The following is a 99,173-nucleotide window of genomic DNA, read 5'->3' as shown; positions in this document are numbered from 1 at the left end:
GATTCAACGCAATCGTGAGGTTGCCTGATGAGCGCCAGCGCACTCACCATTTCGGGCGTCGACAAGTTCTATGGACCGATCGACAGGGGCGTTCACGCCGTCAAGAACCTGACGATGGAGATCGGCAAGGGCGAGATCGTGGCGCTGCTCGGCTCGTCGGGCTGCGGCAAGACCTCGACCTTGCGCATGATCGCCGGCTTCGAGGAGGTCTCGCGCGGCGCGATCGCGGTCGCCGGCCGCAAGGTCCACACCTTGCCGCCGGTCAAACGCAATGTGGCGATGGCCTTCGAGGGCTACTCGCTCTATCCGCCGCTGACCGTGCGCGAGAACATGGCCTTCGCCCTCAAGGCCGCCCGGCTGCCCAGGAGCGAGGTCGACGCCAAGGTCGCCAGCATCGCCAAACTGCTGGAGATCGAGGACATACTGGAGCGCTATCCCAGCTCCATTTCGGGCGGCCAGCAGCAGCGCGCCAGTCTCGGCCGAGCGCTCATCCGCGAGGCCGACCTGCATCTGCTCGACGAGCCGATGGGGCAACTCGAGCCGCAGCTCCGCGCCGTGCTGCGCGGCCGTATCAAGCACTTCATCAAGGAGCGCGGCCTGACCGCGATCCTGGTCACCCACGACCAGACCGAGGCCAACGCGCTTGCCGACCGCATCGCGGTGATGGAAGGCGGCGTGCTGCAGCAGTTCGACACGCCGGACCGGATCAAGGAGCGCCCGGCGAACCTCTTCACCGGCACCTTTGTCGGTGAACCGCCGATGAACGTCTTCGAGGCCTTTGTCGGGACGGCCGCCGGCCGCATCAATCTCAGGCTGCCCGACGGCCTGTCGCTCGACTACGACAGGGACGCCTTCAGCGCTCCGGTGCGCGACCAGCTGCTCAGCCGCGAACGGGTGGTCATCGGCATCAGGCCCTACGCGGTTCGGCGCTCGAAGGAAGGTGTTCCTGCCAGGGTGTCGGCCAACCAATGGCTCGGCGACCAGACCCACATCGCCGCCGACTTCGCCGGTGGTTCGCTGGTGCTGGTCGAACATGACCGCACCCGGCTCGACCTCGGCGCGCCGATCAATGTCAGCATCGACCCGAGAAACCTGCACGTCTTCGATCAGGCGAGCGGCAAGGCCATCTCGCACGGCATGGAGCTCGCGTGATGCGCGACATACTGATCGGCATCGATGCCGGCACTTCGGTCATCAAGTCCATTGCCTTCGACACGGCGGGCCGCCAGATCGCGGCCGCGGCAACGCCGAACCACTATGAGACGCTGCCGGGCGGCGGCGCCGAACAGGATCTGGCGCGCACATGGGCCGATGCCGCCACGACCTTGCGCCAGCTTGCCGACAAGGTACCCGATCTCGCCAGCCGGACCGTCGCCATCGCCGTGACCGGACAGGGCGACGGCACCTGGCTGATCGATGGCAAGGGCGAGCCGGTGGCCAAGGGCTGGCTCTGGCTCGATGCGCGCGCCGCCGGCGTCGTCGAGGAAATCCGCGCGCGGCCCGATGACCGGCTGCGCTTCGAGAAGACCGGCAGCGGGCTCGCCGCCTGCCAGCAGGGCTCGCAGTTCGTCTTCATGAAGCGCACCATGCCCGAAATGCTCGGCAAGGCTGCCACCGCGTTCCACTGCAAGGACTGGCTCTATTTCAAGCTGACCGGCGAGCGCGCCACCGATCCGTCCGAAGGGACCTTCACCTTCGGTGACTTCCGCACCCGCGACTATAGCGACGACGTGCTCGACGTTCTCGGCGTCGCCGATCTCAGGCACCTGCTGCCGCCGGTTGTCGATGGCACGAGGCATAGTACCGGACTGTCGCCTGCGGCCGCCGCCGTCACCGGCATGCTTGCCGGTACACCCGTCGTGCTTGGCTATGTCGACGTCGTCTGCACCGCGCTCGGCGCCGGCCTCCTCGACCGCGAACGCAAGCCCGGCTGCTCGATCATCGGCTCCACCGGCATGCATATGCGGCTGGCCGAAACGCCCGACGATGTGCAGCTGAATGAGGCGGCGACCGGTTATACGATGGCGATGCCGGCGCCCGGCGTGTTCGCGCAGATGCAGTCCAACATGGCGGCGACGCTCAACATCGACTGGGTGCTCGGCCTTGCATCGGGCATTCTCGCCTCGCAAGGCATTTCGCGCAGCAATGGCGAGATGATCGCGCTGGTCGATGCCTGGATCGCGGCGTCGCAACCTGCTTCTCTGCTCTACCAGCCCTACGTATCGGAAGCCGGTGAGCGAGGGCCGTTCGTCGATGCCAATGCCAGGGCCGGCTTCGTCGGCATTTCCTCGCGGCACGGCTACGCCGATCTGGTGCGCGCCGTCTTCGAAGGCTTGGCCTTCGCGGCGCGCGACTGCTACGCCGCCATGGGGCCGCTGCCACGCGAAATTCGCCTGACCGGCGGCGCCGCCCGAAGCCCGGCGCTGCGCAAGATCCTGGGTGCCGCCATTGGAGCCGACACGCGCACCAGCGCGCGTGAGGAGGCCGGAGCCGCCGGTGCGGCGATGATCGCGGCGGTCTGCGTCGGCCAATACGCCTCCATGGACGAATGCGTCGGCGAATGGGTGACGCCGCTGCTCGGCGAGGCCGAGCCGAGCGACCCGGACCTTGCCGCGATCTACGACAGGATGACCCCGTCCTACATGCTGGCGCACCAGGCCCTGCGGCCGGTCTGGCGTGCCATGGCGACATCGCAGGAAAATTGAGAAGTCGAGTATGCCCAGGAAAATAGCGATCATTGGCGACAACTTCATGCTGCCTGAGGTGTTTCGAGCCAAAATCGAGAACGTCGCCAGTGGCGACCTCGATATCAGGATATTGCAGACGGCCTGGCCCGACGAGCCGATGGAGTTCGGTAACGCCGCGCTCGGCCTCGACAAGGTCAAGGAATATTTCGGCCGTCCCGACGAGGTCGTCGACTTCATCGGCGATGCCGAAATCCTGGTCACGCAGCTGGCGCCCCTGTCGGAGGGCATGATGCGGCGGCTGCCGGGGCTCAAGCTGGTCGCTGTGTCGCGCGGCGGCCCGATCAACATCGATATGGAAGCGGCCAGGGCGAACGGCATCACCGTGGTCAATGTGCCCGGCCGAAACGCGACCGCCGTGGCCGAGTTCACCATCGGCGCCATCCTGGCCGAGACGCGGCTGATCCGGGTCGGCCACGAGGCCTTGCGCAAGGGGGAATGGCGCGGCGATCTCTACCGCGCCGACCGCACCGGCCGCGAACTCGGCGAAATGACCGTCGGCGTGGTCGGTTACGGCAATATCGGCACGAAAGTGGTGCGCCTGCTGCGCGCCTTCGGCTGCCACGTCCTGGTCAGCGACCCCTATGTGCAGTTGAGCGCCGAGGACCGCAACGCCGGTGTCGAACTGGTTGCGCTCGACGATCTCCTGTCGCGCTCCGATGTGGTCACGCTGCATTCGCGGGTGACCGGGGAGACACGTGGCCTGATCGGCAAGGACACGATCGCGCGGATGAAGCCGGGCGCGATCTTCGTCAACACCGCGCGCGGGCCGCTGGTCGACTACGACGCGCTCTACGAGGCGCTGGTTTCGGGGCAGATCGCCAGCGCCATGCTGGAAACCTTCGCGGTCGAGCCGGTGCCCTCGGACTGGCCCTTGCTGCAACTGCCCAACGTGACGCTGACGCCACATATCGCCGGCGCTTCGGTCCGCACCGTGACCTATGCCGCCGAGCAGGCCGCCGAGGAGGTCCGCCGCTACATCGCCGGCCTACCTCCGGTCAATCCGTGCTGAGAGCCGTGGCCATGGAGCGCAAACCCGGCATGGATACGAGATGAGCGACGGCCCTGACATCGTCGACCTCTTCGTCATTGGCGGCGGCGTCAACGGCGCAGGCATCGCGCGCGACGCCGCCGGCCGTGGCCTTTCGGTCATCCTGTGCGAAAAGGACGATCTCGCCCAAGGCACCAGTTCACGCTCGGGCAAGCTCGTCCATGGCGGCCTGCGCTACCTCGAATATTACGAGTTCCGCCTGGTGCGCGAGGCGCTGATCGAGCGCGAAGTGCTGCTGGAATCGGCGCCGCACATCATCTGGCCGATGCGCTTCGTGCTGCCGCACAGCCCCGACGACCGGCCGGCATGGCTGGTGCGGCTCGGCCTCTTCCTCTACGACCATCTCGGCGGCCGCAAGCGGCTGCCGGCCACCCGCACGCTCGACCTGCGCACCGCGCCCGAGGGGGCGCCGATCAAGGACAATTTCAAGCGCGGCTTCGAATATTCCGACTGCTGGGTCGACGATGCCCGCCTCGTTGTCATCAATGCGCTCGACGCCGCCGAACGGGGCGCGAAGGTTTTCACCCGCACCGCCTGCACCGCCGCCCGCCGCGAGGGCGGCCTCTGGGTCGTCGAGATGCGCGACGCCAGGACCGGCATCAAGACCAGTGTGCGGGCCCGCGCGCTGATCAATGCCGCCGGCCCCTGGGTCAACGACGTCGTCAACCGCGTTGCCGGCCAGAACTCCAGGCGCAATGTCCGTCTCGTCAAGGGCAGCCATATCGTCGTGCCCAAATTCTGGGAGGGCCGGCAGGCCTATCTCGTCCAGAACAGCGACAAGCGCGTCATCTTCATCAATCCCTACCAGACCGATCTCGCGCTGATCGGGACCACCGACATTCCCTACGAAGGCCGGCCCGAGGACGTGACCGCGGAGGAGAGCGAGATCGACTACCTGATCAGGGTGGTCAACCGCTATTTCAAGCGCGGCCTTGCGCGCGGCGATGTGGTCCATTCCTTCTCCGGCGTCAGGCCGCTCTACGATGACAACGCCGACAATCCGAGTGCGGTGACCCGCGACTATATTTTCGAACTCGACGCGCCGGACGCGCAGGCGCCGCTGCTGTCCGTCTTCGGCGGCAAGATCACCACTTTCCGCAAACTGGCCGAGCATGCGTTGGACAGGATCGCACCGTTCTTTCCCCACATGGGCAAAGCCTGGACCGCGAAGGCGCATCTGCCCGGCGGCGACATCGCCAATGCCGACTTCGAACAGTTCCTCGGCGACCTCGCAAACGAGTATCCATGGATGCCGGCATCGCTGCTCAAGCATTACGGCCGGCTCTACGGCACTAGGACGCGGTCTGTGGTCGGCGGCGCCCGTTCGCTCGCCGCGCTGGGGCGGTGCTTCGGCAAGGATTTCTTCGAGCGCGAGGCGAATTATCTGTTCGAGCAGGAATGGGCGGAACATGCGGCCGACATTCTCGAACGGCGCACCAAGCATGGTCTGCATCTGTCCGCCGAGGAGAGGTTGGCCTTCGAGCATTGGTGCGCGAGCCGGCAGGCGAGGGCAGGCTGATGGCGCTCGTTGCCGCCCCTATTCGGCGACGGCGTTGAAAGGATCGCGACGTTGGCCTTCACGCTCTCCCTCAACACCAATCCGCTGGTCAACCGCTTCGCCGAGCCGGACGACCTGATCGACACCGTCGCTTATGGCATCGGCGTCAGAGACATTCAGCTCACGCATGAATTCGTCAATCCGGGCTGGCCGGCGGCGACGATCGTCAAATTCATCCGTCTGTTCCGCACTGCCTTGAACCGCACCGGCGTGCGTGTGACGTCGGGAATGACTGGCCCCTACGGTCGGCTCAACCATTTCGGCCATCCCGACGCCGATGTGCGCCGCTACTATGTCGATTGGTTCAAGACGTTCGCCGACATCTCGGCCGAGCTTGGTGCCGGCGGCATGGGCACGCAGTTCGCCATCTTCACGCATCGCGACTTTGACGACCCAGAGCGCTGCGCGCGGCTGTTCGACATCGCGCTTGACTGCTGGCGCGAGGTCGCCGAACACGCCCGGGCGGCAGGCCTGAGCTACCTGTTCTGGGAGCCCATGTCGGTTGGCCGCGAGTTTGGCCACACCATCGAAAGCTGCCGGATGCTGCAGGATGCGATCGATGCTGCCGGCATGGCCATTCCGCTGGAGATGATGGTCGACATCGACCATGGCGACGTGACCTCCTCCAACCCGGCCGATATCGATCCCTATGCCTGGGCCGAAGCCTTCCCCCGGAAGTCGCCGATCATCCATATCAAGCAATCGTCGATGAACAAAGGCGGCCATTGGCCGTTCACCGCAGCCCACAACAAGGACGGCCGCATCACGCCTGAGAAGCTGCTGGAGACGGTGCGGCGCGGCGGCGGCACCGAAAACGAAATCTGCCTCGAACTATCCTTCCGCGAGCGCGAGCCGGTCGACCATCAGGTGGTCGCCATGATCCGCGAGTCGGTCGACTACTGGGCTCCCTTCATCGAGACCGGCAGGCCCAGCCTGCTGCCGAAGGCCGGATAGAAAACGGACAGGAGCCGACGCGGCTCCTGTCCATGAAATGCAACCAGATCGAACTCAGGCAAATTTCGGATCGAGGCTGCCCGACTTGTAGCGCTTGGCCATTTCCGAAATCGGCAGCGGCTTGATCTTCGGCGCATTGCCGGCGGTGCCGAATTGCTCGAAGCGCTCCTTGCAGAGCTTCCTCATCGCCGCCATCGCCGGTGTCAGATATTTGCGCGGATCGAACTCGCTTGGGTTTTCTGTCAGCACCTTTCGGATCGCGCCGGTCAGCGCCATGCGGTTGTCGGTGTCGATGTTGATCTTGCGCACGCCGTGCTTGATGCCGCGCTGGATCTCCTCCACCGGCACGCCCCAGGTGGGCTTCATCTGGCCGCCATATTTGTTGATGATCTCCTGCAGGTCCTCCGGCACCGAGGACGAGCCGTGCATGACCAGATGCATGTTCGGCAGCCGGCGGTGGATCTCTTCGATCACATTCATCGCCAGCACCGCGCCGTCGGGCTTGCGCGAGAATTTATAGGCGCCGTGGCTGGTGCCCATGGCCACCGCCAGCGCATCGACATGGGTGTCGCGCACGAACTGTTCGGCCTGCACCGGATCGGTCAAAAGCTGGTCGTGGCTGATCGCGCCTTCGACGCCGTGGCCGTCTTCCTGCTCGCCGCCGCCGCTCTCGAGCGAGCCCAGCACACCGATCTCGCCTTCCACCGACACGCCGCCCCAATGCGCCATGTCGACGACGCGTTTGGTGATACCGGAATTATAGGCATAATCGGCCGGGGACTTGCCGTCTTCCTTCAGCGAACCGTCCATCATCACCGACGTGAAGCCGTACTGGATCGCGGTGACGCAGGTGGCTTCGTTGTTGCCATGGTCGAGATGCATGCAGACCGGGATGTCGGGGTGGATCTCAACCAGCGCGTCGATCAGCTTGGCCAGCACCACGTCATTGGCATAGGCGCGCGCACCGCGGCTCGCCTGCAGGATGACCGGCGACTTGGTCTCCTCGGCCGCCTCCATGATGGCGAGGCCCTGTTCCATGTTGTTCATGTTGAAGGCCGGCACGCCATAGCCGTATTCGGCGGCGTGATCGAGCAATTGTCTCAGTGTGATGCGAGCCAACGATTAGTCTCCCGTATCTGGTTTCAAACCTGTGGTTGCGGGCTGTCCGCGCATCGTTCAGCCCACCGATGCTTCTGGCCGGAATTCCGCGCAACCGCAACCGTGACAGACCGTCCCTGCCGCAATTCTTGTTACAGCGTCGCGATAGAAGCCGGCGAAGTATCCCATAGAAATATCCCATTATCACAGAAAATATGATATTTGTGCGATGATATCTGTTATGTCTGGGCCTCAATCGAGAGCCAGGCTTCTGTGTTGGCGGATCGGCGACAATGAAGAGCGACGATAGGCGGCAAGGCATCATGGACTTCCTGATGGACGCCGGCGCGGCGAGCGTGGACGACCTGGCTTCGCGTTTTGGCGTCTCCAGGATGACCGTGCACCGCGACCTCGACGACCTGGAGGAGAGCGGCTTCCTGCGCAAGGTGCGCGGCGGCGCCTCGATCCAGCCGAGCAGCCTCTTTGAAAGCGATTTTCGCTACCGGCAGAAGCAGGCGACTGGGGAAAAGCAGCGCCTCGCGGCGGCAGCCGTGGCCATGATCGAGCCCGGCCAGACGGTCATTATCGACGACGGCTCAACGGCGGGCGGCATCGCGCGGCATCTCGCCGATCTCAGGCCACTGACGGTGATCACCAACAACCTCGCCGTCATCCAGGATCTGGCCGGTGCCGGAGGCATCAACCTGATCGCGCTCGGCGGCCAGTACTCGAAGAAATTCCATGGCTTCTTCGGCCTGCTCGCAGAGGCTTCGCTGAGATCGCTGCGCGCCGATGTCGCCTTCCTGTCGTCATCCGCCATCCACGGCGCCTCCGCCTACCATCAGGACCAGGAAGTGGTGCAGGCCAAGCGGCTGATGATGGCTGCGGCGACACGCAAATATCTGCTGGTCGATCACGGCAAGTTTGGCCGCAGCGCGCTGCATTTCCTGACCGATCTCAAGGCATTTGACGCCGTCTTCACCGGACGCGAGCCAGAGCCCGGGATGCGCGCGACGCTGGATGCGGCCGGCGTCTCGCTGACGGTGGTCGCCGACAAGGATTGAGGGTCAAGGAGAGTACGCGTGGTTTACTGGGTCGGTACAAGCTGGAAGATGAACAAGACGCTCGCCGAGGCGCTTGATTTTGCCGGGACGCTGGCCGGCTTCGTGCCGGGTTTCGACGAACGCATCCAGCCTTTCGTCGTCCCGCCCTTCACGGCGGTGCGCGAGGTCAGGCAGGCGCTGTCGGCAACGCGCGTCAAGGTCGGCGCGCAGAACATGCATTGGGCCGACGCCGGCGCCTGGACCGGCGAGATCTCGCCGGTGATGCTGAACGATTGCGGCCTCGACCTGGTCGAACTTGGTCACAGCGAGCGTCGCGAACATTTCGGCGAGACCGATCGCACGGTCGGCCTGAAGACGGCGGCTGCGGTCAAGCATGGACTGACACCGCTGATCTGCTTCGGCGAGACGCTGGCCGAGCGCCAAAGCGGCAAGGCCGATGCGGTGCTGACCAGCCAGGTCGAGGGCGCATTGCAATTCCTCGAGGGCGAGGCGAGGGCAGCAAAAATCCTGTTCGCCTACGAGCCGGTCTGGGCGATCGGCGACAAGGGCATTCCGGCCAGTTCCGACTATGCCGACCAGCAGCAGGCGCTGATCAAGAAGGTCGCCGGCGGCCTGCTGTCGTCCGTGCCGCCGGTGCTCTATGGCGGCAGCGTCAATCCCAGCAATGCCGCGGAACTGATCGGCCAGCCCAACATCGACGGCCTGTTCATCGGCCGCTCCGCCTGGCAGGCCGAAGGCTACATAGACATCCTGCGCCGCGCGTCAGCCGCGATTTGAATCAATCGAACCGGAAAGGACAAAAAATGAAAATAGCCATCGGAGCCGACAGCGCCGGCAAGCCGCTGCTCGATGTCATCGCCGCGCATCTGGCGACCAAGCCCGGCCTCACCGTCAGCGACCTCAGCCAGGCCGGCTTCTATGCCGACCTGTCGCAGAAACTTGCCCTGACGATCGTCGAAGGCGAGAACGATCGCGGCATCCTGTTCTGCGGTACCGGCATCGGCGTCTCGATCTCGGCCAACAAGGTGCCGGGCATCCGCGCGGCGCTCACCCACGACACCTATTCGGCCGAGCGTGCGGCGAAGTCCAACAACGCCCAGATCATCACCATGGGCGCACGCGTCATCGGTCCGGAACTGGCCAAGGCCATCGTCGATACGTGGCTGGCCTCGGAGTTCGACGAGAAGGGTCCGTCGGTCGGCAACGTCCAGGCGATCGACAGGCTCGACGCGGCAAAGCCCGTGTGACTCGCAGGTTCCCGGCATAGGCTGGGGCCACTTTGGCCGCTGGGTGTGTGCGGCAAGGCTGGCCCTATTTCTGTCTGCCAAGCCTGGCCGCAAGGGAGCGGCGCACGTCCTCTTCCGCCCCGTCCAGCAGCTCGACCAACAGCTTGCTGGTGGCGGCCGGATCGCGCTTTTCGATGTTCTCCACGATCCGCCGATGCAGGCCGAGCGAGTGGCGCTGACCGGCCGGATTGTCGTCCGACAGCCGGAAGCTGATCACCAGTGCGGTCTCGATCAGGGCGGCGAGCGAGCCGATCAGCTCGTTGCCCGACATGTGCAGGATCGCCTGGTGGAAAGCCAGATCCGGTACGGCGAAGCGTTCGCCGTCGTCGCCGGCCCGTTCCATCTCTTCGAGGAGTGCCCGCAATTCGGCGATCTGCACCGGACTGGCGCGCTCCGCGGCCAGCCCACCTGCCGTCGGCTCGATCGCGCGGCGCAGTTCGAACAGGGAGCGCGCCTCCTCGGCCGTCGTTCTCGAACCGAAACGCCACAGCAGCACGTCCGGATCGAGGAAATTCCAATCCTTGCGGGGGCGCACGCGTGTCCCCGTACGAGGGCGCATTTCCACCATGCCCTTGCCCGCCAGCACCTTGACGACTTCACGCAGGCCGGTGCGGCTTGCGCCATAGGAGGCGCTCCAGTCGTCGCCATTCGGCAACTGGTCGCCCGGAACCAATTCGCCGCGCACGATGCTGAGACCAATCTCGTTGAGCAGTCTCGCATGAAGGCCGGAATGGGATGAACCGGCCATCCGCGAGGTCATCCGGGGTGCCCGGGGAGGGGCGTTCGAAATCTTCATACTATTCTCATTATTCATACGATTGTCACGTGCCCATCCTAGTGAGCACATCGTTGAACCTCCCGCCAGAGCGATCGACGAACCAAAGCGCAGATAGCACCCGAAGAGCCACAAAAAATCTCGAGTCTTGTCATCGCCGACGGCGCCTTGCCGTCGTTGGTCGATGTCGTGCGCGTCGAGCCGTCGATCATACACACCAACAGGAACGCGCCAAAAATGTCTCCCAAGATGATTGATCTCACCGGCAAAGCCGCCCTCAAGGGAACGGCCCGCCTTCCGAAAACCATAACCTCCTGCATTGTCCTGTCCAGCGCCCTTGCCATGACGTCGGTGCCGGCGTTTGCCGTCGAGCCCTGGATCATGGTCGAGAAGACGACCTTCACCGGTGACGCGATATCCTCAAAACAGCAGGGCGTGACCACGGACGGCACGAACTGGTATTTCTCCGGCACCAATATCCTCGAGCGCACGGACAGGAACTACAACCCCTCCATGCATGTCTCGCCTGCCATTCCCGACGCTCTCAAGCTTCCGTCGCAATATTCCGACATCGGGCTGAACCATATCGGCGATATCGATTATGCCGACGGGCTGCTCTACATTTCGCTGGACTCGAGCCAGCGCGACCCGGTCACCGGCGGCAAATACGAAAACCCGGTCTTCGCGGTGTACCGCGCGAGTGACCTGAGCTTCACCGGCCAGGCTTTTTCGCTCAATCCGCCTCACGGCATCCATGACATTGCCAGCTGGGTGGCTGTCGACGCCAAGAATGGCCTCGGCTACGGCATGGCCTATGAAAACGCGACCGAGATCGCCGTCTACAATCTGTCGGACTGGAGCTTCAAGGAATACATCCCGCTGACCCATACCATCGACCAGGCACAGGGCGGCAAGCTGCTCGGCGGCTGGATGTATTTTTCCACCGACAATGACGACAAGATCATCTACCGGGCAAACCTCAAGACGGGCGAAGTCGAGAATCTCGGCAATCTGAAAATCGACGGCGAGCAGGAAATCGAGGGTCTTTCCTTCAACCAGACGAAGGATGGCTGGTCGATGTACATCCTCAATCGCGAAGCGCTGGAGGGCAACCCTGACGAAGAAGCGGTTGGCTTCTATCGCTATCTGCGCCCCTATGGAAACGCGCTCTCCGGGGAGATTCATGCCGACATCAATGGCGCGCTGGTCGAAGACAGCCGCTTCGCGCGGGATGCGGCAAACAGTCGATTGCAATCCGCCTTCGACGGGGTCTCCGCCCCTGTCCTGACGACCGCCAGCATCGACGCCGGCGGCATGCACGCCGCGCCCTCCACCGCCGACGGCATCGTGATCTGGAGCGAGGCGCTTGCGATGACCGGCGATGCGAAGGCTTCCGGCGATGCCGCCGCCTTCGGCCGCAACACCGCTGGATTCATCGGCGGCGCCGACGCACCTCTCGGAAACTGGAGGCTCGGCGTGCTTGGCGGCTACAGCCACTCGAGCTTCGATGTCACCGACCGCGCCTCGTCGGGCTCGAGCGACAACTACAATCTCGGTGTCTATGCCGGCACGCAGTTGGGCCAGTTCGGTTTCCGCGCCGGCGCGATCTATGGCTGGCATGACATCGAGACCAGGCGCAGCGTCGTCTTCCCCGCCTTCAGCGAACAGCTCTCGGCCGACTACAATGCCGCAACGGCGCAGGCTTTCAGCGAAGTGTCCTACCGGTTCGACATTGGCCGCAATGCCTTCGAGCCCTTCGCCAACCTCGCCTATGTCCATCTGAAGGCCGATAGCTTCACTGAAACCGGCGGCACGACATCGGCACTGTCAGCTCAGGGGACGAGCACCGAAAAAACCTTCTCGACGTTCGGCGTTCGGGCCTCGACCCAGTTCGACACGGGCGCGACCAAGGCTGCCCCTGCACGGCATGCTGGGCTGGCAGCACGCCTATGGCGACGTCGGTCCGACCTCAAATCTGACCTTCAACACCGAAGCATCCTTCACCATTTCGGGCGTGCCGATCGCCAGGGATGCGCTGGCGCTCGAAACCGGGTTCGACGTTCTCCTGTCGTCCAACGCCACGCTGGGTGCGTCCTATTCCGGCCAGATCGCCAGGGACGCGCAGGGACATACCTTCAAGATCAATTTCGATCTGAAGCTATAGCCGGGCATTGGCACGGCCGTGCCTCCCGTGGGTGCCTGAAGCGGCAATCCCTATGGGTGGCGCGGCCCTGCGCGGTGGTTGGTCGGTGTGAGGCGTTAGCCCATGCTTTTTGTCATGGCATGGATGACGGTGACGGCCGATGCAGCGCCCGGATCCATGTGGCCAAGCGACCGCTCGCCGAGCCGCGAGGAACGGCCTTTGGCCGCGATCATGTGCTTTGTCGCTTCCGCGCCGCGCTCGGCGGCGGCAAGGGCTGACCCAAGGCTTTCCGCCAAAGGCTTGCCGGCCGCATTTGCAGCGATGGCCGCTTCTGCCCCGGGTTGCCAGGCGTCGATCATTGTCTTTTCGCCGATCTCGGCCTTGCCGCGATCCTTGATGCCTTGCGCCATGGCCTGCAGCAGCGCGACGAATTCGGCGTCCGCCAGCGTCGCCTTGCCCTTGACGGCGGCGGCGGCGCGCATGAAGGCCGTGGCATAGAGTGGACCGCAGGACGCGCCGACGGCATTGAGAAACGATTTCGCTGCCGTGTTGAGGAGCGCGGTCGGCTCGGTCGCCGCAAGGTCGAGCGATGCCAGCGCATCGCGCACGGCGTTGAATCCGAGCGCCATGGCAATGCCATGGTCGGCGTCGCCGATGGCGCCGTCGAGTTGGCAAAGCCGGTCCCTGTCTGCTTCGATTGCCACCGCGATGGCGTCGAACATTCTTTTCAGGTCGGAGGCACCGATGGTCATGGAACGCTCCTCAGCCGGCGCGGAACATGGCGCAGTCGCAGGGCTGGTCGAGCATCGCCTGCAATTCTTCATCGAGATGGAACAGCGTCACCGAAGCACCGGCCATTTCCAGCGACGTGCAGTAATTGCCGACCCAGGTCGCGTGGACGGAAACGCCGATTGCATCGAGCCTCTGCCTGACCCGGCGGTTCATGATGTAGAGCTCCATCAGCGGCGTCGATCCCAGCGAATTGACCAGCACCGCGACCTTGTCGCCGCGCTTCGGCGCCATCTCGGCTAAAATCTTGTCGACCATCTCGTCGGTGATCTCATCGGCGGTCCCGAGCTTGCCGCGCGCGATGCCGGGTTCGCCATGGATGCCCATGCCGATCTCCATCTCGTCCGCGCCGATCTCGAAGTTCGGCCGCCGCGTCTGCGGCAGCGAGCAGGGCGACAGTGCCACGCCCATGGTGAAGGTGCGGTCGTTGGCCTTGCGCGCGATGCGTTCGCATTCATCGAGGGAGAGCATGAGGTCGCAGGCCGCGCCGGCCGCCTTGAAGATGAAGAAATTGCCGGCGACACCACGGCGCTTCTGCCGCTGGTCAAGCGGTGCCGAGGCGACGTCGTCGGTGGTCAATACGGTGCGCACCTCGATATCGTCCATGCCGGCCATCTCGGCCGCCATGTCGAAATTCATCACGTCGCCGGCATAGTTGCCGTACATGAACAGGACGCCGGCGCCGCCGCTGACCGCCTTGGCGCATTCGAGGATCGGATCCGGTGGTGGCGAGGCAAAGACGTTGCCGATGGCCGCCGCGTCCGCCAGCCCCTTGCCGACAAAGCCGAGAAAGGTTGGCTCGTGGCCGGAGCCGCCGCCGATCACCAGCCCGACCTTGCCGGGCCGCGGTCCGTCGCGGGCGATGATCGAGCGCGGGCTGCCCTCCACGCTTGTGAGATGGCGAGAATGCGCGGCCAGGATCCCTTCGAGCATCTCGTCGACGGCGCGGTTGCCGTCATTGATGATCTTCTTGGTCTGCACCGGCATCCTCCCGAACTCGGCAGTTTCCTGGAAACCCATTGCGCTGAAATGAATTCACGCGACGCGTTTCCAGGTCTTTGTCTTGTGCATGTCTTGTCCCAAAACCGCTGCGCAGTTTTGGGCGACATGCATCCGATACTACCGGCTGTCACCGGGATTTCCACCCGGCTTCAGTGCTTCAGGCCGCGATCTTTTCCCGCGCGGCCAGGATCTGCACACAGGCCTTGGCCGCTTCCTCCCCCTTGACCGTGAAGTGCTCGAAGAAGAAGCGATGGTGCTCGGCGCTGTCGTGAAAATTGTGCGGCGTGAGCACCGCCGAAAGCACCGGCACGCCGGTCGAAAGTTGCACGTTCATCATGCCGTCGATGACGGCGCCGGCGACGAAGTCGTGCCGGTAGATGCCGCCATTGACGACGAACGCCGTGCCCAGAATCGCGGCATAGCGGCCGGTCCCCGCGAGTGTCTTGGCATGCAGCGGAATCTCGTAGGCGCCGGGCACGTCGAAGACGTCGACGGCAAAGCGTCCGCCGCCGATCTCGGCCAGCTCCGCCTCGAAGGCTTGCACGCACTGGTCGACAATGTCGGCATGCCAGCGCGCCCTGATGACGGCGATGCGGATTGTTTCATAGTCTTTGTGGGAATGCTGATTCATGGGTCCATCCTTCCGTTTCGAACCAGAATCAGGACGCACGATACGAAATCCGGCCCGCCGAAGCGGTCCGTTTTTCGTTTCGTTCTCTTTCATCCGGACTCTAACCGTCGGCTCCGGAATCACACCGGATCTGCTGACCTTTCCGGTTTTGCCGGAAAGCGCTCGCGGGCTTCGGCCGAAACCGTTACCGCCGGTGGGGACTTTCACCCCGCCCTGAGAACATTAACGGCTCTGTATGGAAGGATGGGGGTGCCGCTGTCAACTGCGCCAGAGGCCGCTGGCCAATTACGTTCTGTCGACTGGAGCAATGCGATGAGAGGATGGCTCTATCGGGTGCGCCACGCTGCGGCCGAGGCTGCAACCAGCATCAGCACCGCCGCGACCATCGCGCATGTGGTAAAGCCGAATCCGGAATAGAGCGGCCCGAAGCCGGTGGTGCCGACGAACACCGCGAGATAGGTCACCGCGCTGTTCAGACCCATGATCGTGCCCCGCCGTGACGGATCGAGCGCCGACAGGCGCATCACCAGCACGTTCAGGCCGAAATGATTGGCAAGCCCCCAGGCGGTAACCATGGCGAGCGTCAGGCCATAACTGTCGCTGGTCGCGGCGATCGCCACGTAGACCATGGCGACGAGAAGATAGGCGAAAGGCATGACGCGCTGGGCGCCCAGGCGATCAATGGTGCCGTCGAAGAGCGCCGCCGTGCCAAACCCTGCGCCGTAGGCGAGGGCCGCCAGACCGTTGGCGCTGACCGGCTGCCCAAGTCCGCTATGAAGGTGATCGCCAAGATAGCCATAGACACCGTAGAAGGCGGTCATGAAGGCGCCGCAGGCAACCAGCAGCGGCACAATGCCGGGGATGTTCAGCGCCTCGAACGGCGCGGGCGCCGGCCCGGTCTTTCTGACGTCCGGGAGCGACGATGCGCTGAGACCGCAGAGCGCCAGTGTGGCAAGCAGCGCCACGGCGGCGAAGACGGCGCGCCAGTGAACGAGATCGGCAAGCACCGCCGACAGCGAAACGCCGGCCACCATGCTGAGCGTCCATCCGGTCAGCACCACGCCGATCGTGCCGCTTTCGCGGCCAGGCGGGGCGATGGCCGCGGCACTGGCATAGATTGCCGGCATGGCGACACCGGCGGCAATGCCTGCGACAAGCTGCGCGGCAACCAGCGCGCTCACCGTCGGCGCGGCCGCGCTGGCGACTAAGGCCAGTGCCAGCAGCAGCAAGGCCGCCTGCAGCATTCGGCGCGCCCCGACCCGGTCGATATGGCGTGCCAGGAACAGGGCGCTCGCCGATGTGCCGAGGCCGAAGGCCGCCGCCGCCATCATCACCCTGGGAACGCTGGTCGCGAACGATACGGCCACCGACGGAGCGATCGGGCCCAGCACCAGCGAATTCGAGCCGATCACGGCGATGCATCCGGTCAGGAGATAGGCAAGGGCCGGGATGGGCGGCCTGGTGTCCGCGCCCAAGGTTGCAGATTGATCATTGTTCGACATATCATCATAATGGCCGTATTAAATTCCGTGACAATCGGGAATGTCGATATGGATAAAGAAACAGATGGCATTCCGCGGAACAGGCCGGCGGCCCGGGATGTCGACGCGACCGACCGAAAGATATTAGGCGTTCTGGTCGACGACGCGACGGTCAGCTATGCCGAGCTCGGCGATCGCGTCGGCCTGTCGCCGCCGGCAGCGCATGAGCGCGTCAAGCGGCTTCGGCGCAGCGGCGCTATCCGCAGTACGGCCGCCATCATCGATCCCAACGCGGTGAGAAAGCCGCTGCTCACCTTCGTCCACATCGACACCAGTGGCTGGGGCAAGACCCCGGAATTGATGGCGATCTCGGAATATCCCGAAGTCGAGGAGATCCACACCGTCGCCGGCGATACATGCGTCTTGCTCAAGGTGCGTACCGAGGACACCAAGGCACTCGAAGGCCTGCTGTTGCGTCTCTACGAGACACCCGGCGTCACCTCGACGCGCAGCTACGTGGTTCTGGCGACCTACCTCGAACGGCCGGTACAGCCCGGGATCACGGCGCAGTGGCCGACGCCGAAGCACATGGGCAAGCCGCTCTACTGAAGCATTTCAGGAAAGTGTGCGGCGGGCTCCGTCGGGAATTGCGTAAAAACAGAGAGTTGGAGCGGATCGGCGATTCTATCGCTGGACCGCTCTGACGGATGACGCCGCCCGGTCCTGCTATCCCCGCTCGGGGAACATCGCCATCAGCCCTTCGCGCGATGCCTTGGCGATGCCGCGCTCGGTGATCAGTCCGGTCACCAGCCGTGCCGGCGTCACGTCGAAGGCGGGGTTCCTTGCCGGTGTTGCTTCGGGCGACACACGCACCTGGGCGATTTCGCCCTTGGCGGTCTTGCCCCAGACCAGCGACACCTCGTCGCCCGAGCGCTCCTCGATCGGGATTTCGGCGAGGCCGTCGCCCACCGTCCAGTCGATGGTGGGAGAGGGCAGCGCGACATAGAACGGCACGTCATTGTCGGCTGCGGCGAGCGCCTTCAGATAGGTGCCGATCTTGTTGCAGACATCGCCGTCGGCGGTGGTGCGGTCGGTGCCGACGATGACCATGTCGATCGCGCCGCGCTGCATCAGATGGCCGCCGGCATTGTCGACGATCAGCGTGTGCGGCACCCCGTGGCCGGCCATTTCCCAGGCGGTCAGTTGGGCGCCCTGGTTGCGCGGGCGTGTTTCATCGACATAGACATGGACGGGAATGCCAGCTTCGACAGCGAGGTAGATCGGTGAAGTCGCTGTGCCGTAGTCGACCGTCGCCAGCCAGCCGGCATTGCAATGGGTGAGGATGTTGACCGGCTCGCCGGGCTGTTTGTGCGCCGCGATCGCCTTGATGATTTCAAGGCCGTTCTTGCCAATCGCGCGGTTCAGCCCAACGTCCTCGTCGGCGATTTCACTGGCGCGCCGATAGGCGGCCGCGGCGCGTTGTTCTGTCGGCAAAGGCTGCAGGAAACGCCGCATCTCGTCCAGCGCCCAGCGCAGGTTGATTGCCGTCGGTCGTGTCTCGTGCAGAGTTTCCCACACAGTGTCGAGCGCTTCGTCGGATGCATCATCCGCCATCTGCATGGCGACGCCGTAGGCCGCGGTGACCCCGATCAACGGTGCGCCGCGCACCCACATGTCGCGGATCGCGGTGGCGATGCCGGCGACCGTGTCGAGCTTCTCGACGCGGAATTCATGCGGCAGCCAGCGCTGGTCGATGATCTCAACCGAGCGGCCGTCGTCGCTCAGCCAGATGGTCCGATAGTGGCGTTCGCCGACGTTCAAATGCTGTTCTCCCGTTCGATCAGCGCGGCCAGATTGTTGACCTCGTCGATGCTATGGATCTGGCGCCGGTTGACGGCGATATGACGGCCGAATTTCAGCGCCTTCGCCTCACAACTGGCGCGCAGATCTTCATCGGCAATGGTCTCGAAGTCCGCATTGTGGGCGAGGCCGAGGATGCGTCTGTGCACCTCGATGCCGGCAAAGCCGAGCAGATCGTCCCAGATCTGGTGCAGCACATGATCGAGTGCCTGCTCGGCGCCCAGCCTGTCGCCCTGATCCTCGAACAGGCTCTTCTGGTAAAGCATGCCGTTCCGCTCGGTGCGCCACAGATGCGAGAACTCGGCACGGAACACCGCCCATGTCTCGACGACGACATCGAGCAGATAGGCGCGCATGGCATCGCGCTTGCCCTTCCGCTCATGCCCGCGTTGCGAGAAGAACGACATCCAGAAATTGGCGAGCAGCATGCCGACGTCGAACGCCATCGGGCCGTAGAAGGCGAACTCGGGATCGATCATCCGCGTTTCCTGGTCGGTGACCATGATCGAGCCGGAATGCAGGTCGCCATGCAGAAGCGTCTCGGCATTGGCGGCGAAGATGTGCTTCAGCCGTTGCGCCTCCACCTTGAGGTCGCGGTCGGCCCGGAACTCGGCCACCAGCCCGTCGAGCTGCGGACTGGTGTGGCGGTTCATCTTGGCGTCGAAATAGGGGTCTGAGAACACCAGGTTCTCGGTGATGTCGCAGAGTTCGATATTGTCGGCGAACAGCGCCAGGTCCGCCTTGCGATCCTTGGTCACCATCGACAGGTCGGATCCGCGGAACAGCGTACGGGCCATGAACAGGCCGATATCCCTGGCAATGTTCGGCAACTGGCGCCCGTCGATCAGGGCGCGCCTGAGAATGATGTGTGGCGGCGCCAGATATTCCATGATGATCAGAGCCTGGACCTCGTCGAAGTAGTAGATCGCCGGCACCGAACCCGGCGCACGCGCCTCTTGCCGGGTCAGCGCGTGATACTCGAAGAAGGAGCGTTTGAGCGGCAGCGGCCAGCTGTCGCCGACGAGGCGGACATAGGGCAGGGCCTGCTTGACGATGGCGCCGCCACTGGCGCCTTCGACGATGAACACCAGGTTCAGATTGCCGTCCCCGACTTCGCGGACTTTCCAGGCGCTCGCGTCCCTGCCGATCTTCGCGCAGAGCGCTTCGTTCATGCCGAGACGTGTTGCGAGCGTCTCCACCGACAATGCTTCGAACGGCAATTTCCCAGTCATCCTCATCCCTCCCGCCTGTGTGCTCCGATCATAAGGGAGCCTTGGCGGCGGGGCCAAGCTAGGAAGCTGTCTGGCAATTGTCAATCGTGTTGACAATTGCCGATATTGACCATAGCGTCGTCGTCAGGGAGGAACGCATGGTCGGCAATGCCGTGTTCCGCGTAGAGGGACTGAGGAAATCCTTTGGCCGCAACGAGGTGCTTGGCGGCATCGCGCTGGACCTCCATGCCGGTGAAGTGACCGTGCTGATGGGCGCCAACGGCGCCGGCAAATCCACCCTCGTCAAGATCGTCAGCGGCGTCTACGAGCGTGGCGGCGGCACCATGACGCTCGCCGGCCAGGACTTCGCACCGAACACGCCGGCGGAAGCGATCCGCGCCGGCGTCGTCACCGTGCACCAGAACATCAATGACGGTGTTGTCGCCGACCTCGATGTCGCCACCAATCTCACGCTCGACAGGCTGAGCGGCAAAGGCGTGCCGACCCTGTTCAACCCCGTCCGCGTGCGCCGCGAAGCCAAGGCGGTCGCCGACCGCATGGGGTTGGCCATCGATCTCAAGGCACGCGTCAGCGATCTGTCGCTGGCCGACCGCCAGATGGTGGCGATTGCCCGAGCGCTGGCGCACCAGCCGAAAGTGCTGATCCTCGATGAGCCGACCTCGTCGCTCTCCAGTGCCGAAGCCGACAGGCTGTTCGCGCTGGTCGACCGGCTGCGCGAGCAAGGCGTGGCGATCCTCTATATCTCTCACCGCATGTCGGACATCAGGCGGCTCGCCGACCGCATCGTCTCGATGCGCGATGGGGTCGTCTCGGGCGCCTTCGACACCAAGCCGCTCGACTATGAAGGCGCGGTCAACGCCATGCTCGGCCGCAAGATCCATCTCGACCAGATCGTCGCCAGGAGTTCGGCCAGGGCGGTCCTGACCATCGAGGGGCTGCGCATCGCGCAGGGTGCCCGGCCTATCTCGCTGACGCTTGGCGATGGCGAGGTCGTCGCCATCACCGGCCTCGTTGGCGTCGGCAAGACCGCTCTTGCCGAAACGCTGTTCGGTGTGCGCCGGCCGCTCGCTGGCACCATGACGATGAACGGCAAGCCTTACGCGCCGCGCTCGGCGGGCGACGCGATCGCCGCCGGCGTGTTCCTCGTCGCCAAGGATCGCGCCAGCAGCGGCATCGTCGGTGGCTTCAACATAGAGCGCAATGTCAGCCTGCCTTTCCTGAAGCGTATGTCGAATTTCAGCGTGCTCAAGCGCCGCCTCGAACGCGCCACCGCGCGCCGGCAGATCGAGCAACTCGGCATCGTCTGCCGCTCGGAGAAGGACGAGATGTCGGCGCTGTCCGGCGGCAACCAGCAGAAGGTGATGGTCGCCCGCTGGATGGCGCAGCATGCCGCGCTGTTCATCCTCGACGAGCCGTTCCAGGGCGTCGACATTTCGGCAAGGCGCGACATCGCCGCCAAGCTGAGGGCAAGCGCCAATGGCCGTGCCACGCTCTTGTTCGTCACCGAACTCGACGAAGCGCTGGAGACGGCCGATCGCATCCTGGTGATGTCGGAGCATACGATCGTCGGCGAACACCGCAATGCCGATGTCGACCTCGACCGCCTTTTGGCCGAGGTCGCCGGCGGACCGCTGCACAGCGCTGCCTGAGGGGGGCGGTGAATGGAATTGGAATGGAGAGACCATGGGTTGGAGTTGGGTAAAAACGGCAGCGGCGCCGGGGTGCGCCGAATGACGCTGCGCGACTATGCCATCCGCTATGGGTTCATCGTGCTGCTGTTCGGATTGGTCGCCTATTTCGCGATCGCCGCCGGACGGGTTCGTCTCGCCGCAAAGTGCAGTCTTCATCTTCCAGTCGGTCGCCATCACCGGCGTGCTGGCGCTCGGCGTTACCGCCACCCTGGTGGTCGGCGGTTTCGACCTGTCGATAGGCTCGGTCGCGACCTCGGCCATGATGGCGGCGGCCTATGTCATGGTGGTGCTGGAGCAGAACGCGCTCGTGGCGGTCATCGTCTGCCTGTTGATCGGCGCCCTTGTCGGCCTGATCAATGGCTGGCTGATCGTCTACATGCGCGTGCCGGACCTTTTGGCGACGCTCGGCATGATGTTCCTGCTGGTCGGCCTGCAGCGCATCCCGACAGAAGGCCGCTCGATCGCCACCGGCATGACCATGCCCGACGGCTCGGTCGCCAACGGCAAATTCTCCGATGCCTTCCTGGCGCTTGGCCGCCACCGCTTCGATTTCTTCATCCCGAACCTCATTCCGGTGTCGGTCGTCGTGCTTCTGGTGCTGGCGCTGCTTATCTGGTTCTTCCTCGAATACACCCGTTTCGGACGCATGATGTATGCCGTCGGCTCCAATGAGCGCGCCGCCGAACTCGCCGGAGCGCCTGTCAAGGCATACAAGATCTGGGCCTACGTTATTTCAGGAGTTTTTGCCTCGATCGGCGGCATTTTGCTCGCCGCCCGGCTTGGACGCGGCGACATCGCCTCGGGTAATAATCTGCTGCTCGATGCGGTTGCCGCGGCGCTGATCGGCTACGCGGTGCTCGGCGCCGCCAAGCCGAACGCCTTCGGTACCGCCGTCGGCGCGCTGTTCGTCGGCATCTTGCTGCAAGGCCTGACGATGATGAACGCGCCCTACTACACGCAGGATTTCGTCAAGGGCGTGGTTCTGGTCGTCGCCCTTGTCTTCACCTTTGCCCTTTCGGGCAGGGACAGGGGCTAGCATTCGGCCGGACAGGATTTTGGGTTCAACAAAAGTGGAGGAAAACAAGGTGAACATCACAAGAAGAGTTCTGGGGAAAGTGGCGCTCGGGCTGGCCGGCGCAACCATGCTGATGCAGGGGGCATTTGCCGCGGACAAGCCGGCGCCATTCGACAAGCCCGGCGTCAAGATCGCGCTGGTGCGTTATCTCTCGACCGGTTACTTCTTCCAGGCCTATCTCTCGGGCGTCGAGGCGCAGTCGAAGGCGCTCGGCATCGACCTGCGCGTGCTCGACAGCCGCCAGGACGCCGCGCTTCAATCCGATATGGTCGACCAGGCCATCGCGCTCGGCGTGCAGGGCATCATCATCCAGCACGGCTTGACGGAATCGATGAAGGATGCCGCCCAGCGCGCCGTCGACGCCGGCATCAAGGTGGTGGCTTTCGACGTCAATGTAGAAAACCCCAAAATCCCGCAGGTCGAACAGTCGGACAAGGACCTGGCGCGGCTGGCGCTCGAGCAGGCGGTCAAGGACAATGGCGAAAGCTGGAATGCCGGCTATGTCTATGTCGCCGGCATTGCGCCGCTCGACCGCCGCAACGAAACCTGGGTCGACGTGAAGAAGAAATATGCCGGCATCAAGGAAGCCGCCATGTTCGGCACGCTCGACAATCCGATCGCCAACTCCGTCGCCAACCAGGCGCGCTCGGTGCTGTCGGCGCACCCCGACATCAACGTGATGTTTGCCCCCTATGACGAATTCGCCAAGGGCGTGAAGATCGCCGTCGACGAAGCGGGCCTGAACAAGAAGATCAAGATCTATTCGGCCGACATTTCGACGTCCGACATCGCGGCGATGCGTGAGCCCGACAGTGCCTGGGCCGCGACCGCGGCAACCAACCCGGCCGTCGTCGGCCAGGTCTCGGTGCGCGCGCTGGCGCAACTGCTCGCCGGCGAAGATCCCGGCCACAACGTCATCGTGCCGCCGACGCTGATCACCCAGAAGGAGCTGATCGACAAGGACATCAAGAACATGGAAGACCTGTCGGCCAAGCTGCCGCAGTTCGCCCATGCCGATGTCGCCATGCCCGCCTGGATGCCGAACCCGAACGCGAAGTAAGGCTCGCCAGTACAGGACGGAAAAGGGCGGCCAGTGAGCCGCCCTTTTTTGTTGCCTGTCGGGAGATGCTTACCGCAGCGCCGCGGCGATGTTGCCGCCGTCGACCGTCGTCACGTCGGCGGTGGTGCGATCGGCCAGTGCGTGATGCAGGAACGCCTGTGCCACATCCTGCGCCGTCACTTCCTGGCCGAGCAGATTGCCTGACATGTATTCCTTTTCCGACACGCCGCGCGCGCCCGAGCGGCTGGCGATCATCGCGTCGGTCAACAGCCCGGAGCGGATGCGATCGGCATTCACCGCGTTGGAGCGGATGCCATGGGCGCCGTAGTCGAGCGCGTATTGCCTGGACAGGAACAGCGTCGCCGCTTTCGGCACACCATAGGCGCCGAATTTCGGGCCCGGATTGACCGCCTGCTTGGAGGTGTTGAACAACAGCGCGCCGCCGGTGCCCTGTTCGAGCATGATGCGCACGGCGTTCTGCGCCGCCGACTGGTGGGCGAAGAAATTGAGCTCGAAGCTCTTGCGCAGCAGCGCATCGTCAAGCTCGCCGATGCGGCCTTCCCAGGCAGCACCCGCATTGGACACCAATATGTCGACGCCGCCGAACACGGCGACCGCCTTGTCGAAGGCGGCACGCATCTGAGCGGGGTCGGTGATGTCGGCGCCAACGCCGATCGAATTGTTGCCGGCTTTTTTTGCGGCATCGGCGGCCTTTTCAGCGTCGAGATCGACGACGACGGCATGGGCGCCATTGTCGGCAAACAGTTTTGCGGTCGCCGCACCGATTGCGCCGGCGCCACCGGTGATCAGCACCACCTGTCCGGTCAGCGGCTTCGGCTTGTTGGAGGCGAGCTTGGCCTGTTCCAGCGACCAGTATTCGAGTGGGAACAGGTCCGCCTTGGACAACGGGTGGAAACGCCCGACCGCCTCGGCGCCGCGCACGGCCTCGATCCACATCTCGCCGACGTCCGATGCGATCCTGGCATCCTTCAACGTGCGGCCATGACCGAACATGCCGAGCCCCGGCACCAGCGTCAGCCGCGGCATCGGATCGAGCATGGTGCGCTTGACGTCGTCGAGCGCGTCATTGGTTTCGAAATAGGCGCGATAAACGCTGGCGAAAGCGTCGACATGGCTCTTGATCACCGCCTTGTAGTCGCCGACCTTGTCGGCATCGGGTGCCGGCACGGCCATCGGACCTGTCTTGATGCGGATCGACAGATCCGGCGTCGACACGCCGCGTCCGGCATAGTCGGCGATCGCAGTCGAGTTGATGAAATCGACGATCGCGTCCGAGGTGCGGAAATCGCTGATCATGCGGTCGAAGCGGCCTTCGCCGCGTGGCGCCGCGACAGCGCCGCGCAGCATGGGCGCAATGGAAGCCGGCGTCGCCAGCCTTGCCGGCAATGCCGCCTTGGCCGGCTGCGGCTTGGCGTGCTTGGCTACATAGTCCTCGGCGACGTTCACATAGTGGATCATCCGGTCGTAGGCCTGCCTGGCGTCGTCGCCGAAAGTGAAGATGCCGTGCTTGTCGAGGATCAGGCCTTCGACATCTGGATCGGCATCGAAGACATCGGCCGCCGCCTTGGCGAGGTCGAAGCCCGGCATGATGTAGGGTACGTAGCCCATCCTTGCTCCGAACACCTTTGCCACCAGCGGCTTGCTGTCTTCCTGGTCGACAATGGCCAGGATGGCGGTCGAATGGGTGTGGTCGACGAATTTGTGCGGCAGGAAGGCATGCAGCAGGGTCTCGACCGAAGGGTTGGGCGAGGCGGGGTCGATGAGGTTCGCCCGCTGCAGCGCGACCATATCCTCGTCGGAAAGCCTGTCCAGCTTACGCGCCTTGAGCAGGGCGCCCATCTTGACGGCGGGCAGGCCCTGCGGCTCGATGACGGCCATGTCCCAGCCGCTGCCCTTGACACACAGCACGTCCCATTCGTCGCCGACGAGGTCGGTCGCCTTGATCTTGCAGGAGGTGTTGCCGCCGCCGTGCAGGACCAGCTGTGGCACGCCGCCCAGAAGCCGCGTCGTGTAGACACGCAAGGCCAGGTCGCGGCCGACACCCTTCTTTGCATAGTCGGCAACGAGTTTTTCGGCCGCGTCGTCGTTCCACAGATTCTTCATGTTCGCTTCGTCCAGTTGCTGTCTTTGAGTGGTGAAACAGGAATGCCGCGACGCCTTGATGACAATGCGTCGGCAAAGGATTGGTTTTTTCAGGATGCCTTTTCTGCTGACGTTCCAGCATGATCGAGCAGCCGCTGCGCCATGCGCGCGCCGACCACAAGATGCGTGCAGAGGCCGCCGGCGATCGCCGCGAGCAGCGGCTCGAACTTGCTGTCTTCCTGCACGACCATCAGCCGTTTCCCGATGACGCGCAGTGAAGCAAGCCCCGCCGAGATCACCCGCCGGTTGTAGCTGCAGTCGAGCAACTCGCCACCGGCATCGATGATCTGCCCGGCAATGACACCGGCGGCACCTTCCCTGCGCAGTGCCGCCATCTCGGCTGCCGTCAGCGCGCCGCACTTCACCAGATGGCTGTCGGCATCGACCGCGCCGATGGAATAGAGCGCGAGATCGCAGTCGCTGATCCCGGCAAGCTGGTCGCGGATCACCGGCTCGGCGCGCAGGCCTTGCGCCAGGTCCTCGGTCGACAGCACCAGAGGCGCGTAGAAGTTCAGGCCCTTGGCGTTAAGCCGCCGCGCGATTTCCATCGTGCACTGGTCGGGCCGGTAGGAATAGGGCGCGCCGAGATTGCCGCAGAGCTGCACCACGGTGACGTCCTGCAGGTCGGCATAGGACATGATGTCGGCGATGGTGTAGACGGTGCGGCCCCAGGCGACGCCGATGCGGTCGCCTTTTCTGACGAGTTCCAGGAAGACGCTTGCCGCCAGCACCGCGATATCGGTCGAGGGGTCGGCGAGATAGGCGTTTTCCGGGGCGATCCAGACGGCGTCGAGCTTGAGCGCGTCTTCCAGCCTGCGCGCCATGACGTCGTCGGTGAAGAGCTGCGTCGAGGTCGAAATGTTGACGATGCCTGTCTCGCGCGCCTTGCGCAGATACATGGCGACGGAAGCGCGCGAAATGTTGAGTTGATTGGCCACTTCGTCCTGGCGAAGCCCATGGGCATAGTAAAGCCAGGCCGCCTTGTGGATGAGCTGTTCTGCCGGTCGGATCGCCATGCCGCCTCCTTGGCTGACAATAGTCACGGCTCTCGACAAAAGTCAAATTTGGATGAACAGGAAGGAATCTTCTGCCGGGGCGGCTCGATCGAGATCACCATTCCAGCAAGTCGGCGCAGTATAGCATTCTCAGCCCTTCAGGGGGGATAGCGTGACGACGAGCCTGGGGTTAGAACGCTCGAAAAGACTTTGGGGAGGACGGGATGGCCAATCCCTACGAACAGGATCTCGACAGGAACGCCGCCAACCACCAGCCGCTGACGCCGCTCACCTATCTGGAGCGCGCGGCAAGAACCTATCCCGACCGCATTGCCATCATCCATGGGGGACAGCGCATCAGCTATCGCGATTTCTGGCGCTGCTCCCTGAAGCTCGCGTCGGCGCTGCACAAGCACGGCATCGGCAAGGGCGATACGGTGACGGTCATGCTGTCGAACACGCCGCCGATGCTGGAGGCGCATTTCGGCGTGCCGATGACCAAAGCGGTGCTGCACTCGCTCAACACGCGCCTTGATGCAGCGGTCATCGCCTTTCAGCTCGATCATGCCGAGACCAAGGTGCTGATCGTCGATCGCGAGTTTTCCGGAGTCGTGCGCGAGGCGCTCGGTCTGGCCAAGGCCAAGCCGCTGGTCATCGACTACGACGATCCCGATTACGCCGCTGACGCGCCCTATCCGAAAGGCGAGCGGGTCGGCACATCAGACTATGAGGATTTTGTCGCTGGCGGCGACGAGGATTTCACGTGGTCGATGCCCGACGACGAATGGGACGCCATCTCGCTCAACTACACGTCGGGCACGACAGGCAATCCCAAGGGCGTCGTCTACCATCACCGGGGTGCCGCGCTGATGGCCTACACCAACACCATTCATGCCGGCATGGCCAAGCACGCGGTCTATCTCTGGACCCTGCCGATGTTCCATTGCAATGGCTGGTGTTTTCCCTGGACGCTCGCCGTCCAGGCCGGCACGCATGTCTGCCTGCGCTGGGTGCGGCCGAAGCCGATCTATGACGCGATCGCCGATCACGGCGTCACCCATCTATGCGGCGCGCCGGTGGTCATGTCGGTGCTGATCAACGCCAGGGAGGAGGACAAGCGCGCGTTTGCGCAAACGGTCACCTTCAACACGGCGGCCGCGCCGCCGCCCGAAGCCGTGCTGTCGGGCATGGCGGACGCCGGCTTTGCCGTCACCCATCTCTACGGATTGACCGAAACCTACGGTCCGGCTGTCGTCAACGAATGGCATAATGGCTGGGACGCACTCGACAAAGGGGCGAGGGCGGGCAAGAAGGCACGGCAGGGCGTGCGCTATGCCGCGCTCGAAGGCTTGACGGTGATGGATCCCGAGACCATGGCCGAAACGCCCGCCGATGGCGAGACCATCGGCGAGGTGATGTTCCGTGGCAACATTGTCATGAAGGGCTACCTGAAGAACCGCAAGGCAACGGACGAGGCTTTCGCCGGCGGCTGGTTCCACTCGGGCGATCTCGGGGTCATGCACCCCGACGGCTACATCCAGCTCAAGGACCGCTCCAAGGACATCATCATCTCCGGCGGCGAGAACATTTCCTCGATCGAGGTCGAGGACGCGCTCTACAAGCATCCCGCCGTCGCCTCCTGCGGCGTCGTGGCGCGTCATGACGACAAATGGGGCGAGGTGCCTGTCGCCTATGTCGAGCTGAAGCCGGGCAAGGAGGCGAGCGAAGCGGAGATCATCGAGCACTGCCGGGCGCTACTCGCCCGCTTCAAGGTGCCGAAAGCGGTGATCTTCGCCGAGATACCGAAGACCTCGACCGGCAAGATCCAAAAGTTCCGGCTGCGGGAAATGGCCAAGGTCGCCTGATGCCTCACGCAGCTTAGCGTAAATATTTTTGTGGCCCCGCATCGTTGGACCGCCTGGTTCCGTCTACGGGGTGTCACCATCTGTCACCTATTGTACGCGTACGTCGAATTCGCGTTGACATCCCGCCTTTTTCGATTTACGACTGACGAAAATCGAAATTCGTCACTCGTTATTTGACAGAGAGCTATGTCCGAAGCCGCCAACATCGTCGCCGACGTCGCCCGACAGGAAAATGTAACGCGCATTCTCGATTGTGCGGAGCGCCTGTTCCGGCACTATGGCTACGGCAAGACCAACGTCGCCGACATTGCCCGCGAACTCGGCATGTCGCCGGCCAACATCTATCGTTTCTTTGCTTCCAAGGTCGAAATCCACCAGGCCGTCTGTGGCCGGATGCTCGGCGCCAGCTACAAGATGGCCTACGAGATCATGCACCTGCCGATCAGCGCCGAGGAGCGGCTGCGGCGCTACGTGCATGCGCAGTACAAGATGACGATGGAGGTCATGCTCGACGACCAGAAGGTCCACGAGATGGTCATCGTCGCCCTCGAGCGCGACTGGGGCGTCATCGACAAGCATGTCGACAGCATCCACGATCTCTTCGCCGAAGTGATCAGCGATGGCATCGAAGCCGGCGAGTTCAGGAAGCAGGATCCGGTGACCGCGTCGCGTTGCTTCGGTGCCGCCACCGTCATCCTGTGCCATCCGCAGATGGTGGCGCAGTGCCTCGCAAAGACCAATCGGGCGATGCCCGAAGAGCTCATCGATTATGCCATCAGAGCCTTGAAATAGCCGCCGCCAGTCGGTGCCGGTGTCGACAGTCCGTCTCCAGTCGGGAGTATCAAGATGTTTTTGCCCAGTTCCATCCTTCGCAAGCTGCCAGCTGCCGGCCTGATCGTCGCATCGCTTGGGCTTGCCGGCTGCTCGCAGGAAAAAGCGGAGGTGAAGGACATCATCCGCCCGGTCAAGGTAGTCGAGATCGCCCAGGCGCATGACACCCGCACGCTGTCCTATTCCGGATCGGTGCGTGCCCGGACCGAGAGCACGCTGGGTTTCCGCGTCAACGGCAAGATCACCGAACGTCTCGTCGACATCGGCCAGCGCGTGGCGCCTGGCGATGTGCTCGCCCGCATCGATCCCTCCGACTATGACCTGTCGGTCAAGAGCGCGCAGGCCGCGCTGGATGCCTCCGAACGGCAGGTCGAGACCGTCGAACTCGCCCGCAAGCGCGCCGAGCAGCTTTTCGCCAAGAACTTCGCGCCGAAATCGCAGCTCGAACAGGCAACGCTGACTTATGACCAGGCTGTCGCCACGCGCGACTCCGCCCGCTCGACGCTTGCCCAGGCTAGGAACCAGGTCGGCTACACCGACCTCAAGGCCGACAGGGACGGCATCGTCACGGCGGTCAACGCCGATGTCGGCCAGGTGGTCGGGTCGGGCACGCCGGTGGTCACCGTCGCGGTTGATGGCGAAAAGGAAGTGCTGATCGCGGTTCCGGAAATGGAGATCGCGCAATTCAAGCCGGGCAAGGACGTCAAGGCGGGCTTCTGGTCCGATGCCGCTCTGGCGCTGGACGGCAAGGTTCGCGAGGTCGCCGGCAGCGCCGATCCGCAGTCGCGCACCTTTGCCGTCCGCGTCAGCCTGCCCAACGACCCGCGCGTGCTTCTCGGCATGACCGCAAATATCGAAGCGTCGGCAGCCAATGAAAAGCAGCTCGTGTCTATCCCACTGAGCGCGCTCGCCGAGAAAGACAGCCAGTCGATCGTCTGGACCGTCGATCGTGGCGCCGACACGGTTCATGCCCGTCCGGTCAAGGTCGCAGAGTTTGCCGCCGATGGCGTGCGGGTCGCGGAGGGATTGAAACCGGGCGATGTCGTGGTCGCCGCCGGTACACAGTTCATGACCGAGAACCTCAAGGTAAAACTCGCCGGCGGCGTTACACAGCAGTCCGCCTCGGCCGAGGGCGCCAGCCAGCTGCGCTGACGACAGACAGGTCGGCCGCGCGTTCCCGCGGCCGCAGGTTTCCGGGCGGCGCACGCCCGAAGGTCGAGACGTCAAGGCCGATGTACCCCCGCATCGATCCTCGCGTCCCACCGCGATGAGTGTCTCTCCGCTCGAAGAGCGACGCCGCCCGGAAACCAGTATCGAACGCAGATGATTTCGTTTTGCGCGCCAGGCTTCTTCGAAGCACATCCTCGAAGCACCAGGGCGCCGGCAACCAAGCAAAGTGGACCAGCACCGATGACGACCTCCACTGAAGAAAAGCGGCCCTTCAATCTCTCGCGTTGGGCAATCGGCCATCCCTCCATCGCACGGTTCCTGTTCGGGCTGATCATCATCGCCGGCGCGCTCGGCCTGATGCGCATGGGCCAGAAGGAAGATCCCGACTTCACCTTCCGCGTCATGGTCGTGCAGGCGATCTGGCCGGGCTCCTCGATCCAGGAGATGGAAGACCAGGTCGTCAACAAGATCGAGCGCAAACTGCAGGAGACGCCGCATCTCGACTTCGTGCGTTCCTTCACCCGGGCCGGCAGCGCCATTATCACCGTCCAGATCAAGGGCGACACCAATGCCGAAGAAGTCAAGGACGCCTTCTATCAGGTGCGCAAGAAGGTCAGCGATATCCAGGGCGACCTGCCGCAGGGCCTGCTCGGCCCCTATTTCAACGACGAATTCGGTGACACCTTCATCACGCTGCATTCGATCAGCGGCGACGGCTTCTCCTATCCGGAGCTGAAGAAGTTCGCCATCCAGGCGCGCGATATGCTCTTGACGACGCCTGGCGTCGAAAAGGCGGTCATCATCGGCGACCAGCCGGAAAAACTCTACATCGACGTCTCGTCCAAGGCGCTGGCCGAACGCGGCCTGACGCTGACCGACCTGCAGAACGCGATCAAGGGCCAGAACAACGTCGACCCGGCTGGTTCCGTCGATACCGGCGTCAATTCGGTGCGCATTTCGGTCGAAGGCGACGTCGCCAAGGCCGCCGACATCCGCGAGCTGCGCCTGCGCGCCGGCGGTCAGGTCACCCGGCTGGGCGACATCGCCACCGTCACTTCGGGGCTGGAAGATCCCTTCCAGCGCAAATACCGCTTCAATGGTCATGACAGCGTGCAGCTTGGCGTCGTCATGGCCAAGGGTTTTAAGGTCACCGACGTCGGCAAGGATGTCGAGGCGACCTACAAGCACTTCGAGGAAGCGCTTCCCTATGGCGTTTCGGTCGACCAGATTTCCGACCAGCCCGGCGTCGTCACGGACGCGGTCGCCGAGTTCATGCATGCGCTCGGCGAGGCGCTGCTGATCGTGCTTGTCGTCTCGTTCCTGTCGATCGGCTGGCGCTCGGGCCTGGTGATCGCCATCGCCATACCGCTGGTGCTCGCCGCCACATTCGCCATCATGTACGAAATCGGCATCGACCTGCAGCGCATCTCGCTGGGCGCGCTGATCATCGCGCTCGGCTTGCTCGTCGACGATGCCATGATCGTCGTCGAGATGATGGAGCGGAAGCTCGAGGAGGGGTTGGTCAAGATCGAGGCGGCGAGCTTCGCCTATTCCTCGACCGCCTTCCCGATGCTGACCGGCACGCTGATCACCACCGCCGGCTTCATCCCGGTCGGCTTCGCCGCCTCGACGGCTGGCGAATATGTGCGCACCCTGTTCTATGTCGTCGGCATCGCGCTGATCGTGTCGTGGTTCGTGGCGGTCTATTTCACGCCGTGGCTGGGGCATATGATCCTCAAGCAGCGCAAGCATGCCGGCACCCACCACGATGCCTTCGACACGCGTTTCTACCGCCGGCTTCGCTCGACCGTCGGCTGGGCGGTGCGCCACCGCATCATCGTGCTGGTCATGACGCTGGTGACCTTCGGCACCAGCCTGTGGGCCTTCCAGTTCATCCCGCAGAACTTCTTCCCACAATCGTCTCGGCCCGAAATCCTCGTCGACCTCTGGCTGCCGGAAGGCACCAGCATCAAGGAAGTCGAGACGCAGGCCAAGGCCCTGGAAGCCAAGATGATGGACGACAAGGACAAGCGTTTCATCGCCACCTATATCGGCGAAGGCGCCCCGCGCTTCTTCCTGCCGCTCGACCAGCAACTGCGCAACCCGAATTTCGCCCAGATGCTTGTCATGGCCAATGACGAGCCGGCCCGCGAGCGGCTGATCGTCAAGCTGCGCACGGTTCTGGCGCAGGATTTCCCGTCGATCCGCGCCAAGGTTGACCGCCTGTTCCTCGGACCGCCGACGGGCTGGCCCGTGCAGATGCGCGTCATGGGTCCGGATCGTCAGGAGGTGCGCCGCATCGCCGACCAGGTGAAGGCGAAGTTCCGCGAGGATCCGCTGCTTGGCGCCGTTCATGACGACTGGCTGGAGCCAGTGCCGGCGATGAAGCTGGTCATCGACCAGGATCGCGCCCGTGCGCTCGGCGTCACCTCGCAGCGCATCCGCCAGATGCTGCAGGCCGCGATGTCCGGCGCGCCGCTCGACGATTTCCGTGACGGCGAGGAGACGGTGTCCATCGTCGCCCGCGAGCCGGATGCCAGCCGCAGCCTGCTGTCCTCGGTCGACTCGGTCTATATCCCGACCGATTTCGGCGGCTTCGTGCCGCTGTCGCAGGTCGCCAAGGTGGTGCCTGTGCTGGAGCAAGGCATAGAGTGGCGCCGCGACCGCCTGCCGACCATCTCGGTGCGCGCCACTTTGCCCGACGGCGTGCAGTCCAACGACGTCGTCACCAAGATGTACAAGGACATGCAGGGTCTGCGCGACGGCCTGGCGCCCGGTTACAAGATCGAGATTCAGGGCGGGGCCGAGGATTCGGCCGAAAGCCAGGCTTCGATTGCCGCCAAGGCGCCGATCATGCTGGCCATCATCGTCGTGCTGCTGATGATCCAGCTACAGAACTTCGGCAAGGCGATGCTGGTGCTGGCGACCGGCCCGCTCGGCATCATCGGCGCTGCCGCGGCTCTGCTGATCAGCGGCGCGCCATTCGGCTTCGTCGCCATCCTCGGCGTCATCGCGCTGCTCGGCATCATCATGCGCAACTCGATCATCCTGGTCGACCAGATCGACCAGGACATTGCCAGGGGCATGGATCGTTCCGAAGCGATCATCGGCTCGGCGGTGCGCCGCTTCAGGCCGATCGTGCTGACGGCGATGACCGCGGTGCTGGCACTGATCCCGATCTCGCGCGCCGTGTTCTGGGGCCCGCTCGCCTACGCCATGATGGGCGGTATTCTGGTCGCGACCGTGCTGACCATCCTGGTGCTGCCGGCGGGATATGCGCTCTTCTTCGGCCGCGAGCCGAAGAAGGCGAAGACCGACGAGCAGGCCCAGGAGCCAGGAGAGATCGAAGGCATCGAACGGCCGCAATTGGCGTTGGCGGCGGAATAAGAAAAAACCGGCCGGTCGCAAATCGACCGGCCGGTTTTCCTTGATGCAGTGGCTTGGGCCGCGGTCAGATCATCAGATGACGAATACCCAATTGGCGATGAGCATGACCGCCACGCCGGCGACCAGCGTCAGATAGGGCAGCATGCCCGCCTTTTTGACCGAAAGGTCGGCTCCCGCCATGCCGAGGTCGGCCAGCATATGATCGGGGAATTTGCCCTTGTCCTGGATATAGTGGCGGAAGCAGAACACCGGGATGATCAGCGCGGCCGTGATCAGCCCCGCCCACAGCGCCATCGGGTTCCACACCTTGGCGCCTGCGCCCATGAAGATGGCGTTGACATAGGCGAAGATCGCCCCGATCCCCAAGAGCCAGCTCGGCGCTTTCCATGGCCGTACGATATGACCGTTGTCGATGCGGTGGATCCAGCCGGCATTGAGGTTGAGGAAGTTGAAGATGATGTAGCCGCAGTTCGACACGGCGAGGATGAAGAAGAAGCTCGTCGCGTCGGCCGAGGCGATGGCCAGCACGACCAGATTGAAGCAGAGGTCGGTCCACATGGCCCGCGTCGGCGCGCCATGCTCGTTGACGTGACTGAGATAGCGCGGCAGCCAGCCATCGACCGAGCCCTGGTAGAGCGTGCGCGAGGAGCCGGCCATCGCTGTCATGATGCACAGCACCAGCGCCAGGATCATCAGCATCACAAGCAGACTGTGGATGAGCTTGCCGCCGCCGACCATGCCGGCCAGCGCATCGGCCACGCCGGAGCCATCGACGATCGGCGTCGCCAGCATGCCGTTCAGGCCCAGCACGCCCTGGAAGGTGAAGGGCACCAGGATGAAGAGGAGCATGCAGAGCAGGCCGGAATAGAAGATCGCCTTGAACGTATCGGTGCCGGGGTTCTTGAATTCCGACGTGTAGCAGACGGCGGTCTCAAAACCATAGGTCGACCACGCGGCGATGAACATGCCGCCGAGCGCCAATGTCCAGCCGGCGATGTTCCAGGATCCGGGCTCGGGTGCGTAAGCGGCGGCGAGCGGCACCAGCGGCGAAAAGTTCGACCAGTCGATCTGACCGGTGAAGATCGGCACCACGCCCACGATCAGCATCGGGATGATGACCAGCAGGCCGATATATTTCTGCACGCTGGCGGTGCCCAGGATGCCGCGATGCTGGATCGAGAAGATGATCAGCATCAGCACCGCGCCGATGAAGAAGGTGGCGTTGAGCGTGAACGAAACCGGTCCCAGCGTGTGGCTCCACAGCGTCCAGTTGCGGATCGCCGGCGTCGCCGCGGCCGTCACCGCCGTGATGGCATCGGCGGCACTCGTTCCGGCATGCGCGGCGATGTAGGCGACGACATCGGGCGAGGTTTCGGTGAACAGCGGCACCGGCGCCAGCGCGTTGAGGATGTAGGCGGCGGCGATCGAACAGCCGAGCGACAGCACCGGCGACCAGGCGAACCAGTTGCACCACACCGACAGCGGCGCGATGAACTTGGAATAGCGCAGCCAGGCCGTGGCGCCGTAGATCGAGGCGCCACCAGACTTGTTCGGAAACAGGCCGGCGATCTCGGCATAGGTAAAGGACTGCAGGAAGCCCATGATCATGGACACCGTCCAGATCAGGAAGGCCAGCTTTCCCGTCGTGCCGGCAATGCCGCCGATCGAGAACAGAACCAGCGCCGGAACGCCGCTCGCCACCCAGAAGGCGCCGCGCCAGTCGATATGCCTGAGCAGCTTGCTTTCGGCAGGCTGGTCCAGGACCGTACTTATCGTGCTCATGTCGATGAGTTCCCCTTTTTCGATGTTCCCCGCCAGCGATGCCTCGGCTACGCGAAGCTTGCTCCCCGGCAAATGATTGTTCCGGCCGCAGTGTTTCCACTCAGTCGTATTTTTTTCTTAAGAGTGAAGATTGATCCGGCGCGCTTTCACGTCAAGCGATTTGTGAAGCCATGCACATCACGCTTACGCGCGCGAACGGCAAAGCCTCCGTCGGCGTCGACGACGGAGGCTTTGTGATCCCAAAAGGGCAGCTCAGGAACGTGGTTTGGTCTTTTGCGGATCGTAGTGGGCAAAGGCAACGACCCGCGCCGGCAGCCGCTTGGCATGGCCGTCGAGCTTGCCGATCTCGACCTCCGTGCCGATGGCGGCGTGGGTGACGTCGAGCCGCGCCAGAGCGATGTTCTTGCTCAGCACAGGCGAGCGCATGCCCGAGGTGACGACGCCGATCTGGGCACGGCCGACATGGACGCAGTCGCCATGGCCGACGGCGACATTGCCGTCGATGTCGAGGCCGACCAGTTTCGTCTGCGGATGGTCCTTGCGCCGGATCAGCGCCTCGCGGCCGATGAAATCGTCGGTCTTGCTCTTGAGCGGCACGGTGAAGCCGATGCCGGCCTCGAACGGATCGGTCTGGTCGGAAAATTCGTAACCGGCGAAGATCAGCCCGGCCTCGATGCGCACCATGTCGAGCGCCTGCAAGCCCATCGGCTTCAGTCCGTGCGGCTGGCCGGCTGCCCATATCGCGTCGAACACCTTTTCGGCGTCGCGCGGATGGCACCAGATCTCGTAGCCGAGTTCGCCCGTGTAGCCGGTGCGAGAGACGACGACGGGAATGCCATTGCCCCCACCAATGCGGGCGACCGCGAAACGGAACCATTCAAGTTCCTCGATCGACGGCTGTAAGGGTGAAGTCCAGATCACCTCTTTCAAGATGTCGCGGCTCTTTGGCCCCTGCACGGCGATATTGTGCATCTGGTCGGTGGACGAGCGCACCAGCACGTTGAGGCCGAGCTTTGTCGCCGTCTCGCGCAGCCATTCGCCGGACAGGTCGTCGCCGCCGACCCAGCGGAAATTATCCTTGCCGAGCCGCAGCAGCGTGCCGTCGTCGATCATGCCGCCATGCTCGTAGCACATGGCGGAGTAGACGACCTGGCCGATGCCGAGTTTCTTGACGTCACGGGTCAGCGTGTATTGCAGCAGCGCTTCCGAATCCGGGCCGGTGACCTCGAATTTGCGCAGCGGCGACAGGTCCATGATCACCGCGTCTTGCCGGCAGGCCCAGTATTCGGCGATGGCTCCTTCCCTGGCGAAGGAATTGGCCAGCCAATAGCCCCTGTACTCGACGAAGTCGCGCGTGTGCTTGGCAAAGCTCTGGTGAAAGGCTGTCTCGCGGGTCATTTTCGGTTCCGAATCGGGCGTCATGCGTCTGGCGATCGCTCGCGAGAATTTGTGCTGGCCGGAATAGGTCCGCACGTGGATGTCGGTCAGGTCCCAGCCATTGGCCGGCGTCGTGTCGTCGGGGCAGGCGGAGGAGACGCAGACGATGTCGGTCAGCGCCCTGAGCAGCACATAGTCGCCGGCCCGCGACCATGGCTCGTCCGACACCATGACGCCATGCGCGTCGATCGCCGTGTTGAAGAAGAAATTGATCGCCATCCAGCCGGCGCGGGGATTGACGCCCTTGCCGTCCAGCGCACGGTTGAAATTCTCAGAGCAGTTGGTGTGGCCGGGATAGCCGATATCGTCGTAATATTTGGCAGCGCAGGCGAGCGCGAAAGCGTCGTGCCGGCCGCACGTGTCCTGCACCACCTCGACCAACGGCTCCATGTCCTGGTCATAATATTTCGAATGCAGGCCGGGCATCGGATAGCTCGCGCCCATCAGCGTGCGCGTCGTCGTGACGTCGAGCGGATGGTCGAGCCCCTTGTCCAGCTTGCGCGCCGAGAAACACTGGAAGTCGGTGCACTGGCGCCCGTCGACATCGATGATCTGCAGATAGTCGCCCGCCTTGACGAAATAGGATTCCGCCGTCGCCGAATGGACGCGCAGATCGAGCACCGGATCGGCCAGTGGATCGGCAAGCCGGGATTTTGCCTTCAGGCGGATCGTGTTTCGCCGCACGATGACGCTGAGTGGCGTCGCCGTGTCGTGGCCATCGACCAGCATCGGTCCGCCGGGCGCGCCAATCAGCATCGCACCATCGCGCGCTATCGCGAATGCCTGCTCGGTACCGGCCGGAGTGGCGCCGCCAAACACGCGCACCGCCTTGGCCTGGTCAAGCTGAACCTGGCGACGTTCGAGTCCGCGGCGCAGTGTGCCGAGACTGTCGTCGCCCTCGGCGAGCAGCGCCTTGACGCCGGCGGCATTGCTATTGGATTTTTCGCCGAGAATGCTGGGGTCGGTGACGCCCGACTTGTCCCAGGCCAGCAATTCGCAGGCCTGGCCACCCTCGACATTGCGAACCGTGATCGTGTCGCCGGCCTCGACCTCGATCAGGACCGCGCCATTGCCCTGTACGGTATAGCGCTCCACGCCGGCCGGCAGCGCGATCTGGCCGGGCCGCAGGATCAGGCTTGGCCTGGGCGGTCCGGCTGTCACGGCGGGGTAGGGCGACTGGCTCATCTCAACTCGAGGTTCGAGAAACAAGTTTGCCTGTGTGTAAAATTATTTTAGCAGCAAGAATAGCAGCGGAGCGGAGTTTGGCAAGGCAGGGAAGAAGCGCACAGCTATGCCAGGTCCTCCGAATGCCCGATCTCGACACCATATTCGGCACCCGAGTCCAGCATCGTGTGCCACAGGCTTTCGGCGAAGGTCGCGAACACCAGAACGTTGAACACAGCCTGTTCGTCCGGCGCATCATTGCCGCGCCACAGCATGACGCTGGTGTGGTCCATCGAGGTGGCTGCCGCGGCTCCGACAGGGAACGCCGCCGGATACAGATCGATCGACGACAGCTTGGCGAGCAGGGCGCGCGCCTTGTCGCCGGAAATGCTGATCAACACCCGCGCATGTGACTGGTCCGACAGCGAAGCTGAGGACGAAAACGCCTGGCCGAGCGCGTCCATCCCATGCTTGCCGCCATTCGACAGGACGAAGAACTGGTCCGGTCCCGACCAGATCAGCGTGGCGTCCGAAGCCCGGACTGCCTTCGGCGTTTCCGGAACCGCAACGCCGAAATGCGCACGAGCGGCGCTCGCCATATCAGGCGCCCTGCCGCGCCGCGCAATAACCTGGACGAGGTCGAAATTGCGGATCTCGGTCAGCGCCACGCCGACTTCGCCTTGCGCACCGTGGGCGCCGCCGACAAGCGCGCGATCGAGCGGACTGCGGGTTTCCCACGAAAACTCAGCCACGCTGGCGCCCTCCATCCGGATCGTAGAAGACGGGATTGCAAATCACGGCATCGTAGTCCTCGCCGCGCAGCGGATCATGTGCGTTCACGATCTCGCCAATGCGCTCGCGGCCGCGTTCGACGAGGGCGAGCCCGATCCACTGATCAACCGTCGGCGAGAAGCAGACCGAGGTGACATAGCCTTGGTCATTGCTGGGTCCAGGTGTCTGCCCCTTCGGAATGATATGCGCGCCGGAGCGCAAGCGGTGTGCCTTGTCGACCGGCTTGACGCCGACGACGACCTGCCGATCCGCTGCCACCAGCGCCTCCCGGCCGGCCATGACGCGGCCGATGAAATCCTTCTTGGTCGACATCATCTTGCCGAGGCCGAGATCGGCGGCGGTGGTCGTGCCGCTGAGTTCCGGTCCGGCGACATGACCCTTTTCGATACGCATGACGCCGAGCGCCTCGGTGCCGTAAGGCGTCACGCCGAACGGCTTGCCCGCAATCATCAGATTGCGGGCCATCGCCTCGCCGTAGCGCGCCGGCACCGAAATCTCGAACGCCATTTCGCCGGAGAAGGAGATGCGGAACAGCCGCGCCCTGACGCCGCCGCGCAACGCGACTTCGCGTGCGCCCATGAAGGGAAAACCCTCGTTGGAAAGGTCTTCCGAAGGATCGACGATCTCTTTCAACAGGTCGCGGGTTTTGGGTCCGGCGATCGAAAATTGCGCCCACTGGTCGGAGACCGACGTCAACTGGACATCGAGCTCCGGAAACAACACCTGCCGGCAGAATTCGAGATGCTGCATCACCAGCCCGGCCTTGGCCGTGGTGGTGGTCAGGAAATAGTGGTCCTCGGCCAGCCGCGACGTCGTGCCGTCGTCGTAGACGATGCCGTCCTCGCGCAGCATAAGCCCATAGCGCGCCTTTCCCACCGCGAGGTTGGAGAAGGTGTTGATGTAGACGCGGTCGAGGAAGGCGCCGGCGTCCGCGCCGTGCACGTCGATCTTGCCGAGTGTCGAGACATCGCAGAAGCCGACACCGCCGCGCACCGCCTTGACCTCGCGGGTTACGGACTCCAGCCAGTCCTTCTCGCCGGCGCGCGGATACCATTGCGCGCGCTTCCACAGCCCGGTGTCGACGAACACCGCGCCCTGTTCGACGGCCCAATGATGCGACGGCGTCAGCCGCGTCGCATGAAAATTCTCGTCGCGATGATGGCCGGCGAAGGCGCCGATGGCGACCGGCACATAAGGTGGCCGGTAGATTGTCGTGCCGGTCTCGGGAATGGACTTGCCAGTGACCACCGCCATGATGGCGAGGCCGGCGACGTTCGAGGTCTTGCCCTGGTCGGTCGCCATGCCGAGCGTGGTGTAGCGCTTCAGGTGCTCGACCGATTCAAAACCTTCGCGCTGCGCCAGCTCGATATCGGATGCGGTGACATCATGCTGCTGGTCGACGAAGGCTTTACCCTTGCCGGCAACATGCCAGAGCGGTGTGAGCGAAAACGCCTCGTCGTCGGCCACCGGCGTGGAGCCTGAACCATTGCCATGTCCGGCATCACGTGCAGCCGCCGCGCCCGCCGCAAATCCTTCGCGCAGGCAGGCGCCAAGCCCGAAGGCGCCGTTGGCGGCACCAGCCGCAACCATTCCCGGAGGCGCGCCATCGGGCACGAAGGCGGCGATATCGTCGCGCCATTTCGGCCGGCCGCGATGATAGGAGGTGAGCCCGACCGCCGGGTTCCATCCGCCCGAAACGGCAAGTCCGTCGGCTTCCACTTCGGCACGCGCGCCGCCGGTGAGCGAGACGGAAATCCTGCGCACGCCATTCTTGCCACCATCGATGCCGCTGACGGAGCCATGCAGAACGGGAAAGCCGCCCTTGCTGGCAAGCGAGCGGTGCTCGGGCGAGATTTCCGCGCGCGCGTCGATCACGGCCGCAACCTGCAGCCCGGCGCCGAGTGCTGCCTCGACCGTGCGCCATCCGTCCTCATTGTTGGTGAACAGCGCGATGCGCTTGGCCGGTGCCGCAGCGTAACGTGCGATATAGCTGCGCATCGCGGACGCCATCATCACGCCCGGCGTGTCGTTGCCGGCAAAGACGATTGGCCGTTCGAGCGCGCCTGCCGCGACGACGCAGCGCTTGGCCACGATCCGCCACAGTCGCTGGCGCACCTGGTACTCCGGCGGCGAGGGCAGGTGGTCGCTGACGCGCTCGATCGCGCCATAGGTGCCGCCATCATAGACGCCGAACAGCGTCGTGCGCGTCATGATGCGGACATCAGGCATCGCGACAAGCTCGTCGAGCGTCCGTGAAAGCCATTCGGCCGCCGGCATTCCGTCGATCGTGCCGCCATCCGAAAGCAGACGCCCGCCGAGGATAAAATCCTCTTCGCACAACAGGACGCGGGCGCCGCTGCGGCCTGCCGCGAGAGCGGCCGCGAGGCCCGTCGGGCCGGATCCGGCGATCAGCACGTCGCAATGCGCCCAAGCCTTGTCGTAATGGTCGGGATCGGCGATGCCCGCTGCGCGGCCGAGGCCGGCGGCGCGGCGGATCGCCGGTTCGTAGATCGCCTCCCAGAACTTCGCCGGCCACATGAAGGTCTTGTAGTAGAAGCCGGCGACGAAGATCGGCGCGAACAGTTGGTTGACCGACATCACGTCGAAGTCGAGCGACGGCCAACGGTTCTGGCTGGCGGCGACGAGCCCGTCATAGAGCTCTGCCGTCGTCGCCTTGGTGTTCGGCTCGCGCCGTGCACCGCTGCGCAGTTCCACCAGTGCGTTGGGCTCTTCCGACCCGGCCGTCAGGATGCCGCGCGGGCGGTGATATTTGAACGAGCGGCCGACCAGCTTGACGCCGTTGGCAACCAATGCCGAGGCAAGCGTGTCGCCTTTGAAACCGGAGAAGCTCTTGCCGTCGAAGCGGAAGTTGAACGGCGCGGAGCGGTCGACGAGACCGCCGTTGGCCAGGCGATTGGATTGAAAGGAAGTCACGATGCACGCCTCACAATCGGAAGGCTTGCGCCGTCCCTCATCGCCCTGCCGTGCACTTCTCCCCGTATAGTGACGGGGAGAAGGGGGCTGGCCGCAACGCCGGCTCCCTTCTTGCAACGTTGGCGATTGGCGAAATCGGCGACGGCAGCACCCCTCTCCCCGTCCCTATACGGGGAGAGGATGCCGGCAGGCAGGTGAGGGGCGACGCCGAGTTGACAGAAGATATTCATTTCGCAACCTGCCTGGCCCCGGCACCCGCCGCCGGTTCGACCGCTGAAATCTCGTGCGTCAGCGTGTTGCGAGTGACCTTCAGCCAGGCCCGGCAGCCGCCGCCATGGTACCAGTTCTCATCCATCACACCGGCGATGTTGTCGCGCAGATAGACGTAATCGTAGACCTCGTCTTCGGATGCTCCAGGTGCCGGCCGCACCGGCTTGGCGTCGCCGAGATAGGTGAATTCGCCGAGTTCGCGTTCGCCGCAGAAGGGACAGACAATGCGCATGTGACCGTCCTCAGTGCAGGTTCGGTTGGGCGCCCTGGCCCTTTTCGTCGATCATGGCGCCAGTCCGGAATCGGTCCAGGCGAAACCTTGCAGCTTCCTCGTGCGATTCGTCGCGGGCAAGCAGATGGGCGAAGACAAAGCCCGAACCCGGCGTCGCCTTGAAGCCGCCATAGCACCAGCCGGCATTGAGATAGAGCCCGTCCACCGGTGTCTTGTCGATGATCGGCGAGCCGTCCATCGACATGTCCATGATGCCGCCCCATTGGCGCAACAGGCGCACGCGGCCGATCATCGGCATCAGTGCCATGCCGCCCTCGCAGACATCTTCCATGACAGGCATATTGCCGCGCTGGGCGTAGGAATTGTAGCCATCGATGTCGCCGCCGAAGACCAGCCCGCCCTTGTCGGATTGGCTGACATAGAAATGGCCGGCCCCAAACGTCATGACGCCGGGGATGAGCGGCTTGATCGCCTCCGAGACGAAGGCCTGCAGCACATGGCTTTCGATCGGCAACCGCAGGCCGGCCATTGCAGCGACCCGCGACGAGGAGCCGGCCACCGCCATGCCGACCTTGCCGGCGCCGATCCTGCCGCGCGAGGTCTCGACGCCGGTCACCTTGCCGTTCGCGTCCCTGACAAAGCCGGTGACTTCGCAATTCTGGATGATGTCGACGCCAAGTTCGCTGGCAGCGTGGGCATAGCCCCAGGCCACGGCATCATGCCGCGCCGTGCCGCCGCGCCGCTGCAGCAATCCGCCCTGCACGGGAAAGCGCGCATTGTCGAAGTTCAGGAACGGGATCATCTTCTTGACCGCCGCCAGGTCGAGCAGTTCGGCGTCGATGCCGTTGATGCGCATGGTGTTGCCGCGCCGCGCATAGGCGTCGCGCTGCGCGTCGGAATGGTAGAGGTTGATGACGCCGCGCTGGCTGACCATCGCATTGTAATTGAGATCCTGCTCCATCCGCTCCCACAACTTCATCGACAATTCGTAGAAGCCGGTATTGCCGGGCAGGCCGTAATTGGAGCGGATGATGGTGGTGTTGCGGCCAGCATTGCCGGAGCCGATCCAGCCCTTTTCCAGCACGGCGACATTTTTGATGCCGAACTCGCTGGCCAGGAACCAGGCGGTGGCGAGCCCATGGCCGCCGCCACCGATGATCACCACATCGTAGCGGTCCTTCGGGGCGGCGTCGCGCCAAGTGCGTTGCCAGTTCTTGTGGCCGGAAAGAGCGGCGCGGGCGAGCGAGAAGATCGAGTATTTCATACGTTCATTCCGAGGTCGCTCGCCCCAAACAGGAACTTTCCTGACGCATCGGATTCGCCGAAAACCGTGTCACACTTTTCGGTCCGATGCTCTAGATGTCCAGCGTGTGGTCGCGCTCCCATTGCGTGAAGTGCGAAGCATAGGAATTCCATTCCTGATGCTTGAGCTTTAGATATGCCGACGAGAATTCCTCACCCAGCGCCGCCTTAAGCGATTTGTCCTTGTCGAACTCGCGCAGCGCATCGAGCAGGTTGAGCGGCAGCTTCGGTGCGCCCTTCACCGTGTGGCCGTGTTGGTACATGTCGATGTCGTAGCGCTTGCCCGGATCGGCCTTCGAGCGGATGCCGTCGAGGCCGGCGGCGATGATGACTGCCTGCAAGAGATAAGGGTTGGCGGCGCCATCCGGCAGGCGCAATTCGAAGCGGCCGGGGCCAGGCACTCGCACCATGTGGGTGCGGTTGTTGCCGGTCCAGGTCACCGTGTTCGGCGCCCAGGTAGCGCCCGAAATGGTGCGCGGCGCGTTGATGCGCTTGTAGGAATTCACCGTCGGGTTGGTGATCGCGGCGAGCGCCGAAGCATGCTTCATGATGCCGCCGAGGAAGTTCTTGCCCTTGGCAGAAAGACCGAGCTCCATCGAATTGTCGGCGAAGACATTGGTCTTGCCCGATTTGTCCCAGACTGAGATATGAGCATGGCAGCCATTGCCGGTCAGGCCCTGGAAGGGTTTGGGCATGAAGGTGGCGCGTAGCCCATGCTTTTCCGCGATCGACTTGACCATGAACTTGAAGAAGGAATGCTTGTCGGCGGTCGGCAGCGCGTCGTCGAAGGCCCAGTTCATCTCGAACTGGCCGTTGGCGTCCTCGTGGTCGTTCTGGTAGGCGCCCCAGCCGAGCGCCAGCATGTGGTCGCAGATCTCGGCGATGACATCGTAGCGGCGCATCACGGCTTGCTGGTCGTAGCAAGGCTTCGATGCCGTGTCGTATTCGTCGGAGATCGCCTTGCCGTCCGGCGAGATCAGGAAGAACTCGGCCTCGACGCCGGTCTTGACATGCATGCCGTCGGCGGCGGCCTCGGCGATCAGACGCTTCAGCGTGTTGCGCGGCGCCTGGTCGACCTCCTTGTCATCCATGATGCAGGTGGCGGCAACCCAGGCGACTTCAGGTTTCCATGGCAGCTGGATGACCGAGTCCGGATCCGGCACCGCCAGCATGTCCGGATGCGCCGGCGTCAGATCGAGCCAGGTGGCGAATCCGGCAAAGCCGGCACCGTCCTTCTGCATGTCTGATATCGCCTGCGCTGGCACCAGCTTGGCACGCTGGCCACTGAACAGGTCAGTGTAGGAAATCATGAAATATTTGACGCCGTGCTCTTTGGCGAATGCGGCGAGATCGTTCCCCATTATAGTTCCTCGCTTATGTCTTTGGATGTGTTCTAGAAGCCGTTCTTCCCCGGTATCCAGTTGGTGCCGGCCAGCGGCACGCCAGCCATGGCGGCTGCCTCGATCGTCAAAGCGACGAGGTCCTCGGGTTCGAGATTGTGCAGGCTGTTCTTGCCGCAGGCGCGGGCGATCGTCTGCGCCTCCAGCGTCATCACCTTCAAATAGTTCGCCAGCCGGCGCCCGGCGGCCACGGGGTCGACCCGCTTCATCAGTTCCGGGTCCTGCGTGGTGATGCCGGCGGGGTCTTTGCCCTCATGCCAGTCGTCATAGGCGCCTGACGTAGTGCCGAGTTCATTGTACTCCGCCTCCCAGCGGGGATCATTGTCGCCGAGCGCCACGAGTGCCGCCGTGCCGATCGATACCGCGTCAACGCCGAGTGCCAGCGCCTTGGCGACATCGGCGCCGTTGCGGATGCCGCCGGAGACGATCAGTTGCACCTTGCGGTGCATGCCGAGATCCTGCAGGGCCTGCACGGCCGGCCTTATGCAGGCGAGCGTCGGCTGGCCGACATTTTCGATGAACACTTCCTGCGTCGCTGCCGTGCCGCCCTGCATGCCGTCGACGACGACAACATCGGCGCCGGCCTTCACCGCGAGTGCTGTATCGTAGTAGGGGCGGGCGCCGCCGACCTTGACGTAGATCGGTTTTTCCCAGTCGGTGATTTCACGCAATTCGAGGATCTTGATCTCGAGATCATCCGGACCGGTCCAGTCGGGGTGGCGCGAGGCCGAGCGTTGGTCGATGCCTTTGGGCAGCGTGCGCATTTCGGCGACGCGGTCGGAAATCTTCTGGCCGAGCAGCATTCCGCCACCGCCGGGCTTGGCGCCCTGGCCGACGACCACTTCGATGGCATCGGCGCGGCGCAGGTCACGCAGGTTCATGCCATAGCGCGACGGCAGGTACTGATAGACCAGTTGCTTGGAATGGCCGCGCTCTTCCTCGGTCATGCCGCCATCGCCGGTCGTGGTCGAAGTGCCAGAAAGCGTCGCGCCGCGCCCGAGCGCTTCCTTGGCCGGGCCGGACAACGAGCCGAAGCTCATGCCGGCAATGGTGATCGGGATCTTCAGCTCGATCGGCTTCTTGGCATGGCGTGATCCCAGCACCACGGATGTGTCGCACCGCTCGCGATAACCTTCCAGCGGATAGCGCGAGATCGAGGCGCCGAGGAACAAAAGGTCATCGAAATGCGGCAGCTTGCGCTTGGCGCCGGCCCCTCTGATATCGTAGATGCCGGTCGCCGCGGCGCGGCGGATTTCGGAAAGCGTGTAGTCGTCGAAGGTCGCGGATTTGCGCGGCGTCGTCGGCGGGTTGCGGTACGTCATCTTGCCTCAATACGCGTCGGCGTTGTCGATATTGAAATTGTAGAGCGTGCGCGCCGAGCCGTAGCGCTTGAACTCCGACGGCTTGACGCCGGTCAGGCCGGCGCGGTCAAGAAGACCCTGCAGCAACTCCAGATGTTCGGGCCGCATTTCCTTGGCAATGCAGTCGGCGCCCAGGCTGTCGACCTTGCCGCGCACGAAGAGGCGCGCCTCATAGATGGAATCGCCCAGCGCGTCGCCGGCATCGCCCAGCACCACCAGATTGCCGGACTGCGCCATGAAGGCCGACATGTGGCCGATATTGCCGTGCACGACAATATCGATGCCCTTCATCGAGATGCCGCAACGCGACGAGGCATTGCCCTCGATGACCAGCAGCCCGCCCTTGCCGGTGGCGCCGGCATACTGGCTGGCGTCGCCCTTGATGACGATGGAACCCGACATCATGTTCTCGCCGACGCCCGGGCCGGCCGAGCCGTGCACGGTGATCGTGCTGCCCGAATTCATCCCGCCGCAGTAATAGCCGACGCTGCCGCGCACATCGATGCTGACGGGCTGGTCGACACCGACGGCGACCGAATGGTTGCCTTTCGGGTTGAGCACTTCCCATGCCGTCTCGTTCGAACCGGGGGTCAGGTTGTGGAGCGCCTGGTTGAGCTCGCGCAGCGACGACACATCGAGGTCGAAGACGCGCGCATGGCTTTCGCGCGTGGCCTTGGAGGTTGCCGGCATGAACTCAATGCTCCCAGAAATAAACGGTTGCGGGCTCCGGTTCCCAGACCCTCGCATTGTCGATGCCGGGCAGTTTGGTGAGCGCGCGATATTCCGAGCCGAAGGCGACATACTGGTCGGTCTCGGCCATCACTGCGGGCTTGCAGGCGATCGGATCGCGCACCACGCCAAAACCGTTCTTGGTGCCGACGACGAAGGTGAAGAAGCCGTCGAGGTCGGACAGCGTGCCTTCCAGCGCTTCGCCGAGATTCTTGCCATGCGCGATCTGCGAGGAGAGATAGGCGGCGGCGACCTCGGTATCGTTCTCGGTTTCGAATTTCATGCCTTCGCGCACCAGCTCGCGGCGGACATTGTTGTGGTTGGACAACGATCCATTGTGCACCAGGCACTGGTCGGCGCCGGTCGAGAACGGATGCGCGCCCATCGTCGTCACCGCCGATTCCGTGGCCATGCGGGTGTGGCCGATGCCATGCGTGCCGGTCATCTTGCGCACGTCGAAGCGATCGACGACAGCTTCCGGCAGGCCGACTTCCTTGTAGATCTCAACCGCTTCGCCGGCGCCCATGACGCGGACGTCGGGCCTGAGCGACTGGAGGGCTTCACGCGCCGCGTCGACCTTGTCGGGCGTGGTCCTGATCACCGCGTGTGTCGATTTCACCGCAATGCTCACTGGCGCTCCGAGGGCCTTGGCGAGTTCGGCGTCCAGGCCGCGGAAATCGCGTTCCGGCTTCGGCGACTGGATGGTGATCTTGGCCTCGTTCCCGGCGGTCGCGCCATAGATGGCGATGCCGGCGCTGTCAGGGCCGCGGTCGCTGAGCGATACCAGCATCTCCGACAGCATCGCGCCGAGCTTCGGCTCAAGCGCCTTGTCCTTCAGGAAAAGTCCAACGATTCCGCACATGTCAGCCTCCCGACGTTTGTGACCAGATATGATGTACCGAATGAAATCCTTGAATTCAATGGTATGAAAAAAATTTTCCTCTGGTTACGTGTGCGGCCCGATGTCGCCGGGCACATCATCACCGTCCCGCCTGACATTGTGAACCCATTTGGCGCTGCGGATGCGGGCGAGCTTGTAGGCGTCGAGGATCGACAGTGCGTAGATCAGGAAGCCGCCGGCATGGCGGCCGACGAAGCTGGCGTCGGGCGGCGCGATCTTGGCGGTAACCCACGCCAGGATGACCATGAAGAAAAGAAACTGCAAGCCACGCACCGGTACACCCAGAATGACGTGCCCGCTTGCCGGCAGCACGATTGCCGCGCCCAAGACGAGATAAGGGTTCACTGGTGCCGGCAAAGTGTTTGAACTGCTCATGCGACCTGCCGTTCGCTATGGTTGATGGCGTCGCGCAGCTCCGAGAGAGAGACGAGCAGCCGTTCGATCACCGCCGGATCAATCCGCGCCTCGCCGAACGCCGCCTGCCGGAACACGCCGTAGCGTGCCCGTTCGGCTTCCGCCAGCAGCCACACGATGCGTACTCCGTTTGGCGTGATCAACAGCTCCTTGGCGCGGCCATCCGAAAAGGCTTCGAGATGACCGGCGATGATGCCTTGCGGGAAACGTGTGCCCCGGCGGTCTGTCCGCAGCACCGCTTCGGCAGGAAAGCCGGGCGCTTTCGGCAGCGTATGCTGGAGATGGTCGAAGTTGGAGAATGTCGTCGGCGAGCCGGGCCGCATCATCATGTCGAAGATCGCGGGTACCGCGACCTTCTCGGTCACCGAAACGCTGAGCCAGCGTGCTGGCAGCTTTCGCGTCGCCAGCGTATCGACGATGGTGCGCAGCTGGACACGCTGGCCGTTCCACGATCCTTCCCAGGTGATGACGCCAGCGGTGCCATCGGAGACATTGGCCGCGTCCGCGACGACGGTGCGAATGCCGGCCTCATCGGCGACGAGTGCTGCCGACGCCCTGTCGCGGCTGCGGCGTGCCAGCCACGCAAAGTGAAGGGCGAGAGCCAGGACAATTGTCCCGGCAAACAGTGCTGATGTCACCTCGGACATTTTATCGTGCAAGGCCCGTCCAGATCCTGGACGGGCCTACTCCCATCAATAACCCTGCGGTTTCGGCCACGGCATGGTGAACTGGTCGCCGCGTCGCACGAATTTGTAGCGGTAAAAATGGAACCACACGGAGATCAGGAAATAGAAGGCGACCATGGCGCTCAGTTGCGAACCGAAGCCGAGGAAGATGGCGAAGAAGGTCACCACGCAGAGGCAGAACAGCACGATCGCCGGCAGCGGATGGAAAGGGTGGGTGTAGCCGCGGCGGATTGTGCCGAGCGGCCATTTCTTGCGGAACATCATGATGTTGATGCTCATGAAAGTATATTGCAGCACGCCCGACAGGATCGAGAAGGTGATCGCCTGATTGAGATCGGCGATGAAGGCGAAGGCCAGCGCGATCGGCAGCAGGAACAGGATCGAGCGGTAGGGTGTGCGGTATTTCGGATGCACCGCCGAAAACCAGCTCGGCAGATAACGGTCGCGGCCAAGCGAGAACCAGGCGCGCGCGGCATCATTGATACAGCCATTGGCAGAGGCGATGGCTGCCAGCAACGTGGCGATGAACAGGAGATTTTCGAGCAGCGGGCTGCCGGTCAGCTTGCCCGCGTCCCAAAGCGGATAGGGCGTGATGCCGAGATATTCCCATGGCATCAGAGAGGCGCAGACATACCAGGTCATGGCGGCGGCGATCAGCAGCGTGATCATGCCGGCCATCGTGCCATAGGGCAGCGAGCGCGCTGGAGAGCGCACTTCCTCGGCGGCCTGCGTGGTCCCTTCGATGCCGAGATAGTACCAGATACCGAACTGGAACGCGGCGATCACACCGATCCAGCCATAGGGCAGCGCATTGCCTGGCGTCACCAACTCGTTGAGCTTCAGCACCGCGCCTTGCGTCCACGGGCTGACCGAGAAGAACAGGATGACGATCGAGACATAGGCGATCGCGGTGATGACGAAGTTGACGTTGAGCGTCATCAGCACGCCGCGATAGTTGAGCCATGCCAGCACCACGATGGTGGCGGCGATGAAGGAATTGTGGGTGAGCCCGTCGACTCCGGCCTTGGCGACGATGGTGTCGCCAAGCAGGATGGCGTCGGACACTTCGAGCATCGTGTAGGCAAAGACCAGGAACAGCGCGACGTTGAAGGCCATCAGCGGCCCCACAATGTGCTTGGCCTGGGCGTATTGGCCGCCCGCCGCGGCAACGGTGGACGTCACCTCGGAATCGATCATGGCGACGGATGTGTAGAGCAGACCGACCACCCAGCAGACGATAAGGGCCGCCAGCGTGCCGCCCTTGTCGGCGGAGAAATTCCAGCCGGTGAACTCGCCGACCAGGACGATGCCAACGCCGAGCGCCCAGACATGGGCGGGGCCGAGCACCCTGAGCAGCGACACCCTGTCGCCATTTACAGCCGTTCCCGTCGATTCAACCGCGACCGTCATCGTTCAATCCTCACTTAGATCCGGTGTTTTTCGGAAACGGCTTCAAGTTCGCCTTCGCGCGAGGAGGTCAAAACGTCCTCGGTATAGGTCGTGTCGACCTGGAACCAGTCGTAGAGCATCCACAGCGCGAGCACGATCGAGATACCCCAGCATGCGTAAGAGAGTGCCACCCACATGATCGTGTCCTCAAATTCTTCGTCGTCAGACTTTATTTGTCGTCGAACTTTTCGTTGATGACGTCGCGATATTCGCGGTCGGATGCGCGAAAAAGGAAGACGAAATAGCCGATCAGCACGACTGCCATGATGATCAGCGTCGGCCAGTCGATGATGTAGTGAAAGCGGTTCTGGATGACGTCGTGCGCGGTCTCCGGCGTGTAGCCGAGCTTTTCCCAGATCGAGGCCATGGTCGGGTTCTGGCCAAGCGCTTCCCAGGTTTTGGCGTCGAGCGCGTCGATGGATTTCGCCGCCCCGGCAAGGCCGAGCTTCAATGGCAGCCATAGCGCCACGAAGATGGCGACCACGACGACGGCGATATCGAAGACCTGGCCGGCCTTGCTCTGCTCCGGAGGCGTGTAACGGGACATGCTTTTATCCTCAGGATTCGCGGTTGCGGAACGCGTCGGCGTTCTTGATGTCGAGCCCGTAGATGAACTCCTTGTCTTCCTTGTAGTGCTTGACCATCGCCAGGATGGCAGCCGTGTTGAAGATCAGCACCGCGCCGGCGGCAATCGCCACCACGGCTTTGATGCCGCTGTGCGGGATGTAGGGCCATGTCATGAAGAGGACGAAGAGGATCGTCGCCCATAGGCAGAGGATCAGGAGCGCGGATCCGCGCAAGTCGGAGCGATATAGCGCCTCGATGCGCTGCTGCAGGTCTGACATCGGTTTTCCCCTTCTTTGCCGACGCCCGGTTCCGAATCCACCGCTCGCCGCTCTCTTTCAAGAGAGTGAAATTTTTTTCATAAGTTCCACTCGAATCCCGGACTTGTCAAGACGAATTTACGTCGGGTTAACCGCTCGCTTCGAGTGAACAATTTTGCCTGACAATGAAATTATTTGCTTCAAGGGGATTGCAGGCTTGCCGCGTTTGCGGTCAATATTCCATCCAAAGCTCCGGCCTCAGGCAAAGGAGCAGGGAACAGCAGCATTTTCGAACGGAGGACGAGCGGATGACGGCATCCTGGAGATTTTCAACCCTGGCGGATCGCCATCGCGCCCTGGGGTCGAAACTCGAAGACTGGAGCGGTATGGGCACCGCCTGGACTTACGACAAGGATGCCGATGAGGAATATATCGCCATCCGCACCAGGGCCGGGCTCATGGATGTTTCCGGCCTGAAGAAGGTTCACATCACAGGGCCGCACGCCTCGCACCTGATCGACCTCGCCACAACGCGTGACGTTGAAAAAATCTATCCCGGCAAGTCGGCCTATGCCTGCATGCTGAACGAGGCGGGAAAATTCACCGACGATTGCATCCTCTACCGCATGGGGCCGAATTCCTGGATGGTGGTGCACGGCTCGGGCACCGGCCACGAGGAACTGCAGCGGGCGGCGATGGGCCGGGACGTATCGCTGCGCTTCGACGACAATCTGCACGATTTGTCGCTGCAGGGGCCGGCGGCGGTCGACTATCTCGCCAAGCACGTGCCCGGCATCCGCGACCTCAATTACTTCCATCACACGCAGACGCAGTTGTTCGGCTTCCCCGTCATGATCTCGCGCACCGGCTATACCGGCGAGCGCGGCTACGAGATATTCTGCCGTGGCCAGGATGCCGGCACGATCTGGGACAGGATCCTCGACGAGGGCAAGGGCGCCGGCATCATTCCGTGCCGCTTCACCACGCTCGATATGCTGCGCGTCGAGAGCTACCTCTTGTTCTATCCCTACGACAATTCGCAGAAATATCCGTTCGAGACCGAGGGCCCCGGCGACACGCTGTGGGAACTCGGCCTCGACTTCACCGTCAGCCCCGGCAAGACCGGTTTTCGCGGTGCCGAGGAGCACTACCGTCTGAAAGGCAAGGAGCGCTTCAAGATTTACGGCGTCCTGCTCGACGGCAAGGAGCCGGCGGACGAGGGCGCTCCGATCTATCGCGACGGCAAAAAGGTCGGCGTGGTGACCTGCGCCATGTATTCGCCGCTGGTCCAGAAATCGATGGGCATCGCCCGGCTCGACGTCGACTGCGCGGTCAAGGACACCAAGCTCGAAATCCGCAACAAGAGCGGTTCCATCAAGGCGACGGCGCAGCCCTTGCCGTTCGACGATCCCAAGAAGACCAAGCGCACGGCGAAAGGCTGAGGCATAATCGACAGCGAGGGGTTTCGAGGCACAAAGACAGAATGGCAGCCAAGACCATCATCAGCCGGCCCATTTACGGGACGCTGTCTCCGCAGCCCGGCAAGCATCATCTTTTCCTGGCGGATGCGGAAGGCGCACTCGCGATAACGGACATGGCCGCCAGGGCTCCGGCCGGGTTCTTCGACGGGGCCGAAATCGTCTTCATTCCCGGTCCTGAAGGCAAATACGTTGCCGCTCTCGAAGCGTTGAAGCCGGCGCAACTGCACATCGCGCCGTCGTTCGCCAGCTTGCTGCCGCGTCTGAAGCAGACGCTGACCAACGCTCATATGGGGCTGCGCCTCTATCTCGCCGGTACCGAAGGTCTGATCGGCCAGGCCATGCAGGTGGCCCTCGAAGCCGGCATCGACCACACCTCCATGCAGACCGAGCATCGCGGCTCGCTGGCGCGGCGCATGCAGTGTGTGCACTGCAAGGGCATCACTGAAAACGTGACGACGCAGCCGGCGACCTGTTCGCATTGCGGCCTGCTTCTGCTGGTGCGTGACCACTATTCCCGGCGCCTCGCCGCGTTCCAGGGCGTCTGCATCAATGCCGAAGACCGCAGCGAAATTCCTCCGATCGAGGAGGCCTTCCCATGAGCACCGGCACCACCAAGCTCGACGTCGTCGTCAGCGATGTCGTCACGGTCAACGACCTGGTCACTCGCTTCCATTTCCGCCGGCGTGACGGCGGGCTGTTGCCGACCTTTTCCGGCGGCGCCCATGTCGTGGTCGAGATGCGCGATGGCGAGCGCACAAGGCTCAATCCCTATTCGCTGATGGGCTCGCCGCTCGACACGCGCGAATATACGATCTCGGTGCGGCGCGACGATGTCGGCCGTGGCGGCTCGCTGTTCATGCACAACCAGGTCCGGCCGGGGCTGGAGATGGTGGTGAGCTATCCGGTCAATCTGTTCTCACTCGACCTGCGCGCCAAAAAGCACCTGATGCTTGCTGGCGGCATCGGCATAACGCCGTTCATGGCGCAGACCGCGCAACTGGCGGGGGAGGGCGGCAATTTCGAACTGCACTACACCTGCCGCACCGCTTCGCTCGGCACCTATGCCGATGTGCTGAGCGAACGCTACGGCCGTCGCGTCAGGCTCTATCACGATGACCGTGAGGAGCGCATCGATCTCGACCGGCTCTTGTCCTCGCAACCGCTCGGCACGCATCTCTATGTCTGCGGCCCTGCCGGCATGATCAACTGGGTGCGCGACCGCGCCGCCGCGCTCGGCTGGCCGCCGGAAACCGTGCATTTCGAGCATTTCGCGGCGCCCCAGCCCGGTCTGCCATTCGAAGTGACACTTGCCGTCAGCGGCAAGACCATCCGCGTTGGCGAGCAGCAGAGCCTGCTGGAAGCCATCGAGGCAGCCGGCGTCGATCCGCCCTATCTCTGCCGTGGCGGCGTCTGCGGTCAATGCGAGACCAACGTCATCTCGTGTGACGGCAAGTTCATCCACAACGACCATTGGCTGAGCGCGGAAGAGCACCGTTCCGGCAGGAAGATCATGCCGTGCGTCTCGCGCTTCGAAGGCCGGTCGCTGGTGCTGGAACGGTAGGAGGAAATCATGGGCATCACCTTTCGCAAGGAAACGTTCCGCGACGATTTCACCTTCAGGAACAGCCCTGAGCACATCAGGCGGTTTCCGTTTCCGTTCCACGAAGACAGCTACATGTATGCGGTCAACATCGAGCCGCATGTCGTCGGCCCGAAAGGCAGCGTGCTCGAGAACCTGATCGACGTCGACGAACACTATGTCGCCGAGATGCAGGATCGCGCGATGGTGCTGGCCGAGGATCCGCTGCGTTGCCAGTCGCTGCCGCACATGACGCTCGCCGGCTGGGACCTGCTGGAACTTTTGATGGAGCAGCAGGCGCTGGGCTATCCCGAGCATTTCACGCTGACGCGTGATGGCGATCGCTGGCGTTGGATCAACCGGCCGCTCGGCATCGACGACACCTTCACCTTCGGCGATACCTCGACTTTGCCTTACGGGCCGGTGGAATACATCACCCGCCAGAGCCAGGGCGATTTCTGCATCCTCGACCAGCGCGACGGCAATCTGTGGATGGATGCCGGCATGGTCACTACCCAGGCCGACTGGTCGCTCGATTTCGACATCGGCATGAATTTCTTCGAGTGGCATGCGCCGGTGCCGCTGGCGCATGAGAAGGGGATTTTCGTCAGGGCGCTGAAGTTCCTCACCAACATCCAGCAGGGCAAGCCGGCACGGCGGCTGAACTGGACGATGACCATCAATCCGCGCCTCGACACCAGCCCCGAAAACTACCACAAATGGGGACCGGACCGGGCGACGGTGACGCCCGAAAATGTCGGCGACAAGGTGCATCTGCGGGTCGAGTTGCAAAGCTTCTGGCGGCTGCCGCGTTCCAACGGCATCGTCTTTCCGATCCGCTGCTACCTGATCAAGATGGACGAACTGGTGACGCAGCCGAAATGGGCACGGCGCCTGCACCGGGTGATCCGCGATCTGCCCGAAGAACTCGCCAACTACAAAGGCCTGACGCGCTATCGGCCGACATTGGTCGAATGGCTGTCGAAGCTGGATGACGGCAGCCCGACGAGCCCGGGCTTTGGGCCGGACTGAAGGTGAAGCTGCCAATCTCCCCTACGAGGAGGGAGATTGGCCACACCTCAACCCGCGCTGTTCTGCGGATAGCAGATAATCGACAAATAGCGCATCGGCAGTTTTGTCAGTTGCTCCGGCCCATGCGGCGCATCGGCGTCGAAGAACAGGCTGTCGCCGGGCTTCATCGGGTAGAGATTACTGCCGTGCCGGTAAACGACCTCGCCTTCGAGCATGTACAGGAACTCCATGCCCTCATGCTGGAAGGTCGGGAACACGTCGGAATCTTCGGTCAGCGTGATCAAATAGGGCTCGACGACGACACCGCTGGTGTTGGAACCGATATGGCCGAGCAGGTTGTACTGGTGGCCGGCGCGCGTGCCGCGGCGTTCGACATCGAGGCCCTGGCCTGCCTTGACGAAGACGGCGCTGCGTTCTTCCTCGAAACGGCGGAAGAAGGCAGTGACGGGAACACCCAGCGCCCGCGACAGTGCCTGCAAGGTGGTGAGCGACGGTGAGGTGATGCCGTTCTCGATCTTCGACAGCATGCCCAGCGAAATGTCGGTGGCGACCGCGAGATCGGCGACGGTGATGCCGAGCTTCTTGCGGAACGCCCGCACCTCGCGGCCGATCGCGACCTCCAGCACTTTTTCGCGGGTGTCGCGAATGGCGTGCGGGTTCTGCGTCAGCGGCGCCCGGATGGTCTTTCCATCGGCCGAGACCTTCAGCTGCGGCTTTGGCTTGGCGCCAGCGGGGCCGGCCTTGGGATCGGAAATTGTCTTCGCCATCTCGCCCCCGAATTCGCAGGATTTATTTCACCTACGGTGAACATGTCAGGTGCCGATACAACAGCGCAACCGCGACGGCAAGCGATCTTACATCGCATAGGCCGGCTCGGCGATCGCATTGGCTGCTGGTTTTTCGCCAGGAATCCATCGCGCGCAAATGCCGTTCACGCAGTTGGTTGTTGACAGCACCGAAGGGCCAATTACTGTCCTGTCAGTGAAATTTGTTTCGCTGGGGAAATCAAAAAAATGGAGGCCCGGAAATGAAAACTCGCGTTGCCGTCATCGGGGCCGGACCGTCCGGTCTGGCACAGCTCAGGGCCTTCAAGTCGGCAGCCGACAAGGGCGCCGAGATTCCCGAAATCGTCTGCTTCGAAAAGCAGTCGGACTGGGGCGGCCTGTGGAACTACACCTGGCGCACGGGCCTCGACGAACATGGCGATCCGGTGCACGGCTCGATGTACCGCTACCTCTGGTCGAACGGGCCGAAGGAATGCCTCGAATTCGCCGACTACACGTTCGAGGAGCATTTCGGCCGGCCGATCGGCTCCTATCCGCCACGCGCCGTACTGTGGGACTACATCAAGGGCCGCGTCGAGAAGTCGGGCCTGCGCAAATGGGTGCGCTTCAACAGCCCGGTGCGCATGGTCACCTTCTCCGACGAGACGAAGAAATTCACCGTCACCGCGCATGACCGCACCAACGACGTGACCTATTCGGAAGAGTTCGACAATGTCGTCGTCGCCTCCGGGCACTTCTCGGTGCCTAACGTGCCCTATTTCGAGGGCTTCTCGACCTTCAACGGCCGCATCCTGCACAGCCACGATTTCCGCGACGCGATGGAGTTCAAGGGCAAGGACATCCTGATCATCGGCCGCTCCTATTCGGCCGAGGACATCGGCTCGCAATGCTACAAATACGGCGCCAAATCGATCACCTCCAGCTACCGCTCGAAGCCGATGGGTTTCAAATGGCCGGAGAACTGGAAGGAAGTGCCACTGCTGCAGAAGGTCGTCGGCAAGACGGCCCATTTCAAGGATGGCACGACCAAGGATGTCGATGCCATCATTCTGTGCACCGGCTATCTCCATTCCTTCCCTTTCCTCACCGACGATCTCAAGCTCAAGACCGCCAATCGCATGTGGCCGGACTCGCTCTACGAGGGCGTAGTCTGGGAGAAGAACCCCAAGCTGTCCTACATCGGCATGCAGGACCAGTTCTATACTTTCAACATGTTCGACGCGCAGGCCTGGTTCGCGCGCGACGTCATCATGGGCCGCATCAAGCTGCCCTCCGCCGAGGCGATGGCGGCGCATGGCGCCAAATGGCGCGCCCGCGAGGAGACCCTCGAGGACGCCGAGCAGATGATCTGGTTCCAGGGCGACTACACCAAGGAATTGATGGACCAGACCGACTATCCCGGGTTCGACGTCGAAGCGGTCAACCAGACCTTCATGGAGTGGGAGCATCACAAGGCGGAAGACATCATGAGCTTCCGCGACCACGCCTACCGCTCGCTGATGACCGGCACCATGGCGCCGCTACACCACACGCCCTGGCTACAGGCGCTGGACGATTCGATGGAGAGTTACCTTGAGGTGAAGGGCGTCGCGGCCGAGTAGCCGCGGCGCATCTTCAGTACTATCCGAGCCTTGCCCGCGCCTTCGCCGTCCAGGCATTGAACAGCCGGTCGGCGACGATGCCGATGAAAGCGATGGCCAGGCCCGCGACGATACCGCGGCCGGAATCGGCTTTCGACAGCGCGATGAACACTTCCTGGCCGAGATCGCGGGTGCCGACCATGGCGCAGATGATGATCATCGCCAGCGCCATCAGGATGGTCTGGTTCACACCGAGCATGATCTCCGGCAGCGCCAGCGCCAACTGCACCCGGAAAAATGTCTGGCGCGGGGTGCAGCCCGAAACCTTTGCCGCCTCGATCAGCGCCGGCGGCACCTGCCGGATGCCGTGATTGGTGTAGCGGATTGCCGGCACCACGGCGAAGGCGACCGTGGCGATCATCGCGGTGACGTCGCCGACACGGAACAGCATCACCACGGGAATGATGAAGCAGAAGGACGGCAGCACCTGCAGCGTGTCGATGACAGGCGTGACGATCTTTTCGAAACGGTCGCTGCGCGCCGCCGCAAGGCCGATCGGAATGCCGATCAGGCAGGCTATGAAGGCCGAGATGCCGCAGAGATAGACCGTCGCCATGGTCTTTTCCCAAAGGCCTGTGATGGCGCAGAAGGCGGTGAGTCCCGCGACAAGTGCGGCCAGCCGCAAACCTGAGAGCTGGTAGCCGGCAAGGCCGAGCAGGAACACCGCGCCCAGCCACGGAAATCCCTCGCAGAAGGCGCGCAGCGGGTTGAGTACATTGAGGATCAGCGCCACGCGAAACGCTTCGATGATGTCGAAGAAGTTGATCGTCACCCAGTTCACCGCCGCTTTCCACAATGGCGCGGTGGTGAAGGTGATCGCCTTCGGCACGGCCGCGAAGGCCGGCACGAACACGCCAAGCAGCGTGGTGACCACAAGAATCACAATGGCCAGCGTCAGATTGGGGTAGCGCCGCCAGAAGCCCGGGCTCGCGGACCCGTGGACATTGCCCTTTGCCTGCTTGTGGGCAATGGCCTGGCTCAGCCGGTCGAGCGCGATGGCGAGTGCAACGATGGCAAGACCGGCTTCCATCGCTTCGCCGACCTTCAGCGCGCGCAATGCGAGCAGCACATCGTAGCCTAGCCCGCCGGCGCCGATCATAGAGGCGATGATCACCATGTTGAGCGCCAGCATGATCACCTGGTTGACGCCGACCATCAGCGTCGGTCGGGCCGAGGGCAGCAGCACGCGCCACAGCTTCTGCCGTGCGGTGCAGCCGGCCATGTCGCTGAACTCGCCGATCTCCAAGGGCACGCGCGACAGCCCGAGCATCGTTGCTCGCACCATCGGCGGGGTGGCGAAGATGGCGGTGGCGATCATCGCCGAGACCGGGCTATTGCCGAACAGGAGCAGCATCGGGATGAGATAGGCGAAGGTCGGGATGGTCTGCATCAGGTCAAGCGCCGGGGAGACCACCAGCCGCTCCGCCCGCGGCTTGCGCCAGGCCCAGATGCCGGCGAACAGCCCGGTGAGAATGCAAAACGGCACCGCGATCGAGATCAGCGCCAATGTCAGCATGGCGCTGGTCCATTGGCCGAACAGCGCGATGTAGAGGAAACAGCCCCCGACCAGCATGCCGAGTTTTCTGCCACCGGCCGAATAGCCGGCAAGGAAGGCCGCCGCGCAGACGCCAACCCAGGACAGGCGCGGCAGCACGAAAGCGTCGGCGCCATGGCCGAACTTGAAATTCTTGGCCAAGAGATTGAGGGCGAAGTCGAGCGGCACGCTGAGCACCGCCGTGATAGAGCGGGTCAACCAGGACAGGTTCGACTTGATCCAGCCCATCAATGCGCTGACCCAGTCTGCGACGGGGACGACCGCCTCGGCAGGATAGTTGACGGCCCATGGCAGCCTTTCCTGCAGCAGGAACACCACCAGCACGACGGCAAGCGCGAGCACCCAGATCACCAGCCACCGTTGAATCGGCGGCCTTGCCCGGCTGGCCCTTGCCGTTACCGTCATGCGCCGGCTCGTTCGATGCCGGCCAGCAGATCGATCACCGCTTGCGGCGTCACTTCGCCGATCGGCTTGCCGGTGCCGTTGATCACCGCAAACGGCTTGCCGGCTGAAACGATGCTGGCCGAGAAACTCGCAATCTTGGCTTCCGGCGCCACCGTGCCGCCGTGCTCGGCGCCGTCGCAGGCGCGCATCAGGCTGCGCGCCGAAATCACCTTGGCGCGGTCGACATCGCGGGTGAACTCGGCGACATAGTCGGTCGCGGGATTGACTACGAGTTGCTCCGGCGTGCCGATCTGGATGACCTCGCCGTCCTTCATGATGGCGATGCGGTCGGCGAGCCTTATCGCCTCGTCGAAATCATGGGTGATGAAGACGATGGTCTTGTGCAGCATGGTCTGCAGCCGCATCAGCTCGTCCTGCATTTCGCGACGGATCAATGGGTCCAACGCAGAGAACGGCTCGTCGAGGAACCAGATCTCCGGCTTGGTGGCGAGACTGCGTGCGATGCCGACACGCTGCTGCTGGCCGCCGGACAATTCGCGCGGATAGAAATGCTCGCGCCCACGCAGGCCGACGAGTTCGATGACTTCCCGGGCGCGCGCCTCACGTGTCGAACGATCCTGGCCCTGGATGCTGAGCGGGAAGGCGATGTTATCGAGCACGTTGAGATGCGGCAGCAGGGCAAAGTTCTGGAACACCATGCCCATGCGGTGGCGCCTGAGTTCTATCAGCGCGGCATCGGAAATCTTGAGCAGGTCCTTGCCTTCGAATTCCACCTTGCCATGTGTCGGTTCGACCAGCCGCGACATGCAGCGCACCAGCGTCGACTTGCCGGATCCTGACAGGCCCATGATGATAAAGATCTCGCCCTGCCGGATCTCCAGATCGACGGCGCGCACCGCGCCGACCAGCCCGGCCGCGGCTATGTCGGCCGTGCTGGCCTTGCCGTCGCGCTCGCGGATGAAATTGGCGGCGTTTGCCCCAAACAGTTTCCAGACATTGCGGCAGGCAAGTTTTATCGGACGGGGATCTTTTCCCATCGCATTCGATGCCTGTTCCATAGTTTCCGTCATTCAGTCGTCCTTCTGGAATACCAGGAATTGAGACCCGGCTGGTACCAGCCGGGCCTCCCTTTTCCAGTCGGAGCGATCACTTCGCCCAGGCTTTCCAGTCGGCCTCGTGCGCGGCGATCCAGGCGGCGGCGACGTCTTCCGGTGTCTTGCCGTCGAGGTCGATCTCACCGCTCATCTTGTTCAACTCGTCGGTGTCGATCGTGTAGGCCTTGGCCACCTTGTAGGCGACCGGCCATTTGTCCTTCATGCCGTTCCAGGAGTATTTCCAGATCTCGCCATGCGGCTTGCCGCAGTCGTATTTGGCGTCCGGGTTCACGCCCCATTTCGGGTCGTTGTAGCACTCAGGCGTGTATTCGGGGAATTGCACCCATTCGCCCTTGTATTTTGCAGGCGCCCAATGCGGCGAGTAGATCCACAGCATGATCGGCGCCTTGCGCTGATAGGCTGAATCGAGTTCGGCGAACATCGCCGCATCTGTGCCGGCATGGATGACCGTGAAAGGCAGTTTCAGGGCCGCGACGCGTTCGTCGTCAAACCCTTCCCAGGTCACCGGGCCACCGAGATAACGTCCCTTCGGCGCCGTCTCGGCGGTCGAGAACGATGCCGCGCAGGTGGCGTCGAGCATCGCGTGCCAGTCCGGCAAGGTCGGGCACTTTTCCTTCATATATTCGGGAAACCACCACTCTTCCTTGGCCTTCGGGCCGAGCTTGCCGAGCCGTTCGGTCTGGCCCGTCGCATCCGATGCTTTCATGGCTTCGCCCGCCGTCGTGTCCCAGAACTCCAGGCCGACGTCGAGATCGCCGTTCGTGAGGCCGGTGGTCAGGCTGGAGAGGTAGTCCGCGGTCGGATATTCGACGGTATAGCCGAGCTTTGCCAGGATGCCGCCGAGGATCTTGGCGTTGAGATTGACGCTGGTCCAGTCGAACAGCGCGATCTTGATCGGGTCGTTGGATTCCGGTGCCGCTGCCTGCGCTGTTGGCGTCAGGACACTTGCCGCGGCAAATACAAAAGCTCCCATTGAGAATTTCGAAATCACACTGCGAAATGGCATTGCTTGGTTCTCCTTCAAGCTGTGACGGTTATCGGTCGTTCCCTTCTTGCGTCTTTTCTTGATTGTGTTGGAAAGACTGGCTGTTGCGCAAGGCCATTGTCGCCATGTCGCCGGCAAGGCCGGCGCAGGCGCGATGATACTCGATTTCGATGATGACGGACGGATGCTGCCGAGGCGGCCAGTCTCATGGCCGGTGGATCGCCGCGATAGCGATCATCCGCGGATCAAATGCCAGTCCTTCGGCGCCCTGCAAGGTGCGAGCCATCAAGATCCCATGCTTTCGGCTATAGGCCCGGCAAGCCCCGTCCCGCCAGCGCCGTTTCATAGGATGAAATTATATATACCAACGTTCATGCCGCGCAACGACTAACGCCACGAGCGCGGCGGAATTTCAGACTGCAGGCGAAGTTGTTCGCCGTCGCTCAGAAATACCCGTCTGACGCCGCCGTGGCCTCCTTCGGGATTTCGACGCCGTCGACCAGGATCTTGTCGACCAGTTCGTGGTGGAAGCAGACCAGCCCCTTGATGCGTTCTGCTTCATGGACCGGCTCCGGATAATACCAGACCATGTTCTCATGGCGCTTCTTGGCGGTCGTCACGTGATAATAGTTGGAAATGCCCTTGTAGGGGCAGCGCGAAATGTAGCGGCTGGCCGCAAACATATCGAGCCGCGTGTCCGAAATGGGCAGATAATGACGCACCGGATGCCCGGTCTCGAACAGGAATACGCCGCGCCGTGAATCGGCGACCTGCTCGCCGTCGAGGATGACCTGTACACGTCGTGAGGAGGGCAGGCAGTCGACGCGGCGGAATGGATCGCGGGCGTGAACGAAGATCTCCTCGTCCTCCTCGAACCAGTGGCCCATCTTGCTCCACACGAACGACATGTAGCCTGAGATCGGCGGGCAACCTTTGACGGGATCGAGGTAGCGCCATGCACCATCCTCGACCAGGGTGATGCCTGTATTGAGCGAATAGTACGTGGCGACGCCCTTGTATGGGTCTTCCGTGGTCGTCTTTGAGGGCAGCAGGAATTCCTCGCGCACGTCCTCGATCGGGAAATAGTAGACCGGCAGATGGTCGGATTCGTACAAAACCAGTGCCCTGGTGGTGTCGGCAACGGTCATCGAGCCGACCTGGACCCGCAGCCGTTTCAGTGACGGCATGGTGAAGGCGACATAGCCGGGCTCGAACTCGTACTGCACGATAGTGTCGAGCAAGGGGAAATGCGGTCCGCGACCGCGCAGATGAGGCTTGCGAATGGTAGTCTCCCGTTTCTTGTCTGTCGGGGCCGGACGAGGGCGCATGGCTAGGGCGATATGAGGCTGGGCCGATGGCCGGCGAGGGCTTCCGGGCGGCGAGCGTTGCCGGTGTCGAACCGCTGGAACGATGGCCCCCCATCGTTCGTCGCGGCCCTGCTGCCGGATAGCCTCACCGCCCGAAACACGGAGCGGTCCGATCTGGCCTCTGCCTGTTCGAGCATGATCTTTGCAGCCTATGCCAGCGACACCCGATCGAGCAGCAGCCCGGCGGCGATCGGCGGCAGGCCGCTGACATTCTTGCGCACCGGCACCAGGAGATCGGGGAAGTAGCTGAAGATCACGGGTGTCTCGTCCAGCAGCAGTTTCTGGATATCGGAGGCGGCCGCGCGCTGCGCGCCGATGTCGAGCGCCTTGAGATAGTTGGCGACCATGCCGTCATAGGCAGGGCTCTTGAAATGCGCCGCGTTCCACGGGCCGTCGCTGACCAGCGGGCTCTTGAGAAAGACATTCGGCACGCTGCGATGCGCGTAGTCGGTGATGCCGAGCGGGCTGTCCAGCCAGTCCGATTGGCCGAACACCGCCTTGCCGTAATATTTGTCCTGGTCCTCGATGTTGAGCGAGATGCGGGCGCCGATCGCCTTGGCGAAATTCTGGAACAGCTGCGCGTATCCGGGAATGTCGGAATAGCGCAGCGTCGTCAGCGTGATGTCGAAGCCGTTGGCGAGGCCAGCCGCTTCCATGAGCTGCTTGGCCTTGGCGATATCCTGGGTGCGCTGCGGCACCGACTTGTCGGTGGCGGGGAAGGCCGGCGCGAACGGGCTGTCATTGCCGGTTGCCGCCATGCCCCGGCACAGGCCGTCGACCAGCTTGGAACGATCGATGCTGAGCGCCAGCGCCTGGCGTACGCGCTTGTCGGTGAACGGCGCCATGTCGCAGCGCATGTGCAACTGGCGATGCGCGGTCGAGGCGACACGCAGCACCGTGATGTCGGGGCTGTTCAGCACCACCTGGCTGACATCGAGGGGGACCGCGTCGAGAATGTCGACCTCGCCGGCCTGCAGCGCCAGGATGCGCGGCTGCACGTCGCCGTAGAATTTGAATTCGAGCCGGTCGGGCAATGCCTTCTCGCCCCAATAGTCGGGATTGCGCACGAAGGTTGCGCCGACCTTGGGCGTGTAGGTCTCCATCCGGAATGGGCCGGTGCCCTCAAAGGTCTTTTCGTAGTCGCCCTTGTAGCTCGCCGGCAGGATGACGGCGTTGTAATTGTCGATCGACACCGAATAGGGAAAGCTGCCGTTCGGCGCATCGAGATGGAAGGCGACGGTGTGTTCGTCGACCTTCTGAGTGCCGCCTTTCGACAGCAGGCCCTTGAACACCGACAGCGCGTTGGAGGCGCCCTTCGGGTCGGCCAACCGGTCGAAGGTCGCCACGACATCGTCGGCCTTGAAGTCCTCGCCATTATGGAATTTCACGCCCTTGCGCAGCTTGAAGGTCCACACGCTGCCGTCTTCGTTGGGCGACCAGCTTTCCGCGAGCACCGGTTTCAGGGTCAGATCCGGTTGGGTGATGCAGAGGAATTCGGCGGTCTGGAAAACCAGTTGATAGCTGCCGCTGTCATAGAAGGTGACGGGGTCGATGGCGCCGCCGGGAGTGGCGACACCTGCGCGCACGGTACCGCCCGGCTTGCCCTCGGCGCGGGCCTTCTGCGTACCAAACCCGGCTGCTCCCAAAATGCCGCCAAGCAACGGCAGCGACAGGCCAAGCACGCTGCCGTGGCGCAGGAAATCACGCCGGTCGAGTCTGCCGGCCAGCAATTCGTCGACAGCGGAATTTTCGATTGCGGTCAGGCTTTTGCGGGCGGCGTCAATCGTCATGAAATGCCTTGGCATGGCTGCATTCCTCGCTTGCCCTTGGGGGATCGGCCATTTAGGTCATTGTTGACCGCGACCGGAAAGCGATATTTTTTGATGGGGTCCATCGAAATTTTCGATGTGAGGAGTGATGGCATGGATACCGAAAACCTGCGCAGCTTCCTCGAAGTCGCCGAACATGGCAGCTTCACTGTCGCCGCCAACCGGCTCAATCTCGCACAATCCACCGTCAGTGCGCGGATAAGGGGATTGGAGGAGCAGTTGGGGCGCCGGCTCTTTGTCCGTGACCGCGACGGTGTCACCCTCACGCCGGCCGGCCGGCAGTTCCTCCCGCACGCCTCCTCCATCACCCGCACCTGGGAGCAATCCAGGCAGGACATTGCCGTTCCCGATGGCTATGAGACGCTATTGCGCTTCACCGCGCCCGCCTATCTCTGGGACCGCGTCACCTCGCCATGGATCGCGTGGATGAGGACCCGGCGGCCGAACGTGGCGTTGCGGCTCGAAGGCAGTTTTCCCGACCTGGCGATAGACCAACTGGCCGAAGGGCTGCTCGACATCTGTGTTCTCTATCTACCGCGGCCGCATCCCGGCATCGTCTACGAGACGCTGGCCGTCGATCGGGTCGTGCTTGTCCAGCATGCCGCGCAGACGGAGCCGTGGACCGAAAACTACATCCTGATGGATTGGGGGCTCGAATTCCGTATCGAGCACGATCGTGCCTTCGCTGGAATGGTGCAGCCGGCAATCTCGGCCGGCCTGGTCTTCATCGGCCTGCAGCATGTGCTGTCGCAAAAGGCCGCGGCTTACCTGCCGCTCAGTGCCGTCAGCGGCTACATCGAACGGGGCGAAATGCGGCGCATCAAGGATACACCTGTGTTCCAGCGGCCTATCTATCTCGCCTATCCCAGCAATCCAGTCTCGTCCGACACGCTCGACGTCGCGTTGACGGGATTGCGGATGCTGGCAAAAGAATGGACCGGTGATCGGGGCTTTGCCGAAGGCGACCGCTCGTTCGGCATGGCCGGTAAGGCGTGACGGATAGGGGCCGCTACGCCGGCACGGTTGCGGCCGCCGCCGGTTTCTGCAGCCGCCTCAGTTCCGCATAGGGAATATGGCAGCGGATCGAGTGTCCTGGCTGCGCCTCGGCCAATGGCGGCTCCTGCTGCTCGCAGATCGGGCCGATCTTGCGCGGGCAGCGCGTGTGGAAGACGCAGCCCGAGGGCGGGTTGGTGGCGCTGGGGATTTCACCGTCTAGCCGAATGCGCGCCGTCTCGGTCTGGTCGAGCTTGGGAACGGCCGAGAGAAGGGCTTCGGTGTAGGGATGGTGCGGCCCGGAGAAGACCTCTTCCGATGGGCCGATCTCCATGATGCGGCCGAGATAGAGCACGGCGATCTTGTCCGAGAGGTAACGCACCACGCCGAGGTCATGCGAGATGAAGATATAGCTGACGTCTTCCTTGGCCTGCAGGTCGGCGAGCAAATTGAGGATCGCCGCTTGGACGGAGACGTCGAGCGCCGAGGTCGGCTCGTCGCAGACGACGATGCGCGGATCGCCGGCGAAGGCGCGCGCAATGGCGACGCGCTGCTTCAGTCCGCCCGAAAGCTGGCGCGGCTTGACCGCCAGATGCCGGTCGGTGAGCCGCACCGAGCGGACGAGATCGTTGAGACGCGCCTCCAAGGCGGCACCTCTAAGCCCCGCCAGCCGCTTCAGCGCGCGGCCGATCAGATGGCGGATCGAATGCGACCGGTTGAGGGCGGAGTCCGGGTTCTGGAAGACGATCTGCATCGCCTTGACCTGGTCGTCGCCGCGGTTCTCCAGCTTCGGCGCCAGCGCCTTGCCCTCGAGTTCGATGGTGCCGCCGGCGTCCGGCGGCACCAGGCCGAGCAGCAGTCTGGCGAAAGTGGTCTTGCCCGAACCCGATTCGCCGACCAGCCCGAGCGTCTCGCCGGGCCTGAGATCGAGCGACACATCCTTGACGGCGCGCAAGGGGTGGCCGTGGCTGGCATAGGTCTTGTTCAGCCCGGCGACCCGCAGCACCGGTACTGCTGCCGGCTTTGGTGCTGGCGCCACGTCGGCGGGCGTGGCGCGCGGCAAGGCCTGCGCCTTGTCGTGATGGAAGCAGCGCGACAGCCGTTTTCCCCGTTCGTCGCTCAACTCATAGAGCGGAGGCAATTCGGTGCGGCAGCGATCGTCGGCGAGCGCGCAGCGGTCGGCGAAGGCGCAGCCCTTGATGGTGGCGCCGATGCCGGGCAAGAAACCCGGAATGGTGTCGAGCCGCCCCTGGTCCTTGCGCTGGCCGCCGCGCGGCAGGCAGCGCAGCAGCGCCACTGTATAGGGGTGGCGGGGATCGTTGAAGACAACCTCCGTCGGTCCCTCCTCGACCAGCATGCCGGCATAGAGCACGCCGACCCGGTCGCACATGTTGGAGACGACGGCGAGGTTGTGGCTGATGAACAGGATCGAGGCCGATAGTTCCTGCCTGAGCTGCGCGATGAGGTCGAGCACTTCCGCTTCGACCGTCGCATCCAGCCCAGTGGTCGGCTCGTCGAGGATCAGCATCGAGGGATCGTTGGCCAGCGCCATGGCAATCGCCACACGCTGCTGCATGCCACCCGACAACTGGTGCGGATAGCGCTGCATGACGCTTGGCGGATCGGAGATGCGCACCCGGTTGAGCATGGCGACGGCGCGATCGGTGGCTGCTTGGCCCGTTATGCCGCCCAGTTCGAAGATCTCGGTCAATTGCCGGCCGATGCGGATCGACGGGTTCAGCGCCTTGCCCGGATCCTGATAGACCATGGAGACGCTTTCGGCCCTGGCGCGCCGCAGCGCCTCCGCGTCGAGCTTCATGACGTCCTGGCCGTCGAGCGAGATGGCGCCGCCCGATATCAAGCCGTTGCGAGGGAGATAGCGCACCACGGTGAGCGCCACGGTGGACTTGCCGCAGCCGGATTCTCCGACCAGTCCGTAGGCCTCGCCCTGGCCGATGGTGAGGCTGAGGTTGCGCAGCACCGCGCGATTGCGGCCGGCGACCCGGTAGGCGACCGACAGGTCCTTGAGCTCGAGCGCGTTTTTTGCTTTTGCGGGTTCAGTCATTGAAGGCCCCATGCACGCCGTCGGCGGCCAGGTTGACGCCGATCACCAGCGAAGCGATGGCAAGCGCGTCGAACAGCACGGTCCACCAGAAGCCGCCGCCGATCATGCCGTAATTGCTGGAGATCGAGAGCCCCCAGTCGGGTGACGGCGGCTGGATGCCAAAGCCCATGAAGGAGAGCGTGGCGACGGCGAAGATGGCATAGCCCAGCCGCACGGTGGTCTCGACCAGGATCGGCGGGATGATGTTGGGCAGGATCTCGACGAACATCGTATGCAGCGCACTTTCGTGCCTGAGCTGTGCCGCCGCGACGTAATCGAGCTCACGTTCGGCCAGCACGGCCGAGCGCACGGTGCGCGCGATGATCGGCGCGAAGCTCAGCCCGATGACGACGATGACCGTGGTCTTGGAGGTGCCGAGCGCGACGATGGCGAGCAGCGCCACGATGACCACGGGGATGGCCATGAAGGCTTCCAGGATGCGGCTGACGACATCGTCGACGATACCGCGGAAATAGCCGGTGAGCAGGCCGAGCGCGGTGCCGGCGACCGTTGCCAGCAAGGTCGCCAGCGGGGCGACCGTCAGGATATCGCGCGAGCCGACGATGACGCGCGAGAACACGTCGCGGCCGATCTGGTCGGTGCCGAACCAGTGTTCACGCGAAGGCGGCGCCAGCGCGTTGATGATGTCGTCGGCGAGCGGATCGTAGGGCGCGAAATGTTCGCCGAACAGCGCGCAGGCAACCCAGAACAGCACGATGGCAAGACCGACGAGGAAGGTTCGGGAGCGAAGCAGAGAGAAAAGGACTTCCGCCATGGGACTGCGCCGGCGCACGTCTTCTTGCGGCGGAGAGGCGGTCTGAACGGCGCTCATTGGTCTGACCCCAGGCGGATGCGCGGATTGAGCACGGAATAGAGGAAATCGGCAATCAATGTCGCCACGGCATAGACGATGCCGATGGTGAGGATGCCGGATTCCAGCATCGGAAAGTCCTTGCCGCGCGCGGCGGTGAAGATCAGCGAGCCAATGCCTTGGTAGCGGAACAGCGTCTCGATAACGACAAGCCCGCCGATGAGATAGCCGGTCTGCGTCGCGATGACCGTGATGGTCGGCAGCAGCGCATTGCGCAGCACATGGCGCCAGATCACCGTGCGCCACGGCAGGCCCTTGAGCACGGCTGTCCGCGTATAGTCGGAATCGAGCGCCTCGATCATGCCGGAGCGCGCCATGCGCGCGATGTAGCCGAACAGCACCAGGAACAGCGGCAGCGATGGCAGGATGAGGTAATAGAGCTGGATGAAGAAGCCGGCATCCTTGGGCCATGCGGCCGAAATCGGCAGCCAGCGCAGCCACACGCCGAAGATCAGGATCAGGATGATGCCGGTGACGAATTCGGGCAGCACCGTTACCGACAGGCCGCCGAGGCTGATGATGCGGTCGAGCGGGCGGTTGAGGTTGAGCGCGGCAATGACGCCGCCGAGGATGCCGATCGGCACCACCAGCACGAAGGCGACTGCCGCCAGCTTCATCGAATTGCCGAGCGCATCGATGACGAAGGGCGCCACCGGCGAGCGGAAGATGTATGAGGTGCCCATGTCGCCCTGGACGAAGTTGGAGATCCAGCTCCAGTACTGGGTAAGCAGCGGGCGATCGACGCCGAGCGTGTGATTGAGCGCGTCCACCGCGCGCTGGTCGGCGAACGGGCCTAGGATCGCGCGCCCGACATTGCCGGGCAGAACCTGACCACCCAGGAACACCATGATGCTGAGCAGGAACAGCGTCACCAGCGACAGGGATACGCGCCGGGCGAAGAAGGAGAGAATGGCTAAGCCTCCCTATGGAACCAGCCCTCTTTGCGGGAGCTGGCTGTTAGAGGATTGGTTTTCCCTTTTTGCTCAGGCCTTCGATGCCTTTTCGAGGAACAGCTGCGACATGGCGGTCGGTTGCACGCCGGCCACGCCCTTCGCCGTAGCCGTCAGGTAGTCGTAGAAATAGCCGAAGATGACAGGCGTTTCCTCGAGCAGAAGCTTCTGGATCTTGCCCGCTGTCGCCTTCTGCGCTTCGAGATCGAGCGCGGCGATATAGCTGCTTGCCAGCGCGTCGTAGTCCTTGTTCTTGAAATGCGCCGCGTTCCAGGTGCCGTCGCTCTTCAGTGGCGCTGCGAGATAGACATTCGGCACGCCGCGGTGACCGTAGTCGGTGATGCCCATCACCGAATCCAGCCAGTTCGATTTGCCGAACACAGCGTCTCCGTAATAGGCGCTCTGGTCGAGGATGTTGAGCTCGAGTTCGACGCCGATCTCCTTGACCCAGTTCTGGATGAGCTGGGCATATTCAGGGATTTCGAGATAGCGTTCGGTGGTCAGCGTTATCTTGAAGCCCTTGCCGGCACCGGCTGCTTCCATGAGCTGCTTGGCCTGCGCGATGTCCTGCTTGCGCTGTGGCACGCTGGAATCGGTCGAAGGATAGACCGGTGCGAACGGGCTGTCATTGCCGAGCGCCGAGCGTCCCTTCATCAGGCCGGCCACGAGCTTGTCTCGATCGAGGCAAAGCGCGATGGCGCGGCGTACGCGCGCGTCCTTCAACGGGCCGTCGTCGCAGCGCATATGCAATTGCTGGTGAGCCGACGACTTCAAGCTGATGATTTCGAAGCTCGGATCGTTGAGCAGGGCCACACCGGCCAGCACCGGCATCTGGTTGATGATGTCGACCTGGCCGCCTTGCAGCGCCAGGATCATCGGCTGCACGTCGGTGAAGAACGTGAACTCGGTACGGTCAGGCAACGCCTTCGGGCCCCAATAGTCGTCGTTACGAACGAAGGAAGCGCCGACTTTTGCCGTGTATTTCTCGACTTTGAACGGGCCTGTGCCGTCGAAGCTCTTTTCGTAGTCGCCTTTGTAGCTCGCCGGGATGATGACGGCGTTGTAGTTGTCGGACGAGACCATGTAGGGGAAGTTGCCATTCGGGGCGTCGAGGTGGAACTCCACCGTATAGTCGTCGACCTTCTTGGTGGCGCCCTTCTGCAGGATGCCGGTGAACACCGACAGCGCATTGGACGAGTTCGCCGGGTCGGCAAGGCGGTCGATGCTGGCCACCACGTCGTCGGCCTTCATCTCGCCACCGCTGTGGAATTTCACGCCCTTGCGCAGCTTGAAGGTCCATACCGTACCGTTGTCGTTTGGCTTCCAGCTCTCGGCGAGAGCGGGCTGCAGCACAAGGTCGGGGCCGTCGACACAAAGAAACTCGGCAACCTGTTGCATGACCACAAGGCCGCCGGCGTCGGCGATGGTAACCGGGTCGATCGTAGCCGCCGGCACGCTGCTGGCGACGCGGATGGTAGCGCCGGCCGCACCAGCGGCACGGGCGAGCGATGGCATGCCGCCGAAGCCGGCGGCCGTGGTGATGCCGCCCAGCAGCGGCAGCGACAGGCCGAGCAGGCTGCCATGGCGGATGAAGTCGCGGCGGCTGACACGGCCGTCGACGAGACCATCGATCAGGTGATTTTCGAGCGGCGAACGATTGCGCCGGATCAGGTCGAGAATGCGGTAGTTCTTGCTCATGGGTTTAACCCTTTCCCCTGTTTCTTATGGTTGACGAATGCGTTTTCAGTTGACGAAATTCCGTGGAGTTCTCCCGTCCCGGCCATCAACGATGTCAGTCGATTGGGACTGTAGCATGCGGTTTTTTCTGGTCCATCCGATCCCTGCGGCGCGGTGGTCAGATTTTCTTGAGGCAATGCTTCCATCCGTCCGGTCCTGCCGTCGCCATCCGATCGCGGCGGCGGATTCTTATTCTTGAATACCTCTCCTTCCCGTCTCGTTTTCCTAGTTCAGCGGCAAACGGCGATATGTCCCGGGCTTGGCCGGGTCGTGATATTTGTTGCAGGGACCGTTCTCGGCGAAGTCGCGATGGCAGGCTTCAAGGTTCCGCCGCGACAACGTGACGCCGAGACCCGGGCCTTCCGGCACGCGCACGACATTGTTCTTCGGACAAAACGGCCCTTCTTCGGTGATATCCATCGGTTGCATGCGAAACAGCGACTGGTTCGGTTCCCGGATCCAGCCGAGTGCCGCGCACAGATGCAGGTAGGCCGCGCTGCCGATGCCGCTGTCGCCGCTGTAGCACCAGAAATCGATGCCCGCGTGTTCGCAGGCGCCGACGAACCGCAGCATCCGGCCGATGCCGCCATGCGCCGTCGGGTTGCCGACGAAGGCGTCCGGTACCTTCAGGTCCATGGCGCGCGCAATGTCGATGTTGTGGGTCGAGAACGGGATCGAGCAATGACGGCGCAGTTCGCGCATCTCCTCGATCGTCGCCACCGGATCCTCCCAGTTGCGCACGCCGAGGTCTTCAAGCGGCCGCGCCAGCCGCCGGGCGGAGGCAAGTGAATAAGCCTGATTGGAATCGATGCGGATCATGGCATCGTCGCCGAGCCTCTTGCGGATCAGCTCGACCATTCTCAGCGAGATTTTTGGGTCATCGGTCGAGAATTTGCCTTCGAAGAAGGTCGTTCCATGCGTCTCGTGCAGTTCCACGCAATAGTCGGCGACTTCTTCCGGCGTCGTCTCGCCCTTTACGTCAGCCCCATTACCGCGCAGCGAGAAGTAGTCGGTAAACGGGATGTCCTTGCGCACGGCGCCGCCAAGCAACTGGTAGAGCGGCTGGTTCCATGCCTTGCCGCGCAGGTCCCACAGCGCCATTTCGATGGCGCCGAAGGCCATGATGCGGGTGCGGTCGTTGATCGACTGCACGCCGGTCCAGAAGGGCAGGCAGACATGTTCGGCGCCGGCAATGTCGAAGGCGTCGCGGCCGACCAGCCGTTGGGCGAGCACTTCATTGACGATGGCGGCCGCCGCCGGCGTCGGCGCTTCGCCCAGCCCGACAAGGCCGTCCTCGGTCTCGACTTCGACGATGGTCGGCGAAAACCCGTCGAGCTCGCCGAACACCCAGGCATAGGGCGCTTCGAGGCGAAGATTGATCGGCGTGGCCTTGATGCCGCGGATCTTCATCTCAGCGGCCAACCTCGAAGAAGGGTTCGCCGAGCAGGTCGGGAACGACGTCGATGCCAAGGCCCGGCCCGGCGGGAATACCCATGCGGCTGCCGGTCACTGGCGGCGCGTTCGATGCGGTGCGCACCGTCACCCATTCATGGAAGGCGATAGCATGCAGCCGGCGCTCCTCCGGCGTCGACAGCGACAGATGCGCCATTGCGGAGGTGTCGATCTCGGCGCCGCCAGTGTCCTCGACCGTGATCATGAAACCGAGATCGACGGCTACGTCACGGATCAGCCGGGTCTTGGTGACGCCGCCGAGCCGCGAGATCTTCAGCGTCAGCCCATCCGCCGCGCCGAGCCGATGGATTTCCAGCATCGCCTCGAGCGAGGTGACGGATTCGTCAAGCACCATCGGCTTGTCGAGCATGCGGCGCACCGACATGTTCTCGTCGATCGTCGTACAGGGCTGCTCGAACGTATAGTCGATCGCCCGCGTGGCATCGGCGAACTGCCGCGCCTGGTACGGCGTCCAGCCGGCATTGGCGTCGCAGAAAATGACCGTGCCTTTCGGCACCGAGGCTGCGACCGCCGTAACGCGTTCGATGTCGTCATGGACATTGCCGCCGATCTTGACCTGCAGCCGGTGGAAGCCGTCCTCGACGATGCGCCTGGCAAGTGCGGCCATTTGATCGACCGTGCCATGGGTGACGACCTTGTAGAGTTCCGCCGTGTCGCTTTCCTTGCCGCCCAGCAGCGTCACCAGCGGCACGCCGGCCGCGCGCGCCGCCAGATCCCAGCAGGCCATGTCGAGCGCGGCCTTGATGTAAGGATGGCCTTTGAACACGGTGTCCATCAGCCGGCCGATGCTGGCCAGCCCGCGCGGGTCCTGGCCGATAAGGTGTGGCGCGATCTCCGGCACGCCGGCCCGGGTGCCGGCCGGGAAGGCGGCCGAGTAGAAATTGCCGAGCGGTGCCATCTCACCCCATCCGGTGATGCCGCTGTCGGAGGCGATGGAGACGATCACGGCGTCGAAGCAGTCGGCCACGCGCCCCTTGGACATGCGGTAGGGGCCGTCCACGAAGGGCTGCACGACGTGATAGGCTTTGATGGTTTCGATCTGCACGTGGGTATCCATTATCAGCGATGAGGGCAGGGTCAGGAGCCTTTCGACGGGCGCCTTTCGAGGTCGCGCGCATAGGCAAGAAGCTCTTCGAAATCGAGGTCGATATGCTCGCGGGCATGGCGCTGGGCGGCACGCATGTCGCCGCCCTTGAGCAGCGCCACATAGGTTTCATGAACATCTTCGGCCGGTACGGCTTCCCTACGCGCCTGCTGGTGAAGGGCGAAGTACATCTGCAAACGGCTGGTCAGCCTTTGCCAGGTTTCCAGGAGCACCGAATTGTCGGCCCATTCATGGATCAGACCATGCAGTTGCAGGGCGGTTTCGATCTGCCTTGTGGTGTCGCGGTCGCGCGTCGCCTGCTTCACCGCATCGTGGCGGCGGTCAAGCTCGTCGAAGAAACGCTGGTCGCGCTGCTTCCACATCCGCTCGATGGCGAACTCGTCCAGCACCTTGTTGAGCGAATAGGCGTCGTCGATATCCTTGGCGGTGACATTGATGACGAAGGTCCCGGCATAGGGGATGCTCGTCAGGATACCTTCCTGCACAAGCTCGCGCATCGCCTCGCGCAGCGGCGCGCGGCTGACCCGCATCTGTTCGGAAATCCTGAGCTCGTTGAGCTTCTGGCCGGGCTCGAGCTGACCCGTCAGGATCGCGCGCCGCAGCAGTGCCACGATTTCGGCACGGCGCGTCGTGTCGGCAATCGGGCTGAACTCCGTTTTCACCATCCGGCCACTCCATCGAGAACAGATGGCAAGACAATCAGATTGTCGACAATCTAACAAGTGGCCATGCTCGAATTTCTTATCTCGCTTGGCAGCCCGGCCGAATTCGGCTGGGCTGGGTCAAGCCGCGCGGCCATAGAAGCCGACGCGCTCCTCCTCGCTGAACATGACGCCTGGCTTCTCATAGTAGGAGAACACCGCGATCATCCGTTCGCGTACCCCTTCCACCGTGGTGACGCGGTGCGCGGTGTTCTTGCCGCGAAACACGTTTAGCGTGCCCGGCCTCATGCGCAGGATCCTGGCCTCGGGATCACGCCCCTCGAGTAGCCTTGCAACGCCTTCGTAATTCGGGTTGTCGTCCGATCTGAGATCGGTGCGGTATTCGAGGTCGCCGCCGCGCTCTGCCTGTTGCAGCAGAAGCGTGGTGGTGAATTCCGAGCGGTCGAAGTGCCAGTTCAGCGCTTCGCCGGCGCGATAGGCCATGACATTGGTGCGGGCCAGCGGATCCTGCATGACGTGCAGCTTTGCCTTGCCCATCGTGGCGGCGAGGAAACGCACGAGCGGTTCGTATTCGTAGATCGCCATCACCGCGCTGCCCGCAATCTGGTCCGCGCAGACCGTGTGGCTGACGGTTTCGACCTGGCGTAGGGCAGGATGGTCAGGCGCGAGCTCGGGAATGCTGGGCTTGAAGTAGATGTTGTGCATGCGTTTGTGGACATGGGACCGCGTGTCCATGACCGGCTTGATTTCCCGCACCGCTTGTTCGGCGACGCCGGGCCGCAGAAAGCCTTCGAGATTGAACATGCCGTCGGCTTCGAGTGCGGCGAGCGACTGTTCGACCAGGCGGTTCCATTCGGGACTGCCTTCGCGGTCGAGCGGATAACGGTCGAGATCCAGAATGTCTTTCATGTCGCGTGCTCCAATCGGGGTGCTCCAAGGTTGGACACAGAAGACGGCAAAAAATTCTTTCTCTCAACGCCGAAAATTATTAGGAATGACCAAGAAAAGCTTATGGAGATGGGCGTGGTAAGGTTGCCGCCGCTGAATGCGATCAAGGCCTTCGAGGTCGCCGCCCGCGCCGGCAGCTTCACCTTGGCCGCGAGCGAGCTTGGTGTCTCCTCGGCGGCGGTCAGCCAGCAGATACGCAATCTCGAAAGCTGGTTCGGCAAGCAGTTGTTCGTGCGCACGGGCAACCGCATCACGCTCACCGACGCCGGCCACGCCATCTATCCCCAGACCGCGCGGGCACTCGGCGATATCGCCGCCATCGGCCAGCGCATGCTGGAAGGCGGCTTGCGGACGCGCCTTGTCGTCAGCGTGCCGTTCTCTCTGGCCGAGTTGTGGTTGGCGCCGAGACTGGCCGTGCTTCTCGATGCCTTCCCGCACATGGCGATCGACGTGCGCGCCGAGGACGATCCGATCGACCTCATGCGCCAGAATGTCGACGTGCGCATCAGCTATGGCGACTATCACTATCCCGGCCTGCGGATGATCCGCCTGGTCCATGATGATGTCCTGCCGGTCTGCGCGCCGGAATTCTGGCAGCGGCACGGCAATGGCGATATGGGCCTCACCGATCTGCATGAGAGCCTGTTCATCCACACCAATTGGGGGCCGAACTATGCCTCGCACCCAACCTGGGCCGATTGGTTCGCGGCATGCGGCGGCAGCCGGTCGCCCGACCCGTCGCATGGGCGCCGCGTCGGCCTGTCAAGCCTGGCGATAGCCTCGGCGCGGCTGGGCCTCGGCATTGCCCTTGGACAGCGGGTGATGTCCCAAGCCGATCTGGATTCGGGCCGGCTGATTGCGCTTTCTTCCGTCTCGGTGCGCCTGGGGCACCCCTATTGCGCCTTCATGCCGCCGGCAAAGGCAGACCGGGCCGACGTCGCCGCTCTGGTCGGCCTGCTCGTGAAAACGGCGCCCGCGACCTGAGAAAAGGTCGAGGGCGCCGCGCGGAAACCGGGCCTGCGGGGGAGTCAGGTAGCCGGTTTCTGTGGGAGGGGCGAAATCGGCATTCCGGGGCCGATCTTCTGCAGATTGCCTGTGATCACCTGGTCGCCTTCGGCGACGCCGCTGAGGATGGCGACCATGTCGCCACTGGTCGGCCCCAGCGAAACCAGCCGCTGGTCGACCGTATTGCCCTTGCCGACGACGTAGAGATATTTGCCGAGCTGGCTTGATCCCAGCGCGACCTGCGGCACCATCAGCGCATCGGGCTGTTGTTTGACGTGCAGCCGCACGCGAACATATTGGCCTGGCAAGAGCGTGAACTTGGCGTTGCCGATGGTGGCGCGCGCGGTGATCGTGCCGGTCGAGTGATCGATCGTGTTGTCGATGAAGGTGAGCTCGCCCTTCTGGTGGGCCTCGGTCTCACCTGGAAGCAGGATCTCGACCTCGATCGGGCCGGCGGCGCGAGCCTCCTCGATCTGCGCCAGATCCGTCTCGCTCGGATTGAAGGTGACGTAGATCGGATCGAGCTGCACCAGCGTGTTGAGCACCGTGCCGGCAACGCTGACCAGCGTTCCCACCGAAGCCTGGTTACGGCCCAGGCGTCCGGGGAAGGGTGCGTGGATTTCAGCATAGCTCAGATTGAGCTCGGCCGTGCGCACGGCAGCCTGGTTGAGCGCCAGCGACGCCTGCGCCCCGCGCAAGGTGCTGGTGCGCTGGTCGAAGCTGTCCTTGTCCAGGTAACCGCTCTTGGCAAGCTCGGTACCGCGGCCGAGATTGGAACGCGCATAATCGAGCGTCGCCGTATCGCGCTGCACCTGGGCTTTCGCCTGGTCGAGCGCGGCCTGGAAATCGTCAGGCGAGATCTTGTAGAGCAGGTCGCCCTGCCGCACGTCGGCGCCGTCTTGCGCCGTCTGTTCCTGCAGGTAGCCCGGGACGCGCGCCTGCAGCGTGATGCTGCGGATCGGCTCGGTCCGCGCGGCATAGTCGAGGTAGATCGGGATCGTCTTCTTGACGACGCTCGCCACCGGCACCGGCATGACGAACGCGGCTGGAGCGGGCGCGGCCCCGGCCGTTCCGGCATTCAGGCTGAGATTGCCCATGTCCAGCAGGTGGACGCTGGCCACCGAGATCGCACCCAGCGCGACAGCCGTTCCCAACGCGATTTTCCATTTACGCATAATGATTCTCCAATCTTATTCGGCCGCTTCCGCCAGGGGAGGGAAGGCGGGTTTGGCCGTTGGTTCAGTGTGTTGAGAGGCGGGCTCGTCGCCGCCGCGCCGTTCGCGCAGCTGTTCGATGACCGCGTAGAAGACAGGCACGAACACCAGCGACAGGATGGTCGCCGCGACCATGCCGCCAAACACGGTGGTGCCGATCGACTGACGGCTTGCCGCACCCGCGCCGGTGGCGATCATCAGCGGCACCACGCCAAGGATGAAGGCAAACGCCGTCATCAGGATCGGCCGCAGTCTCAGCCTCGCGGCCTCCATCGATGCCTCGACGATGCTGAGGCCTTCCTCGCGCCGCCGTCTTGCAAACTCGACGATCAGGATCGCGTTCTTGGCGGCCAGGCCGATCAGCATGACGAAGCCGATCTGCGAATAGACGTCGATCTGCATGCCGCGCGCCCAAAGTGCGGCGAACGCGCCGAACAGGGCGAGCGGCACCGCCAGCAGCACCATGAACGGCATCGCCCAGCTCTCGTATTGCGCCGCCAGGATCAGGAAGACGAAGACGATGGCGAGGGCGAAGACCACCGACGCGATCGATCCTGCCTTGAGCTCCTGGAAGGTGATGCCGGTCCATTCGAAACCGAAATCCCTGGGCAGCGCGGTCGCCGCGGCCCGTTCCATGGCTGCGACCGCCTGGCCCGACGAGAAGCCGGGCGCGGCGCCGCCATTGATGGTGGCCGAGGCGTTGTTGTTGTAGTGCGGCACGGTTTCCGGGCCGACGAACGGCACCAGCTTGCCCAGCGTGCTGAGCGGCACCATGCCGCCGGAGGCATTGCGCACATAGAGCCGCGAAATATCGGCGGCACCCGCACGAGAATCCTTGTCGGCCTGGATGGTCACCCGGAAGGTGCGGCCGAACAGGTTGAAGTCGTTCACGTAGAGCGAGCCGAGATAGATCTGCAGCGTGTTGAAGACGTCGGGCAGGTTGAGGCCGAGCAGCTTCGCCTTGGCGCGGTCGAGATCGTAGTTGAACTGCGGCGTCGAGGTCGAGAACGGCGAGAACAGCTGCTGCGGATTGATTTCCGGCTGCTTGCGCGCCTCGGCGATGACCGCTTGCGTGGCGTCGTTGAGGGCCGTGCTGCCGCGGCCGGTGAGGTCCTCGACGACGAATTCGAAGCCGCCTGTCGTACCGATGCCAGGGATGGACGGCGGATCGAAGGAGAGCGCGAAGGCCTCCGGGATCTGCAGCAGCTTCATGCGCACGTCGGCGACCAACTTGGAGGCGCTCTGGTCGGGACCACGCTGTTCCCACGGCTTGAGGATGGCGAATTCGACAGCCGAATTCGACTGCGCCGCACTGGTCAGGAAATTCAGGCCGCTGATCGAACCGACTATGTCGACGCCGGGCGTCGCCTGCAGGATGTCGCGCGCCTTCTGTGCCACCGCATCGGTGCGCTCCAGCGAAGCGCCGTCCGGCAGCTGGATGACGACGAAGAAATAACCCTGGTCCTCGACCGGAAGGAAGGTCGAGGGCAGCTTTTGCCAGACGAAATAGGTGGCTACCAGACCAGCCGCGAACAGGCCGAGCATGATCCAGCGCAGCCGGATCAAGATGCGCACACCATGGGCGTAGGCATGCGACAGCCTGTCGAAGCCTGTATTGAACCAGCGGAACAGGAAGAACTGTGTCTCGCCGCGATGGCGCAGGAAGGCGGCACTGAGCGCCGGGCTGAGCGTCAGCGAATTAAAGGCGGAGATACCGACGGAGATCGCCACCGTCAGCGCGAACTGGTTGTAGAGCTTTCCGGAGACGCCGGGGATGAAGGCAACCGGCACGAACACGGCCATGAGCACGGCGGTGGTGGCGATAATCGGGCCCGTGACCTCGGCCATGGCGGCTTTTGTCGCCGCCAATGGTTTCAGCCCGGCCTCGAGCTGTCGCTCGACATTCTCGACCACGACGATGGCGTCGTCGACGACCAGGCCGATCGCCAGCACCATGCCGAGCAGCGAGAGCATGTTGAGCGAGAAACCCATCATCTCCATGATGACGAGTGTCGCCACCAGCGACACCGGAATGGCTATGGTCGGAATGATGGTCGTGCGCCAGCTCTGCAGGAAGATGAACACCACTGCCACGACGAGCACGATAGCTTCGCCGAGCGTGATCAGCACGTCATGCATCGAGGCCGACACGAAGCGCGTCGTGTCATAGTGCATCGCATAGTCGACGCCCTTTGGGAAACGCGCCGACAGTTCCTGCATCTTGTCCTTGACGCGCTGCTGCAGATCGAGCGCGTTGGAGCCGGGCATCTGGTAGACGGCGAGCACCACCGTCGGGTCCTTGCCGAAGAAGGCGGAGGACGAATATTGCAGGGCGCCGAGTTCGATACGGGCAACGTCGCGCAGCCGCACCAGCGAACCCGTATTCGTGTTGGCACGCACGACGATGTCGCCGAATTCCTTCGGGTCGCTCAACCGGCCGACGGCGTTGACCTGCATCTCGAAGGCGGTGCCGGCCGGCGCCGGCGATTGGCCGATCTTGCCGGCCGCCACCTGGACGTTTTGTTCGGCGATCGCGTTCTGGACGTCGACCGCGGTGATGCCGAGATTGGCGAGCTTGTCGGGATCGAGCCAGACGCGCATCGAGTAGCGGCGTTCGCCGAAGATCTGCACGTCGCCGACACCAGGCAGCCGCTTCAGCGGATCCACCACCTGCAGATAGGCAAGGTTGGAGAGCGCCACCGGGTCGACGGAATGGTCGGGCGAGGTCAGGTTGACGATCAGCACGAAGTTCGGGTTCTGCTTCTTGATCGTCACGCCGCCCTGGTTGACGATCGCCGGCAGCGACGAGGCCGCCTGCGAGACGCGGTTCTGCACGTCGACGGCGGCGGTGCTCAGGGAATAGCCGACATCGAAGGTGATGGTGATGGTCGAGGAGCCGTCATTGGAGCTCGTCGACGACATGTAGGTCATGCCTTGCACGCCGTTGATCTGCTGCTCCAGCGGCGTCGTCACCGTGTCCGCCACCACTTGCGCGCTGGCGCCCGGATAGTGGGCGCTGACCACGACCTGCGGTGGTGTGATGTCGGGAAACTGCGAGACGGGCAGCAGGAAATAACAAATGGTCCCGGCGAGCACCATGATGATGGCGATCGCCGAGGCGAAGATCGGACGGTGGATGAAGAAGTTTACCACGACACGCACGCCTCTCCAGCCGCTCTCGCCCGCCCGAAGGCGCTGGCAACCTTGGACAACTGGCCGTGCCCGTCACGGGACCCTTCCTGTGAACGCAGCAACGGCACCTCGCGACGCTGCCCATCGGCAAGCGAGCGCAACATGTTCTCGAATGCGCGGGGGTCGACCCCATCTGCTTTCATGACCAGCCGGATCATCGGATCCCGGACGGCCTCATCTATGGTAAGATCGCGGCGCTGTGGCATTGGCCGGCTCCTTGTCTGTCGATTCGCAGCCCATGCTCGCGAACCGCTTTTCATCTCTTCACCGGCCGAAGCCGCATGATTTGCAATCTTTTCGTCCATCTCGGTCTGGTAGGACCAGTTCACGACCTTGTTATTGACGACGGACGTTATAGGTGTTACTAGTAAGTAACATGCTGGAAGTTACAGACCGGTAACACCCTAGTCAAGAGGTGGCCGAGGGTTTTTTGGAAACGAAAGGAGATCATGATGACAGACGGCGTCGTGGAGCGCTCTCGTCCCCGGGATCGGATCCTGGAGACGGCGCGTGACATGTTCCACAAGCACGGCATCAAGGGCGTCGGTGTCGACGCCATCACCGAGGCTGCCGGCACGAACAAGATGACGCTCTATCGTCATTTCGAGTCCAAGGACGATCTCATCGTCGAGTGCCTGCGCGCCAATGCGGCCAAGGCTGGCGCGATGTGGGATACGTTCGAGGCCGAGCATCCGGGCGACAAGCTTGCCCAGCTTCATGCCTGGGTTCGCAAGGCCGCCGCCATGCTCAACACTGACGGCCGCGGCTGCGACATGGCCAACGCCGCCGCCGAACTGACCGAACCCGATCACCCGGCAAGGCGCGTGATCAAGGAACTCAAGGAAGCCCAGCGCGAACGCCTGGTCGGGCTCTGCCGGGATGCCGGCATCGGCCAGGCCGAACTTCTCGCCGATACGCTGTCGCTGCTGTTTGAAGGCGCGCGCGTCAGCGTGCAGACCGTCGGTGCCGAAGGCCCGAGCACGCAGTTCGTGCGGATGGCCGAAGGGCTGATCGTTTCCTTCAGGGGCACTGCGGCAGGCTGACATCTGCCGGATAGTCGACAGCTTTACGCGATATTCAACAGAGGCCACGGAACTTCGCGTCCTGGCGGCGGCGCGATTGTCGCTGACCGGAACAAAAAAAGCCCGCTGCCGGGAGGAGGTGGCAGCGGGCTCGATTTCGAATGTGGCGCGGGAGGAGGTGCACCCCATTCAAGGCCGGCATCGCATCTGGGAGGAGTAGATGGCCGACAACCAGAAGCTACGAGTTGCCCAATGATTCGGCAACAATGAATTGTGCATAGCTGCTGTGCAGATTTGCCGTGACGCCGCGTGAATTCAGGAAGTGCGACCTCACTGCACCGGCACGTTTTCCCTGAAAATCAGTCGCGGCTCGATGAATTTGCGCGTGAGATAAGGCGCCGACGATGCGATCGAGCCGAGCAGTTGGATCACCGACTGCTCCGCGATCAGCCTGGCATTCTGATCGATGACGACGTCGGCGAGGTCGTCGACAAGATAGCCGCGTGTCTCCCTTGTCAGGTCGTGGCAGATGAACACCGGTTTGCGATTGGGCCTGGCTTCCCGGATTGCCTTGGCAATGCCGGAGCGCCCGGCGCCGACGCAATAGATGCCGAGCAGTTCCGGTTCGTTGTGCAGCGCCTTCATGGTCTCGGCATAGCTTGCGTCCGGCTCGTCGTTGATCTCGACGGCGCTGCTGACGGTGAGGTTGGGAAACTCCTCGCCAAGCACCGAGCGGAAGCCCATTTCGCGCTCCTCATGGCCGCGATAGGAACGCGAGCCGACGACCATCGCCAGCTGCCCCTCGCGGCCGCCGAGGAAGCGTCCCATCAAGAGTGCTGCCGTCCGCCCCGCCACGCGGTTGTCGATCCCGACATAGGCCGAGCGGGGTGCGGCCGGAATATCGGACACCAGCGTCACCAGGCGGAGCCCGGCCTCGACCATGTCGCGCAGGACGTTGCGTGTCCTGGGATGATCGACCGCGATGACGCCAACGCCGTTGGCGCGCAGCGACAGTTCTTCGGCCGCTGTCTGCAGGGCATTGGGCGAGATGCCGGCAAGATTGTGGATCCGGCAGGACGCCACCAGCGGCAGGCGCGAGGCGTAGTCCTCGATATGCTTTGCCAGGTCCTGCATGAAGGCGTTGCGGCCGATCGGCAGGAAGAATTCGAGGTTTGCGGGCTTGGAGGGAAGCGTCACCTGGTCGGCGACCGGCAGATAGCCGAGTTGCTTGGCGGCCTCCAGGACGCGTTGCCTGTTGGCGGCACTTGCTCCGGCCCGATTGTTGAGCACCCTGTCGACCGTTGCGGTCGACAGCCCGCAGTTCCTGGCGATGTCGGAGACGGTGGCCTTCATGCCGTGACCCTATGCGTCGATGCGCGCTCCTCAGTGCCCGGCCTTGCCGTCGGCGAGGGCGTCGCGGATGTCCTTGTCCGACATGCCGGTGATGATGCGCTCGACTTCCGTCACGGTCGTCGTCTTTGGATCGATGTCGTCGGCGACCACCTTGCCCCTGCGCATGACGACGATGCGGTCGACCACCTGGAAGACATGGTGGATGTTGTGCGCGATGAAGATGCAGGAATGGCCGGAGTCTCGCGCGTTGCGCACGAAACTGAGCACCCCTTGTGTTTCGGCGACGCCCAGATTGTTGGTCGGCTCGTCGAGGATGATCAGGTCGCTGTCGAAATGCATGGCACGCGCGATCGCGACCGCCTGCCGCTCACCGCCGGAGAGCGAGCCGATCGGCGTCGTCGGCGGGATGTTCTTCGAGATGCCGACCTGTTTGAGCAGATCGCGGGCGACCGTGTTCATCGCCTCCTGGTCCATGCGGTTGAGGAAGCGCGGCGGCTTGATCGGCTCGCGACCCAGGAACAGGTTGCGCGCGATCGACAATTGCGTGACCAGGGCGGAGTCCTGGTAGATGGTCTCGATGCCATGGGCGATGGCGTCGCTGGTGCTGCGCAAGGTGACCTTCCTGCCGCGGATGAAGATGTCGCCGCTGGTCAGCGGCACCGCGCCGGAGAGAACCTTGATCAGCGTCGATTTGCCGGCGCCATTGTCGCCCAGCAGGCCGACGATCTCACGCTCGTTGACATGGAAATTGGCATCCACCAACGCTTGCACGCGCCCATAGGACTTGCGGATGTTCTGCATGCGGATCAATGGCTCGGCCATGGTTCAAGTCCCCGCCTGGTGCCGGCGTTCCAGCCATGAATGCAACGCCATCATGCCAAGGATGATCGCGCCGATGAAGATGTTGTAGGCAAGGCCGGGCACGCCGATCAGCACGATGCCGTTGCGCATCACGCGCAGGATCAGGATGCCGAGCACGGTGCCGATGATGGTGCCGCGCCCGCCGGTCAGCGCCGTGCCGCCGATCACCACCATGGCGATCACCTCGAGCTCGTAGCCGGTGCCGCTGTTGGGGTTGGCGGCGGATGTGCGCAGCGAGGAGATGACGCCGGCAAGCGAGGCCATGAGCGACGACAGGACGAACAGGCCGACCTTGACGCGGTTGACATTGACGCCGCGGGCGCGCGCCGCGTTGGGATTGCCGCCCGCCGCCTGGATCCAGTTGCCGGTCCGGCTTTGCGTCAAGACATAGCCGAGAGCGATCGCCGCGGCGATGAACCAGAACAGCGACATGTAGATGCGGAACGGCCCGACGAAGAAGTCGCCGACCAGAGCCTCCGCCAGCCAGCTGCCTTCGGCGCTCCAGGTGCGTTGCGGAAAACCGTCGGTAATGAAAAGCGCGCTGCCGCGCACCACGAGCAGCATGCCGAGCGTCACCAGAAAGGACGGGATCTTGAGCTGCGTGACGAACCAGCCATTGACCAGGCCGGTCAAGGCGGCAACCACCAGCGCGACGACGAAGCCCATTTCCAGCGAGGTAACGCCGGCATTGAACAGCGTCCACATCAGCACCGGCGAGAAGCCGAAAAGGGATCCGACGGAAAGGTCGAATTCGCCCGACGTCATCAACAGCGTCATCGCCAGCGCGATCAGGCCGAGTTCGACCGTGAAGGCCAGCGTGTTCGAGATGTTCTGCGGTGACAGGAAGTCGTGGTTGAAACCCCAGAAAACGGCGATCTCGACGATAAGCAGGACGAAGGGTCCGAATTCCGGTCGCGCGATCAGGCGTTGGATGAGCGAATGATTTTCCACTGGGAACCCGCGACATGGTTGGAAAGGGCCGCGACCGCCACCGCATCGGGTGGACATGCCGCGGCACAGGAAAATATCTGGCGCCGCACGAAAAAAATGCGCGGCGCCAGGGATCGCGGGTTATTTGCCGGACAGGATCTTGTCGTAGACCGCCGCAGTGTCCTTCTCATAGAGCGCGCCGGTGATGACGTTGAAGCCCGGAGGAATGCCGCTGGCCGCCATGTTGGCGAGCGAAAGCGCGACGTAGCTGGTCGCCTGCGGGTCCTGCCACTGGCCGGCATTGACATAGCCGTTCAGCACTTCCTGCGTGGTGTCGAGCGAGTTGCCCCAGCCGACGACCGGGATTTCGCCTGGCTTGACGCCGACCTGGTCGAACACGCGCTTGATCGAACCGGTGACGAGGTCGCCCAGGCCGATGATGGCGTTGACCTTGCCCTTGTGGGCGGTGAGGTAGTCGACCATGCGGTTGATCACCTCGGCCTGGTCGAGCGTCGCCTCGGTCACCTCATAGGTGATGCCGAGCGGACCGAAGACGCTCTTGATGCCTTCCTCTTCCTGCACGCCGTAAGTGGCGCCGGGGATCTCGACCGGCATCCAGACGAAGTCGCCCTTCTTCACCAGGCCCTTGTCCACCAGATACTGCGCCCAGTGCTTGCCGAAGGTGACGTTGTCGCCGCCGACATAGGCGTTGAAATTGGCCTTGGGATCGGGCGTGTTGAAATTGATGATCGGGATGTTGGCCGCGCGCGCTTCCTTGACGATCTCGACCAGGCTGCCCGGATCCGGGCTGGTGGTGACGATGCCGTCGGCCTTGGCGGAGAGGGCGGCGCGGACCGCTTCCTGTTGCGAGGCGACGTCGCCATTGTGGAACGAGGTGTTGACGGTGTTGCCGGTGTCCTTGGCCCATTGCTTGGCGCCGGCGAGGAAGTAGGTCCAGACCGGGTCGGCCGGCCCGCCATGTGAAATCCAGTAGAACGTCTTGGCCTGCGCGGCTGCCGGAATGACCGTCAGCGCGATCAGCAGGCCGTAGAGCACAAGTCTCAGTCTTGTCAGCATTTGATTTCCTCCCGGTTGCAGATGATCCGTCCCTTGTTCCGGCTTCAGCCGGATTGCGTCTTTTGCCAGCGCCGCTCGGATGCCTAAGAGCATTCCCTTTTTCGGTGGATGGCAAGCCTCCATCTGCAGATGTAGTTGGCGCCTGACGCGACGCCATCAACGACCCCATCAGATCGCATCAGTTGAAATGATTTTTTCCAGGCAGCGGGATGATTGGCACCGAGGCTCAGCCGAGCGGGCCGTCCTGATCATGTCCGCGCGGTCATTTCAGGCGAAAGCCCCTGAAGAACCGCTTAGAGCAGACCGGCCTTGGCGAGATCGCGCATCAAATGGCTGGCGCCGTAGGTCCAGTGCGGGCAATCGGGCGACAGCCGCACGCGGTTGACGAGTGCGCCGAATTTCTCCGACGAGATGGTGACGATGTCGCCGACCTTGTGCGTAAATCCCTTGCCCTTTTCGCCGCGATCCTTCGACGGCACGAACATCGTGCCGAGATAGAGAGCCAGCCCGTCCGGATACTGGTGATGCGGCCCCATTGCCGCGGCAACCAGCTCTTCCGGCGATCGGCTGATCTCGGCCATCGAGCTTGCGCCCTCCAGCGAGAATCCATCGTCTCCCTCGACCTTCAGGCGCACGACGGCCTGCTTCACGTCGGCGATGGAGAACGTGTCGTCGAACAGCCGGATGAAGGGGCCAAGCGAGGCCGAGGCGTTGTTGTCCTTGGCCTTGCCGAGCAGCAGCGCCGAGCGCCCTTCGACGTCACGCAGATTGACGTCGTTGCCGATGGTGGCGCCGACGATCCTGCCGCTTGAGGCGGCGATCATGGCGATCTCCGGCTCCGGATTGTTCCAGGTCGACACCGGGTGGAGGCCGACATCGGCGCCGAAGCCGACCGAGGCCATGGGCTGGCACTTGGTGAAGATCTCGGCATCGGGGCCGATGCCCACTTCCAGATATTGCGACCAGGCGCCGCGTGAAATCAGCTTGGCCTTGATCTCCATCGCCTCGGGCGAGCCGGGCTTGAGCTTTGAAAGGTCATGGCCGATCAGCCCGGCAATGTCGGCGCGGATGGCGTCGGCCTTTTCCGCCGAGCCGCGCGCCTGTTCCTCGATCACCCGTTCGAGCAGGCTGACCACGAAGGTGACGCCGGATGCCTTGATCGCCTGCAGGTCGACCGGGGACAGCAGAAAGGGTTTTGCCGGATCGCGCGCGGCTTCGAAACTGTTGGCCGCGATGTCGTCGAGTGAACCGATCGGCGTGCCCTTGGCCGAGCGCACATGGCCGGCAGGATCGGCCAATTCGCAGACGTCACGGACGGTAGGCGCCGCGCTCGACGTAATGTCGAAGACGGTGCCGTCACGCACGGTGACGACCAGGGGATGCGAGGCGGGCGGCAATCGAGCGCGGCCGAGAAAGACACCGTCACCAGGGAGGTTCATCGTGTTCGTCATCATTCTCTCGTTGTTGGGCAGGACATCCGGATTGTGAAATTCCGGCGGCTTCTCTTCAAGTCAAATCGCGCCGAACACCACACGCTTCACCGGCATCAAAGCTCATGCCACCGCAGTCGCATCCGCGAGGTCATCGATTCCCTCGGCTCGAGTGTCCTCAGGCCGCCGATGTGATGAGCATCCACTGTATGCGAGACAGGTTCGAAACAGAAGAAATCGGCGTCTCGCGCCGGCGAATAGAGAATGAAGACGCCTAGTGGCGGCGATGCTTCGATCGAGACGACCATGGCATCATCGGGTTGGACGATCGAAGCGCGTCCATCCCAGCCCTCAAACGCATTGTTTATCCAGGTATCGGGAAGCGGCGCACGTTTCGAGAAATCCCAGTCGGGGTGGTCGGTGAGGGGCACCATCCTGGTCGGCAGATGGCGTTCATCCTCAAGCCAGACGCTCTCGGCCGATGCCTGGAGCAATGTGCGCGCGTTGCGCGGAAACCATGGATGGAAGCCAAGCCCATAAGGCAGCCGGATCACGGCCCGGTTCTCAATGGTCAAGGTAGCGCTCAGCGCGCCGTTCTCCAGTGCGTAGAGCACGCTCGCATGGTAGCGATAGGGTCCGATCGCCCCATCGCCAAGAACGAACTCAGCCTCGGTCCCCGTTCGCCGCATCAGACGCCAAGGCTTTTGAAAAGCGTCGCCATGAAGCGGGAACGGCTCGCCGTCGACGTTGGGTTCTATCGTATGGAAACGCCTGTCGAACTCGAAGCCGCCGCCGGAAATCCGGTTCGACCACGGCGCCAGCAACTGGGAACCGAATTTCATCAATCCTTCTGACGGTTTTATCACAGGTGTGAACACGCCGTCGGAGCGAAGCGCGTCGTAGCGCAGGATCGCCGCGCCCTGGCGAGGACTGACAACCACCCTGGCGCGTTCGTCGGCAAGTTCGATCGTGTCGATGTTCGTCATCGACGGAACGCTACCAGCCACCGTCGACGTGGATGTCCTGACCGCTGATCATGTCCGCGGCAGGCGAAACAAGGAACAGCACAAGATCGGCGACATGATGCGGTTCGATGCGGCGCTTCAGGCTCTGGCTGGCCATGATCCAATCACTGTATTCCTTGAGCCGCTCGCCGAACACGCGCTCCTCTGCTTCGGAAACGACGGCGCCCGGCGACACTGCGTTTACTGTGATACCATGCGGCCCCAGTTCCCGTGCCAGCGACTTCGTGAGGCCCAGCATCGCGCCTTTCGATGCTACATAAGGTACGTAGCCATCCCACCGGCCATTGAGTGTGATCGAGCAGAAGTTCACGATCTTGCCATACGCCTTCGCCTTCATGCCCGGTGCGCAGGCGCGCACAAGTGCAAAGGCGGCCGAGGAATTGACCCTGATCTGGTCCTCGTATTCGGACAGCGAGAATTCCTCGAACGGCCGGTTGATGATCAGGGCCGCGTTGTTGATCAGGATATCGATCCCGCCTTCCCTTGCCGCCAAGGCCGCGACAGCCTTCTCAGCCTCGGCAAGCCGGTTGAGATCGCAGCCGATGAAGGCAATGTCGCCTTCGGCCTGCCCGGCGAGCGTCGCTGCGGTTTCCGGTCCGTCTTCGATATCGGGCCGGTCGAGCACCAGCACGCGGGCACCGGCTCGCGCCAGCGTGGCGGCCTGGGCCCGGCCGAGCGAACCAAGGCCGCCGGTCAAAAGCACGACCCGATCGGCAAGAACCTTCATTGCCGCCACTCCTTACAAAACGCCGTGGACTTCATCGATCGAGGTATCCTCGATCCGTTTGTCCAGCACGACCTCGCCGCGCGCCATCGCCACCACGCGGTCGCAGCATTCGAACACATGATGCATGTTGTGGCTGATGAAGACGCCGGTCACGCCCTGTTCCTTGAGGCTGCGTACGAAACCGATCACCTTCTTCGTCTCCTTGACCGAGAGATGGTTGGTCGGCTCGTCGAGGATCATCACCTTAGACTTGAAATGCATAGCACGCGCGATGGCGACGCCTTGCCGCTGTCCGCCGGAAAGTTCGCCGACAAGCGCGTCGGGCGAGCGTAGATGCAGGTCGACATTGGCGATGGCGCGGATGCTTTCGCTTGCCATCTTCTTCTGGTCGAGCAGGCCAACGCCAAGGACCGAGAACCGGATCGGTTCGCGTCCGATGAACAGGTTCCTGGCGATCGACATGGTCGGAACCATGGAATTATACTGGTATATCGTCTCGATACCGAGATCCATGGCATCGCGCGGCTTGGTGATGCTGACTGGCCTGCCTTCGACTTGGATCTCGCCCTGATCCGCCGTGTGGACCCCGGAGAGGATGTTGATGAGGGTTGATTTGCCGGCGCCGTTGTCGCCGACCAGTCCAAGCGCCTCGCCACGTGTGAAGTCGAGCGTCACGCCCTTCAGCGCATGGACGCCGGAATACCATTTGTGGAGGTTGCGGACCGAGATGATCGCGTCGGTCATCGTTCAGCCCTCCATCTTGATGGCCTTGGCGCGCTTGCGCATCCAGGCATTGGCGACAACGGCGAATATGGTCAGGAAGCCGATGGCGAACTTGAACCAGTTGGCATCGACATGGCTGAGCACGAGACCATTGTCGATGACCCGGATGAGCGTGGTGCCGATGATGCCGCCCATGACGGTGCCGATGCCGCCGGCGAGCGAAGCGCCGCCGATGACGGCGGAAGCCACCGCCTGAAGTTCCATCCCCTCGCCGATCGAGGGCAGGGGCGAGCCCAGCCTCAGCACCTGCAGCATGCCGGCAAAGCCGGAGAGCATCGAACAGAGCATGAAGCAGGCAAGCTTGACCCTGGCGGTCGGGATACCCATCGAAGCGGCCGCGGGCAGGAAGCCGCCTGTGGCCTTGATCCAGTTGCCGAAATTGGTGTGCGACAGCATCAACGAGGTCAAAAGGGCAATGCCGGCAAACCAGACGAACGACATGCGGAACATGTTGCCCGGGCCTACGAAGGAGGTAAACAACCATGTCGGCAGGTCCGCGGGGAGCAGCGGCGGGAAGCCACCCGAGACGACGACGGTGAGCGAGCGCGCCATGAACAGCATGCCGAGAGTGGTGATGAAGCTCGGTATGGCGAAGCGTATGGTGACGTAGCCGTTGATGAAGCCGACAGCCGCACAGACCAGCAGCCCGGCCAGCAGCGCGAGCGGAAACGGCGCGCCGTGGACCATCAGGACCGCCATGGTCATCGGCATCAGCGCGAACACCGAGCCGACGGACAGGTCGAACTCGCCACTGATCATCAGGATGGTGACGCCGATGGCGACGAGGCCGGCCTCCGGCAGGATGCCGAGTATGCCGCGCAGATTGTCGGCGTTTAGGAACACGCCATGCGAGCGGATCTGGAACACGACGATCAACAGCACCAGCAGGATCAGCCCGGCCAGTTCCGGTTTTTCGAGATAGGTCTTGAACAGGCGCTTCAACTTAGGCTCCGGCATTTTGAGATTTCAGGCGGATCGGCGGCGCCGGGCGCCGCCGATCCAACGGTTCGAAGCTGGAGCTCAGCGCAGACCCTGAGCGGAGAGCGCCATGATCCCATCGGCCTCCTTTGGCCGCACGATGCCTTGACCGGTGTCGATGTCCGATGGGGCAAGGCCGATCTTCTTGTTGAGATAGGCCTCCATCACCGGCATGAAGCCCTGCATGTAAGGCTGCTGGTCGACCAGCGCCTGAACATAGCCTTTCTGCATCTGCTGCAGCACCTCGGGCACCAGGTCGAAGCCGCCGAGCAGGACCTTGCCCGGCGCCACGCCGCGATCGGCCAGCACGCGTGCGACGCCGGCACACCAGAAGCCGGTATCGAAATAGGCTGTCGTGTCGGGATGGGCGTTGAGATAGGCGCCGACACGGTCGGAGGTAATGGCGAGGTCGGTGCCGCTGTCGATGCGCTCCCACGACACCTGGCGGTCTGAATGGGCGGCCTTGTATTCTTGGAGGAATTGCATCACGCCGGCGCCACGGCTTTCCGACCAGTTCTGGCCGGGAGCGGAAATGCCGACCAGCACCTTGATCGGACCGTCCTTCGGAAAGCTCTCGGAAATGGCCTTGGCGAGCGAATAGCCGGCGGGCTTGAACCCTTGGCCGATGAAGGCCTGCCGGGCATTGCCCTTGGCGCCTTCGGTGTCGTCGACATTGACGGCGATCACCAGCACGCCGGCATCGCGCGCCTCCTTGATGACGTCGTCGAAAGCATGGTCGTCGACGATGGAGGTCAAGAGCGCGTCGGGCTTGGCGGCGAGCGCGGCGCGCATGTTGGCGACCTGCTGCTCGACCGAGCCCTCGGTCTGCGTGAAGACCATGTTGCAATTCGCCTCGACCTTGGCGCAGGCGTCGTCATAGCCCTTCTTGACGGCCTGCCAGAAGGTGTTCGATGCGGACGAATGATGCGTGAAGACGATGTTGAGCCCGTCAGCGTGGGCGGATTGCGCGCCGACAAGCGCGGCGCCAAGCAGAAGCATTGCAGTCAGTTTTTTCATCTCTATTCCTCCCTTTGGATTTCTCAGATGTCCGCCTTGTCGGTGACGCGGCGATGGACGGTGTAGGCGCGGCCGAGGTCCGGATTGAGCGCCAGCCCCAGCCCCGGTCCCGGCGGCACGGTGATCATGCCGTCCTTGACCTCCGGCAGCGCGGTCACTAGGTCGCGGTACCAGGTGCGGTAGAAGGCGCGCACGCTTTCCTGGACGAGCGCGTTGGGGGCATTGAGCGACAGGTGGGTCGAGGCGGCGAGCACGACGGGACCGGTGCAGTCATGCGGCGCCACCGGCAACCGCCAGGCTTCGGCCATCGAGGCGATCTTGCGGGCCTCCGACAGCCCGCCGCACCACGAAATATCCAGCATGACGATGCCGGCAGCTCCGGTTTCCAGCAAATCGCGGAAGGCCCAGCGGCTGCCAAGCGTCTCGGACGCCGAGATGGGCGCGGGACTGGCGGCCTCGTAGCGCTTGAGGTCGCCGAGGCTGTCCATGCGGATGGGATCTTCGTGCCAGTAGGTGCCGAAGGGCGTCAGCGCACGAGCTATCTTCATGGCGGGCAGGAGTTGCCACATCGAATGGAACTCGACCATGATGTCGATCTTGTCGCCGACGGCCTTGCGTATCTTTTCAAAAGGTTCGAGCGCGGCCTTGAGGTCGGCCGCCGAAATGTCGTTGCCGCGCGTCTTTTCGGCCGCGTGGTCGAACGGCCAGATCTTCATGGCGGTGATGCCGTCTTCGAGCAGTTCCTGCGCCAGTTCGCCGGCGCGCGTGAGGAAACCGTTCAGATCGTCATAGTCCCGCCGAGCGCCGATGCCATAATTGGCGGTCGTCTGGCCCTTCGCGTCCTTGATGTATTCGGTGCCGGCGCAGGTGTTGTAGGTGCGGATCGACTGGCGGCTGAAGCCGCCGAGCAGTTGCGCGACCGGCTGGCCGGTGGCCTTGCCGAAAATGTCCCACAGAGCGATGTCGAAGGCCGAGTTGCCGCGCACCTCGGCGCCGCTGGAGCGAAACCCAAGATAGCCGACTAGGTCGGCGGACAGGAGATCGATCTGCAGCGGATCGCGGCCGATGACGCGCGGCGCGACATATTCGTGCAGGTATTCCTCGACGGTGCGCGACAGGAAGAAGGTCTCGCCGAGACCGGTGATGCCTTCGTCGGTATGGACCTCGACCCAGAGCAGGTTGGGCCGTTCCTCGATGCGGATGGTTTCGATCGCAATGATTTTCATGTCAGGCAATTCCCGCGTCGAGGAGCGCCTTGACGCTCTTGTCGAAATGTTGCGCCATATGCTCGGCGGCGAGCCGCGGATCCCCCTTGAGGATGGCTTCGGCTATGTCCTCGTGCCCCTTGATCATCTTGAGCTGGTCCTCGTTCGACGAGCGGGTTCGCCAGCCGATCACCCAGGTGCTGCGCGTTACGCCACTGAAGGCAGTGACGATCAGCGAAAATACGGGGTTGTGCGAGGCAGCCGCTATCGCCTCGTGGAAAGCGATGTCGTGCTCCATGACAATTTCGGGGTTCAGGAAATTCTCGCGCATCGACCGGGCGGATTGCCCGATCGCGGCGGCTTCCGCATCGGTGCGCCGGAGTGCCGCAAGCGCTACCGTGCGCATCTCGATCGTGCGCCTGACGTCATAGACCTGGTGAACACTGATCTGCTGCGTGGTGATGCCGTGCTCGATCACCATCGACATCGCGCCGGTGTCCAGCTTGGCGACCGTGGCCCGGCGCCCGGCGCTCATGTCGATCAGGCGCATCGCAGAAAGCGAGCGGAACGCCTCGCGCACGACGGTGCGGGAGACGTTGAGCTGGCGCGTCATGGCGGCTTCGCTGGGCAGCGGATCGCCCGGTGCAAGACCTTCGGAGCGGATATGCCGGGTAATCGCCTGGATCGCCGTGCTCACCAGGCCGGGGCTCGACTCACCCGCTGTGTCCGTCGGATCCTGCATCTTACTCCCTCAAAACCTGTATGACAGGTTGTTGTCTAATTGCTCATATGTCAGCTAGAAGATATATGTCAAGTCGATTTCTGGATGACCTGCCTGGAGGACCTCATGAATGAAATGGAAGCTGCCCTGATCTTCGAAGCGCGCGACGTGGTCGGCGAAAGCCTGATCTGGGACGATCGCCGCGGCAGGCTGGTCTGGGTCGACATCATCGGTCGCCGGATACATCGGCTCGATCCGTCGACCGGAGGCCATGAAAGTTGGTCGACGCCGGATCTGGTCACCTCAGTCGGTCTGCGCAGGGATGGCGGCGCGATCGTCGGCCTGCGCAAGGAAGTCGCCTTGTGGGATTTCGATGGAGCATTCCGAACGATCGCCACGATCGAGCCGGATCGGCCAGCGACGCGGCTCAACGAAGGCGCCGTGGCGCCGGACGGTTCGTTCTGGGTCGGCACAATGGCCAACAATATTGGACCGGACGACGCGCCGGTCGCCATTGCGCGGGATGAAGGCCGGCTCTATCGCGTCGGTCCGGATGGCGAGGTGACGAGCTTGAGCGAGGACCGGTTCGGCATCACCAACACGATGGTGTGGGCAACGGACGGCCGCTTCATCACCGCCGATACGACGAAGAACACGCTCTACAGCTATGCCTGGGACAAGAGTGCGCCGCGGCTTGGCAAACCACGGCCCTTCTTCCCCGATTTCGGCCGCGGCCTGCCGGACGGCTCCTGCCTGGACGCCGAGGGCTATATCTGGAACTGCCGGGTGGTGGGAGGAAGCTGCCTTGCCCGCATCGCGCCCGACGGCAGCCTGGACCGCATCGCGGAGCTGCCTTGCAGTTGGCCAACGAGCTGCGCTTTCGGTGGCGAGAATCTTGACACGCTGTTTGTAACTTCAGCCCGATTTACCATGAGTGCAGATCATCTAGAGGCGAACCCGCAAGAAGGTGGCCTGTTCGCGCTCCGTCCGGGCGTTCAGGGCGCTCCAGCCAACAGGTTTGGATAAGTTCGACGACCCGTGGCGGCCGGGCAGGGCGCCTCACGCCTCTCGCGGCGCCGATCAGGCGGAGGTCGTGATTCAGCTTGACAGTTTCATGAATATGAAAAAGGCTAAGGCGATTTCATAATCTTACAGGCAGGTCGATGTCGACCCTTGCAGCAAATCAGCCGTTGCCGGAATTCCGCTCTTCGCCGGTGTTCCGCTTCACCATGTTGCTGCCCGGTGCATTGGTCACCTTCCTGCTGATACTGTTCGCCCTTGGCCTCGTGCTTTTCCTTGCCTTACGCGGCAATGACGGCTCATTGCTCGGCGCCGGTTTCAGCCTGTCGAATTTCATCACGGTGGTCTCGGACCCACTGTACTGGACGGTGACGTTGCGCTCGCTGGTCATCGCCGGTCTGGTGACGATGGCAACCGTCGTCACAGCCTATCCCGTCGCTTACTATCTGGCCTTCCATGCCGGCCGCAGGCGCGGGCTGCTGCTTTTCCTGGTGACGCTGCCATTCTGGACCAGCTATCTCCTGCGCGTCTTTGCCTGGAAGATCGTTCTGGCCTACAATGGCGTGCTGAATTCGGCGCTGATCGAAAGTGGCATCTGGTCCGAGCCGACGCTGGCCTTCCTCAACACGCCGGCCGCTGTCGTGGTCACGCTCGCCCATGCCTACGCGCCTTTCGCCATACTGCCGATCTATGTGGCGCTGGATACCATTCCGAAATCGCTGCTCGAAGCCGCTTCTGATCTTGGTGCAAGGCCATTCACCTCGTTCCGCCGGGTCGTCCTGCCCAATTCGATGCCGGGCGTCCTGGCGGCGGCCCTCGTCGTCTTCGTGCCGACCGTCGGCGACTATGTCACGCCGGCCATGGTCGGCGGGCCGGCCAGCACCATGATCGGCTCGCTGATCCAGTCGCAGTTCGGCAAGGCCAATGACTGGCCGTTCGGTGCCGCACTTTCGGTCTGCGTCATGCTGGTCATCCTGCTCGTGGTGCTGGTCGCGCGCGGCGCCGACCGCCGGTTTGGCAGCCGCACATGAAAGCAGGGCGCGCCGGCATGAAACGGGACGGCCGCTGGCTCGGCCTCTATGTGCTTGCCTATCTGGTCTTTCTTTATCTGCCGGTCCTGCTGATCCCGCTGTTTTCCTTCAACGATTCCATCCAGGCCGCGTTTCCCCTGCAGGGCTTCACGCTGCAATGGTATGCAAGCCTCTACGGCAATCCTGCACTGTCGGGTGCGCTCGCCAACAGTCTCGTCATCGGCGCCGTCGCGGCCTCCGGCGCCACGCTGTGCGGCATCACCGTGTCCTATATGGACCTCTATGGACGCTCGCCGCTGGCCGCGACGATCGGTGCCGTCGCGCGGCTGCCGATCCTCATTCCTGGCGTCATCGTCGGCATATCGCTGCTGATCCTGGTCAACCTCGTCGGCCTCGGACCGTCGCGCGTCGCCATCGTACTCGGCCATATCCTGGTCGCCTTGCCGACCACCGTGGTCATCATGCGCAGCCGTTTCGCCGCCATCCCCAGGACGGTTCGCGAGGCGGCGCTCGACCTCGGCGCTTCCGACTGGACGACCTTCCGGCGCGTCATGCTGCCGCTCAGCCTGCCTGCCGTGCTGTCGGCCTTCATGCTCGCCTTCCTGATCTCCTTCGACGAGTTCATCGTCGTCTTCTTCCTCGCCGGCACGGAGCCGACGCTGCCGCTCTACATCTGGAGCCAGCTGCGCTTTCCGCGCTCGCTGCCGACCGTCATGGCGCTCGGAACAGTGATCCTGGCCGTGTCCTTCATCATCGCCGGAACCGCTGAAATCCTGCGCCATCGCGGGCTCGGCGCAGTTCGCCGCAATCCAGCCTGAACCATAACAACGAGAGGAGAACGAAAATGATAGTCCACCTGAAATCGATATCGGGACACAAGGCCCGGGCCGGCCTCGCGGCACTTGCGCTCGCACTGTCGTCGACCGTGGCGCTCGCCGCCGAGAAGCTGCAGTACTTCACCTGGTCGGGCTATGAGCTGCCCGATTTCAACAAGAGCTTCCTTGCCGCGCACCCCGATGGCGTCGAGGCTTCGATCTTCGGCGACGACGACGATGCCTTCACCAAGGTCAAGGCCGGCTTCCGGCCTGATATCGCGCATCCCTGCTACGACAAGGTGGCGCGCTGGAACAAGGAAGGCCTGCTGCAGCCGATCGACACCAAGCGCATCAAGAACTGGGACTCGATCTTCCCGGTGTTCAAGAACCTGCCCGACCTACAGGCCGGCGACGGCAAGGTCTGGATGGTGCCATGGGACTGGGGCAACACCTCGATCCTCTACCGCACGGACCTGGTGAAGAACCCCGAGGCGAGCTGGGACCTTCTGTGGGACAAGCAATATGCCGGCCGTATGGCGACCATCGATGCGGTGCACGACACCCCGATCGTCGCCGCACTTCTGGCCGGCGTGAATCCCTTCGACATGACGGCGGAGCAAATGGACAAGGTCGCGGCAAAATTGCGCGAACAGCGCCCGCTGCTGTCGAGCTACACGACCGACATGACCTCGGTCGAGCAGGCGCTTGCCAGCGGTCAGCTGGTCGCTGCCATGACCTGGAATGCGTCCGCCACCTCACTCAAGAAGCAGGGTGTGCCGGTCGAGTTCATGAAACCGAAGGAGGGCATGCTGACCTGGGCCTGCGGCTTCGTCATGCTGAAGGACGCCAAGAACGTCGATCTCGCCTATGACTTCATCAACAGCCGGCTGGACGCGGATTCCGGCAAATTCCTGATCGAATCCTACGGCTATGGCAGCTCGCTCTCGACCGCCTTCGCCGGCGTGCCGAAGGACGAACTGGAAAAACTGCAACTGCCGTCCGATCCGGAAGTGATGCTGAAAAGCACGATCTTCACCGGGCCGATGAAACAGAACGACGACGTCGCCAAGATGTTCGAGAAGGTGAAGGCTGGCGGTTGAACCAAACAATTGCCGAAGTCAGCTCTGCCCCTCACCTGCCTGCCGGCATCCTCTCCCCGTATAGTGACGGGGAGAGGGACGCAGTGTCGACGATTTCGCCAATCGCCAGCGCTTCAGAAAAGGCGTCAGCGCTGCGGTCAGCTCCTTCTCCCCGTCACTATACGGGGAGAAGGTGCCGGCAGGCGGATGAGGGGCGGCGCCGACCTTCGTTGAATGCGCCTAAAAAGACCGAGATAAGGACCAACGCATGGATGTTCTTGACGAGGCCGCCGAAAAACCAAAAGACGACGCCGATGTGCGGGTCGGCCGGCGCGTGCGGGCGCTGCGGCTCGAGCGCCGCCTGTCACTGGCAGAACTGGCGGCAAAAACCGGCATATCGATCGGCGCGCTCAGCCAGATCGAGCGCGGCATGTCATCGCTGCGCGTCAAGGTGATCTGGCCGCTTGCCGCCGCCCTCGACATCGAGCCG

The 99,173-nt window shown here is 63.3% G+C and carries 84 protein-coding genes, 2 pseudogenes and 1 riboswitch (1 of these 87 running past the window's edge); of the genes and pseudogenes, 31 read left to right on the top strand and 55 right to left on the bottom strand.

Going from position 1 to position 99,173, the window contains the following annotated elements; translation table 11 throughout:
- The first annotated feature begins 27 nt into the window (after window positions 1-27).
- Genes C7I87_RS10905 through C7I87_RS10885 form a run of 5 tightly spaced genes read left to right on the top strand, consistent with a single transcriptional unit; the run spans window position 28 to window position 6,307 of the window.
- Window positions 28-1,152: an ABC transporter ATP-binding protein gene (locus tag C7I87_RS10905; protein ID WP_149904192.1), complete on the top strand. Its 1,125-nt coding sequence runs from the start codon at window positions 28-30 to the stop codon at window positions 1,150-1,152.
- The gene (locus C7I87_RS10900) at window positions 1,152-2,705 is read left to right on the top strand and encodes an FGGY-family carbohydrate kinase (protein WP_149904191.1); all 1,554 of its coding nucleotides are present in this window, start codon (window positions 1,152-1,154) and stop codon (window positions 2,703-2,705) included. Before C7I87_RS10905 ends, C7I87_RS10900 begins: the two co-directional genes overlap by 1 nt.
- Before the next feature lie 10 nt (window positions 2,706-2,715).
- On the top strand, window positions 2,716-3,756 hold the full coding sequence (locus C7I87_RS10895; protein WP_149904190.1) for a 2-hydroxyacid dehydrogenase: 1,041 nt from the start codon (window positions 2,716-2,718) through the stop codon (window positions 3,754-3,756).
- Window positions 3,757-3,796: 40 nt separating this feature from the next.
- A complete protein-coding gene (locus C7I87_RS10890) occupies window positions 3,797-5,314 on the top strand; it encodes a glycerol-3-phosphate dehydrogenase (protein ID WP_149904189.1) in 1,518 nt (505 codons plus the stop codon).
- Window positions 5,315-5,365: 51 nt separating this feature from the next.
- A complete protein-coding gene (locus C7I87_RS10885) occupies window positions 5,366-6,307 on the top strand; it encodes a sugar phosphate isomerase/epimerase family protein (protein ID WP_149904188.1) in 942 nt (313 codons plus the stop codon).
- 54 nt (window positions 6,308-6,361) lie between these two features.
- On the opposite strand, the gene fba is transcribed toward C7I87_RS10885, so the two are convergent.
- Window positions 6,362-7,426 carry a class II fructose-bisphosphate aldolase gene (gene fba / locus C7I87_RS10880; protein WP_149904187.1) on the bottom strand — a complete coding sequence of 355 codons (1,065 nt, stop codon included), beginning with the start codon at window positions 7,424-7,426 and terminating at the stop codon, window positions 6,362-6,364.
- Between the two features lie 272 nt (window positions 7,427-7,698).
- On the opposite strand from fba, the gene C7I87_RS10875 reads away from it, so the two are divergent.
- The 3 genes from C7I87_RS10875 to C7I87_RS10865 are packed head-to-tail and all read left to right on the top strand — an operon-like array spanning window position 7,699 to window position 9,716.
- On the top strand, window positions 7,699-8,469 hold the full coding sequence (locus C7I87_RS10875; protein ID WP_149904186.1) for a DeoR/GlpR family DNA-binding transcription regulator: 771 nt from the start codon (window positions 7,699-7,701) through the stop codon (window positions 8,467-8,469).
- Window positions 8,470-8,487: 18 nt separating this feature from the next.
- Window positions 8,488-9,246 carry a triose-phosphate isomerase gene (locus C7I87_RS10870; protein WP_149904185.1) on the top strand — a complete coding sequence of 253 codons (759 nt, stop codon included), beginning with the start codon at window positions 8,488-8,490 and terminating at the stop codon, window positions 9,244-9,246.
- Between the two features lie 26 nt (window positions 9,247-9,272).
- Window positions 9,273-9,716 (top strand): D-erythrulose-4-phosphate isomerase, encoded by a 444-nt coding sequence (locus tag C7I87_RS10865; protein ID WP_149904184.1) that lies wholly within the window; start codon window positions 9,273-9,275, stop codon window positions 9,714-9,716.
- A 64-nt stretch (window positions 9,717-9,780) separates the two neighbouring features.
- On the opposite strand, the gene C7I87_RS10860 is transcribed toward C7I87_RS10865, so the two are convergent.
- Window positions 9,781-10,503 (bottom strand): FadR/GntR family transcriptional regulator, encoded by a 723-nt coding sequence (locus C7I87_RS10860; RefSeq protein ID WP_149904183.1) that lies wholly within the window; start codon window positions 10,501-10,503, stop codon window positions 9,781-9,783.
- 264 nt (window positions 10,504-10,767) lie between these two features.
- Between C7I87_RS10860 and C7I87_RS36615 the strand changes: the two are divergent.
- Both C7I87_RS36615 and C7I87_RS36730 read left to right on the top strand, forming a co-directional pair.
- Window positions 10,768-12,465, top strand: a pseudogene (locus tag C7I87_RS36615) (autotransporter outer membrane beta-barrel domain-containing protein); the annotation flags it as partial.
- Window positions 12,458-12,694, top strand: a complete 237-nt coding sequence (locus C7I87_RS36730) for an autotransporter domain-containing protein (RefSeq protein ID WP_188393806.1) — start codon at window positions 12,458-12,460, stop codon at window positions 12,692-12,694. The pseudogene C7I87_RS36615 and the gene C7I87_RS36730, both read left to right, overlap by 8 nt.
- 95 nt (window positions 12,695-12,789) lie before the next feature.
- Here the strand turns inward: C7I87_RS36730 and dhaL are convergent, their stop codons facing one another.
- The 4 genes from dhaL to C7I87_RS10835 form a co-directional block, all read right to left on the bottom strand.
- Window positions 12,790-13,425 carry a dihydroxyacetone kinase subunit DhaL gene (gene dhaL / locus C7I87_RS10850; RefSeq protein WP_149904181.1) on the bottom strand — a complete coding sequence of 212 codons (636 nt, stop codon included), beginning with the start codon at window positions 13,423-13,425 and terminating at the stop codon, window positions 12,790-12,792.
- 10 nt (window positions 13,426-13,435) lie between these two features.
- Window positions 13,436-14,449, bottom strand: coding sequence for a dihydroxyacetone kinase subunit DhaK (locus tag C7I87_RS10845; RefSeq protein WP_188393795.1), 1,014 nt, complete (start codon window positions 14,447-14,449; stop codon window positions 13,436-13,438).
- A 172-nt stretch (window positions 14,450-14,621) separates the two neighbouring features.
- A complete protein-coding gene (locus C7I87_RS10840; protein ID WP_149904179.1) occupies window positions 14,622-15,095 on the bottom strand; it encodes a 6,7-dimethyl-8-ribityllumazine synthase in 474 nt (157 codons plus the stop codon).
- A gap of 77 nt (window positions 15,096-15,172) precedes the next feature.
- Window positions 15,173-15,320: riboswitch (FMN riboswitch) on the bottom strand.
- A gap of 101 nt (window positions 15,321-15,421) precedes the next feature.
- Window positions 15,422-16,597 (bottom strand): MFS transporter, encoded by a 1,176-nt coding sequence (locus C7I87_RS10835; RefSeq protein WP_149904178.1) that lies wholly within the window; start codon window positions 16,595-16,597, stop codon window positions 15,422-15,424.
- Window positions 16,598-16,645: 48 nt separating this feature from the next.
- Between C7I87_RS10835 and C7I87_RS10830 the strand changes: the two genes are divergently transcribed.
- On the top strand, window positions 16,646-17,185 hold the full coding sequence (locus C7I87_RS10830) for an Lrp/AsnC family transcriptional regulator (protein WP_149904177.1): 540 nt from the start codon (window positions 16,646-16,648) through the stop codon (window positions 17,183-17,185).
- Window positions 17,186-17,302: 117 nt separating this feature from the next.
- On the opposite strand, the gene mtnA is transcribed toward C7I87_RS10830, so the two are convergent.
- Both mtnA and mtnK read right to left on the bottom strand, forming a co-directional pair.
- Window positions 17,303-18,397, bottom strand: a complete 1,095-nt coding sequence (gene mtnA / locus C7I87_RS10825; protein ID WP_149904176.1) for an S-methyl-5-thioribose-1-phosphate isomerase — start codon at window positions 18,395-18,397, stop codon at window positions 17,303-17,305.
- On the bottom strand, window positions 18,394-19,668 hold the full coding sequence (gene mtnK, locus C7I87_RS10820; protein ID WP_149904175.1) for an S-methyl-5-thioribose kinase: 1,275 nt from the start codon (window positions 19,666-19,668) through the stop codon (window positions 18,394-18,396). Before mtnK ends, mtnA begins: the two co-directional genes overlap by 4 nt.
- Before the next feature lie 137 nt (window positions 19,669-19,805).
- Between mtnK and C7I87_RS10815 the strand changes: the two genes are divergently transcribed.
- The 3 genes and pseudogenes from C7I87_RS10815 (at window position 19,806) to C7I87_RS10805 (ending at window position 23,494) form a co-directional block, all read left to right on the top strand.
- Window positions 19,806-21,317 carry a sugar ABC transporter ATP-binding protein gene (locus C7I87_RS10815; protein ID WP_149904220.1) on the top strand — a complete coding sequence of 504 codons (1,512 nt, stop codon included), beginning with the start codon at window positions 19,806-19,808 and terminating at the stop codon, window positions 21,315-21,317.
- An 81-nt stretch (window positions 21,318-21,398) separates the two neighbouring features.
- Window positions 21,399-22,395, top strand: a pseudogene (locus C7I87_RS10810) (ABC transporter permease).
- 49 nt (window positions 22,396-22,444) lie between these two features.
- Entirely contained in the window at window positions 22,445-23,494 is a 1,050-nt protein-coding gene (locus tag C7I87_RS10805) for a substrate-binding domain-containing protein (RefSeq protein WP_149904174.1), read from the top strand.
- Between the two features lie 69 nt (window positions 23,495-23,563).
- On the opposite strand, the gene C7I87_RS10800 is transcribed toward C7I87_RS10805, so the two are convergent.
- Together C7I87_RS10800 and C7I87_RS10795 are read right to left on the bottom strand one after the other, a co-directional pair.
- Window positions 23,564-25,618: a bifunctional aldolase/short-chain dehydrogenase gene (locus C7I87_RS10800; RefSeq protein WP_149904173.1), complete on the bottom strand. Its 2,055-nt coding sequence runs from the start codon at window positions 25,616-25,618 to the stop codon at window positions 23,564-23,566.
- Window positions 25,619-25,707: 89 nt separating this feature from the next.
- Window positions 25,708-26,673, bottom strand: coding sequence for a sugar-binding transcriptional regulator (locus C7I87_RS10795; RefSeq protein WP_149904172.1), 966 nt, complete (start codon window positions 26,671-26,673; stop codon window positions 25,708-25,710).
- Between the two features lie 203 nt (window positions 26,674-26,876).
- Between C7I87_RS10795 and C7I87_RS10790 the strand changes: the two genes are divergently transcribed.
- The 4 genes from C7I87_RS10790 to C7I87_RS10775 all read left to right on the top strand — a co-directional run bounded on the left by C7I87_RS10790 (window position 26,877) and on the right by C7I87_RS10775 (window position 33,905).
- Complete coding sequence (locus C7I87_RS10790) at window positions 26,877-28,517, top strand: acyl-CoA synthetase (RefSeq protein ID WP_149904171.1); 1,641 nt, start codon at window positions 26,877-26,879, stop codon at window positions 28,515-28,517.
- Between the two features lie 186 nt (window positions 28,518-28,703).
- Complete coding sequence (locus tag C7I87_RS10785) at window positions 28,704-29,309, top strand: TetR/AcrR family transcriptional regulator (RefSeq protein WP_149904170.1); 606 nt, start codon at window positions 28,704-28,706, stop codon at window positions 29,307-29,309.
- A 54-nt stretch (window positions 29,310-29,363) separates the two neighbouring features.
- The gene (locus tag C7I87_RS10780; RefSeq protein ID WP_149904169.1) at window positions 29,364-30,500 is read left to right on the top strand and encodes an efflux RND transporter periplasmic adaptor subunit; all 1,137 of its coding nucleotides are present in this window, start codon (window positions 29,364-29,366) and stop codon (window positions 30,498-30,500) included.
- A gap of 258 nt (window positions 30,501-30,758) precedes the next feature.
- The gene (locus tag C7I87_RS10775) at window positions 30,759-33,905 is read left to right on the top strand and encodes an efflux RND transporter permease subunit (protein ID WP_149904168.1); all 3,147 of its coding nucleotides are present in this window, start codon (window positions 30,759-30,761) and stop codon (window positions 33,903-33,905) included.
- Between the two features lie 72 nt (window positions 33,906-33,977).
- On the opposite strand, the gene C7I87_RS10770 is transcribed toward C7I87_RS10775, so the two are convergent.
- The 16 genes from C7I87_RS10770 to C7I87_RS10690 form a co-directional block, all read right to left on the bottom strand.
- On the bottom strand, window positions 33,978-35,687 hold the full coding sequence (locus tag C7I87_RS10770; protein ID WP_149904167.1) for a trimethylamine N-oxide permease: 1,710 nt from the start codon (window positions 35,685-35,687) through the stop codon (window positions 33,978-33,980).
- A 252-nt stretch (window positions 35,688-35,939) separates the two neighbouring features.
- Window positions 35,940-38,309, bottom strand: a complete 2,370-nt coding sequence (locus C7I87_RS10765; RefSeq protein ID WP_149904166.1) for a trimethylamine N-oxide demethylase — start codon at window positions 38,307-38,309, stop codon at window positions 35,940-35,942.
- Window positions 38,310-38,413: 104 nt separating this feature from the next.
- Window positions 38,414-39,040 (bottom strand): sarcosine oxidase subunit gamma, encoded by a 627-nt coding sequence (locus tag C7I87_RS10760; protein ID WP_149904165.1) that lies wholly within the window; start codon window positions 39,038-39,040, stop codon window positions 38,414-38,416.
- Complete coding sequence (locus C7I87_RS10755; protein WP_149904164.1) at window positions 39,033-42,014, bottom strand: sarcosine oxidase subunit alpha; 2,982 nt, start codon at window positions 42,012-42,014, stop codon at window positions 39,033-39,035. Before C7I87_RS10755 ends, C7I87_RS10760 begins: the two co-directional genes overlap by 8 nt.
- Window positions 42,015-42,240: 226 nt before the next feature.
- Window positions 42,241-42,516: a sarcosine oxidase subunit delta gene (locus C7I87_RS10745; protein WP_140617375.1), complete on the bottom strand. Its 276-nt coding sequence runs from the start codon at window positions 42,514-42,516 to the stop codon at window positions 42,241-42,243.
- A gap of 10 nt (window positions 42,517-42,526) precedes the next feature.
- The gene (locus tag C7I87_RS10740; RefSeq protein WP_149904162.1) at window positions 42,527-43,780 is read right to left on the bottom strand and encodes a sarcosine oxidase subunit beta family protein; all 1,254 of its coding nucleotides are present in this window, start codon (window positions 43,778-43,780) and stop codon (window positions 42,527-42,529) included.
- Window positions 43,781-43,871: 91 nt separating this feature from the next.
- Window positions 43,872-45,179, bottom strand: a complete 1,308-nt coding sequence (gene glnT / locus C7I87_RS10735) for a type III glutamate--ammonia ligase (protein ID WP_149904161.1) — start codon at window positions 45,177-45,179, stop codon at window positions 43,872-43,874.
- Between the two features lie 32 nt (window positions 45,180-45,211).
- Entirely contained in the window at window positions 45,212-46,540 is a 1,329-nt protein-coding gene (locus C7I87_RS10730) for an FMN-binding glutamate synthase family protein (RefSeq protein WP_015318914.1), read from the bottom strand.
- A 6-nt stretch (window positions 46,541-46,546) separates the two neighbouring features.
- A complete protein-coding gene (locus C7I87_RS10725) occupies window positions 46,547-47,269 on the bottom strand; it encodes a GltB/FmdC/FwdC-like GXGXG domain-containing protein (RefSeq protein ID WP_149904160.1) in 723 nt (240 codons plus the stop codon).
- Window positions 47,270-47,273: 4 nt separating this feature from the next.
- Window positions 47,274-48,170 (bottom strand): class II glutamine amidotransferase, encoded by an 897-nt coding sequence (locus tag C7I87_RS10720; protein ID WP_149904159.1) that lies wholly within the window; start codon window positions 48,168-48,170, stop codon window positions 47,274-47,276.
- An 84-nt stretch (window positions 48,171-48,254) separates the two neighbouring features.
- Window positions 48,255-48,584 carry a hypothetical protein gene (locus C7I87_RS10715; RefSeq protein ID WP_149904158.1) on the bottom strand — a complete coding sequence of 110 codons (330 nt, stop codon included), beginning with the start codon at window positions 48,582-48,584 and terminating at the stop codon, window positions 48,255-48,257.
- Window positions 48,581-49,270, bottom strand: coding sequence for a hypothetical protein (locus C7I87_RS10710; protein ID WP_188393805.1), 690 nt, complete (start codon window positions 49,268-49,270; stop codon window positions 48,581-48,583). Before C7I87_RS10710 ends, C7I87_RS10715 begins: the two co-directional genes overlap by 4 nt.
- 45 nt (window positions 49,271-49,315) lie before the next feature.
- On the bottom strand, window positions 49,316-50,719 hold the full coding sequence (locus C7I87_RS10705; RefSeq protein WP_149904157.1) for an APC family permease: 1,404 nt from the start codon (window positions 50,717-50,719) through the stop codon (window positions 49,316-49,318).
- A 14-nt stretch (window positions 50,720-50,733) separates the two neighbouring features.
- Window positions 50,734-50,895 carry a hypothetical protein gene (locus C7I87_RS10700; protein WP_149904156.1) on the bottom strand — a complete coding sequence of 54 codons (162 nt, stop codon included), beginning with the start codon at window positions 50,893-50,895 and terminating at the stop codon, window positions 50,734-50,736.
- Between the two features lie 32 nt (window positions 50,896-50,927).
- The gene (locus C7I87_RS10695; protein WP_149904155.1) at window positions 50,928-51,305 is read right to left on the bottom strand and encodes a hypothetical protein; all 378 of its coding nucleotides are present in this window, start codon (window positions 51,303-51,305) and stop codon (window positions 50,928-50,930) included.
- A 10-nt stretch (window positions 51,306-51,315) separates the two neighbouring features.
- Window positions 51,316-51,603: a hypothetical protein gene (locus tag C7I87_RS10690; RefSeq protein ID WP_149904154.1), complete on the bottom strand. Its 288-nt coding sequence runs from the start codon at window positions 51,601-51,603 to the stop codon at window positions 51,316-51,318.
- Between the two features lie 287 nt (window positions 51,604-51,890).
- Between C7I87_RS10690 and C7I87_RS10685 the strand changes: the two genes are divergently transcribed.
- The 4 genes from C7I87_RS10685 to C7I87_RS10670 are packed head-to-tail and all read left to right on the top strand — an operon-like array spanning window position 51,891 to window position 55,674.
- The gene (locus tag C7I87_RS10685; protein ID WP_149904153.1) at window positions 51,891-53,024 is read left to right on the top strand and encodes an aminomethyl transferase family protein; all 1,134 of its coding nucleotides are present in this window, start codon (window positions 51,891-51,893) and stop codon (window positions 53,022-53,024) included.
- 41 nt (window positions 53,025-53,065) lie between these two features.
- Window positions 53,066-53,662: a dimethylamine monooxygenase subunit DmmA family protein gene (locus C7I87_RS10680; protein ID WP_149904152.1), complete on the top strand. Its 597-nt coding sequence runs from the start codon at window positions 53,066-53,068 to the stop codon at window positions 53,660-53,662.
- Window positions 53,659-54,624, top strand: a complete 966-nt coding sequence (locus C7I87_RS10675) for a PDR/VanB family oxidoreductase (protein WP_149904151.1) — start codon at window positions 53,659-53,661, stop codon at window positions 54,622-54,624. The genes C7I87_RS10680 and C7I87_RS10675 overlap by 4 nt, the downstream gene beginning before the upstream one ends.
- Window positions 54,625-54,633: 9 nt before the next feature.
- Window positions 54,634-55,674, top strand: a complete 1,041-nt coding sequence (locus tag C7I87_RS10670; RefSeq protein ID WP_149904150.1) for a heme-dependent oxidative N-demethylase family protein — start codon at window positions 54,634-54,636, stop codon at window positions 55,672-55,674.
- Between the two features lie 47 nt (window positions 55,675-55,721).
- Here C7I87_RS10670 and C7I87_RS10665 read toward each other — a convergent pair whose 3' ends face one another.
- Window positions 55,722-56,441 (bottom strand): helix-turn-helix domain-containing protein, encoded by a 720-nt coding sequence (locus C7I87_RS10665; RefSeq protein WP_149904149.1) that lies wholly within the window; start codon window positions 56,439-56,441, stop codon window positions 55,722-55,724.
- Between the two features lie 260 nt (window positions 56,442-56,701).
- Between C7I87_RS10665 and C7I87_RS10660 the strand changes: the two genes are divergently transcribed.
- Window positions 56,702-58,060: an NAD(P)-binding domain-containing protein gene (locus C7I87_RS10660; RefSeq protein ID WP_149904148.1), complete on the top strand. Its 1,359-nt coding sequence runs from the start codon at window positions 56,702-56,704 to the stop codon at window positions 58,058-58,060.
- A gap of 19 nt (window positions 58,061-58,079) precedes the next feature.
- Here C7I87_RS10660 and C7I87_RS10655 read toward each other — a convergent pair whose 3' ends face one another.
- The 5 genes from C7I87_RS10655 to C7I87_RS10635 form a co-directional block, all read right to left on the bottom strand.
- Window positions 58,080-60,059 (bottom strand): ABC transporter permease, encoded by a 1,980-nt coding sequence (locus tag C7I87_RS10655; RefSeq protein ID WP_149904147.1) that lies wholly within the window; start codon window positions 60,057-60,059, stop codon window positions 58,080-58,082.
- Window positions 60,056-61,129, bottom strand: coding sequence for a quaternary amine ABC transporter ATP-binding protein (locus tag C7I87_RS10650; RefSeq protein ID WP_149904146.1), 1,074 nt, complete (start codon window positions 61,127-61,129; stop codon window positions 60,056-60,058). The genes C7I87_RS10655 and C7I87_RS10650 overlap by 4 nt, the downstream gene beginning before the upstream one ends.
- Window positions 61,130-61,205: 76 nt before the next feature.
- Window positions 61,206-62,180: an ABC transporter substrate-binding protein gene (locus C7I87_RS10645; protein WP_149904145.1), complete on the bottom strand. Its 975-nt coding sequence runs from the start codon at window positions 62,178-62,180 to the stop codon at window positions 61,206-61,208.
- A 422-nt stretch (window positions 62,181-62,602) separates the two neighbouring features.
- The gene (locus C7I87_RS10640; RefSeq protein ID WP_246696243.1) at window positions 62,603-63,400 is read right to left on the bottom strand and encodes a DUF427 domain-containing protein; all 798 of its coding nucleotides are present in this window, start codon (window positions 63,398-63,400) and stop codon (window positions 62,603-62,605) included.
- A 275-nt stretch (window positions 63,401-63,675) separates the two neighbouring features.
- Window positions 63,676-65,331, bottom strand: a complete 1,656-nt coding sequence (locus C7I87_RS10635) for an ABC transporter substrate-binding protein (RefSeq protein ID WP_149904143.1) — start codon at window positions 65,329-65,331, stop codon at window positions 63,676-63,678.
- A 117-nt stretch (window positions 65,332-65,448) separates the two neighbouring features.
- Between C7I87_RS10635 and C7I87_RS10630 the strand changes: the two genes are divergently transcribed.
- Complete coding sequence (locus C7I87_RS10630) at window positions 65,449-66,351, top strand: LysR family transcriptional regulator (RefSeq protein ID WP_149904142.1); 903 nt, start codon at window positions 65,449-65,451, stop codon at window positions 66,349-66,351.
- A gap of 13 nt (window positions 66,352-66,364) precedes the next feature.
- Here the strand turns inward: C7I87_RS10630 and C7I87_RS10625 are convergent, their stop codons facing one another.
- The 8 genes from C7I87_RS10625 to C7I87_RS10590 form a co-directional block, all read right to left on the bottom strand.
- Complete coding sequence (locus C7I87_RS10625; RefSeq protein WP_149904141.1) at window positions 66,365-68,413, bottom strand: dipeptide ABC transporter ATP-binding protein; 2,049 nt, start codon at window positions 68,411-68,413, stop codon at window positions 66,365-66,367.
- Window positions 68,406-69,284: an ABC transporter permease gene (locus tag C7I87_RS10620; protein WP_149904140.1), complete on the bottom strand. Its 879-nt coding sequence runs from the start codon at window positions 69,282-69,284 to the stop codon at window positions 68,406-68,408. The genes C7I87_RS10625 and C7I87_RS10620 overlap by 8 nt, the downstream gene beginning before the upstream one ends.
- Complete coding sequence (locus C7I87_RS10615; RefSeq protein WP_149904139.1) at window positions 69,281-70,234, bottom strand: ABC transporter permease; 954 nt, start codon at window positions 70,232-70,234, stop codon at window positions 69,281-69,283. The genes C7I87_RS10620 and C7I87_RS10615 overlap by 4 nt, the downstream gene beginning before the upstream one ends.
- 72 nt (window positions 70,235-70,306) lie before the next feature.
- Entirely contained in the window at window positions 70,307-71,971 is a 1,665-nt protein-coding gene (locus tag C7I87_RS10610) for an ABC transporter substrate-binding protein (RefSeq protein ID WP_149904138.1), read from the bottom strand.
- Window positions 71,972-72,235: 264 nt separating this feature from the next.
- The gene (locus tag C7I87_RS10605; RefSeq protein ID WP_149904137.1) at window positions 72,236-73,420 is read right to left on the bottom strand and encodes a mandelate racemase/muconate lactonizing enzyme family protein; all 1,185 of its coding nucleotides are present in this window, start codon (window positions 73,418-73,420) and stop codon (window positions 72,236-72,238) included.
- Window position 73,421: 1 nt separating this feature from the next.
- Window positions 73,422-74,528 (bottom strand): mandelate racemase/muconate lactonizing enzyme family protein, encoded by a 1,107-nt coding sequence (locus tag C7I87_RS10600; protein WP_149904136.1) that lies wholly within the window; start codon window positions 74,526-74,528, stop codon window positions 73,422-73,424.
- A gap of 32 nt (window positions 74,529-74,560) precedes the next feature.
- On the bottom strand, window positions 74,561-75,253 hold the full coding sequence (locus tag C7I87_RS10595) for a GntR family transcriptional regulator (RefSeq protein ID WP_149904135.1): 693 nt from the start codon (window positions 75,251-75,253) through the stop codon (window positions 74,561-74,563).
- 117 nt (window positions 75,254-75,370) lie between these two features.
- On the bottom strand, window positions 75,371-76,159 hold the full coding sequence (locus tag C7I87_RS10590; protein ID WP_149904134.1) for a HalD/BesD family halogenase: 789 nt from the start codon (window positions 76,157-76,159) through the stop codon (window positions 75,371-75,373).
- Window positions 76,160-76,267: 108 nt separating this feature from the next.
- On the opposite strand from C7I87_RS10590, the gene C7I87_RS10585 reads away from it, so the two are divergent.
- Window positions 76,268-77,182 carry a LysR substrate-binding domain-containing protein gene (locus C7I87_RS10585; RefSeq protein ID WP_246696246.1) on the top strand — a complete coding sequence of 305 codons (915 nt, stop codon included), beginning with the start codon at window positions 76,268-76,270 and terminating at the stop codon, window positions 77,180-77,182.
- A gap of 44 nt (window positions 77,183-77,226) precedes the next feature.
- On the opposite strand, the gene C7I87_RS10580 is transcribed toward C7I87_RS10585, so the two are convergent.
- Genes C7I87_RS10580 through C7I87_RS10570 form a run of 3 tightly spaced genes read right to left on the bottom strand, consistent with a single transcriptional unit; the run spans window position 77,227 to window position 81,815 of the window.
- Window positions 77,227-78,378 (bottom strand): efflux RND transporter periplasmic adaptor subunit, encoded by a 1,152-nt coding sequence (locus C7I87_RS10580; RefSeq protein WP_149904132.1) that lies wholly within the window; start codon window positions 78,376-78,378, stop codon window positions 77,227-77,229.
- 15 nt (window positions 78,379-78,393) lie between these two features.
- The gene (locus C7I87_RS10575; protein WP_149904218.1) at window positions 78,394-81,570 is read right to left on the bottom strand and encodes an efflux RND transporter permease subunit; all 3,177 of its coding nucleotides are present in this window, start codon (window positions 81,568-81,570) and stop codon (window positions 78,394-78,396) included.
- Window positions 81,564-81,815, bottom strand: a complete 252-nt coding sequence (locus C7I87_RS10570) for a hypothetical protein (protein ID WP_149904131.1) — start codon at window positions 81,813-81,815, stop codon at window positions 81,564-81,566. Before C7I87_RS10570 ends, C7I87_RS10575 begins: the two co-directional genes overlap by 7 nt.
- Window positions 81,816-82,061: 246 nt before the next feature.
- On the opposite strand from C7I87_RS10570, the gene C7I87_RS10565 reads away from it, so the two are divergent.
- The gene (locus tag C7I87_RS10565) at window positions 82,062-82,652 is read left to right on the top strand and encodes a TetR/AcrR family transcriptional regulator (protein ID WP_149904130.1); all 591 of its coding nucleotides are present in this window, start codon (window positions 82,062-82,064) and stop codon (window positions 82,650-82,652) included.
- A 309-nt stretch (window positions 82,653-82,961) separates the two neighbouring features.
- On the opposite strand, the gene C7I87_RS10555 is transcribed toward C7I87_RS10565, so the two are convergent.
- The 12 genes from C7I87_RS10555 to C7I87_RS10500 form a co-directional block, all read right to left on the bottom strand.
- Window positions 82,962-83,984, bottom strand: coding sequence for a LacI family DNA-binding transcriptional regulator (locus tag C7I87_RS10555; RefSeq protein WP_149904129.1), 1,023 nt, complete (start codon window positions 83,982-83,984; stop codon window positions 82,962-82,964).
- Window positions 83,985-84,014: 30 nt separating this feature from the next.
- Window positions 84,015-84,806, bottom strand: a complete 792-nt coding sequence (locus C7I87_RS10550) for an ATP-binding cassette domain-containing protein (protein WP_149904128.1) — start codon at window positions 84,804-84,806, stop codon at window positions 84,015-84,017.
- A gap of 3 nt (window positions 84,807-84,809) precedes the next feature.
- On the bottom strand, window positions 84,810-85,796 hold the full coding sequence (locus tag C7I87_RS10545; protein WP_149904127.1) for an ABC transporter permease: 987 nt from the start codon (window positions 85,794-85,796) through the stop codon (window positions 84,810-84,812).
- A gap of 120 nt (window positions 85,797-85,916) precedes the next feature.
- The gene (locus tag C7I87_RS10540; protein WP_140705709.1) at window positions 85,917-86,852 is read right to left on the bottom strand and encodes a substrate-binding domain-containing protein; all 936 of its coding nucleotides are present in this window, start codon (window positions 86,850-86,852) and stop codon (window positions 85,917-85,919) included.
- Between the two features lie 293 nt (window positions 86,853-87,145).
- Window positions 87,146-88,303, bottom strand: coding sequence for a fumarylacetoacetate hydrolase family protein (locus tag C7I87_RS10535; protein WP_149904126.1), 1,158 nt, complete (start codon window positions 88,301-88,303; stop codon window positions 87,146-87,148).
- 95 nt (window positions 88,304-88,398) lie between these two features.
- Window positions 88,399-89,268, bottom strand: a complete 870-nt coding sequence (locus C7I87_RS10530; RefSeq protein ID WP_149904125.1) for an aldose 1-epimerase — start codon at window positions 89,266-89,268, stop codon at window positions 88,399-88,401.
- Window positions 89,269-89,278: 10 nt separating this feature from the next.
- Window positions 89,279-90,034 (bottom strand): SDR family oxidoreductase, encoded by a 756-nt coding sequence (locus C7I87_RS10525; RefSeq protein WP_149904124.1) that lies wholly within the window; start codon window positions 90,032-90,034, stop codon window positions 89,279-89,281.
- 12 nt (window positions 90,035-90,046) lie between these two features.
- Entirely contained in the window at window positions 90,047-90,778 is a 732-nt protein-coding gene (locus tag C7I87_RS10520; RefSeq protein ID WP_149904123.1) for an ATP-binding cassette domain-containing protein, read from the bottom strand.
- A 3-nt stretch (window positions 90,779-90,781) separates the two neighbouring features.
- The gene (locus C7I87_RS10515) at window positions 90,782-91,759 is read right to left on the bottom strand and encodes an ABC transporter permease (protein WP_149904217.1); all 978 of its coding nucleotides are present in this window, start codon (window positions 91,757-91,759) and stop codon (window positions 90,782-90,784) included.
- A 78-nt stretch (window positions 91,760-91,837) separates the two neighbouring features.
- Window positions 91,838-92,812, bottom strand: coding sequence for a sugar ABC transporter substrate-binding protein (locus C7I87_RS10510; RefSeq protein WP_149904122.1), 975 nt, complete (start codon window positions 92,810-92,812; stop codon window positions 91,838-91,840).
- Window positions 92,813-92,835: 23 nt separating this feature from the next.
- A complete protein-coding gene (locus C7I87_RS10505) occupies window positions 92,836-94,038 on the bottom strand; it encodes a mandelate racemase/muconate lactonizing enzyme family protein (protein ID WP_149904121.1) in 1,203 nt (400 codons plus the stop codon).
- Between the two features lies 1 nt (window position 94,039).
- Entirely contained in the window at window positions 94,040-94,759 is a 720-nt protein-coding gene (locus C7I87_RS10500) for a FadR/GntR family transcriptional regulator (protein WP_149904120.1), read from the bottom strand.
- A 105-nt stretch (window positions 94,760-94,864) separates the two neighbouring features.
- On the opposite strand from C7I87_RS10500, the gene C7I87_RS10495 reads away from it, so the two are divergent.
- The 5 genes from C7I87_RS10495 to C7I87_RS10475 form a co-directional block, all read left to right on the top strand.
- A complete protein-coding gene (locus C7I87_RS10495) occupies window positions 94,865-95,764 on the top strand; it encodes an SMP-30/gluconolactonase/LRE family protein (protein WP_149904119.1) in 900 nt (299 codons plus the stop codon).
- A 137-nt stretch (window positions 95,765-95,901) separates the two neighbouring features.
- Window positions 95,902-96,789: an ABC transporter permease gene (locus C7I87_RS10490; protein WP_149904118.1), complete on the top strand. Its 888-nt coding sequence runs from the start codon at window positions 95,902-95,904 to the stop codon at window positions 96,787-96,789.
- A complete protein-coding gene (locus C7I87_RS10485) occupies window positions 96,786-97,607 on the top strand; it encodes an ABC transporter permease (protein ID WP_188393794.1) in 822 nt (273 codons plus the stop codon). Before C7I87_RS10490 ends, C7I87_RS10485 begins: the two co-directional genes overlap by 4 nt.
- 26 nt (window positions 97,608-97,633) lie before the next feature.
- Window positions 97,634-98,704 (top strand): ABC transporter substrate-binding protein, encoded by a 1,071-nt coding sequence (locus C7I87_RS10480; RefSeq protein ID WP_149904117.1) that lies wholly within the window; start codon window positions 97,634-97,636, stop codon window positions 98,702-98,704.
- Window positions 98,705-98,951: 247 nt separating this feature from the next.
- Window positions 98,952-99,173 carry the 5' portion of a cupin domain-containing protein gene (locus C7I87_RS10475; protein ID WP_149904116.1) on the top strand. The gene runs 387 nt beyond the window's last position, so only the first 222 of its 609 coding nucleotides appear in the window; the start codon lies at window positions 98,952-98,954; the stop codon falls past the right edge of the window.

Source organism: Mesorhizobium sp. SARCC-RB16n (genome assembly GCF_008520305.1).
GTDB lineage: Bacteria > Pseudomonadota > Alphaproteobacteria > Rhizobiales > Rhizobiaceae > Mesorhizobium.
Note: the sequence above shows the minus strand (reverse complement) of the source record. Positions and strands in the feature narration are given on the sequence as shown.

What these genes read in the sequence shown, in the direction of transcription:
- C7I87_RS10635 (WP_149904143.1), bottom strand. Translation starts at nt 65,331, where the DNA reads ATGCCAAGGCATTTCATGACGATTGACGCCGCCCGCAAAAGCCTGACC.
- C7I87_RS10555 (WP_149904129.1), bottom strand. Translation starts at nt 83,984, where the DNA reads ATGAAGGCCACCGTCTCCGACATCGCCAGGAACTGCGGGCTGTCGACC.
- C7I87_RS10530 (WP_149904125.1), bottom strand. Translation starts at nt 89,268, where the DNA reads ATGACGAACATCGACACGATCGAACTTGCCGACGAACGCGCCAGGGTG.
- C7I87_RS10835 (WP_149904178.1), bottom strand. Translation starts at nt 16,597, where the DNA reads ATGTCGAACAATGATCAATCTGCAACCTTGGGCGCGGACACCAGGCCG.
- C7I87_RS10785 (WP_149904170.1), top strand. Translation starts at nt 28,704, where the DNA reads ATGTCCGAAGCCGCCAACATCGTCGCCGACGTCGCCCGACAGGAAAAT.
- C7I87_RS10665 (WP_149904149.1), bottom strand. Translation starts at nt 56,441, where the DNA reads ATGGCGAAGACAATTTCCGATCCCAAGGCCGGCCCCGCTGGCGCCAAG.
- C7I87_RS10605 (WP_149904137.1), bottom strand. Translation starts at nt 73,420, where the DNA reads ATGAAGATCCGCGGCATCAAGGCCACGCCGATCAATCTTCGCCTCGAA.
- C7I87_RS10680 (WP_149904152.1), top strand. Translation starts at nt 53,066, where the DNA reads ATGGCAGCCAAGACCATCATCAGCCGGCCCATTTACGGGACGCTGTCT.
- C7I87_RS10770 (WP_149904167.1), bottom strand. Translation starts at nt 35,687, where the DNA reads ATGAGCACGATAAGTACGGTCCTGGACCAGCCTGCCGAAAGCAAGCTG.
- C7I87_RS10740 (WP_149904162.1), bottom strand. Translation starts at nt 43,780, where the DNA reads ATGAAATACTCGATCTTCTCGCTCGCCCGCGCCGCTCTTTCCGGCCAC.
- C7I87_RS10840 (WP_149904179.1), bottom strand. Translation starts at nt 15,095, where the DNA reads ATGAATCAGCATTCCCACAAAGACTATGAAACAATCCGCATCGCCGTC.
- C7I87_RS10645 (WP_149904145.1), bottom strand. Translation starts at nt 62,180, where the DNA reads ATGCCATTTCGCAGTGTGATTTCGAAATTCTCAATGGGAGCTTTTGTA.
- C7I87_RS10895 (WP_149904190.1), top strand. Translation starts at nt 2,716, where the DNA reads ATGCCCAGGAAAATAGCGATCATTGGCGACAACTTCATGCTGCCTGAG.
- C7I87_RS10525 (WP_149904124.1), bottom strand. Translation starts at nt 90,034, where the DNA reads ATGAAGGTTCTTGCCGATCGGGTCGTGCTTTTGACCGGCGGCCTTGGT.
- C7I87_RS10485 (WP_188393794.1), top strand. Translation starts at nt 96,786, where the DNA reads ATGAAAGCAGGGCGCGCCGGCATGAAACGGGACGGCCGCTGGCTCGGC.
- C7I87_RS10775 (WP_149904168.1), top strand. Translation starts at nt 30,759, where the DNA reads ATGACGACCTCCACTGAAGAAAAGCGGCCCTTCAATCTCTCGCGTTGG.
- C7I87_RS10720 (WP_149904159.1), bottom strand. Translation starts at nt 48,170, where the DNA reads ATGTGCGGAATCGTTGGACTTTTCCTGAAGGACAAGGCGCTTGAGCCG.
- C7I87_RS10495 (WP_149904119.1), top strand. Translation starts at nt 94,865, where the DNA reads ATGAATGAAATGGAAGCTGCCCTGATCTTCGAAGCGCGCGACGTGGTC.
- C7I87_RS10510 (WP_149904122.1), bottom strand. Translation starts at nt 92,812, where the DNA reads ATGAAAAAACTGACTGCAATGCTTCTGCTTGGCGCCGCGCTTGTCGGC.
- C7I87_RS10705 (WP_149904157.1), bottom strand. Translation starts at nt 50,719, where the DNA reads ATGACGGTCGCGGTTGAATCGACGGGAACGGCTGTAAATGGCGACAGG.
- C7I87_RS10710 (WP_188393805.1), bottom strand. Translation starts at nt 49,270, where the DNA reads ATGTCCGAGGTGACATCAGCACTGTTTGCCGGGACAATTGTCCTGGCT.
- C7I87_RS10650 (WP_149904146.1), bottom strand. Translation starts at nt 61,129, where the DNA reads ATGACGGAAACTATGGAACAGGCATCGAATGCGATGGGAAAAGATCCC.
- C7I87_RS10670 (WP_149904150.1), top strand. Translation starts at nt 54,634, where the DNA reads ATGGGCATCACCTTTCGCAAGGAAACGTTCCGCGACGATTTCACCTTC.
- C7I87_RS10565 (WP_149904130.1), top strand. Translation starts at nt 82,062, where the DNA reads ATGACAGACGGCGTCGTGGAGCGCTCTCGTCCCCGGGATCGGATCCTG.
- C7I87_RS10620 (WP_149904140.1), bottom strand. Translation starts at nt 69,284, where the DNA reads ATGAGCGCCGTTCAGACCGCCTCTCCGCCGCAAGAAGACGTGCGCCGG.
- C7I87_RS10780 (WP_149904169.1), top strand. Translation starts at nt 29,364, where the DNA reads ATGTTTTTGCCCAGTTCCATCCTTCGCAAGCTGCCAGCTGCCGGCCTG.
- C7I87_RS10590 (WP_149904134.1), bottom strand. Translation starts at nt 76,159, where the DNA reads ATGAAAGACATTCTGGATCTCGACCGTTATCCGCTCGACCGCGAAGGC.
- C7I87_RS10700 (WP_149904156.1), bottom strand. Translation starts at nt 50,895, where the DNA reads ATGTGGGTGGCACTCTCTTACGCATGCTGGGGTATCTCGATCGTGCTC.
- C7I87_RS10660 (WP_149904148.1), top strand. Translation starts at nt 56,702, where the DNA reads ATGAAAACTCGCGTTGCCGTCATCGGGGCCGGACCGTCCGGTCTGGCA.
- C7I87_RS10800 (WP_149904173.1), bottom strand. Translation starts at nt 25,618, where the DNA reads ATGAAGAATCTGTGGAACGACGACGCGGCCGAAAAACTCGTTGCCGAC.
- C7I87_RS10845 (WP_188393795.1), bottom strand. Translation starts at nt 14,449, where the DNA reads ATGCCGGTGCAGACCAAGAAGATCATCAATGACGGCAACCGCGCCGTC.
- C7I87_RS10685 (WP_149904153.1), top strand. Translation starts at nt 51,891, where the DNA reads ATGACGGCATCCTGGAGATTTTCAACCCTGGCGGATCGCCATCGCGCC.
- C7I87_RS10875 (WP_149904186.1), top strand. Translation starts at nt 7,699, where the DNA reads ATGAAGAGCGACGATAGGCGGCAAGGCATCATGGACTTCCTGATGGAC.
- C7I87_RS10610 (WP_149904138.1), bottom strand. Translation starts at nt 71,971, where the DNA reads ATGAGCAAGAACTACCGCATTCTCGACCTGATCCGGCGCAATCGTTCG.
- C7I87_RS10865 (WP_149904184.1), top strand. Translation starts at nt 9,273, where the DNA reads ATGAAAATAGCCATCGGAGCCGACAGCGCCGGCAAGCCGCTGCTCGAT.
- C7I87_RS10630 (WP_149904142.1), top strand. Translation starts at nt 65,449, where the DNA reads ATGGATACCGAAAACCTGCGCAGCTTCCTCGAAGTCGCCGAACATGGC.
- C7I87_RS10490 (WP_149904118.1), top strand. Translation starts at nt 95,902, where the DNA reads ATGTCGACCCTTGCAGCAAATCAGCCGTTGCCGGAATTCCGCTCTTCG.
- C7I87_RS10890 (WP_149904189.1), top strand. Translation starts at nt 3,797, where the DNA reads ATGAGCGACGGCCCTGACATCGTCGACCTCTTCGTCATTGGCGGCGGC.
- C7I87_RS10900 (WP_149904191.1), top strand. Translation starts at nt 1,152, where the DNA reads ATGCGCGACATACTGATCGGCATCGATGCCGGCACTTCGGTCATCAAG.
- C7I87_RS10830 (WP_149904177.1), top strand. Translation starts at nt 16,646, where the DNA reads ATGGATAAAGAAACAGATGGCATTCCGCGGAACAGGCCGGCGGCCCGG.
- mtnK (WP_149904175.1), bottom strand. Translation starts at nt 19,668, where the DNA reads ATGACTGGGAAATTGCCGTTCGAAGCATTGTCGGTGGAGACGCTCGCA.
- C7I87_RS10535 (WP_149904126.1), bottom strand. Translation starts at nt 88,303, where the DNA reads ATGACGAACACGATGAACCTCCCTGGTGACGGTGTCTTTCTCGGCCGC.
- C7I87_RS10695 (WP_149904155.1), bottom strand. Translation starts at nt 51,305, where the DNA reads ATGTCCCGTTACACGCCTCCGGAGCAGAGCAAGGCCGGCCAGGTCTTC.
- C7I87_RS10655 (WP_149904147.1), bottom strand. Translation starts at nt 60,059, where the DNA reads ATGACGGTAACGGCAAGGGCCAGCCGGGCAAGGCCGCCGATTCAACGG.
- C7I87_RS10505 (WP_149904121.1), bottom strand. Translation starts at nt 94,038, where the DNA reads ATGAAAATCATTGCGATCGAAACCATCCGCATCGAGGAACGGCCCAAC.
- C7I87_RS10715 (WP_149904158.1), bottom strand. Translation starts at nt 48,584, where the DNA reads ATGAGCAGTTCAAACACTTTGCCGGCACCAGTGAACCCTTATCTCGTC.
- C7I87_RS10550 (WP_149904128.1), bottom strand. Translation starts at nt 84,806, where the DNA reads ATGGCCGAGCCATTGATCCGCATGCAGAACATCCGCAAGTCCTATGGG.
- C7I87_RS10790 (WP_149904171.1), top strand. Translation starts at nt 26,877, where the DNA reads ATGGCCAATCCCTACGAACAGGATCTCGACAGGAACGCCGCCAACCAC.
- C7I87_RS10595 (WP_149904135.1), bottom strand. Translation starts at nt 75,253, where the DNA reads ATGGTGAAAACGGAGTTCAGCCCGATTGCCGACACGACGCGCCGTGCC.
- C7I87_RS10580 (WP_149904132.1), bottom strand. Translation starts at nt 78,378, where the DNA reads ATGCGTAAATGGAAAATCGCGTTGGGAACGGCTGTCGCGCTGGGTGCG.
- C7I87_RS10815 (WP_149904220.1), top strand. Translation starts at nt 19,806, where the DNA reads ATGGTCGGCAATGCCGTGTTCCGCGTAGAGGGACTGAGGAAATCCTTT.
- glnT (WP_149904161.1), bottom strand. Translation starts at nt 45,179, where the DNA reads ATGGGGAACGATCTCGCCGCATTCGCCAAAGAGCACGGCGTCAAATAT.
- C7I87_RS10570 (WP_149904131.1), bottom strand. Translation starts at nt 81,815, where the DNA reads ATGCCACAGCGCCGCGATCTTACCATAGATGAGGCCGTCCGGGATCCG.
- C7I87_RS10905 (WP_149904192.1), top strand. Translation starts at nt 28, where the DNA reads ATGAGCGCCAGCGCACTCACCATTTCGGGCGTCGACAAGTTCTATGGA.
- C7I87_RS10795 (WP_149904172.1), bottom strand. Translation starts at nt 26,673, where the DNA reads ATGGCGATCCGACCGGCAGAACAGCTCATCCACAAGGCGGCCTGGCTT.
- dhaL (WP_149904181.1), bottom strand. Translation starts at nt 13,425, where the DNA reads ATGACCATCGGTGCCTCCGACCTGAAAAGAATGTTCGACGCCATCGCG.
- C7I87_RS10765 (WP_149904166.1), bottom strand. Translation starts at nt 38,309, where the DNA reads ATGAGCCAGTCGCCCTACCCCGCCGTGACAGCCGGACCGCCCAGGCCA.
- C7I87_RS10745 (WP_140617375.1), bottom strand. Translation starts at nt 42,516, where the DNA reads ATGCGCATTGTCTGTCCCTTCTGCGGCGAACGCGAACTCGGCGAATTC.
- C7I87_RS10730 (WP_015318914.1), bottom strand. Translation starts at nt 46,540, where the DNA reads ATGACGTACCGCAACCCGCCGACGACGCCGCGCAAATCCGCGACCTTC.
- C7I87_RS10725 (WP_149904160.1), bottom strand. Translation starts at nt 47,269, where the DNA reads ATGCCGGCAACCTCCAAGGCCACGCGCGAAAGCCATGCGCGCGTCTTC.
- C7I87_RS10540 (WP_140705709.1), bottom strand. Translation starts at nt 86,852, where the DNA reads ATGCTGACAAGACTGAGACTTGTGCTCTACGGCCTGCTGATCGCGCTG.
- C7I87_RS10690 (WP_149904154.1), bottom strand. Translation starts at nt 51,603, where the DNA reads ATGTCAGACCTGCAGCAGCGCATCGAGGCGCTATATCGCTCCGACTTG.
- C7I87_RS36730 (WP_188393806.1), top strand. Translation starts at nt 12,458, where the DNA reads ATGCTGGGCTGGCAGCACGCCTATGGCGACGTCGGTCCGACCTCAAAT.
- C7I87_RS10585 (WP_246696246.1), top strand. Translation starts at nt 76,268, where the DNA reads ATGGGCGTGGTAAGGTTGCCGCCGCTGAATGCGATCAAGGCCTTCGAG.
- C7I87_RS10675 (WP_149904151.1), top strand. Translation starts at nt 53,659, where the DNA reads ATGAGCACCGGCACCACCAAGCTCGACGTCGTCGTCAGCGATGTCGTC.
- C7I87_RS10520 (WP_149904123.1), bottom strand. Translation starts at nt 90,778, where the DNA reads ATGACCGACGCGATCATCTCGGTCCGCAACCTCCACAAATGGTATTCC.
- C7I87_RS10860 (WP_149904183.1), bottom strand. Translation starts at nt 10,503, where the DNA reads ATGGCCGGTTCATCCCATTCCGGCCTTCATGCGAGACTGCTCAACGAG.
- C7I87_RS10500 (WP_149904120.1), bottom strand. Translation starts at nt 94,759, where the DNA reads ATGCAGGATCCGACGGACACAGCGGGTGAGTCGAGCCCCGGCCTGGTG.
- C7I87_RS10480 (WP_149904117.1), top strand. Translation starts at nt 97,634, where the DNA reads ATGATAGTCCACCTGAAATCGATATCGGGACACAAGGCCCGGGCCGGC.
- C7I87_RS10625 (WP_149904141.1), bottom strand. Translation starts at nt 68,413, where the DNA reads ATGACTGAACCCGCAAAAGCAAAAAACGCGCTCGAGCTCAAGGACCTG.